The sequence below is a fragment of the Cytophagales bacterium genome, from assembly GCA_033344775.1.
GTDB lineage: Bacteria > Bacteroidota > Bacteroidia > Cytophagales > Cyclobacteriaceae > JAWPMT01.
In genome coordinates this window covers 634,386-749,728 of record JAWPMT010000002.1, presented here as the reverse complement: position 1 = coordinate 749,728, position 115,343 = coordinate 634,386, and the positions used below count along the sequence as shown (strand labels likewise).

Here is a 115,343-nt window from a genome sequence, read left to right as displayed (position 1 = left end):
GCCTAATACGGCTGATAATGCTTTCTTTTCGTTCACTGACTTTACTGTGTTTGAACCACATGAAGGCAACAATGCCAATTAAGATATAAGGTGTGAAAAACAGGTAAAGAATTCCCATGTTGAGTCCTGCTGCGAATGTTGTTTCACCCGCGCTGACGTTATTGACCACCTGTGTTCGACACATGGCACATTGTGCTTGTGTCAAAATAGGCAAAACTGCAACTAAGACCAACAACCCGTATTTCCTCACTCCACTCATAATGCAAAAATAAAGCTACCAGGGATAATATTGACTGATCATGAAGTAAACTATCACCCCAGTGACAGATACATATAACCAGACCGGAAAAGTGAACTTTACGATCTTTTTGTGGCGCTCAATCTTACCCGAAAGCGCGAAATAGAACGCAAATAAAACAAACGGCACCACCACTATTGAAAGCAGAATATGAGAAGCCAGAAAAAACAAATAAATGCTTCTTGTCCCTCCTACCTCTAACTTTTCTGCTTCTGACAATACACCATCTGCATTCAGATCCCCAAACTTCACGGAATCAACAGAAGCGTGATAAACGATATAGGAAAGCAAGAATATAAATCCTAACACCAGCCCACTCAACATCAAAGTTCGGTGCGCAGCAATGTTGCCACGCTTGATCATGACGAATGCCAGGATCAACAATACGGAGGTCAGCGAATTAATTACTGCATTCAGATCCGGTAGGAAATAAACCCAACTTCCTGCATCTATCTTTTGCGGCAATAAAATCAATGCTGCCACCGCCAAAGGAATCACCACAGAAATACCAATGATTACATTGGTGTTCCGGGAATTACTTTGAATCACTTGTTCCATTTCTCTCTGCTATGGTATAATACAACTCTACTTCTGTGATCAACCGATCAATATCCGCAATTTCCCATAGGTATGCGCCTTTGATATCGCCAGTTGGAGCCACCAGGATCAAGTCCCACGCTTCGAAACTACAACCCTGATTGTCCTTACTTATTAAAGCTTTTGTGAGTTGATTTTGTTCAATCCGATTAGATTGATTTCTGGCTTCAGTACTAATCGGTGCTCTGATGATTTGCACCGTAAGTTCAGTTGGAATACAGTCGTCCTCTGCCTTACCTAAGGTCGGCAATTCAAACTCATTCGTACCGAATAGTTGTAAAAAAAGGTACCAGAAGACTGGTACCCCAAATATGATGATAAGGACAAATGCCTTGAGTCCTTTTTGCAATGTATAGATGCTTAGAATTCCGGATAAAGCACCTGGAAAATCGCTGTTCCCTGGTACCACAAAATAAAGATCAGGAAGATCACAAAGGTGATCGGCAACAATATTGACATGATCAATGATTTTCTCTCATGACCTAAGTGCATGAAATCAGATACGATGAAATATGCCTTGAAAATTGTCAGGATGATAAACACCCAGTTCTTGATCAAACTTGCCGGGAAAATAAATGCGATGGCAAATTCTATGGCTGTAATCAATGCTAGGATTCCAGCAATCTTCCAAATTTTTCTGGTTTTCGCCGGATCTTCCGGGATAACTACTACTTCTGGATTTTCTTGCTCCATGATATCGATTGATTAAAAAGTTAGACCAAATAAAAGAAGGTGAACACAAATACCCACACCAGATCTACAAAGTGCCAGTATAATCCTACTTTTTCTACCATCTCGTAGTGTCCGCGCTTCTCGAGCTTACCTACTACCGTCTGATAGAATATGATGAAATTAATGACCACCCCACTGAATACGTGGAATCCGTGGAATCCTGTAATGAAGAAAAACAGTGCTGCAAAGTTGCTTGGCCCATATTGGTTAAGGACAAGGTTCGCACCAAAGATCACTGATCCGTCACTCAATCTACCTCCATCTGCAGTTCCGTGAATGAAGTGAGACCATTCCCATGCCTGGCAACCGAGGAATGTCAATCCTCCAACGATAGTCCAAAGCATCCATTTCTCTACACCACGCTTATCCATTCTGTGTCCTGCTTCCACTCCTAATACCATGGTCACACTACTCAGGATCAGAATAAACGTCATGATTCCCACAAACACCAACGGAGCATGTACTCCATGTAAGAATGGCACCGCTTCAAATACTTTTTCAGGAATTGGCCAGTAGTCCTGAGAGAATACGAAATCTTCAGGATTCCCTTCGTATGCCGGATGCTTGAACCGGATCATTCCGTAAGTGATCAAAAGAGCTGAAAAAGTGAATGCATCAGACAGGAGGAAAAACCACATCATGAGCTTGCCGTAGCTAGCTTTCATGGGCTCAACTCCACCGGCCCAGAGGCCTTTCTTCGACTCGTCTACGACAACTGCAGTGCTAGACATGTTAGATTAGGAATTTTAATTATTCAGGATCAAAAATAAATATAAATACAACCAAAGTCCACCGAGAAAATGCCAGTATGTAGCACAAAGCTGAATACTCAACATACTTTTTGAATGAACCTTGTATGTAAACGCCCTTCGCAACACGATAATCAGGAAGATAAGTCCTCCAAAAAGGTGCGCCACGTGCAGGCCAGTGAAAACATAAATAAAGGAGCCGGCAGGATTCCCAACAAAAAACACCCCCTGCTCTACCAACTCTCCCCAGGACCAGTATTGCCCTACTGTAAAGGCAATGGCCAACAGTCCGGTGATACCGAGACCCAATCTGATATTGAACAGATTATTCTTCTTAGACGCGAGGTACGCGAAGTGCATACTCAAACTACTCAGAACGATCAAAACAGACGTAATCTTAAACATCTGCGGAAACTGGATCAGCAACCAGTCTCCTTCAGCTTTCTTAACGATGTAAGCGCTGCTTAGGGAAATAAAAATCATTACTACCGTAACCATGAAAATCCACAAGCCGAATAGCTTGGGGTTCACCGATCTTACTTTTCCCTGTTGTTGACTCATGACATTCAATACGTTATCCATCCCCTCAAATTTTATCAATTAAAAACGCAATTTGGACTACCGGGAGGTACATGAATGAACCAAACATGATCCTAAGTGCTGACTTGCGACTGTTGTCTTTCAGCAATTGAAACGTCTGCGCAAGGAATAATACACCACATACAGTAGCCACAACTCCGCTACCTATGCCGGTCAATCCGAAATAACTCGGCAACAACCCTAAAGGCAGCAGGAATAACGTGTAAACCACAATATTGATGGCAGTGTTCAAGTCTTTTTTACCGGCACCTGGAAGTAGTTTAAAACCGGCCCGTTTGTAGTCTTCATCAGAAACCCAGGCAATGGCCCAGAAGTGCGGGAACTGCCAAATGAATTGGATGCCGAATATGATCAATGCATCATGAGAGATAACCCCTGTAGAAGCTACCCAACCGATGAGTGGAGGAAGTGCGCCGGGAATTGCGCCAACAAATACTGCGATTGGTCCTACTCTTTTTAAAGGCGTATAAACGAAAGCATACAATACCAGGGACACCAGCGACAACAGCACGGTCAGGCTATTTGTAGCGAAAGCCAATAAGGCTGACCCTGCGATGGTTAAAAGCACCGTATAAATAATCGCTTCGGATTTACTAATTCTTTCGGTCGGTAACGGACGCTTTTGCGTACGACTCATCACCTTGTCATAACCGATCTCCAGTAATTGATTGATAGTCACTGAAGCGCCACTGATGAAGAATCCGCCTATGACAAATTGCGCAAAGTGAATCCAGTCTATGGGACCACCCGCAGCAAGAATGTATCCAAATGCCGAAGAGAAAGCTACGGTCATGGACAGTCGGGGTTTTAACAACTCCCAGTATCCTGACAACTTCTCTTTCCAAACCCAATCACGTGTTAGCGAAATCATGCTTTTGCAGCTTTGAAATTTGAGATCAAAGTTAAATAGTATAGCGTTCCAAACAGTATCGATGCTCCAAGCAAATGTAAAGGTTGCATTGATCTTGGCACTTCAAAATAGGTCATGATTGCACCACCTATGGCTTCTGCAATGATGATCCCCAAACTAATCAGCCAGAACAATCCAAAATGGCTACTCAGCGCTTCGACCTTATAAAGTCGATAAGCTCCGTAGATCGCAATGATCAGGATCAATAAAGAAAAAGACCGATGGATGTAGAAGATCACAGGCATTTGACTGATCAGAGCCTCTCTTCCTACTTCCTGATTCAATAACATATCAATGATCTCACGCACCTGAGTTCCCATTAAAATTTGAGGCAATGACAGCACAAAGATCACGATTGCCATCACCTTAAATTCTCGGCCCAGATCTCTGGAATTAACCCTATCAGAGGATTTGTAATTGATGTATATCAAAAATGCCACTAATAGCAAAGCCAACGACATGTGGAAAGAAATGAAACCAGGCAAAAGATTGGTAGATACTACGAGCGATCCAATCCAGCCTTGAAACAATACCAAAATGAAAGCAAATACAGCAATCACTGGAATAATTGGAGCAATCCTTCGATAACTGAAGGACCAGATCATGTTCGCTATGATAAAGAATCCAATCAAAACACCAATCAAACGGTTAATGTATTCTATCCAGGCCTTGGTACTGCTGTAATCTTCTTCAATCTGAATATCCGGATCGTTTATGATTCTATTGGCTAACCCTGTCAGGTTAAGTCGCATCAACAATCCGGATAGTCGTTCATTTTTTGAAAGCCGCTTTTCGAGATATATCTCTTTGTAGTTTTCTGGAAGCTGACTGACATGAGTCGGAGGTGCATATCCACCGAAACATTTCGGCCAATCGGGACACCCCATTCCAGCTTCCGTTACTCTTACAATGCTACCTACCACGATCAACAGGTAAACCGCAATGATCGTGTAGGTATTGATTTTGCGAAAAGTACGCTTATTCAGCATTCGCCACTTTGGGCTCCAGGTCAGTTTGCTCTTCTGCTGCTAATTCCTTTTCCTGCTCCGTATTAGATTCCATGGTCTCTGTTAACGGAACGTCTTGAGGAATGAAGTCAGGGTAATTATCAATTTCTTCCTGAGACATACTCGCCTTCGCTTCTTCCGTAAGGGGCTTACTGTAATCATATGCCCATCGGAACACTTTAGGGATCGCTCCTACCCAGTTACCGTGTCCAGGGAATCGAGGAGTAGTCCACTCTAATGTGTTAGAGTTCCATGGATTAGCAGGTGCCAACTTACCTCTGAAAATGCTGTAGAAGAAGTTGAACACAAAGATGAACTGTGCAAAGAAGGTAAATACCGCCGCGATCGTCACGAATGAATTCAGATCCGTGAAAGATGAGAATGCATCAAAGCTTGTGAACGAATAATATCTTCTTGGGAAACCTGCGATACCAATATAGTGCAGTGGGAAAAACACCAGGTAGATCCCTACGAAGGTGAACCAAAAGTGAATGTGGCCCAATCGCTCATCCATCATTCTTCCAAACATTTTAGGGAACCAGTGATAAACCCCTGCAGCCAGACCAAAGGCAGATGCACTACCCATTACCAGGTGGAAGTGAGCCACTACAAAGTAAGTATCGTGCAAATTGATATCAATGGCAGAGTTACCAAGGAAAATACCAGTCAATCCTCCTGAGATAAAGAAGGAAACCAAACCAATAGAGAACAACATCGCTGGAGTAAAGATGATATTACCTTTCCAAAGCGTGGTGATGTAGTTAAATGCTTTTACAGCCGAAGGAACCGCAATGATCAAGGTCAGGAACATGAACACAGATCCCAGGAACGGATTCATTCCCGATACGAACATGTGGTGTGCCCAAACAATGAACGAAAGGAACGCAATAGCCAGCATAGAACCAATCATTGCACGGTAACCGAAGATAGGCTTACGTGAATTGGTCGCAATGATTTCCGATGTGATCCCTAGTGCCGGAAGCAATACAATGTATACTTCAGGGTGTCCAAGGAACCAGAACAAATGTTGATAAAGGATCGGGCTACCTCCTGTGTGTGGCAACGCTTCTCCTCCAATGTATATATCAGACAAGTAGAAACTTGTTCCGAAAGATCGGTCAAAGACCAACAACAATGCTGCAGCAAACAATACAGGGAACGATAAGATACCGATAACCGCCGTAATGAAGAATGCCCAGATTGTTAGTGGCAACCTACTGAAAGTCATTCCCTCGGTTCTGAGGTTTATGACGGTTGTCACATAGTTGATTCCTCCAAGTAATGATGATGCAATAAAGAACACCATAGAAACCAACCACAAGGTCATACCCGCGGCAGATCCCTGAATTGCTTGTGGTAAAGCACTAAGCGGCGGATATACGGTCCAACCACCGGCTGCCGGTCCTGTTTCGATAAACAACGAAATGAACATAACCACACTGGACAAGAAGAAGAACCAGTAAGACAACATGTTCATGAAACCTGAGGCCATGTCCCTCGCACCAATTTGCAGTGGGATCAGGAAATTACTGAAAGTACCGCTCAGTCCAGCCGTCAATACGAAGAATACCATGATGGTACCATGCATCGTAACCAGGGCCAGATAAAATTCGCTATCTAGTTTTCCTGCAGGAGTAATCCATTTGCCAAGGATTGGGCGAAGCCATTCCATGTCCATGTTAGGAAAACCAAGCTGCAATCGGAAAATAACAGATAATGCAACACCAATCACTGCCCAGGCAATACCTGTAATCAGGAACTGCTTAGCGATCGTTTTGTGATCAGTAGAAAAGATGTATTTGCTTACAAAACCTTGCTCATGATGCTCATCGTGGTGATCATCATGTCCTGCGTTATGAACTTCTGACATCTGTGTTTTTTTAATTAGTAGTACTTATCAACTTCTCTTCGGCAGTTTCATCTACTTCAGGGTTATCGATTCCTAAAGTGATCAAAGCCTGCTCCCTCAACTCCGCCGGAACTTGCGTGATATAATCGGGATTTGCTTTTAGCCAAGGCTCTTGTGATTCATACCACTTTTCGTACTCAGCCGGCTCATCCACTACAATCAAATACTTCATTCCGAAGTGTCCTTTACCACAAATCTTGTTACAAACAAGTTCGTAGTTGAAATCGGGATTACCCGTTTCCGCTCTCATTTCTTCTGTCGACTTGGTTGGTGTAAACCAGAACCTTGTCGGCATACCAGGTACTGCATTCATTTGCAATCGGAAGTGTGGGGAATACACACTGTGGATTACATCTCTTGCTCTGATGTTCAGTAATACCGGCTTTCCTTTAGGAACATGAAGCTCACGGCCGTAGAAATCATCAAAAGATGCTCTGTCTGAATAGTCTACACCAGACACATTAGAAACATCAATCTTTCTGAAATCATAACTTCCTAGCTTATTATCTGCTCCAGGGTAGCGAACTGCCCAGGAATATTGATAACCCATTACCTCAATGACCTCTGCATTGTCTGGTGCCGGACCAGTAATATCTCTCCAAGCCTGCCATCCTGTAAAAATCAGAACAGCAAGTACCACAGCAGGTACAGCCGTCCAAATCAATTCCAGTTTGTCATTGTGAGGATAAAATGTAGCCTTATTTCCTTCTTTATGCTGGTATTTCCAGGCGAATCCGAAAAGAAAAATTTGTGTAATGATGAATACTACACATGTAACCGCCATTGTGATCCAAAACAAACGGTCAGTTACTACACCATGCTCGGAGGCGATGGGCTGGACGTAGCTTTCGCTAAGTCCTCCAAAGGAATAATAGAAAAACCCTGCAATTCCTGCAACAAGAAACACGATCATCAATGCAGCCTGCACTTTGTTTGCTGACGAAACACCCCCCTCTTTCTGCTCCTTAGTCACGTTGATCAGCGTCGATACCCGGAAGATAATTACCAGGATCGCCAGGATCAGGATTACCGCTACTAATACAACTAAATTCAACATTGCTCCGCTCTAATTTTAAATATGGTGATGCAAACTTTCTTTCAACATTGGATGGTTCTTACCAAACAATGGGACTTTTGACAGTGAGTTGAGAATCACGTAAGTAAACGCCCCTGCGTAAACGAACATAACTCCCAATTCCAAGAGGCCGTAACCTCCATGTTCTTTCAATGTTCCCGGCGTGACCATCAAATAGAAGTCAAACCAGTGACCGAGAATAATGATTGGTGCTATCACTTTAATAAACCTCGCATGCCGCTTTGCATCCCTTGTCATTAAGACTAAGAAGGGCAGGAAGAAGTTCAAAAATAAATTCATGTAAAATACCGGAGCATATTGGTCACTTTTCCAGCGCTCAACGAAGTAAATGGTCTCTTCAGGAATGTGTGCATAATAGATCAACAGGAACTGTGAAAACCAGACATAAGTCCAGAAAATGGAGAACGCAAACATGAACTTACCCAGGTCATGAATATGGTTCTGATTAACAATTGACAAGTAACCTTTGTCTTTCAACAATACTGCGATTAGTGTGATCAACGCAAGACCACTAACCCACCAACTGGCAAATACATACCATCCAAACATGGTACTGAACCAGTGTGTGTCGATGGACATGATCCAATCCCAGGCAGAAACAGATGAAGAAACTGCGAAGAATAACAGGAAGATCGCAGACCACTTTCTCATTTCAAACCATCTTGCGGTGCCGCCTTCTAAATCTTCCGAGACTGCCAGGCCTCTCAGTTTCCTAAATAACCAGTACCATACACCGAAAAAGATCACCATTCTTGCCAGAAAGAATACTGGAATACTTGGATGATCGGTCATAGGCCAAAAGAAATATGCCTTCTTTCCATCGATGATAGAATCATATTTCGGATTAACGGATCCATCTTCTAGAAATTTAGCATAAAGATCATGGTGTGTCCAATGAAAGATGTCATGACCAAATACTAAAAAGCTCACCAAAATCAATACTCCTGCAATCGGCAGCCAGGAACCGAAAGACATGGCAATTCGCTTAACTCCTACTGACCATCCCGCTTGTGAAGCATATTGAATCGCCACAAAGAATACTCCTATAACTGAGATCCCTGCGAAAAATACGTTGTTGATCCAAAGGTTTGCAAATAATCTTTTTGTCCAGTGGAATGCGTGATGTCCACCATCAGCGGCAACTCCATGAGAGGCATCACCATGGCCACCAGTGTTCATCATGATGACACCAACGATAGCCATTAATAACCCTACAGCGATGAAGATGAATAAGTTCTTCTTAGTCTTCGCCGTAAATTCAAATTTCTCTTCTGTGATTTCTACAGATGCCATAGGTTATTGATTTTGCAGGGTTTGAACGTACCTAACAATTTTCCAACGGTCTTCGACGCTTATCTGAGAAGCATGCGCTCCCATACGTCCTTTACCGTGTGTGATCACATGAAAGATGTGACCCCCTTTTTTATCTTTTACCGTAGATGAGGTGTAAGAGGTAACGCCTTTGTAAACCTGCCCTACCAGACCATCGCCCTGCCCTTTTTCTCCGTGGCAATGCTCACAAAAACGCTCATAAAGGATTTTACCATCCTTGATCACGACTTGTGAAGAATCTAATGGATTGATCAGATTAGCTTCAGCAGTTTCATAATCTGCCGGGTCAATGTGATTCGGAAGATACTGACCTCTTTTCACTGTATTGGCCACAGGTTCACGCATGGTCATATCGAAAGCATTGTAAGGATTGGAATTGTAGAATTCCGCATGTTCCTCCAATTCAGAGGAGGTTACTCCGCGACCTGCTTCTGTGTCCTTAATTTGTGATAAAGGCTCGTATGGCGTAGAATGATACATTTGAGGTGCATACTCCAGTCCCTGGTTGTCACCTGAAGCTGCACATCCTGCCAGCAACACGGCCACTACGACCACTACCAGGGAGTTGTATAACTTCTTATTCAGCATTTCCGTCATTAAATGATTTTGGGTTCACTTCAGAAGCTCCGCTGGCATTCAGGATAGAAGTCAATTCTTCTACACTCTTATCATTAGCTGATAAATCCAGCGCCATTACATGCTTATCGTCTGTAATTCGCTTGTCAAAAATTCTTGGTTTGCCCCATGGCTTCAGGTTGGCTGTTACAAAAAACGTACCCACCATACCGAATGAACCGAGTAATACGGTCAACTCAAATGTCACAGGAATGAATGATGGAACCGGAATATAATCCTTACCACCGATGATCATTGGCCAGTCAATCCCCATCATACCAATTTGCATGGTCAATGCAAGGCTGGTACCGAGCAATCCGAAGAGGAAAGCCGCGATCGACATGTTTGATCTTTTGTAGCCCAATGCATGCTCTATGCCGTGGACGGGAAATGGGGAATACACTTCGTCTATCTTGACGCCTGACTCACGTACTGACTTGATCGCGCCAAGCAATACATCTTCGTCTTCGTAGACCCCCAGTAAAAATTCGTTAGACTGTGACATATTTATGCTACTTCCTTTTCGGTTGATTGATCTGCTGCAACTGCAGGCTCTGTGCTTCTTTCACCAGTTACTTTCACAATACTCTTGACCTCCGCCATGTTGATGACCGGGAAGAATTTTGCAAACAGGAAGAAGGCTGTGAAGAAAAGCCCGAACGTGAATATGTATACTCCCACATCGTAAAAAGTAGGATAGAACATTGCCCAACTCGAAGGAATGAAATCCCGGTGTAGTGAAGTTACAATGATCACGAAACGCTCAAACCACATACCGATATTCACGATTATCGACAGTACGAAAGTTGAAGCGATGTTCGTTCTGATCTTCTTGAACCAAAACAGTTGAGGAGAAAATACATTACAAGTCATCATGGACCAGTAAGCCCACCAGTAAGGACCGGTCGCCCGGTTGATGAAAGCATATTGCTCCGGCTCTACACCTGAGTACCATGCAATAAAGAACTCAGTGATGTAAGCAATACCAACAATGGATCCAGTAATGATGATCACGATGTTCATCAGCTCGATGTGCTGGATCGTGATATAGTCTTCTAATTTGTAAACCTTTCTGGTGACAAGCAACAGCGTCAATACCATGGCAAAACCAGAGAAGATCGCACCTGCAACGAAGTAAGGTGGGAAGATCGTGGTGTGCCAACCAGGAATTACGGATGTTGCAAAGTCAAATGATACAATAGTGTGTACCGAAAGTACCAGTGGTGTCGCTACACCCGCCAATACCAACGCTACTGTTTCATAGTGATTCCAGTGACGAGCAGCTCCTGTCCATCCAAAGCTCAATGCGCCGTAGATGGTTTTTCTCAATCCTGTAGCCCGGTCTCTGATCGTTGCAAAATCAGGGATCAATCCAATGTACCAGAATACCAGGGAAACAGAGAAGTAAGTACTGATCGCAAACACGTCCCAAAGCAGCGGGGAGTTAAAGTTCACCCAAAGTGATCCGAAAGTGTTTGGTAATGGCAATGCCCAGTAAAAACCTAACCAGGGACGTCCCATGTGCAAAACAGGGAACATCGCTGCACAAATTACCGCGAAGATCGTCATCGCTTCCGCAGCACGGTTGATGGACATTCTCCATCGCTGACGGAACAACAATAGTACCGCAGAGATCAACGTACCTGCGTGACCGATACCTACCCACCATACGAAGTTGGTGATATCCCACGCCCAGCCTACAGTCTTGTTCAGTCCCCACATGCCAATACCTTCCCATAGGAGCTTACCGACAGCATACCCGCCGATCGCTAGCATACCCAGGGATACGGCCATGGCCATCATCCAGGTGAGGTGTGGTTTCTCTTCTACCCTACCGGCAATGTCATTCGTTACATCGTGCAACGACTTTCCACCGGTTACTAATGGTTCTCTTATTACAGATTCAGAGGTCATCAATCTTTACAATTATATGATCAGGCGTGCGCATCAGCCGTTTCCGACTTCTTCACTTCGTCTTTGTTTCTAACTTTTGTCAAATACCAGATGTTTGGCATTACTCGCAATTCTTCTAGCACGTGGTAAGCTCTAGGCTCCTGCGCTTCAACCCCTTTGTCCATTGACTTGATTTTCAACAACTTAGAGATTCTACTGTTCGGATCTTTCATGTCTCCGAATACCAATGCTTCAGAAGGACAAGACTTGGCACAAGCTACATTCACTTCACCATCCACAGGTCTTCTGTTTTCTTTCTTGGCTTCTAGCTTACCAGCCTGGATACGCTGCACGCAGAACGTACATTTTTCCATTACCCCACGAGCTCTTACCGTCACGTCCGGATTCAATACCATTTTACCAAGGTCATTGTTCATAGCGAGGTTATCACCGAACTGCTCATTGTCGTGGTACTTGAACCAGTTGAATCGACGTACTTTATAAGGACAGTTGTTCGCACAATATCTTGTACCGATACATCTGTTGTAAGTCATTTGGTTTAACCCTTCGGAGCTGTGTGTAGTAGCAGCAACAGGACATACCGTTTCGCAAGGTGCATTATTACACTGCTGGCACATCATCGGTTGGAACGTCACTTCAGGATTTTCATAGGCCGCAAATTCAGCATAACGCGTGGAAAGCAATCCTTTCTGCTTTTCCGTCATTTGCTCAGGATCGTGGCTGTAGTAGCGGTCGATCCGGATCCAGTGCATCTCTCTTCTGTTCAGTACTTCAGACTTACCAACAACAGGAATGTTGTTCTCTGTCTGACAAGCGATGGTACAAGTACCACAACCCGTACATGAGTTTAGGTCGATGGCCATCCCCCAGTGGTGGTTGGCATATTTGTGACCTTTCCAAAGAGATACTGCAGCGGGCTTCTTAAATCCTTCTGCAGTGGCAATATGAGGGAAGTTACGTCCGGCACTGGCATCTTTCTGATAAGCCTTCAATACAGTCTCCTGTACAACCGTCTGTCGTCCCAAGTAAGTTTGAGCAGTTTGTGTTTGAGCAATTTGATGATCTTCACCATTTGGCTCAGCACTTACTCCTGAAGTAATACTATAACTCAAGGAACCTCCGGCAGTCTGAATCAGTGGATAGGCATTGACTCCTACACCATTGGCTACTTTCCCTGCCTTTTCTCTACCGTATCCCAATGCAAGACCTACGGTATTGTAAGCCTGACCAGGTTGAGCAAGAACAGGAACAGAAACAGTTTGTCCTCCTACAGAAAGATTTACTTTCTGCGTAGACATTTTACCGTCATCTGTCTGAATACCCCACTCTTCTGCTTGCTTCGGTGAAACAGTCAGGTAGTTGTCCCAGCATGCTTTCGTTACTGGATCAGGCATTTCCTGCAACCAGGGGTTATTCGCCTGACGACCTGTTGCAATTGATGCGTTAGTATACAACACCAATTCCAATCCTGATCCTGCTTTTGAAGCACTTACTGCCGTAGCAGCGCCACCAACAGCAGAACTGTCAAATGCCGGGGCTTCACCAGCTGCATCTGTCTCTAGCACACCATCGTGCAAAGACTTATCCCAGAAAGCATCAAAGTTGGAAAAAGCACCAGGATTGGCCGTATAAACCGCTTCCCAGTTGCTTCGGATAAAGTCGTAGTAATTCGTATTGTTACCACCCCAGGTCAAGAAAGACTCTTGTGCCTGACGGGTATCGAAAATTCTTGAAATGGTTGGTTGCGAAAGGCTGTAATGCCCTGTTGTCAACTCAAAATCATTCCATGATTCCAGGTAATGATTATCAGGAGCGACATATTTCACCAAGGCAGTGGTCTCATCCATTCGATCTGAAGTCGAAATGGATACACCCGCTTTGCTGATCGCACTAGCCAATTGACCACCTAGTGGATGATCGTAAACTGGATTACAGTTATAAAAGATTACACCACCATACTGGCCACCATTCAGCGCAGAAACAAACGCTGCAAATTGCTTATCGTTTCCTTTTCTGATGTTTGTGGCCTTACTTAAATCGATGGTACTTCCGTAGCTTCCTAATGCGTTGTTGATCGCATTGACCAGGATCTGGATGTTGCTATCGTTGCTACCTGCTACGACCAAAGACTTGCCATTGGCAGCTTTCAAGTCTTTAACGACCTTCTTGATGCCTTCATCTTTCGCTGAACCTCCGTTCACGATCGCATTGTACAGATCAGCGATCAAGCCTGCTTGCTCAGAAGCCCTAACTGGGAATCGGTAATCCGCATTGGCACCGGTCAAAGACAGGTTACTCTCGAATGAATAGAGTCGAGACATGGTCTTTTTGCCATCTCCCAACTTTCTGGAAGCAGCGAACTGCTTATTATATAAGGTCTGATTAACGCCAGCTCCCAGGAAATCTGAAGCAAAAGACACAATTACTTCTGCTTGAGAGAAATCGTAGCCTGGATAAGCTCGTGTTCCGAACGTAGCCTCGTTAGCATCAAGCAAACCACTTACCGAATTGGCATCATAAGTAATCACCTCGGTGTTGGCATAAGCTCCCTGAAATGCCTCAATGGCTTTCGTGGTAGAGGGGCTTGCGATCGTATTAGTCACGATAGCAACTCTAGCACCAGCTCCCAAAGCAGCTAAACCATTATCAACGTCCAACCAGGTAGCAGATGCACCATCTTTCATTGGGCCTGTCAATCGCTCTTTATCATAAAGTGATAGGACAGAAGCCTCAGATTGAGCAGAAGATCCGCCTCCAGAGAATGCAGAAAGCTCATTGCCCTCTACTTTGATGGGTCGGCCTTCGCGTGTTTTCACGACTACATTGGCGTAATCGCTACCACTCACGAACGTAGATGCATAATAGTTAGGAATACTAGGATCTACGTCAACAGGCTTTTTAACATAAGGGATCGCATTTCTGATTGGCGCTTCACAAGCTGCCAGAGAAACGGCCCCGATGCCAAATCCCATTACTTTTAAGAAATCACGTCTTGAAGGCTCTGATTCAGCCTCATTCAGTGGTAAGTATTCTGGAAATTCTTTCTCCGCTAATTTCGAAAAAGAGGGCGTATTATTTAACTGCTCCAGTCCCTTCCAGTATTTCTTCGTTGATTTCATATATACTCTCTACTTAAGAAATTAGTAATGACATTTAGAACATTCAAGACCACCATTATCTTCCACCTTCATAGGTGTCTTGCTGGTCTCCGAGTGAAGCTCGACTAACTTCGTGTAGTAATCGTTTCCTTTGGTATTCAAATTGGTCTCTCTGTGGCAATTGATACACCAGCCCATGGTCAGGTTAGAGTATTGATAGACCACTTCCATCTCTTCGATGGGACCGTGACAAGTTTCACATTCCAATCCACCCACTTCTACGTGCTGTGAGTGATTGAAATATGCCAAGTCAGGTAGGTTGTGGATACGTACCCACTCGATTGGCTGTGTGTTATTACCATACTCCCCGGTTGATGGGTCGTAATCAATGGCCGTGTAAATTTTCTGAATTTCTTCTGAATCTGTTTTGATTGCTGTGTGGCAGTTCATACAGATGTTAGCTGAAGGAATGTTTGCCGATTTGGCTTTTCGTACGCCCGTGTGACAATACTGACAATCAATCTCATATTGTCCGGCGTGGATCTTATGAGAGAATGCGATGGGCTGCGTAGGCTGATATCCTTGCTGTACCCCTACGGTAAAGGCTCCGTCGATGGCCGTTTTAAGTAGCACCGCCATGAAGACGAAAGTTACCAGGCCAATGAAGGAGTCGCTTTTCAAGAAACCAAGTAGGTCAAATTTCTGTCCTACTAATTCCTGTTCCTCTTCATCGAGTTCCTTACTGTTCTTGATGTATTTAGACAATACCTGAACGACAATCACCAAGGTGATCAGGATCAGGATCAATACAACGACCAAAATGATTAGAACTGCTGTCAGATAAGACTCGGATACGCCTGACCCTCCATCTCCACCAGAGGCTACCGCGTCTCCACCTCCGTCAGATGCAGGATCAATGACTTCTTTCGCTCCTTCAACTTTGATGTAAGCAAGAATCGAAGTAATCTCTTCTTCACTGAAAGGATAAGCGGTCATCACTGTCTTGTTGTACTCTTCATAAAGAGCTACAGCATATTCATCACCACTAGCGATGACCTTCTGAGAATTCTGGATCCAGCTGATCAGCCATTCTTTTGGTCTTCTCTCGTGAACATCTTTCAAAGCAGGGCCAATGACCACTTCATTGATGGCGTGACACTGCGTACAGTTATTCTTATATAGCTTCTCTCCTGCAGCTACAATACCCTCGTCCGTCGGGATGCCGTCTTCAGCGTCCTGGGCGAAAGAAACTTGAGAAAAGAAAAGAAGGGTAAAGAATATGAGCGCGGATGGAGCTCGAAAGGGGTTGGAAACTGTTCTTCTTAACATTTGATTTAGGTACCGTTCTGGCGCTAACGGACGCAAAACTAACATGAGGGGGTTGTTTTTCAAACTCTTTCAGAAACCTAATTCACCGCCCATCGTATAAGGGGCGCCGCAGGTCACAATCACCCCCTCCAAATACCTTAAAACCAATTGCTTACCCGTTGTTCTGACAACAATATTAACTTATTTAGAATTATTCTAAATAAACTATTTCCCGATTAATACGAATGGGGACCAGAAGTAAGGCTGTGCGAAAGTACCCTCATCAATCATTTTCAATTTCGCTTTGCGCAGGTAACCGGCGTATTGCAGGGATTCTGAAGGAGTTTGAGGCACAGCTACCCGTGACAACTGATCGTAAAGGTTGACCATTAACTCCTTGGTAGACGCATCGGACACTTTCCATAAGGAAACGTTTACATTTTTAGTTCCCGCATAAATCAAGGCTCGGGTCAAGCCAATGATCCCTTCCCCTGTCGATATCTTTCCAAGACCCGTCTCACAAGCGGACAAGGTCACCAATTCCGAATTGATGTTCAGGTTGTAAACCTCTCCGGAAAAGAGAATTCCATCATTTTCATTTTCAACAGAATCCATGGCTAGTAGAATGCCGGAAAACTCGGGTTCTTCCTGATTCACAAAGCCATGACTAGCAATGTGCAAGTACTGATATTCGTCTAGTTTGCCCTGACTAACTACTCTTTCTGTGGCACCTTTTCTGATGTTCAAAGAAACCTCTCTCCCCTGCGCCCGAAAGGTACTGTCGATGGTGAGGACTTCAATCTCTGTTCCCGGCAAGGGCTTCATCTCACTCCGGTTCATTTTAATGTTCTTCCGAAGTGAAATGGCAGTACCCGACTCATTATATGACTGTGCACGTTTTTCTTTTAATACTTCCAAATAAGGCGCATCGAAGACCACAGGTGCCACGGCCATTAGATCTCTGGTAGCTTTCTTTCGAAAGATCTTCTCATTTCTGAAGGTCTTATAGAGCAGGTTAGCAGAGAACGTATAGGAAATGCCATAGTCTTTCACAAAATAGGGCAGCTCGCTATAACTGTCTTTATTCTCAAAATCCTTCGTCAGCAATGCCTCGAAAGGAATGGTCGCCATGATCCCATCTAATACAACGATGATATTTCTTACACCTTTGGGAATCTCGGCAGGAATGAGTTGGTCATACAACTTTCGGGCATACGTTTTATAAAGCTTATCGAACTTGTAGATGGTACTTTTTCGGAAAGCCTGAATGTCTTTTTCGTAGGTCGGCGCTTTGAATTTTTTATGAATGCTGAAATCATCCTTGGTAATGTAATTAGCATAGAGACTGTCTTCCGTCAGGAAATAGGACAGTACCATGGTGGAATCTGGCAGAAAATCCTGCAATTCTTCCACATTCACAACACCTACATCATACTTGAGGTCATAATACTTCGGGAAATCCGTTTCCAGGCTCTTTACCAGCTCCTCGTACTCCCTGTTGGCCTTGAATAATTGGTCCTGATAAAACACACGTTGGGCACTGTCGGGATTGGCACTCAGTTCTTGTGTAATCTGATTGATCCTTGTTTTTAACTCAATCTCATTGGTGACCATACTATCAGGTATACCTCCGAATGACTTGGCATTTGATTCCGCCAGTGAGGAAAACAGAATTGAACCTTTGTTCTTCTCAGTGAAATAGAAATACCAATCCTGGTACTCTTTCTTCTTTTGTTCGTAATCCGCGTCTTTGCCAATCATTTTCACATTCTCGGGATTGAGCAATTTCACCATAGAATAGGAGCCGTTTACCGCTGATTCATAGATCTTATTGGCTTGCTTTGCCAGCAATACCTGATCTCTTCGGTCGGTATATGATTTTCGGATCTGATCAACCAGACTATCACTCAAGACAAAACTTTGGAGAGAAATGTCCAGTCCTTTCATGTTTCGACTTTGGCTAAATCCGGATTCCAACAGTTCGCCTTTGAACTGTAAAAACCAAAGCAGATCCTTGCTATCGAAAAAGTTGACCAAAGAAGGATTCACAAAAATGTTCTCCTCATTGAAGTCCATGATACTGGAATTAATGGCCGACTGTACACTTTCCAGTGCTTGCCGAGTTTGTCCCTGTTCACCATATACCCGCGCAAGGTTGTAGTAGGCGTTGGCAATATTGGGGTGTTTGCTTCCATGGATCTGCAAATCAATTTCCAATGCTTTATTGAAGTACCGGACTGCCAGTTCAAAATCACCTGCGAAGTAGTACAAGCTCCCCAGGTTATTGTAAGCCGCGGAGGTATTTACATGTGTCTCTCCTACCAAATTAAAATTGATGTCCAATACCCTACCATAGTATTCCAGCGCCTCCGAAAATTTCTCTTGATATATATAAGTGTTGGCAACACCTAATAAACTACGGATCGAACTCTGATGGACCTCTCCCACCGTGTTGGAAAATACATCCAGTGCCTTCTCATAATACTTGATGGCTTCCGGATAATCTCCTTTGTTCTTGGCCACATCTGCGAAACCAAGGTAGATCGCTCCGAATTTGGGATTTCTCTCGTCCAAAAATTTCGAATAAATGATCAGAGCCTGATTATAATACTGTAAAGCAATCTCCAGCCCACCACTACTCTTAAAGATGTCGGCGATGCCTACATAGGTGGTTGCCACATCCGGGTGATTGTCTCCAAAAACTCCCTGATTGATCTCCAGCGCACGATTATAGTTTTCTTTGGCCAGGTTGTAACTCCCCTTGTTTCTGTACAAATTCCCCAGACTCAAATAAGAGTTAGCAACATAAGGATGGGCATCACCTAAAATTTCGCGATTGGTTTCTAGCGCATTTTTAAAATATCGAAACGCCTCCTCATATTGAAGTTTTCCATAATAAACATTGCCAATTCCCAGGTTGGTTGGCGCAGAATAAAGATGTTTTTCATCATGCTGTACAGACTCAGTAATTCTCAAAGCCTCGTTGTATTCTTCGAGCGCTAATTCATGCCTCCCAGTTAGGTAATATACGTTACCTATGTTACTCAATGCATTGGCACGTTCAAGGTGATTTACCCCGAGATGATCGTTGGAAAGTGTTAGTGCTTCATTGGCTACCTTTAGTGCTTCCTCCAGCTCAAAAATGGCACAAAGGTTCTCAGATATCTTATTTTTTGAGGCCACCATCCCCTCCCAGTAATTGCCTTTACTGAATAGATCAAAGGCACGCTCAAAGAAGAAAATAGAGCTGTCATGACGATTAAAAAGCAGAAATGTATCCGCTTTATGGAAATATACATCTGCTCGGGCACTATCCGATGGAGATGCGTTAACCGCAATGAGTTCGTTGGAAAAGAGCCCTATAAACGTGAAGCTCAAAAAAATTAGGATGTGCCTTTTCATGGTTGATGCGAGCAGTAAGTCAAACTCCCCGCTAATTTAGTTCCTAGAATCATTTTTTAGGATTATTTTCGGCTTTTGATATTTTATTCCGACCTCAACCAGAAAATGACGCGTAACCTTCGGCTAATAGTTGCCCTAATCCTTTGTAGCAATACAATGGTTATGGCACAAGTTCAACCCGAACACCCAAAGCGATACTATGTTGCTGAGGATGGTAAGCTGTACTGGCAAGCCGAGAAGCCTGTATTCCTGTTTGTTTCAGAAAACCCTGACGGTTCAGAATCCAAAAGATTGGAAAGTGAAACGACACCTGAACACACCAATCCGCTTTACCTGGACACGGAAGGCATTAATTATGTAAGAACGAAGTGGGCAGTCGATCAAACTACAAAAAAAACGATCTCTCCTCAACAAGAACTGGTTTTTGAAATTTACCGGGACGGCAACTCCCCTATTACTGAAGTGAATTTCAGTGCACCAAACGCATTTCAATCTGAAGATGTCGTTTTCTACGGTCAGGATCTTTCTATTTCGGCAACAGCTAAAGATCAGCTCTCTGGTTTGAAAGGAATTTACTACGCGGTGAATGGCCAAGACTATACTCCCTACGATGCACCATTGACCTACAGCGCCGACGGGGACTACTCGTTTAAATTTTATTCGTTGGACAATGTGGGCAATGCCGAAACACCACAATCCTTTGATTTTACGCTGGATTTGACAAGTCCTACGACACGATACACAGTCACAGGAGATAAAACCTCAGAAATTCTTTCACCCCGAACCATCATCCAACTAGAAGGAGAAGATGGGTCCAGCGGCATGGAAAACATCTATTTCCGCATCGATAGTGGTCAAGACCAACGATTCAGAGAATCTGTTGCTTTGACAGCACTTGCAGAAGGAGACCATACACTCACTTATTATAGTGTCGACAATGTGGGTAATAAAGAAGCGAATCGGACCTATGACTTTTATATGGACCGAACTTCACCTGAAGTGATCGCAAGCGTAGTTGGAGATCAATATCAAAACCGTGGCCGTGTATTCATTTCGGTGCGGACCAAAGTGAAACTGGAAGCCTCTGACAATAAAGCGGGGATCAAAAGGGTCTGGTACAAGATTGATGATGGTCCGGAGATTCCTTATAAAGAGCCGTTTGAATTACCCAAATCCAAGGGAAAGCACATCATTGAATACTATGCGACCGATAAAGTCAACAACAACTTCAAGTCGTTGTTTGATGAAAGTACAAGTGGCCGTGAATCGCTTGATATCGATGTAGAAGCACCTGAAATCGACTTTGCTTACGCTGGAGATCAGTTTTTCTCACGAGATACAGCGTTCATTACCAGCAAAACGGATATTGGTTTGAGTGCGGTAGATAATGATGCTGGGGTAAAAGCAGTTGGCTATAAAATCAACGGCGGCAAAGGCCAGGTCTACGAAGGGCCATTCAAATTGGAGGAAGAAGGCGTATACGTAGTAGATTTCTATGGTACCGACCAGGTGAACAACCGAAATAGTAAGACTTTCTACTTTACCGTAGACAATACTGGCCCTGCGATCGAGCAGATCTTGAGTATGGAACCTGTAGGTAGTATCTCATTAAATGACGAGCCTGCTCCCCTTCCGGTGTACTCCAAAGGTGTGAAGTTATATCTCGCTGCAACGGATGCAGTCATTGATACGGATGCGATTTACTACACCATCAACGATGGAGAAGAAAAACGCTATACCGAGCCGATTGAGATCAATTCTCTGGGAATCGTTTCTTACAAGATCCGAGCAACTGATAAATTAGGTAACACCTCTAATACGGACACCTTCTCGATTTTTGTGAAGTAAACCTTAGTGGTTCTTGATCATCTCATAGACGATACTCTGTATGGTAGGTCGAATGGCCAATTCATAGATCATCCGTTGATTTCTCGTAGGATAAACCCGATTGCACAAGAAGACAAAAACCAGGTCATGATCCGGGTCCGCCCAAACCAATGGTCCCGTATATCCACTATGGCCGTAGCTCCGGGGGCTAGCCCATTCTGAAACGTTACTGCGATCACTTTCATTGCTGAGAGTAGGCATATCGAATCCTAAACCTCGTCTGTTTTGATTATTGGGGTATTGCACCGTCGTAAAAAGATCAACCGTTTGTTGCTTCAGATACACCTCACTTCCGTAAGTACCTCGATTCAGGAACATGGACCAGACCTTTCCAACATCCGCTGCATTGGAAAACAATCCTGCATTCCCCGAAACACCACGCATCATAATTGCACCTTCATCATGCACGTAGCCATGAATCGGGACTTCTCTGAAAAACGTATCTACTTCCGTTGGAACAATTTGTGATAAAGGAAAGCGCTCCAATGGATTAAACCCCAGGGTTTTGGCTCCCATCGATTCATAAAAGTGCTCATTTAAATACACATCCAATGATTGTCCTGTCAGTTGTTGCACCAGCTCCGGAACCAAATAGAAAAACAACCCGGAATAGCGATATACCTTCTCATCACTGAGTTCGGCCTTTTTTATGAATCGCTTGATCTTATCATAGAAATCACTGCGCAGGTATTTATCCTCAGTCAATTTAAAATCATATCGATCACTTGGTTGCTGGGCTACCCATTTCTTTTTCAAACGCCCGTTTTTATCTCTGATCTCCTGATGATATGGAATCCAGGGTCGCCAACCCGCCTGATGCGCCAATAATTCCCGAAAAGTAGACTTTCCACGTTTGTTGCCTTTCAGAAAAGTGAGGTACTTAGATATGGGTTTATCAAGCTTAATCAATCCATCTTCATACAGCTTCATAACGGCTAAAGTAGCTGCCGTAACCTTCGTTACAGAGGCGAGATCATACAAGTGATTGCGCTCCACTTTTACCATACTATCGTAGGTATGATAGCCATATGCTTTATGGATCAAAACGGAATCACGGTGTTGCACCCACAAGACCGCTCCTGGAAATGCCATTTTCATAATTCCCTCCTCTAAAACACTGTCGATTTTAGCAATTTCGAAATTTTCAGCACCGAGATTTTGAGCACCTGAAAAAAGAGAGCATCCCAGAATTGTTACTAGAACTAAGGCATATTTCAATCCTTTTTGCATCGTAAGTTTGCGCTTCATTTGACTAACCTATGCAAAATTCCAAATATTTTATCATCGATTTTGATAGCACCTTCACAAAAGTGGAAGCCCTCGATGTTTTAGGCGAAATATCTTTGGAAGGCAAACCTCATCGGCAAGCGGCCCTGGATCGTATCAAAGAAGTGACAGATCTGGGGATGGAAGGAAAATTATCCTTTCGGGAATCTTTAGAGGAGCGAATCAAATTGTTAGAAGCACACCGGGATGATTTACCTGTACTGGTCACTAACCTGACTTCACAGGTTTCTAAATCCTTCAAAAGAAATAAAGAGTTTTTGAAGACTCATGCTGAGCAAATTTTTATCCTCAGTAATGGATTCAAAGATTTCATCATTCCCATCGTTGGAAAATATGGGATCCCGGCCGAAAATGTATTTGCTAATGATTTTGAATACGATGAAGATGGCAAAATCATTGGTTTTAATAAAGAAAACATACTTTCGTCCAATGGCGGAAAACCCAAGCAAATAAAAAAACTCAACTTACAAGGTGAGGTATTTGTGTTGGGAGATGGTTACACGGATTATGAGATCAAAAAAGCCGGACTTGCCAATAAATTTTACGCGTTCATCGAGAATGTGAGGCGAGAAAATGTGCTTGAAAAAGCCGATCACGTGGCACCAACCCTGGATGAAGTATTATATGTGAACAAAATGGAAAAAAGAGCGCTTTCTTATCCGAAAAACAGAATCAAAGTACTTCTTTTGGAGAACATACACCCTTACGGGGTTGAAAAACTGAGAGAAGAAGGTTATCAAGTAGACATACATCCGGCAGGGATGACCGAAGACGAATTGTGTGAAGCCATCAAGGACGTCTCTATTCTTGGGATCCGCTCCAAAACGCAAGTCACTGCGAAAGTGGTCAAAGCTGCCCGAAGGCTACATGCCATTGGTGCGTTCTGCATCGGAACCAATCAAATCGACCTGGAAGCGTGTACGGAAAGAGGAGTGGCCGTGTTTAATGCGCCCTTTAGCAATACCCGATCTGTTGTTGAACTGGCTATCGCGGAGATGATCCTATTGATGCGCAACATCCCGGATAAAGCTGCTGCCATGCATGAGGGCAAATGGGATAAATCTGCAACGAATAGTTTTGAAATCCGAGGTAAGAAACTAGGCATCATTGGTTATGGCAACATTGGATCTCAGCTTTCTGTCGTGGCAGAAGCCCTCGGCATGAAAGTCCAGTACTATGACCTTGAAGAAAAGTTAGCCCTGGGAAATGCGCATCGTTGTAAAACCCCATTCGAATTACTGAGCTCTTCCGATGTGATCTCGCTACATGTTGATGGACGTACAGAAAATGCCAGGTTCATCGGCGAAAAGGAATTCAACATCATGAAGGAAGGTGTGATTTTCCTTAACCTGGCGCGAGGACCTGTCGTAGATATTGCTGCTTTAAAAAACCACATTGATCAAGGTCGCATCCGTGGTGTTGGGATTGACGTGTTTCCTGAAGAACCTTTGAGCAATAAGGATGAATTCATCTCGGAATTGAGAGGGGCTCCGAACATGATCATGACACCTCACATTGGCGGAAGCACAACAGAAGCACAAGAAAACATTGCAGATTTCGTCCCTTCCCGGATCATGGAGTACATCAACACCGGATCTACGTCAAACAGTGTGAATTTTCCTAACATCGTGCTTCCTACCTTGCAAAAGGCTCATAGATTCATTCACATCCATTTGAACGAGCCGGGGGTACTTGCAGAAATCAACCAAACACTAAAAGACTATTCCTTGAATATCGTAGGTCAGTATTTGAAAACCAATGAGCAAATCGGGTACGTAATCACTGATATTAACACAAACTATGATGGAGCAGTGCTTGAAGATTTGAAAAAAATCAGCGGAACTATCAAATTCCGGCAGCTGTATTAGTATTTTTGTTAATCACCAGTCGAAAAAAATTGAATTTTCAGGATTCGATAAATGAATAGAGATATATTTACAAGGATATGACGGACCACCGCTCCACGTCACCATACTGGCAACCATTGACTAATCTCAAGCAATTTGATCAGATCCTTGAACGATCAAAATCAAAGCCGGCTTTGGTGTTGAAATACCATCCTAATACCAGTGAGAGCGAACTAATCAAAAAGTCTCTTGATCAAAATTGGACCATCGGTGCTGCTGAGCTAGATATGTATTTGGTGGACGTAAGCCGGGATACCAAAGTGTCACACGAAGTAACTGAAGTAGCTGGTGTAGATCATGAATACCCTCAAGTGTTGCTTTTCGCAGATGGTGTCACCATGTATGATGAATCTCATGATTTGATCAATGTGAAGAAAATCAAAATCGCATTGAAGATCATCAACAGGACCTTCAAATGGATGGAGACCAGGGTGTAATTCCCATCATCGTTCTCTCCTATTGATTTTTTAGAATTATTCAGCTGATCTGATTACAGCACCTCACCCCGGACCATTATTATTTAGTCACTTGTTTTAAGAAAAGGATCCCAACTTAATTGATGATGATAGTTGATCTTTTTAAAGAAAAATGTCAGGCAGATAAAAATGCCCCCCGTCCGTCTCTAAACCTGATTCAATCAGGATTTGAGTCATCCAACTACATCAACCCTCCACTGTTATCCTTTCTAAAAAGGTCCTTTCGGATGAGGCCCGGTTTTAATAGCCAATCAACCCGGTATTGTTATAAGTGTTAGGTTTAAAAACTTATTACGGGGGGGAATGAACTTCAAAATTAGAAATAGTCTTTATAGATAAAAATGGGCAAGCACATATATTTCACACCAGGACCATCTCAGCTGTATCATACGTATGATTATCATCTGAAGAAGGCAATGAATGAGGAAATCGGTAGTATTTCACACCGCAGTACAGCGTTTCAAAAGATCTATGAAGCAACGGAAACTTCCCTTCGGGAGTTATTAGATATTCCCGAAGACTTCAAAATACTTTTTTTATCCTCTGCTACGGATATCTGGGAAAGAATTCTTCAAAATCTGGTCGCTGAAAAATCTCACCACTTTGTGAATGGCGCGTTTTCAAAGAGATTTTATGAGTTTGCTATCGGAATGGGCAAGAAAAGTACCCAGGAAGTTGCTGATCCGGGACAAGAATTTGCCTCATTTGAAGTCCCGGAAGGATCAGAAGTTATAGGAGTTACCCAGAATGAGACCAGTACTGGATATGCCTTTGACTTAAATCAGCTAAAAGCAATCCGTGAAAAAAATCCGGAAGCATTGATCAGTCTGGATGTGGTCAGCTCTATTCCTTCTGTCCCTACCCCGTTTGACCTGATTGACACGACCTATTTTTCAGTACAGAAATCATTCGGTATGCCTGCGGGTCTGGGTGTTTGGATCATCAATCAAAAGGCCATCGATCGTGCTATTGAATTGGAAAATCAGGGTGCTACAGGTACCTATCGCAAACTCAGCACCCTGGTCAAATCAGCTGATAAGCATCAAACACCAGAGACGCCTAATGTGGTGGCCATCTACATCCTGGGTAAAATTGCCGAGGATATGATCGGACGAGGCATCAAAATGGTCAGGAATGAAACGGTTTACAAGAGCACCATTCTTTACCAAACCCTTGAATCCAGTCCTTTATTCACTCCTTTTGTTAGGGATAAGAAAAATCGGTCCAAGACCATAATCGTCACGGAAACGCCTGAGCAATCGCGAATTCTGGAAGATCTGGAGAAAAAGAAAATTATTCTGGGCAAAGGCTATGGCGCCTTTAAAAATGACCACCTGCGTATTGCAAACTTCCCTGCACATTCAAAAGAACAGGTAGAGATGTTGTGCGACCTGTTGGCCGCATACTAATCCACCAAAGTAAATTTTGAAGAGTACATAAATCACTTTAAATTAAGCACTAGAGTGAAGTGCTAATTGCACTTTTCCTAAGAATATTTTGAACTTTTTGAAGTCTCAATCTATTTTAAAATGTGAATGTGATTTAGCTTTGCGGCTTCTAAATTATACCGCCCTAGATGTATAAATTCAATAAAATTCTGGTAGGCCTCGATCAAAGTGACATGGATTTCGAGTTGATCGATGCTGCTTGTAAAATGTGTCAGCTTTCTGGCTCCGAAGAAGTGTGCTTCATGAACCTGATCAGGGATTTTCATATGCCGGAAGAAGTATTGAAGGAATTTCCTGATTTACTTGATAAAGCCATCAAAGAGCGTGAAGAAGCGATTCGGAAAGCCGTAGATAAGCAGTTTAGCTGCCCTCCGGTGAAAGTTACATTCATGATCAAGCAGGGACAAGCCACGAAGGAGATCATGAAGTATTCCCAGGATCACAAAGTGGACCTGATCATTCTGGGACGCAAAAATGAGAAAGAGACTGGTGGTATCATCATCAATAGAGTGGCTCGCAGAGCAGGTTGTTCTTTATTGGTACTTCCTAAAGGGCACACGGTAGACTTTGATAAAATCCTCGTTCCTAGTGATTTCTCAGACTATTCAAAAATCGCTATGGAAAAAGCGATCGAGATCGCAGGTGCAAAGGATAACAAGCCGGAGATCACGGTACAAAACGTATATCAGGTTCCCAGTGGTTATCATTATACAGGTAAAACCTTTGCCGAATTTGGTGTGGTCATGGAAGAGCATGCCCGAAAAGATTTTGCCCGGTTCACCGCTAACATGGACATTTCGAATCTCAATCTGAATACCGTCTATACCCTGGATAAAAACGAAGACGTAATTGGGTACATCTACGACGAAGCGAAGGTTCAGAAATCAAATTTGATCATCATTGGGGCCAAAGGTCGTACAGCTACCACTGCCCTATTCATTGGTAGCAAAGCCGAAACTTTGATCTCAATTGATACAGATATCCCTTTACTGGTAGTCAGACCCAAAGGCAAGAAAGCCGGACTGATCGAATATTTACAAGAACTTTAGGCGATCATTAGAATACCAGTAAAATAGATCAGCTTCAGCTATCATCGAGAATATTCGGTAATCAGTTATTGGAGTTGTAGCACAAAAAAGCCAGTCACTGTTGGCTCTGGTGAGCCATTTTGGAAGCTACACTGGAAATCAGTAATCTTAATTCTAAGAGACTTTCCGATTCACCATGCCCTCGGAAGAAACCTTAGTCAGACTCGTTTCTATCTACAATTCCGATTAACCAATTAACTGAGTTACGTCAAAGTAGTAACAAACTACTCAGTAGTTATTCGCTTTGGATCTGTCATAAAGATGGTTGAACTAATGACTAATTCCAGCCACGCATCTTGTCGAGTAAGCGACTCAATTCCTCGCTTTCCTTTTCATCAAGATTCTTATTCTTTTCTTCCAGTACTTGCATTTGAGCATCCATTTCCTCGAGCAATTCAAGACCTTGTTCAGAAATAAAGACATCAACAGCTCTTCTGTCCGATGGACACTGCTTTCTGATCACCAGGCCTTTGGCCTCTAGTTTATCAACGATCCTGGACGCATTGCTGCTTTTATCCAGCATCCGTTCGATCAACAGATTGACGGTGGAAGCATTAGGATATTGCCCCCTTAAAATTCTTAGAATATTGAATTGTGGAGTGGTCAGGCCATATGATTTGAATACCTCCTGGTTCTGTTGCGTCAACCAGTTGTTGGTATAAATGATATTGATCATGGCCTTACTATAAGCTGACTTGAACTCCTTCTGCTTTATATCCTCGTTTATTGACATTTCAAGTAGATTACAACGACATTTAATGTAACGACATTTAATTAAAATAGTTCCCCGAAATACTGGACTTTGTGTACAAGCGTTCAGTCATTTATATTGAATGATCCTAAAGTACCGATCACCTGTTCAAGCTATTAACACCACTTATCATGAAAAGCATCGCCATTTTATCGTTTTTATTCTGTTGTTTTCAATTATCAGCACAGCAATGGGATAGCTGGCTAGACGACTACAGCTGGTCTTATGAAAAAATCTATCCCGGGAAATACAACTACGAAGACGTCATTAAATTTGAGAAAGAGGTCGACATGGAACGACTAAACAAAGCCCTTGAAGCCGAATCTCCGAAGAAAGTACTGGTACTGAAATATTTCGAATCTATTCCCAAAGAGATCTTCGAACTCAAAACCATTGAAGTACTGGACATTAGTTGGGGCAATTTCTACCTGAATGAACTCCGGGATATCGACCAGTTTCAGCAATTAAAAGCCATCAATCTCTTTCATACGGCAAAAAATAAGGAAGTCGATGGTTACACAGTCTATGAGAATGGTGATGCACTTCCGGAAAATTTTGGTAACCTCAAAAACCTGGAATACTTACGATTATACAATAATGGTATTGAGGAGCCCATCCCCGATGAATTTGGTGATCTCACCAACCTCAAGCAACTTCAAATTGCTTCTCAGCCTGCACTAATTCTTCCAGAAAGTATAGGCAATTTGAAGAACCTGAAGGTCGTATCATTTTATCACATGAACGAAAATGGTCGGCATGACCTTCCTGCCGCATTTTTTGACCTAAAGCAATTAGTCAGTCTGGAACTCGGCATGATATGGACCGAAGAAGCTGACCTGGCCAAGTACCATTGGAGTAACCTTACGGCTTTGCAAGAACTGCAAATAGATACTTATAGCGGGGTATATCGCAAACAAATCCCGGAGGCTGTATTTCAATTGTCTGGCCTAAAACGCCTCTACTACCCTTCTGGTGTACCTTTGAGCAAAGAAGATCGCCAGTCGTATAAATCCGCGAATAAGAAGCTAAAGATCATTAAGATCAAATAAGATCAGGAGTATCTTCGACAATCATCAACCCCAATCATGAAGAAAAGCCTTTATCTAACCCTCTTTGCATGCGTAATCGCATCCTTACACTTATCAGCTCAAACCATAACACTCAAAGCTGATCGAGTCTTTGATGGAGAAAAGCTGCTCAAAAATCATTGTGTAACCGTCGAAAACGAACTCATCTCATACGTTGGTCCATGCAGGGATGTAACTTCTTCAGAGATCATCGATCTAGAAAATGCGACCTTATTACCCGGTCTGATTGAGGGACACTCACACATTCTCCTCCACCCGTACGACGAAACTGGATGGAACGACCAGGTACTCAAAGAATCGTATGGTGAACGTGCGGCAAGAGCGGTCAATCATGTCCGGTGGTCATTGGAAGCTGGCGTAACAACGATGCGTGACCTGGGATCAGAAGGCGCTGGTTATTTAGATGTAGGCATCAAAGAAGCAATCGATAAAGGAGTTATTCCAGGTCCCGACCTGATTGTAGCAGGTCCGGCTATTGTGGCAACGGGTAGTTATGGCCCTAAGGGATTCCATGATGGAGTAACGGTCCCTCTGGGTGCAGAAGAAGCCGATGCCCCCACTTTAATTCCAACCGTACGTCGGCAAATTGGTGGCGGGGCAGATTTCATCAAAGTCTATGCGGACTATCGTTGGGGACCAAATGGTGAAGCACAACCTACTTTCTCAGAGGAAGAAATTCGCACCATTGTCGAAACGGCAGCTAGCAGTGGTCGGGTCACAGTAGCTCATGCTGCCACTTCAGAAGGGATTCGTAGATCCATCAATGCGGGTGTCAGTACGATTGAACATGGAGATGGCGCAACCAAAAAGGAACTGGAATTAATGAAAATCAGAAATGTAACGCTCTTCCCTACTCTTGCAGCCGTTGAATCCATCAGTGCGTATCGGGGCTGGAAAAAAGGAATCGATCCTGAACCGGAACGCATCATCCAAAAGAACAAGGTATTCAGGGAAGCAATGGACATGGGTGTCGCCATTGGTTTCGGTGGTGATGTTGGGGTTTATTCCCATGGTAATAACGTGTTAGAGCTGGAACTCATGGAAGAATACGGCATGCCAACAATGGACGTCCTTAAAGCGGCTACTTCACTCAATGCGCGCGTGTTCAATTTGCCGAACAAAGGAAATCTAAAACCAGGTTACCTCGCAGACATCATCGCAGTTTCCGGTGATCCTTCCAAAGACATCTCCGACCTAAGAAAGATAATTCTGGTCATGAAAGATGGGGGTATTTTCCTCCATAAAAAATAAATTGAGGTCTTGATTAAACCTTTGATGGAGCGGCTGGTCTAAGGTCCATACCTCCTGAAAAAAGCTTGGAAGAGCAATTCATAATAGAGAAAATAAAAAGCCCTGATACGCGGCAATACGGATTTAATCTGTTGACGCGTGAATATCAGGAACGGGTCTACTGGCACATCCGTAAGATGGTGATCGATCACGATGATGCAGATGACCTGACCCAGGAAACGTTCATCAAGGTGTGGAAAAACCTGGATAAGTTCCGTGAAGAGTCGAGACTCTTTACCTGGATCTACCGGATCGCCACCAATGAGTGTCTGAATTTCCTGAATAAGAAAAAGCGTAAGTTCTTCGTGCCCATCCATGATGTTGCCGGAGAACTAGCCGCAAAAATTGACGAAGATCATCTCGTGAGTGGCGATGAGATTCAGTTGAAGCTACAAAAAGCCATCCTCTCCTTGCCCGAGAAGCAGCGAGCGGTCTTCAACATGAAGTATTTTGATGAAATGAAATTTGACGAAATTGCCGATGTAACAGGTACTAGTGTGGGCGCATTGAAAGCCAGTTATCATTTGGCCGCAAAAAAAATTGAAAAATTTATTCAAGCAGATTAAACCTTTGAACAGTTCTTCCATCTAAGCACCGATGCCACAAATGAATTTGGACGATATCAAGCAAAAGAATCACCCCTACAAGGTACCGGAAGGATACTTTGAGGAGTTGAATACACGGATCATGGAGCAAACCAGCGCGGTTCCCTCTGACAAGGTCGTGTCCTGGTATCGGCAACCTGTTTGGCAAATGGCATTGGCCTCTGTAAGCCTGGTCATGGTAATAGGAGTCGTATTACTATCAGGTGGAAGCGTGGAAGAACAGGATTTTTTAGCGGATGTGACCGATGAAGAGATTTTGATCTACCTGGCTGACAATGACCTGACGGAATCAGAGATCATGGAAAACTTCACTTTTACGGAAGAGGACTTATTACCGGAAGGGGAAGAACTACTGGATGACATTGAAATTGATGATAACATGTTGGATGAGTTGTATCTCGATTATGAGATCGATGACTTGTCCTCACAGATATAAAAAGTTAAGGCTCATGAAAAGATATATAGCGTATTTGATCCTTATAGGCACCTTGTTCACTAAAGCACAGTCACAGGACAAGCCCAACTCGCAAAGTGTAAATGATAAAATTGAAGCGCGAAAGATCGAGTTGATCACTCGCAGGTTAGATCTTACCCCTGAACAGGCGCGTCAGTTCTGGCCTATTTATCGTGAGCTCTCGCAAAAACAAAGAGACATCAAGATAGATTTCCAGCAACAACGCAAAAGCTTTGATCCAAAAACTGCGTCTGAAGAGGAAATGAAAAAAATGATAGATCTGGGTCTGAAAGTCAAAGAACGACAACTCAATCTGGAGCGAGAGTATTCAGAAAGAATGCGGCAGGTCATTACCAATCGCCAGATGGTCAACTTACGTAGAGCGGAAGAAGAATTTCGCCAAAGACTACTGGAACGAATTCAAAAGCAGCGACAAAACGCACAACAACAGCGACAAAGGGCCAACGCCCGGAAAAATCAACGTCGCAATAATTAGCTTCCTTTGCAACCTGCATGAGGTATCTACTGATCGCCATTTTCGCTCTTCCTGGCAGTTTTCTGCTGGCACAAGACTCTTTACAGTTGAGCTATCAGGAGCAGTGGGCACAATTGGAATCAGATCTGGATTCCTTTTCTATTTTTCTGGCCATTGATAGTTTACTTTCTTCTGATCTGAATCCACCTTCAGAATTCAACTTCCGATTGAGCTACAACAGCAACATTGCCAGTGCAGGAAGGAACTACGGCATTGATCAACATGGCTTCTCTCCCGGTCTTTCATATTATCACAAATCAGGTTTTTTTGCAGATGTCGCAGGATTCTGGAACAGTGATTCGGACCCAAACTATAGCCTCACCACCGCCTCCGTTGGTTTCTTAAAAACCATTTCCGAAAAATGGAGCATTGGTGCCGATTATGAACGCTGGTTCATCAATGGTGGTAGTACCACATTTGAAAACAACCTGGGCGTCAACACCAATTATCAGGTCGGCCCAATCGACCTGGCCCTTGATTATTCCTATCTGTTTGGTAAAGAAAACGGTAGCCGGTTGATTGGTAACATTTCTTCTACAATCAAGCTGGGACAAAACTTCCTGGGATTTAAGCGCATCAGCGTGACACCTACGGCTAGTTTTATTCTGGGTCACGATGTGGTTACCACCTTTACCACTTCAGACAATCGCAATGCTGTCTATCTGTTACAGCTGGTCACTTTAGAACCTGAAGAACGTGATCTTGCACTTCAGGCCCTGGTCGCAAATGGCACCATCACTACCCAGCAGGCTTTTCGATTGAGGAACCGGATCAATAATCTTACACCACAACAGGAACAGCGCTTACTGGAAGCTGCTTTTGTTGCCAGCGATAATAAGGAATTTGGGGTATTGAACTACAGTTTTACTTTGCCATTGACCTTATCTAACAAACGATCTTTTCTCATGCTGTCATATACTTATAGTGTTCCGATCGCACTACCAGGAGAAACAGCAAGCTTTGACCCGATTGGCTTTTTTGCTCTGTCATTTAATTACCGACTCGTTACCCAATAATTGAAACGAAAGCCGTAGTTTTGCATCCCGTAACTTAATTTTTAATGGCCAAGGCAAAATACATTTTCGTTACGGGTGGTGTGACCTCATCTCTGGGAAAAGGAATCATCGCAGCCTCGCTCGGCAAACTCCTCCAAGCACGTGGTTTCTCGGTAACGATTCAAAAATTTGATCCCTATATCAATGTTGATCCGGGAACGTTGAATCCTTATGAACATGGCGAATGCTATGTGACAGACGATGGAGCAGAAACAGATCTGGACCTTGGACATTACGAGCGGTTTCTGAATATACCCACCTCTCAGTCCAACAACGTGACTACTGGTCGTATATATTACGATGTAATCAGCAGAGAGCGTGCCGGAGATTTTCTTGGGAAAACGGTACAGGTCGTCCCACACATCACTGATGAAATCAAAAAGAATTTCTACAAACTTGGCGAGACTGGAGAATATGACATTGTCATCACCGAGATAGGTGGCTGTGTAGGTGATATCGAATCCTTGCCATTTATAGAAGCAGTAAGGCAAGCCCGATTGGAGGTTGGGCCGAATAATTTCGTTTCCATCCACTTGACCCTGGTCCCCTACCTGAAAGCTGCAGGTGAATTGAAAACCAAGCCTACACAACATTCGGTGAAAGAACTGCTGGAAGCAGGAATACAACCCGACATCCTGGTTTGTCGTTCTGAACATCACCTGAATGCAGATATAAGAAAGAAATTGGCGCTTTTCTGTAACGTTCCGATCAATTGTGTAATCGAAGCACAAGATGCTGAAACCATCTATGACGTTCCCCTACTCATGCGTAAGGAACGCCTGGATGAACGTGTGCTTTCGCGATTGAAACTAAGCCACAAGAAAGAACCAAAAATCGATCTGTGGAAAGAATACCTGGGGAAACTAAAAAACCCCACAGACAGTGTCGATATTGGATTGATCGGAAAATATGTTGAACTCAAGGATGCCTATAAATCCATTGCCGAATCATTCATTCATGCCGGTGCAGAAAATGAATGTCGGATTAATGTAAAATGGATCCATGCCGAAGAGATCAACAAAGACAATGTTGAAAAAGTACTTGATGATCTGGATGGCATTCTGGTTGCACCTGGTTTTGGGGAAAGGGGAATTGAAGGAAAGATCGAAGCTGTAAAATATGCGCGTGAAAATAGTGTACCTTTCTTTGGCATCTGCCTGGGCATGCAGTGTGCCGTCATCGAATATGCCAGAAATGTGCTGAAACTCAAAAACGCCAGTTCGACGGAAATGAATCCGAAAACCAAACATCCGGTCATTGACCTGATGGAAGATCAAAAGGACATCAAAAACATGGGTGGAACCATGCGATTGGGAGCCTACCCTTGCCAGATCACGAAAGGCACGAAAGCTTACCAGACGTACGGTACCACCAAAATTGAAGAAAGGCACCGCCATCGATATGAATTCAACAGTGCGTACCTCCCTCAATTTGAGGACAAAGGCATGATCGCTTCGGGCATTAACCCGGAGACGAAACTGGTTGAAATCATGGAATTGAAGGACCACCCATGGTTTGTGGGTTCACAATTTCACCCTGAGCTTAAGTCCACAGTACTTAATCCTCATCCCCTATTTGTCAAGTTCATCAAAGCTGCATTGACGCAGCGCAAAGAGCTCATTAACGTTTAAAAAAGAAGATTTAAGATATTTTATAAGCAATGGATAAGAACCAAATTACAGGTTTAATTCTGATGTTGGTCCTGGTGACCGTCTATTTTCAGTTTTTCGCCCCGGATCCACCAGAACCACCAATTGAAGGTGATGACTATGTTCAGGTAGATTCAACGGCAAGCACAACTTCTTTTCAGGAACCTCGTCAGGAGGAAAAAGCCGAGGCGCTTAGCGATTCTGCAGCACAGGCCCTGAGCATTTTAAAATACGGATCGTTCTCTTCAAACGCTTCAGAATTTGAGAACAACACCATGGAAGTGACTACTTCCAAAATGAAGGTACTTTTCTCTTCAAAAGGTGGATTTCCTAAGCAAGTTTCGCTGAATGATTATACTTCATATGATGGTGGTCCCCTGACATTGATGGTGGCCGGTCGCTCTATCATGGACATCAGCTTTGATCATTTAGGTAAAAAGATCAGCTTACGAGACCTCCATTTCGATATGGAAACTAACATGATGGGTGACAGCACCGTCATGACTGCTACCATGAGAACAGATGATGGTCGAAGCTTGAAGCAGATCTACACCCTTTATGAGGACAAATATGAGATGGGTTATGAGATCGTTTCTCAAGGCTTTGAAAAACTCATTGATGCAAAAGACCTTTTATTGACCTGGAATCATCCAGCCAATAGAATCGAGCCACACTTGACAGACCCGAGGCAGCGTTCCACGGTTCGCTATTTCATTCCAGAGTCAGGAGTTGATTATCTCAGCAATACATCGCTGGATTTCGAAGAAGAAACGCTGAACCAAAAAGTTACGTGGATTGCTTTCAAGCAGAAGTACTTCACCTCCGCGATTTTGGCTAGTAACAATTTCTCCAAGGCCTATGTAACCCTGGATACGAACGAGGCAGATACGACCACTGTAAAATACATGACCTTGTCCGCAGATATTCCATTTACAGGTCTGGCCAGCGGAGAATCAAAATTCAAACTGTATTTCGGACCTAATGCCTATGATGACCTGGATGCCTTCGGCGAAGGTTTCAACGAAAACCTGAATTTGGGTTGGTCTATCCTTTCGGTGGTCAACAAATTTCTGGTCTTACCAATTTGGAATCAATTAGAAAAATTCATCCCTGGTTATGGCCTACTGATCATCGTACTTGTACTGATCATCCGGTTGATGTTGTCCCCATTGACTTACAAGTCGCATATTTCCATGGCGAAAATGCGCGTACTCAAGCCTGAATTGGACGAGATCAAGGAAAAGCATGGTGACAACATGCAGGATGCGCAGAAAGATCAGATGGCGCTTTACCAGAAAGTGGGCATCAACCCTTTGAGTGGCTGTATTCCGATGTTGTTGCAGTTTCCTATTCTGGTTGCGCTGTTCTATTACATTCCTAATGCGATCGAACTACGCCAGGTAAGCCTCCTTTGGGCCCATGACCTTTCAACCTTTGATTCCATCCTGGATTTTGGGTTTGAGATACCATTCTATGGCGATCACATCAGCCTTTTCACGATTCTGATGTGCGTATCCATGCTGTTCTTTACCTTCTTCAACAGCCAGACCACTACGGTACAGGGCCCTATGAAGTCATTGCAGTACATCATGCCTGTGATGTTGCTGTTTTTCTTCAACTCCTACGCGGCAGGTCTTACCTACTACTATTTCATTAGTAACCTGGTTTCTTTGGGGCAGATCTTCTTGTTCAAGAGATTCATCGATGAAGACAAGATCAAACAAACGTTGGAGGAGAATAAGAAGAAAAATGCCAACAAGAAAAAATCCAAATTCCAGACCAGATTGGAGGAAGCCATGAAGGCGAATGAGGAGGCACAGAAAAAACAAAAGAAAAAGAAATAATATCCACAGGGTAATTCACATTGCCTGAGGACATTTTTCAGAGAAAAAAACCATTAGAGTGCCTCGTTGAATACAGCCAAAATCATCGTTTTTAAACAAGGAACGACATTTTGAAGTACTTAACGAGGCAGTTTCGTTATTCATCACTTAAGTTCCGCGTCTCAGTAATCCACATTTAACCCACATCAAATAATTGTAGGGTATAGTTTGAATATATTTGTGTCCTTTTTCAGGGTATTTGATCACAAGTATCCCTTCGCGAACTAAAACGATCACTAGTAAAATCATCATAGAATGGGTAAAGTCATTGCAATAGCTAATCAAAAAGGAGGCGTTGGTAAAACCACCACAGCAATCAACCTGGCCGCTAGTTTAGCTGCCCTTGAACTCAAAACATTGATTGTAGATGCCGATCCCCAGGCTAATGCGACTTCAGGAGTGGGCAGAGACCCCAAAGAAGTAGAAACCAGCATTTATGAGTGCATGGTAGAAGGCGCCGATCCGATGAAAGCTGTGGTAAAAACAGATGTAAAATACCTGGACTTGCTTCCTTCTCATATCAATCTCGTGGGTGCTGAAGTAGAGATGGTAAACATCGAAAAGCGCGAAGAAAAGATGAAGAACGTAATGGAAGACCTGAAAACCCGTTACGATTACATCATCATCGACTGCTCTCCTTCTCTTGGTCTGATCACGATTAATGCACTTACTGCTGCAAATTCGGTAGTGGTACCTGTGCAATGTGAGTACTTTGCATTGGAAGGGCTCGGCAAATTATTGAATACCATCAAGATCATTCAGAGTCGATTGAATACTGAACTGGAAATCGAAGGCATCCTTTTGACCATGTACGACACGCGGCTGAACCTATCTAATCAGGTAGTAGAAGAGGTGAAAATGCACTTCAAAAGCATGGTATTTGATACACTGATCCCAAGAAATATTAAACTGAGTGAATCTCCTAGCTTCGGAACACCCGCCATCACCCACGATGCAGAATCAAAAGGTGCGTTGAGCTACCTGAATCTGGCTAGAGAGATCCTGAAACGCAACGACGTAAAAGCCGCTTAATTCATGGCGAAAGGAAAACAAAAGACTGGTCTTGGTAAAGGCCTTGGCGCCCTCCTCTCGGATTCCGATGCAGTAGAAGAAAAACAGGTTGCACCTGCTGCAGTAGAGAAAAAAGAAACCTCAGATATTGGCGAAATTCTGGTTGCCAGCATCGAAGTAAATCCGTTCCAGCCACGAACGGATTTTGATGAAGATGCGCTGGAAGAATTGGCTGAATCGATCAAAACGCAGGGCATCATTCAACCCATTACCGTCAGAAAACTATCTGATGATGCTTACCAGCTGATATCCGGTGAAAGACGCTTACAAGCTTCTAAAAGAGCCGGACTTGAAAAAGTACCCGCCTATATCCGTACCGCCGACGACCAGCAGATGCTGGAAATGGCATTGATTGAAAACATTCAGCGAGAAAACCTTAATTCAATTGAAATTGCACTGAGTTACCAACGACTGCTAAGTGAGATAGGATTGAAACAGGAAGAATTGGGTGACCGTGTTGGCAAGAAAAGAACCACAGTCAATAACTATCTCCGATTGTTGAAACTCCCTCCTGCTGTTCAGGCAGCTTTACGTGACAAAGAAATCTCCATGGGTCATGCAAAAGCTTTGTTGTCCATAGAAAATATAGACCTGCAACTGAACGTTTTTAACAAGATCATAAACGAAGCCCTTTCTGTGCGTAAGGCCGAAGAATTGGCTCGAACAATCTTAAATGGAACAACAGCAAAGCCAAAACCTCCCACTTCCGAGAACGGAGAAATCCTCAGATTACAAGATCAGTTATCTTCGCACTTTGGTACGAAAATCAAAATCAAATCTGATCAGGGAAATCGTGGAGAAATCAAAATTCCATTCGTTTCTACCGAGGATCTTAACCGGATCCTTGAAATACTGGAAGTATAGTTTAGTCCTTCTTTTCATCACATGCTTGTCTCATGTGGGGCAAGCACAGGAAGAATTATCAGATTCTACCTTTCTGATGCAGGAAGACTCAGTGGTCTTTTTTGAAGAAGTCTCTACCTTGGATCCAAACAAGTCGGCCGTGTTTTCGGCTATTTTACCTGGACTGGGACAGGTCTATAATGGCCAATACTGGAAGGTCCCCATCATTTATGGAGCGTTCCTGGGACTATTTCACGGGATTCGGTACAATCACACCTTATACAGCGATTTCAACAATGCGCTACGGGCAGAGGCAGACAGTGATCCTAATACGGTCAATCCTTTTCCAGGCATCGAAGAATCCAGACTAAGAACCATTCGAGACCGCTATCAACGTGACCGGGACTTTCTAATCATTCTAACAACCATTGCGTACCTGATCAACATTGTGGAGGCCCATGTAGCGGCTCATTTGCATGAATTCAAAGTGAATAAAAGTCTTTCCATGAAAATGGAACCAAAATTTGAGTCTTCTCCACTATTTTCGCGCTCCATGGGCGTATCACTGACCTTCAATTTTTAATTCACGTGAACATTGCAATTGTCGGATATGGCAAAATGGGCAAGGTCATTCATGAACTACTCACTGCCCGAGGACATAAGATCAGTTTCATCATCGATCAGGACAACAGAGATCAACTGTCGGAACTGAATGGAGATAATACGGATGTGGCCATTGAATTTTCAAGACCTGAATCTGCTTTTGCTAACATAACCTCTTGCATTAGTCACGGTGTTAAGGTTGTCAGTGGTACTACAGGATGGTTAGATAGACTTTCGGAGATTGAAGCATTGGTCAATGAAACTCAGGGAACTTTCTTCTATGCATCCAACTACAGCCTGGGAGTAAACCTGTTTTTTAAGCTCAACCGGCAACTGGCCACGCTGATGGATGCCCAGGATTATGAAATCAGCATGACTGAGATCCATCATACCGAAAAACTTGACCAGCCATCAGGAACTGCCATTACGCTGGCTGATGGAATTCTGGAAAAGAATCAGGCCAAAACTGACTGGATAAACGAAGAATCAACCGATAATACAAAATTGTCTATAATATCGGAACGGAAACCTAACGTTCCGGGAACGCATACCGTATCCTATACGTCTGCGGAGGACACCATAGAAATTACTCATACTGCAAACAGCCGCAAAGGTTTTGCCCTTGGTGCTGTGAAAGTTGCCGAATGGATCAATGATCAAAATGGCATGTTGGATATGGATGATTTCCTGAAAATATAGCTCGATAGCCCTATGTACTTAAACGACTTTAACGCTGCTACTCTGATCATTGTCCTACTAGGATGGTACCTGCTTCAGGCAATTGCTTACTACAAATTCTTTGAAAAAGCAGGTGAACAAGGATGGATTGGGTTTGTGCCATTTTACAATTATTACGTCCACATGAAGATTGTAGGGCGTCCTACCTGGTGGGTTGCTTTGCTTTTCGTACCCGTGATCAACTTCTTCGTGGCGTTGACCATCCACCTGGACCTTTTGAAGTCTTTTGATCGTTTTTCCTACTTTGATCAGGCTGTCGGTGTTATCCTGGCTCCTTTCTACATGGTCTTTGTGGCTTATGGAAATACCAAGTACGTGGGTAAAGCAGTAGATATTCCCAAAAAACCTAAAAGTCAGGGACAGGAGTGGTTTGAAGCGATCGTTTTTGCCGTATTTGCAGCAACTTGTATCCGATGGGTATTCATGGAAGCCTATGTGATCCCTACGCCTTCGATGGAAAAATCATTACTGGTTGGTGACTTTTTGTTTGTGAGTAAGATCGAATACGGTCCGAGAACACCAAAAACACCGATCCAGATTCCTTTGACACACGCGAAGATCTGGGGTACGGATGTACCCTCTTATGTCAGTTCGGTTCAACTCCCACAATTCAGACTCCCTTCTTTGGGTAAAGTGGAACGAAATGATGTAGTGGTCTTCAACTATCCTCCTGAATTCCAACATCCAAAAGACTTACGAACACACTACATCAAACGATGCGTAGGCATCCCGGGAGATACTGTAGTGGTAGAAAACAGTCAGGTCATCGTCAATGGCGTGCCATCTGACAATCCTGAATTGATGCAACACAGCTATCGGGTATTCACCAAAGAAACCATTCGAGATCGCGTATTTGAAGAAATCGACATTTCCGAAATCAGCAAACAGGCTTTCGGGTATGGTGTACAAACATCTCAGGACAAAGCCGATAAACTGGCTGCATTACCTTTCGTTGATCGTGTGGAACAAGTCATGATGGAGCCAGGCGTTAGAGAGCCAGGTTTCGGTCAACCCATCTTTCCTGATTTTGAATTTTATCCCTGGAACAAAGACCAATATGGCCCATTGGAGGTTCCCTTTCGAGGCATGACCATTCCGATTGATGAACGTATGCTGGCCAAGTACGGATCTACGATCCGCGACTATGAAGATTTGCAGGATGTATCAGTTACTGATGGCGAATTGGTAGTTAATGGCGACAAATTGTCAGAGTACACGTTCAAAAAGGATTACTACTTCATGATGGGTGACAACCGTCATAATTCGCTGGATTCCCGATACTGGGGATTTGTACCCGAAGACTTCATTGTAGGCGAAGCGTCATTTATCTGGATGTCTCATGAAGCCAACAAAGGTCTATTCAGCGGTGTTCGCTGGAGTCGTTTGTTCAATGGGATTAAGTAATGAAATAGTTCATTTCTGAGCATTATACCTCACTCTCCCTTAATAAGACATTGCCGTCATCTTAAGCGAAAGGTTCTAAAATCTCCCGTCTTCGCGAGGCATCGATCGACCGCCGAAGCGGCGATCTTTAGTCGGGAGTTCAGGCCCATAAATCGTAAGATTGGCTTCACTATGCCGGGTGGCCGACGGTCCGCCGCTGCGGTGCCATCGCAATGACGATTTAAATTAATCTGCTTTTTCGGTGGATGGCTATTAGTATTCTTAAGTCGACGGCTATACTTAACAGGGGTGCCTGAAAGCCTACCTGCGGCAAGGCTGGGGATTTTGGAACTGGCAATATTCGAAAACAAGCATCAATTACCAACCAAGGCAATTGCACAACTATATTTATTTTATTGTTCCTAAACAAAAAACTCAAACCAAAATCAACCAGGTATTAGGCAGGTGGATTGCTCTCCGCTATGAAATAGACCACTAATCGGACGAGACCGATCGCTCCTCCGATGAATGCTACCAAAAAAAGGAAACCCGCGAGCTTATTATCCCTTTCGGATTTGGGCTCGTACAACGAGTAGATTTTGTCTTCATCTAACATATCTTAGTTGCTTTAGAAATGTTTAATACCTCAAATTACCACTCAATTGGCAAAATACCCTTATCTACGAGGTAATTATTGCACTGACTAAAGTGTTTATTACCAAAAAAACCCCGATTTGCAGAAAACGGGGAAGGATGTGGCGATTGTAGCACGCGATGCTTCGTGCGATCAATGACCTCTCCTTTTCTCTGGGCATAGGCACCCCAGAGCATGAATACAATGTTTTCTTTGGAATCAGAGATGGCCTTAATGGCCGCATCAGTAAACTGCTCCCACCCCCTGTTTTGATGTGAGCCGGGTTCACTTGCGCGAACAGTAAGTGTAGCATTCAATAAAAGCACACCCTGGTGCGCCCATCGTACCAGGTTCCCATCCGCCGGGAAGTCTTTACCGAGATCTGATTTGATCTCCTTGAAAATATTGATCAATGAAGGAGGATTGGTTATTCCTGGATTAACCGAAAAACACAGCCCATGTGCCTGACCTGCACCATGGTACGGATCCTGACCAAGAATAACAACCTTTACTTCATCAAATGGACAAAAGTCGAAAGCATTGAAAATCTGACTCCCAGGAGGGTAAACACGGGCAGATTGATATTCCTCTTTGACGAATGCTACCAGTGATCTGAAATAATCCTGTTCAAATTCTCCGGCTAGCGCCGATTCCCAGCTTGGTTCAATTTTTACTTTCATTTTAAGACCGTATCGGATTCAATATTAGGCGGATCGGGACAATTTACGATCTGGAATTTGGTTTAATCCTTAAATAAATCCTAAAAGAATTTGGCTTTCACCTTGTGACTTTGCCAAAAAACATCAATGTTTGGGAGATAATTGAGTGAATGAAGAAATTGATCACGGATACTACACAAGGCGTCAAAGTAACGGTAGAGACCGAATATCAACCGGAATATTCCAATCCGGCTCAGCATCACTTTGTGTTTACGTATCGAATCACGATCGAAAATCAGAGTACAAATACCATTCAATTAAAATTCAGACATTGGGAGATTGTCGATGTAACCAATCCCCGAAGACAGGTGGATGGTGAAGGCGTAGTAGGAAAACAACCTACCCTCGAACCTGGACAGATCCATCAATATGTATCTGGTTGTAACCTCCGATCCGGGATGGGAAAAATGTACGGTTATTATACCATGGAGCGGGTACTGGACGGCAAACAATTCAACGTCAATATTCCGGAGTTCATGATGATCGTTCCTTTTCAGCTAAACTGATTGCTCCTTGCCTCAGGACAACTGGCATTTCATCCAAAGGTTATTCGAATACAAAAAACAAGCTGTTGGTGCACATGGCTTGCACTCTCCTTTTGTTTATCGATTGTACGCCAAATACATCCGTAAAAAAAGAAGACACCTTTCCTCCGAGATCGAGCAGTTGAGAAAGACTTGTCAACGCGCTCAGCAGGCAATCAGCGTTACCGACTTTAAGTCCGGAACTATACGAACTAAAAAATTAGGAGAAGAAGCCAGGAGTTCTCCATCAACGGCCACTTTTTCAGCTTTTCTAAGCCAGTTACTCGATTACATTAATGCTGACTGTGTATTAGAAACTGGCACTTCATTGGGTTTCAATGCCCTCTATCTGGCGCAATCTTCGGTAAAAGAAGTTTGGACCCTGGAAGGTAATTCCTCCATTGCTGAGATCGCCGCTGATCATTTCACTCGAATGAAAGCCCACAAGATCAAACTGATCACTGGGGACATTCATGAAACCTTCGAGGCTTCACTGCAGGATTCCGGTGCTGACGTGATTTTTTTAGACGCAGATCACCGTTCGGTTGCTACTTCAAAGTTCATGGATATCCTAGCTCCTCACCTCTCCAGGATCAAATGCATCATTATTCATGACATTTATTGGTCCAAAGACATGACCAACATCTGGCAGGAATTGGTCGCTGATACACGATTCCCCATGACCATTGATATTTTCCAGGCTGGCTTACTTTTCCCCAATCAGAAACTGGAGAAGCAACACTTTGTGGTGAAGTTTTGATTTATTGCTAATTCAGAAGGCTATCTGTTTTTAGAATGAAAGAAGCGCGTGAAAGAGATACCGGTCTTTTTTCAGTTTCCTTCGGAATTTAAACTGAAAAAAACCGGCATGACGCGCTTGTTTTAGTTCAGTAAAAGTTATCCATTTAGCCAATGTGAATGCTTGTCTTTTAAAGTTTCAAGATCAATAAGATTACTTTCATCAAAACTTTCCAAATAGGATTCTTGCAATTCCTTCTCCTGATCTTCGGTTAATTGAATTGATTCTTTAGTCCTGAATTGGTTCTTCTCAATCATACTCTAAAGTTAAATCAAAGCTAGTCTTCGTACTATGCTGCCTTTTTAATAGAACTGGAAGAGACTATCATTTCAAAAAACAAACAATTAGTTTTGCGGCGAAATAAAGAAATACATCAAACGAACGTTCTGAGCTAAAAGGTCTTAGTCTACATGGAGAAGGAAACAGTTAAAAACCAGAACAGAAACATAGTCATAGGAGTAATCGTATTTGTGCTCGCTAGTGTGATCGTCTATTTCGTGATCGAGAACATGAAGCTTTCTGCACAAAAGGAGCAGCGAGAAATTGAGCTGAATGCGACGATCCTGCAACTAGACTCTATTTCCAACGAACTGGATGATCGCATCCGAACCATCGAAGATCTCGGTGGAGAGATTGATACACTGCTAAGTATCAAAGAACAGCTGGAAACAGAGAAAAAAGAGCTATTGGACCTGGATAAACGCCGACAAAAGAACATCACCGCCTTGAGAGATCGTGTGGGAGGCTATCAGGAATTGCTATTGCTTAAAGATGAGGAAATTAAGCAATTGAAAGTGCTGAATGATTCCTTGATGTCGGAAAACACGGATTTAAAGAACGAGAAAAACGAATTGAATCAAAATCTTCGGGCCATTGAAGAGCAGAAAGAGCAATTGGCGCAACAAGTAGCATTGGCAGGAAGGCTCCGCATGGAAGGGCTCAAAGTATTTGCTGTGAATACTCGTGGAAAAGAACGTGAGGCCGAATTCAGGAACCGCCATATTGACCAATTGAAGGTTGAGTTTAGCGTGACTGAAAACGAAGTGGCCCCTATCGAAGGAAAAGAACTGCTCATTAGAATAGTGGCTCCTGATGGCAACGTATTGTTCGATGTAAGCCGGGGTTCAGGTTCTTTCTTTTTCGAAGGAAGGGAATTGTTCTACACCGCTAAGAAAGATATCTTGTACGATAGAAGCCGGCAGCAAATTACTTTGCTTTATGATAAGGGAAGTGAATACGCCATAGGTCGTCATGAGGTGGAGGTATACACAGATGATTACCAGATGGGTAAAGGGTATTTCACAGTGAAGTAATTGCTGACCTTTCGACCGAAAAAAAGGATTTTGCTCCATTTAAAGAGTAATTAAGGAAGGTTGGAGCAGTTAAAATTCATTAATTACCTTTGAACACATGATTATTCGCTTCATAAAGCGAAAGATGATGGTACATTTGCAACCATAGGTTTTCCACCTTGATCAAATTGGAACTATAACTAATTACAGATGAAAAAGCTACTTTATTTCTTTTCCTTGGTTTTCGCCACCGTTTTGTTAACGCAATGTGGAGGAAAGTCTACACAAGAGACTGTTGAGGAGAAGGAAGAGACTAAAAAGGAGTTATCTACATTCGTTGAGCGCGAATTCGAATATCCCATTCCTACTTCTTACGAAGTGACCAATATGCTTCAAAAAGCAAACGCCAACTTCGTGTTCAACATCACCAACCCTCCTACCAACGTGGACAACTACGTGGCTACGTGGCAAAAAGCCCTGAACCTGGGTGTTTATGGTGCTGACTTGAGCTACGCCAGTACTTACAAGCGTCAGGAAGAAACCACTCAGTTTCTGAATGCTTCCAAACAGTTGGTAGAAGATCTGAACATTTCTACGGCCTTTAATGCTGACATGGTAGAGTCAGTGGAAGAAAACCTGGACAACAGCGACGAATTGATCCTGATTATCACAGGTGCTATTTACGATACTTACAACCACCTCAATACCAATGGTGAAGAGTTAAACTCACTTCTGGTTATTGCTGGTAGTGTTGTGGAAGGACTTTACATCACTGGTCAGCTAATTGTAGCAAGTGACTACAACGAGCAATTGATGGAAGTACTTGCCGCTCAAAAAGATCAAGTGAGCAAACTTGTTGAATTGATGGAAAAATATCAGGATGACGAGAATGTCAACCGAGTGCTGCCACAGTTGCGATTGATCAATATATTCTACGATCAAATCGGGGATAACAATGCGATCACTGAAGGTCAATTCAATGACGTTATTGAGAGCATCAATGAAGTTCGATCCAACATCGTGAGCTAATAAAAAAATTTATATCAATCTGATGACGAAAGTCCCGCGCAAAACGCGGGACTTTTTTTTATTTTAGCCTTAATGCAAGGAATGAGCGAAACCATTGTCAATGCATTGGTACATCTGTTTGCCATCATTGAGAGTGTAAAAGAAGATTTCAAAGAGGATACCGGCGATTTGATCGTCAAGCCCTACCTCAAAAAGAATCTGAATCAGGAACTGACCAATGAGTACCTGAAACTCTTCTATGATTACCTGTCTTTCTATCGGGAAGCCAATCAGGACCCTTCCGGGAATCATGAGTTAGGTATTGATTCGACCAGTATCATCCAAATCGCCAAGATCTGTAACCAACTCAACAAGGAGCTACGACAAAGCGAACGTATCACGGTATTCATCCAGCTACTGGAATTGATCAATGCGGACGAAAAGATCATTGCAAAAGAAGGTGAATTTGCTTCACTGGTTGCGATGAACTTCAACCTGAATCAAAAGGAAGTCCAAAACGTCATGTCGTTCATCTTTGATAAGGATACGGACAACATTGACAAGAGTCAGCTCCTCCTCATCGATAATAAAATGACCGAATGGCCAGAAGAAGTGGCCTGGATGATGAGGAAGAAGGAGAAAAAGGTAAAAACAGAACATGGCGGTCTGCACATGTATGTGGAGAATCTTTATGGAAAGATCCTTGTCCTTCAAATAGAATCCGTAGAACGATTTGTCTTCAAATACGATGGCCCGCTAAACCTGTATTTGGAGGGTAATAAGATCTCTCCCAATAAAGCGTACTTCCTGAAACCCGGGTCGATCATCAAGGGCCCGAATATTGAATCGATCTATGAAACGGAAGTCACCAAGAAATTCTTAAAAGACAAGACCAAGGTCAAAATCGTATTGAGCGGTGAAGACCTGGAATTCCAATTCAAGAACAGCACCAATGGCATCCAGAAATTCAATTTCTCTGAGGAATCAGGCCATTTAGTTGGTATCATGGGTGGTAGTGGCGCTGGAAAATCCACCTTACTCAATTTGCTCAATGGTAAACTTGAACCAACGAGCGGGCGGGTACACATCAACGGATATTCCGTGCAGCGCGCAGGGCGCGAAGGAGTCATTGGGTACGTTCCTCAGGACGATCTCCTGTTTGATGAATTGACGGTTTATCAAAACCTGTATTTCAACGCCAAGATCTCTTTCTCGGGATTCTCCCCTGATCGGTTGAAAATGACCGTAGAGAAAGTATTGAAAGACCTTGATCTGTTTGAGATCCGAGACTTGAAAGTTGGGGATCCATTAAACAAGTCGATCAGTGGTGGTCAACGTAAACGACTCAACATCGCCCTTGAGTTGATGCGAGAACCGGGTGTGCTCTTCGTGGATGAGCCAACCAGTGGGCTTTCCTCCAATGACTCGGAAAAAGTCATGTGGCTATTGCGAGACCTGGCCAGAAAGGGAAAACTAGTGGTGGCGATCATTCACCAGCCATCTTCTGATATTTTCAAGCTGTTTGACAAACTGTGGCTATTGGATAAAGGTGGATACCCCATCTACAATGGTAATCCCATAGATGCGGTGGTCTATTTCAAAACCATGAGCACTCAGGTCAACGCTGCGGAAAGTGAATGTCCGAGATGTGGTAACGTGATTGCAGAACATATTCTGCAGGTCATTGAATCCACAGAAATAGATGACAATGGTAAGAACACGGGTCAGCGCAAGGTAGCCCCTAAAAGTTGGTACCTGCGCTATAAAGAAAACATAGAAAGCAATTTGAAGCGGGTGCGATATCAGGAGCAACTCCCACCTAACAACTTCAACATTCCTTCAAGACTGAAGCAGTTCAAAATATTTGGTCAACGAAACCTGCTTTCCAAACTGGCGAATCGGCAGTACATCCTGATCAATTTATTGGAAGCCCCCCTACTGGCCTTGATCCTTGGGTTTTTCTCAAAATATACACCTGCGGGTGGATACATCTTTCAGGACAATAAAAACCTGCCCGTGTACCTGTTCATGTCCGTGGTAGTCTCCCTTTTTATGGGGATGTCCGTGAGTGCGGAAGAAATATTTAAAGATCGGAAAATTCTCGAACGGGAATCGTTCCTGAATTTGAGTCGTACAAGCTACATCAATGCCAAGATCGCATTCTTATTCGTACTCTCAGCGGTACAGGCCTTGTCCTTTACCTTACTCGGCAACTGGATTTTGGAAATCAAGGGCATGACGTTCTACTATTGGATGATCCTGTTCTCTACCTCCTGTGCGGCCAACCTGATTGGTTTGAACATCTCCTCCGCCTTGAATTCGATCATCACGATTTACATCCTGATCCCATTTATTTTGGTCCCTCAACTGTTGCTGGGTGGTGCCATGATTCGTTTCGACGATCTGCACAAAAGCTTCAGTAATGACCGATATGTTCCTATCGTCGGAGACATCATGATCTCGAGGTGGTCCTATGAAGCCCTCTCAGTTGCCCAATACAAGGACAATCAATACATGAAGCATTTCTTTGATGCGGAGATGCGGATGAGCGAGTTTTCCTACGAAAACAACTATCACCTGCCTCGCCTTGAATCGCTGGTAAACAGCCTGAAAAGTGAAACCGACCCCTCGAGCAGACAACAGGATTTTATTTTACTCCGCAATGAATTGGACGCATTGGCCAAGCGCACGAATGTTAGCTTCAACCTGATCAGTGCTATTGACACAATATCATTCAATGAAACCATTGCTGATCGCACCAAATTGTATTTGACCCAGCGCAAGGAAACCTTTCAGGAGCAATACAAATTGGCTGTAGCCAATAAGGACTCCATTTACAATGGCCTGATAGCGACGTATGGCAAAGAAGGTTTTCAGAATTTGAAAAAAGATTACGGCAGTAAATCACTGAAGAACATTGTCACCAATCGGGCAGAACTCAACAAGGTTTATCACACAGAAGATGCCCTGATCCGTAAGAAAGACCCGATTTATATGAAGCCGTATTCGGATTATTTCCGGGCACATTTCTACGCACCGGTGAAAAAGGTCTTTGGCTATCCGATAGATACCGTATGGTTCAACATTGCGGTAATCTGGTTGATCACTGGAATTCTCTATGTTGCGCTACTGAAAAACACCTTGAAACAAATTCTCAAGATATTCAGTGGAGATCGCAAAAAGAAGAAAGCCAATCTATTGCGAGTCTGATCACTTCGTCAAATCCAACGAATGTGATAGTCCTAACAAAATGGTATGTCGATTCTGATGCTGATTGGCAGCCGTTTGAAAGAACCAGTGCATGTAGCCGGCCATGATTTTGAATGGAGCAAGGTCCCAGTGGAATTGCACAATTCCTCGATGCTGATCAAATACATTGATAACAACCGGGTCTCCTGCATTAACCATTACCTCTGAACTGAGTTCCAGAGATAGCTTATTAGCTATAGGAAACATGAACTGAAACTTGTTTCGAAAACGCCACTGATAGCTATAGCCGGAAACAAGCTCTCCATCTGCAGCATTTCTGAACCAACGCTCTTCTGCCATCACACGCCATGAAAAGTTGGTATTGCCTTGTTTGAAGCCATAAGACAAACTTTGAAACGGCCTTAATTCAGGGACCAGGACAAAATCGCTTCCTGCCGTTCGGTTGATGTTAAGGTTAGTGAACCCAAAGCCGACGGAAAATCCATTTTTCAGCTTTCTGGTCGCACTTGCAGTCAGGAAAATATGATAATCTTCGGTCCGATCTGTAAAATCACGGTATTGCACAATCCCGGATAAGCTCCATTTGTTACTAAGCTTCACTTTTTGGCTATAGTAGTACCATAGAATGGTCTCGTTGACAATGGCTTTGTCCTGATTCTGGCCGATAGCAACGCCTTGAAAAATTAATACAAAACAAAAAACAAGGAGGGCGTGCTGAAGAAAGTTCCGTTTCAATGGGTTAAGTCTAATAAGTTAATTCCCAAAACTAAACATGTTTATAGGAACTGAATTGTATCATTCGTTACTGATCATATGATATTCCGCTCGGCGGAATCACATTGCTGCGAATGGATTCTTAATCCCGAGGGGTATAAGCTATTGAATCGATTGCCCAAGTGATTGATAAATCCCAGGTTGACGTTTTTATACCTAACTACATTAAATCCTCGATCACCCTCAGGAGCATCAAATGCCTCCTTTCTTAAATAGAGAATCGCCTGTTCGTAAGTAAGTTCAATAGATTGATAGTGTTCGCTAATTAATTGTGAAAGGGCCAATTCATGTTCAGGGACCAACTTATTCTTTTTGAACTCCCCGATTCGTAAACCGCTTTTCAGCATATGCAATCGTTCACCCAACAAATCACGGGTTGGCAAATCATCGGTATAATACAATACTTCATCCACAACCAGACCTTCAGCCTGCGGATCTTTGATGTATTTTTCTACCGATACTCGTTTGCGTTGGTCTTTCTTTCGTTTGGCTTTCGGTGCTACACTTTCAGTCAATTCCTTCTTTTGAATCACAAAATAGGTGAACCCCTCCCCTTTCACTTGATGAGGAAAGGCCTTATACAAAGGAAATCCCTGCTGCTCAAATACCTTGAATCCAAACTCCGCTACCGCCATCGGTACCGGAGCTACTTCGTGATTGTCGATAAGCCACTGAAGGACTTCTTCATTCTCGTACTGATTGTAAGTACAAGTCGCATAGATCAAAAACCCTTCTTCCGCAAGGCTATCCCAGGCATCTGCCAGGATACGCTGCTGACGTTTCTGACAATGGGATACTGCCTCCGGAGACCATTCCTTCATGGCTTCAGGACCTTTTCTAAACAGTCCTTCGCCCGAACAAGGCGCATCAATTAGCATGAGATCAAACATGCCTGGTAATTGCTTGAAGTCTTCGGGATCATTGGAAGATACCCAATGCGAAGCAGCTCCCCATTTCATTACTGTCTCTTTCAAGATCCGTGCTCGACTTTGAATCACTTCATTAGAAAGCAAAATATCACCTGGCCTCAGTCCTGCGGCCAGATCTGTGGATTTCCCTCCAGGAGCAGCACACAAATCCAGCACCATCGCCTGCTCTGGCAACTTTTCCAATAATGACTTCAAAATGTACCCGACAACCATGGAAGAAGCTTCCTGTACATAGTAAGCCCCCGCATGCAACAACGGATCACACGTAAAATTGGGGCGTTCCGGTAAGTAATAACCATGATCCGTCCAGGGGACTTTTGGCAAGATCACCTCATGTGCCCATTTCGCAGGATTGACCCTCAAGCTTGTTACAGGTGATTCAGTGAGCGCAGATTTTAAGTCAATGACCTCATCAGCATCTAAAAACGAAAGCTGATCTTCAAAAGCGTGTGGTAAAATCATTTAGAGTAGTTATTTGCCATACCTATTATTTAATCGGTCGGTACATGTTACTTCAATTGACTAATTTGCAGCCTTCTTTGAATCAGGTCAAATCTCATATTATTTAACAAGAATAAAAATTTCAACCGCTATCCATGTTCAAATCCCTATTCAAGAAAAAGCCCAAAGAAAAACAACCACCACAACTACTAGACATCAATGGGAATCCTATCATGACCGGTGATCGTGTCGAATCTCAACGATATGAGTTAGGTGAATGTACGGTGGTACTCGAAGGACTTGAATTCTTTTATCAATCCGCCGAAAAGGAAGATCGGGTCAGCTACACGCGTATGGTGGATGCCATTACAGGAAATCAGAAGGTACTTAAGTTGGATTAAGTCTATTTGTTTCTCGTTACTGGATTTTCGTTTTTGGTTGGAAAACAATAGACTAAGAACAAAACCAGAAAAGAAAGAAGATTTGATGAAACAATCTAACGTTCAGGGTAAACCCTATTCTTCTGTATCAAAGAATCGATCGTAGATGTCGTTCAGTACGTCGTATGAAAGTGGTTTTGATCTAAATCCGGATAACTCTTTGATGGCTGCTGCTCGCTCTTCGTCTTTAGGGTTGATCGATGACGTAAGCATGATGACCTTTGGTCCAACACCATTGAGGCCCATCTGAGCGTATTCACGCATGAAATCCCAACCGTCCATTAAAGGCATGTTGATGTCGAGAAAAATCAGGTCTGGTAAGTTGCCATTCCTGGTCTCTTCGGCAATGTACTTCAAAGCTTCTTCCGCTTTGATCTGAGAAACAACCTCATCCGCGAACTTCGCGTGTCGAATAATTGTCTTATTTAGAAAGTTGGTGTGCTCATCGTCATCGACGAGCAAAATTTTCTTGAGTTTCTTCACGTCCTCAAAAAGTCAGAATTTAATGGTCAGGTTTCAACTGGTAAACAGTAAAGATAAAAGATCAAATTCATTTATGCTATCTAAAAAAATGTTCAAGCATTTTTATTGCTAAAACACGATAAAAATCAATTCCGATACTGATAAAAAAGCGTCTTTATGCTTGAATGTGCATGTTGCATAGGATTAATTTCGCTGAAATATCTTTTGAGTGACATTCGACCCTCACACCATTGATCTTCCTATCGTAGATGTGCTCGATGAAGCAAGCAATCAGCTTTCAGAGAACAACACGGTCATACTACACGCGCCTCCCGGAGCGGGTAAAAGTACATTACTACCACTGGCCTTACTGGACCTTCCATTTTTGAAGGAAAAGAAGATCCTGATGCTGGAACCTCGACGACTGGCGGCAAAATCCATTGCGCAACGCATGTCAACCTTATTAGAAGAGCCTCTGGGCAAGACAGTGGGATATCGCATTCGCTTCGAAACGCGGGTAAGTGATACAACGCGCATTGAAGTGCTTACAGAGGGAATCCTGACTCGAATGCTTCAAAATGATCAGGAATTGGAAAATGTGGGACTGATCATATTTGATGAGTTCCATGAGCGGAGTATACATGCAGATGCCGCGTTGGCTTTGTGTCGCGAAGCGCAATCAGTTTTACGACCTGAACTGAGACTACTCATCATGTCTGCTACGTTGAACGTACCGCAACTGAGCAGCCTGTTAAATGCGCCAGTCGTAGCGAGCGATGGCCGGCAGTATCCGGTTGAAATTATCTACACGGGTGAACCCGACCGCACACTCATCCCGGAAATGGCCAGTCAAACCATCATCAAGGCTGCCAAAGAAAATGACGGTGACATCCTCGCGTTTTTCCCCGGTCAGGGAGAAATTAGGAAAAGCGAAGAATTACTCCGAAGGAATCTGAAAGGATTTCATATTCACCCACTGTATGGCCAACTTCCGTTCAAGCAACAGCAAGCCGCTATCTGGCCCAATCGCGAAGGCAAAAGAAAAGTGGTATTGGCCACCTCTATCGCGGAAACCAGTCTTACAATCGAAGGCATCAAAGTCGTTGTTGATGCGGGATATGGACGTGCTTCCCGGTTCGATCCAAGATCTGGGCTCTCCGCCCTACATACACACCTGATCAGTAAAGATGTAGCGGACCAACGTGCTGGTAGAGCGGGCCGATTAGAAGCGGGCAAATGCTATCGCATGTGGTCTTTGGGCACACATGAGCGACTTGACGAGCATCGAACCCCGGAAATCATGGAAGCAGATCTCGCTTCTTTGGTGCTGGACCTGGCTTTGTGGGGCATTACTGATGTGAACCAATTGACATGGCTCACACCTCCACCGAAAGGCAAACTCAAACAAGCATCCGACATCTTGCATGAACTGGGCGCATTGGATAAAGGAAGGATCACGGAGCATGGAAAGAAAATGCATAAGATCCCTTGTCACCCAAGGCTAGCCCACCTACTATTGATTGCCGAGGAGCAGGACCTGTTGGACCTGGCCACGGATCTTGCTGCCGTTCTGGAAGAGCGTGACCCCTTACCCCCCAATAGCGGGATCGATATCAACCTAAGAATAGAAGCGTTACGCAAACACCGCTCAGAAGACCGACAGGGACGTGGTTTGAGTCGTATCGAGAAAGTGGCCGCCTCCTACCGTAAATTATTTGATATCGAGTCTTCTGATGAACCAGTTGACGATTTTGAAACGGGTTTTCTTTTGGCCCAAGCGTATCCTGAACGTATTGCCAGTGCAAGGCCCGGTAACAATGCGCAATTTCAGCTCGCCAACGGTAAATTGGCTATGGCCGGACACAGAGATGATTTGGCGCATGAAGCCTGGCTGGCGGTTGCGCATCTCGATGCACGTGATGGCATGGGGAAAATATTCCTGGCCTCCCCCTTGAATCCGCAGGACCTTGCTCCCCTGGTAAAAGAAGTAGAAATCGTCAAATGGGACACGGATGATGGCGGTTTGGTGGCGACAAAAGACCTGCGAATAGGAAACATCATATTGCAGTCCAAGCCTTTGCCAGAACCAGATGAAAGTCGTCGATCGGAAGCAATCCTAAATGCCGTAAGAGAGGAAGGAGCACAATTACTGGACATTTCTGAAGAAGTCAAGCAACTTCAATATCGGGTGCTCAGTCTCAGAAAATGGAATCCCGGCGGCCCATGGCCGGACTTAAGCCTCATTACCTTACTGCTCACCGTCGAAGAATGGCTGAGCCCATACCTGGACCAGATCAAAAAACCAGAAGATTTCCGTAAGCTTAACCTAATTGATATTCTGACCCATTTCTTACCCTACGAGTTGCAACAAGAGCTTTCCGAAAAAGCCCCGATTAAAATTGAAGTTCCAAGCGGTTCCAATATTAAAATCGAGTATTTCGAAGATGGCGCCCCTCCTGTACTGGCGGCCCGTTTACAGGAGCTATTCGGCATGGGAGAAACTCCTAAAATCAATAATGGAAAAACTGGCCTTTTAATGCACTTGTTATCTCCCGGATTCAAACCCGTACAGATCACCTCGGATCTAAAAAGCTTCTGGGACAATACTTACTTTGAAGTACGCAAAGAATTGAAAAGAAGATACCCTAAACACGAATGGCCCGACGACCCCTGGAGTGCGGAAGCAGTTCGAGGTGTCAAACGACGGAACAAACAATAAAAGCACATTATGATCAACGCACAATCTGCAAAAGCAGCACTCGCGCCTGTCCAATCAGGAGACAACATTTTTATTCATACAGCGGGAGCTACGCCTCAGTCATTGGTCCAAGGATTGGTCGAACGGGCCGATGAATTGAAGGATGTCACCATCTATCAGATGCACACAGAAGGGCCAGCCCCTTATGCCGAGGAACGGTATGCCGATAGCTTCAAAGTGGTGGCAATGTTCATGGGTCCCAATGTCCGCAAAGCGATCAATGAAGGTCGTGGAGACTTTATTCCCAGCTTCTTCAGTGAAGTCCCAATTATGATCCGGCAGGGTACTATTCCAATCGATGTAGCACTGGTCCAGGTTTCACCGCCAGACAAACATGGTTTTTGTTCGATGGGTATTTCAGTAGAAACCACCTTGGCTGCCGTAGAAACTGCAAAAACGGTCATAGCACAGATCAACCCTCAGATGCCTCGCACACACGGAGATGGGTTACTCCATGTCAGTTCATTTGCCGCGGTACTGGAAAAAGATGAGCCGTTACCCGAAATACCCCCTCATCCATTGTCAGAAGTCGAAAAACACATTGGACAGCATGTTGCAAGCATCATCGAAGATGGTGCAACGCTTCAAATGGGAATAGGTGCAATACCAGATGCGACACTGGCGTGTTTAGGTAATCACAAAGACCTGGGTGTTCACACAGAGATGTTTTCCGATGGCGTGCTGCCGCTGATAGAAAGTGGCGTGATCAATAACCGATTAAAGACCAAACACCCAAATGTGCTTGTTTCTGGTTTTTTGATTGGCTCCAGAAAGCTATATGATTTTGTCGATGACAATCCGATGGTTCGCATGCTGGATATCGAATATGTAAACGATACAGCGGTGATCAGAAAGCAACCTAGGATGACCAGTATCAACAGCGCCATTGAGATAGATATCACGGGACAAGTCTGTGCAGACTCTATAGGCTCACGCATGTATAGTGGCGTTGGAGGTCAAATGGACTTTATTCGCGGAGCTTCGCTTTCTCCCGGTGGGAAACCCATCATTGCATTACCTTCTTCTACGAAAAGAGGCGAGTCGAAGATTGTCCCCTTTCTCAAGCAAGGTGCAGGGGTTGTGACCACCAGGGCACACGTTCATTACGTAGCTACCGAGCATGGCATTGTCAACCTGCAAGGCAAAAGTCTGAAACAAAGGGCCAAAGAAATGATCAGGATCGCTCATCCGGACCATCAGGAAACGTTGGAAAAGGCAGCTTTTGAGCGGTTTAAAAGTTTCTAAACAATCCAAGAGCTATAAGGTCGAAGGCTAAGTTTTCAACACTCTGGTCAATGTATTCTTCCCCTTTCAAAAATGAAAGCCAGCAAGATCAGGATAACCGCAGTTCCAAAACCTAGCAAACCTATATTTATCCCTAATAACGTTTTCTCAGAACCATCGAGGTACTTCATGGAACCTCCGTACGCATCTCTTATGAAGTAGGCCAGTAAAAATCCACCAGTTACCAAAAGGCTTAATATTCCGGCCAGACGTGTTTTCTTCTTTTGCCATATCAGCCATAGACATAACATACCGATCCCGGTATTGGTAAAGAGTTGCCATACTTCATGGATCCTTGCATGGGGAGTCCAGTCCGGGTTGAAGACATGGGTATCATTGATCTCTAATATCGGAACAACCAACGCATACAGAACAATGGAAAAGGTAACAGCAGTTTTATTCATTTCGATTATTATTTAGGGTAATTAGCCAGCGGAAACAGTAGCTAATTTATTTTTCCTTTATAATCGACAATTGTAAAAATCGGTCGTTTTCGTTTTTGGTTAATTCACTGGGAGTGACTCCCGAAATTTTCCTGATCGATTTGATAAAATGAGATTGGTCAAAATATGGCTGTTCCGGGTACAATTTACCTCTCTTGATCTGTCCAAATGAAGCGGCACCCTTTCTGATCGTGCAGTAAGTTTTTAGTGAAATCCCAAAAGTCGTTTGAAAATACCTGTTGATCTGACGTTTAGTCCAACAAACTACCTCCGAATACTGATCCACAGATTGTGTTCCTTTGGTTTGGTCCACCAGCGTTAAAAGATGCTTTTTCCGTGAATCAATTGCTTTAGCTTTTGCAACGATTGTTAATAATCGATTATTCATGAAGGAGGAGAATGGTTGAGCTCTTTCATCAAATTTATCCAGCCCCCAAAAGTCCTGATCTATTAGATCAATATCATTTAATAATGAAGCTATTTGCTTTTGAATCAAGACTTCCACGGACAGGGGTCTAAACTGTACCCCAAATATGACGGTGCCAGGCATGATCATCACCTGTGCTCTATGCGTCCACAAGCCAGATAACGCTATTTCCTTCAACTCCTGATTTTGGTAGCTCACCAACAGATCGAAAAAGCCATCAGGAAGAATAGTGTGCTGAATTACTTCTGGCCCTCGGTTTTCAAGCCGCCATAAGCACCTCACCAATTCTTTTAACCGATCGTGTGGTTGTTCCTGATGATAAATCATGTAATGAAAGAGCATTCACCCAAAAATGAACCCTACATACAAGATAGAATGACATCTTGGAATTCCCAAAATGGAGGTTTTAGGGTTGTAGCCCTTTCTGTGGATTCTCCGCCTTAATCGCCCCAATAGCCAGGCAAGCAAAAATGAAGAGGCATATCCATCCGGCAAGTATGTAGGAACCAAAAAGAGTAAGAGACAAACTAAATAGGATCGGACCTAAAGCACTTGCAAATACCATCATCATCGTGACCTGTCCGGTGATCGCACCAAGATGTAATCTTCCAAAATAGCGTGGCCAGCTTACCGAATTCAATACCGCAAAAAGCCCGGTCATGATTCCCTGACCAATAACGATTAGATAGTAAGCACCCGACCAGGAACCGAGTAAAATGAATCCCAGAATGCCCACGCAAGCACCCGCTCCTTTGAGCATGGAAATATACTTTAACGGAATATGGTCACTGATGCTACTGGCAATAAGTGTCACGGCCACAGCCACATAGGAAGAGGGCAAAAAGATTCGTATCGCTTCTTGTTCCGTCAGGCCGCTTTCCCCAAAAATGGATATTACATGAAAAGTAAATCCTGTGATATAAAGTCCCTGCATCGCCAACTGCAAAGCAAATATCCAGAAAGAATAGCTACGGATCGCCTCACTTTTCGTGAATTGCTTCACTACTGGGTAAAGATGTTTCGAGACTTTTTTACTCCCTGTGAAATTTCCATCTGGCTTTAGTCCACTGTCCTCCGGACGATCTCTAAAAACGAGAAAAGCGAACAATGGAAAAATTAATCCCGCAACTACAGCTAATAGCTGCCAGGCACCATTCCATGAGTATTGAGAGATCAGGTGATACAACCAGATGGGTGAAATAGAAAATGCGACGGAAACGAATACATTACTAATCCCAGTTGCTAACCCTCTTCTTTTATCGAACCATTCCATCATCATGTTGCGGGAGGTCATGGTAAGTACCCCCTGCCCGAAGAATCGCAGAAAAAGGAAACAGACGGTCATGATAATCAGTATCAACAAAGGTTTGGATAAGCCAAGTACCTCAAAGATGATCCAGTCCACGTTACTTAAGACCATCAAGATCAATCCTAACCCCAGACTTGATAGAATGGCCAATGTACGTGCACCCCACAGGTCATACTTCTTTCCGGCCCAGGGAAGCAGAAAGGAACTACCAATGGTCCCGAACATATACGCCAGGCTCAACTCATCTCTGGAAATATTCAATACTCCCAACAATGGATCTGTGAATACAGAAACACCCATGGTCTGTCCGGGAATACTCATGAAGATACCCAAGGATCCTGCTACCAGAATAATGATCCCATAGAAGAAGGGAAACTTAGAAGGATCAAACGGAAGATGGGCTTTGATTCTCATGTTCCCGCGAAGGTAGACGATTCAGTCCTGTGGAAATACGCAAACCTTTTCGGTGGTTGTCAGGTTCGTAAAATCTGTATTTTAGATGGTTGAATGGCTTGTTCGGAGTTACCTCCAATGGGTCGTTAACCTCTCTCAGGTGAAACACTTGCAAGGGCTAAGAGTTGTTAATTCATATCATAGGTGATAATACCTACGAAGTTTAGAATACGTAATTGCAAAATAAAATTTTTAATCGTCATTCCTGAAGAAGTGAAATGGAGTTCAGGGTGCCTGAACAAGGAATCTCAAAAACCGGTAACCTGAGTTTCTAAAACACGTCATTCTCGAAAATTGGGCTCAACATTTCTCTAAAGAGAGCATTTTGTCGGTAATCTCATCAGCGCGTAAAAGAGATTCCCCGGACTGGGCGGCTGATATTTTCTGTTCTTCTAGGAATTTTTGACCAGAAAATTCTGGAATGACCGGGTCACGTAGACGCGCTGAAAGGCGTGTTTTAGAATCGAACTCAGATTGATAGTGAATGCTCCATTTGATGAGATTCCGGCACTCCACCAAGTTCCGGCCGGAATGACGGAAAAGATTCAGGATAACCTATTAAACCACAAAGCCAACCTCCTATCGGAAGCTGGCTTTGATCATAACAGCACTACTTACGTTTATTTAGTACATTCTCAGATTACTGGTTTCATCCTTCTGAAATTGGAAATTCTTCACTTCATGTAAGCTCAAATAAGACCTATCACTCATTTGACCAGTTAATGATCTAACTTCTGAACGGAGCTCAACATTGCTCTGATTGATTTCAAGATTCACACTTTCAAAAGGTGTCTCAAATACATCGAATTCAGCATCCCAGGTCGCCTGCAAGTCCAAATGTCCAACCCTCGGACAATCAGATAATGCCCCTCTACCTCCTCGTTGGTTTATCACCAGGCTATCGAGGCGTAAGTCTCTTATTGTATACCTGCTCTCGACCGAAGTGATCGACGTGAATGCTGGACCGGTATTGATCACGAAGGACTGCTGTTCATCATTCGCAGACCCTAAATCAATAAGCACCAACGTATCGCCTTTCATTTCATATTCGATAGCTTCAAAGGAATAAGCCCTTTCCGCGTTCAACTCAAAAGATGCCGTATCGGAATGATGAATATTGACATGTTGATCGATCCCCTCAAAGGAAAGATGTTTAAAGTCAGGTATCACCTGCTTTTCAGTCTTGGTTTCCTTATGACCATAATCTCCCCTAAGCCTCAGTTCAACAAACGCAGCGGTGATGTAAAACACGAGCACAGCAGCGGTTATTAGTAAAATTCGATTACTCATTTTCATGTGCTTCCGTATTTAGTTGATCAATCTCCTGCTTCAATTCATCGGATGAAATACCTAAAAGAGCTGCCTGACGAATGATTTCAGGCAATACCCGTCCGAAGAATTCCTTTCGTTTAGACTCCAGGATAAACTTCTGGGCATCGGTATTTACAAAGTAGCCGATCCCCCTTTTATTTTCAATGATGTTCATGGACTGCAATTCGTTGTAGGTTCTCATAATTGTGTTAGGGTTGACGCCCACTTGCAGCGCCAGTTCTCGAACGGAGGGAATCTTATCCCCTACCGGATACACGCCACTCATCACTTTCTCAATGATGTTGTCGGCGATCTGAAGGAATATGCTTTTGTTTTCACTAAACTTCATATCACACCTCCTTCTCCTTAATTTTCAAAAATGAAACCGTCAGTAGTACCAAATTGATGGACCATACGATGATGGACACCCATCCAATGGCTTGTTTCCCGGAATTTGGAAATAACCAAAGGCTATCATTAGGGTGATACATTGCAAGACCCAACTTTTCGATGACCACATACAAGATTCCCATGGAGCTGAAGAAGATCACCGCCATGACAAACAGCGTCTTCACCAACGGGTATCTTTCAAAGTGTGCCGCTCCAGTAAAAGCAATCATCAGTCCCATGAACGCCAATCCAGAGATAAATGATTTGATCCAAGTGCCCGCAGGATCATTAGGGACCAGTTCTGGAATCTTATTGAGCTGCATGGTTGAAAAATTCGCATCCGGATAGAATACCTGAAATACATACCCTTCAAAATGGAAGATGATCCAAAACATGGCAGGCACCAGAATAAACAATACAATTAGTTTACTGATCAATTCCAGCAAGAATTTTTCTAGACTTGAGGCTGGCAGCATCAAAAAACTGATGGTTTTTTCTTTCGCTCGAAATCCCGAAAATGAATTACCTACGAAGAGTAGTCCTCCACCGATGAATATGACCATGAATAATGGGAGGAAAATTCTTGGTTCTGAGCCCGGGTTCAGATCATTAGAAAGCTGAACCAGAAAAAACAAGATAAACAGTGCTCCACTAAACCCTACCAGAGTAAATAAGATCAGTCTTTGATGGTGCGCGAAACTTTGTTTCGCTAATTGGATGAAACGAGGTAGGCTAAAGGTGTTGTTAGTTGACATAGCTTCTGAGTTTTTGAGTCCCTTGGGTTACCGCGTTGAATAATAATTCGATATCTACATGTGAACTGTCGCCAGGAGTAATGACCCGGTACCCGCCAGGCGAAGCTTCACTGTACAATATCTCCTCTCCTTCCGCAACACTGCTATTCGCAAACCGCAGCTTACTGGAGATTTCGTGCATTTCCTTTTGCATCACAAACTTGCCTTCATCCAGGATCAATATCCGGTCGATTAGGTTCTCCACATCTTTGACCTGATGAGTGGAGATCAGGACCAGCTGATCTTCATCGAGGGCTCCTGCCATACATTTTCTGAAAATAGATTTACTCGGAATATCCAGTCCGTTGGTCGGTTCATCCAATACCAACAGCCTGCATTTAGTGGCGAGTGCAAATGAGATCAGAAACTTTTTCTTTTGACCGTAAGACAGTTTCTGCAAATTGTGCAATTCCGGCAGTTCAAATGAATTGACCAGTTCATCGAACAGCGTTTGATCAAACCGAGGATAAAAAGGCGCATTGGCCTTCACATAATGCTTCCCTGAAATGGCCGGCAGGAAGAATTCCTCCGACACAAAAAAGAGATTTTCCAGATGACTGGGCTCCCGCTTCATTGGGTCGTGACCATTGACCTGTATGGCCCCCGATTGCGGAAACAACAACCCTGTCATCATCTTCAGGAGACTGGTCTTACCAGCTCCGTTTTTCCCAAGCAAACCCGTGATACTGCCCGCAGACAATTCACAGGAAAGGTCTTGAAACAGCGGCGCTCGCTTGGGGTATTGAAAGTTGAGTTTTTGAATGTTAATCATGTCACTGATTTAGTGTACTACTTTACTAATACAGTACAAGAATAGAGAATTTTATTGATCTATTCAAAACCTCGCTATAATTTTTTCAGAAATGTTGGGTGAATGCACGTTTCAGCCACTGTAAATGCTCTTTGCAAATGAACATTGTGGCATAAGACAAACTCCTTCTCGTGGCAGAAAAGCTTAAATGAGCAATTAAACACCTTCTTTCTTAAGAGATCAAAAAAGGATTCTAATTGATCAATTCCGGTGCTTTGAAACCAAAATGATCGATTTCTTCTTTGTATCGCTCTCCCAATAGCTTAATCGTTGCTTCCTTCCACTGCACCTTCTTCTCGTTCCTTCCCTGGTTGTTCCCTACTGGCACAGCTATGCGATCAATTCCAACTCTGTCCAGCACGCGATCAAGACCAATTTGTAATTCCTCGTTGCGTTTGTTCAAGTTCGAACTGTGCAAGACAATGACTTCATCCACCTCTTTGATGTAACGCATTTGATCCAGGACATCATCCAGACGTCCTTCTCCGCTCATGATTGATCTTAATTGATCATCTTTTGGTGCAGGACAGCCTTTAGCTACCCAATCATCGAAAGTCATTGACTTATAACTTTCTGCTACACCATATTTCTGATAATAATAAAAAAAAGAATGCGCTCGGTCCCACGTATTCCGTACGATTACAAAGGACAAGTATTCATCCCATGCCTTCGGGAATTTTTGCTTGATCAACTCTGGGGTCTTGTGGTTGACCGTCGGAAAACGAGGATCGAATGGATTATGAATAAAATCATGTCCCATCAAGGCCATCTTAATCGCGTAGCTCCCAGCCTTAGAATTTTCCACAAAAATTAACTTTAGCTGGTCATCGATCATCGTAAGGTAAATATGTATAGGTTATACGATTGAAGGACTATTTCCCTCCTCCCTCTTCAGGATCTTCTTCTTCGTTGTTTTCTTCGGCAGGAACGCCTTCAGCAGGTGGATCTTCTTCCGAATTAGGATCCTCCTCTTTTTGTTTCTTTTTCTTCTTTTTAAACAAGCCTCCCAGGCCCTTTTTCTCAGTCTGAAGCGAATCCGGTACCACTGTTTGATTCGCCAGGGTGTCTACAGGTGCTGGTTTTGGATCCGGACGATTGTCTACGAGCAGTTTCCCAAAATACTTGTTATAGTAGTCCTGTTCTGCATTGAAGTTATCATTAGGATCATAACGGAAGCGATATTTCTGCTCTTTTTTCTGCTTCACCGAAGAAGGTACTTCCTGCTTGGCAACTGCAATAGAATCCAATGCGAGCGAATCCGATGATACAATTCCCAGTGAATCTGATGAATCAAAATCTGAGGCATAGAACTCGCCTTCATTGACAGGTCCGGTTTGGTCACGCTCTGGCCCATATACATTCACCATCGGAGCGGTACGTAGTTTATATTTTTTCAACCAGTGAGGCTCTCTTTTGACAATGCCGTATTTCGTCTTTCTTACTTCTTCCCGGGGCTGAACATACCTGCCTGCATAGGCGTAATATTCGCTCCAGTTATTTTTTGGAGGAGAATCTCCCATTCCAATCGAGTCCACTTGCGTGGTATCTACGGCCGATAAAGAAGCAATGTATTGTTGACGAGTGCCCTCATCGAGTTTCCAGGCGTATGAATAGAATGCGGTTCGGGTAGAGTCGTCGAGGATATACGTGCTCTGGTAAGCAGGGCATATGATCCTATCCGTGCAAGCCGTTAGCAGGATCATCGCAAACACAAAAACGCATAACACTCGCATAAAAGCCGATTTGGCAATGAAAGCCCTAAATTAGAATTATTACATCACAACGCCAAAAGAAGCAGTTTAGCACACGATGATCAAAGAATATTTATCGATTAGTGAACAGATATACTTTTTTGTCAAGAATTATGACGCCCATCTGCACCCCCTTTCGCCCTGGCCCTGCACCAAGCGGGGCCGGCCATACCTCGTCCTGCAGGCGGACGAGCTAGTGCTCTTTTGTTATAATCACCAATGAATGTTCGTTTCTGCTTCTTGAAAAACTAGTAGAAGGACTACAGATATTAACAACTTCTAATCCCACTTTGAAAAAGGCTGATCATACCATGTTGATAAGTTAGGAGAATAAGATCGTCAGGCTGAAGCTTTTAGGAGTGTCAGGTTGAGCCTGTCGAAACCTACTCCACAAACCCAGGCAAAATCACCTCTTCCACCCAGCGGGTGTACATTGTTCCTGAGGGATGTAGGTTGTCACTCGCAACCAAATCGGGGTTTTCGCCTGCTTCTCTGGAAATTGGTGTGATGTCATAAAATTTGATACCTCGCTCCTCGGTCTGTGCTTTGGCATACGCATTGTATTCATCGAGTTCTCGAGCGATTTTCTCCGGGCCAAATCTACTTCCGAAGGGTGTCAACCCATAGTCGGGAATTGAAACCACAAAGACCTTATTCACATCGCCTCCCGCAAACCCGATGGCTTGATCCAGCAATGCCACAAATTCTGTTTCGTATTGCGAAAATTCGTAACCTCTAAACTGATTGTTTACACCGATCAGTAAAGAAACCAAATCATAGGTTCCCTGGGGATCAGCCTCAGCAATAGCCGCCTGCAATTCGTTGGTGGTCCAGCCTGTCGTCGCGATAATTTGGGGATCATCATAATTAGCGCCATTTTCATTCAGTCTGGCAGTCAGTTGTACAGGCCAACGAAGGTTCTCATCCACACTTTCTCCAATGGTATAAGAATCTCCAAGTGCGAGGTACCGCAAAGACTCGGTTTCAACAGGTTCGTTTTCATTCATATCACAGCAAATAAAAGTGCAAAGCAACAGTACACCAACCAGAAATTTCATATCAGCAATGTTAGTCAAATGAGTATAACTCGCAACCCTCCGTTGATGTTTTCAGCTTACCGATCAAATAAAATCCCGGCTTATTTACAAGTTGGTTGAGGGTACGCCCATCTGCCGTTGTTTCGCTAGAAATACCACCAAAAACTCAAATGTCAAGATTAATTTTTTATCTCCTACTCTTGATCCCTATTGGGCTGTGGGCCCAGCAAGATAGCCTGATGATCTATTACAAGACGGGAATTGCAGCATATGAAACGTCTGACTATCAAGGGTTTTACAAAGCTTTTAAGAGGGCCAATGAAATTCGACCGGGCAATCCAACACTGATCTACAATCTGGCCTGTGGCTCAGCTCTCACCGGCAGAACCGATCATGCCTTTGCACGATTGAAAGAATTCTTATTGATGAATGCAACCCATGACTTCAGTACCGACAAAGATTTCAAAAGGCTGTGGGACGATCCCCGATTTCTGGAACTGGTTGAACTGCAAATCGATCTCAGCGACACCATTCGCACCAGCAATGAGGCATTCAAACTAGAAGCACAAAGTTTTCACCCCGAAAGCATTACTTATTGCACTAAAGACAACAGTTTTTTCTTTGGCGACATTCGATCCCGTCGCATCATGAAAGCCAATTTGGATGGCCAATTATCGGAATGGTTACCAACCCAGCAAAACATGTATGCAGTGATGGGCATTGCCCTTAATGAATCCAAAAATGAATTGTGGGCGGTTACCGCTGCGCTCTCCGAAATGGTCGACTATCATGATTCCTTGCATGCAAGCAAATCCAGCATGTTTGTATTTGACATGACCACTAAGAAATTAAAAGCTAAATGGTTGTTTGACAATAAGGTCCTTGGTGGCATTACCATTGGTCCAAAAGGAAATGTACTGGTCAGTGACCTAAAGCACAACCAGATATGGGAAATCAAAGATTTAGAAAAAGGCCCTATCCTATATAAGGACCTTTCAGGCAATTTTTTCAACATTCAAGGGATGACTTATAATAAGGACGGCTCTAAGTTGTACTTATCCGATTACATCACTGGTTTGTATTACCTGGATCAAAAAAAGGTTTTAAAAACTATGCGACCTCCTAAAAATGTCTCGTATAAAGGTATAGATGGCCTCTATTATCACGATGGGAAACTATTTGCGACACAAAATGGGACCAAACCAATGCGATTTTATCAGTTTCAATTGGACACAAATGGTACTAAAATTGAGTCGGCGAAACTTGTGGATCAAGCAGGTATCCTGAATGAGCCTACCACCGGGACGTTCACAAAAGATCAGTTCCTGTTCATCGCTAATAGCCCCTGGGGAGCGTACGATAAAACCAAAAATTTCAATCCCGAAGGCCCAGTCGTTATTCTGTCACAGCGTCTGGAGTAGCGGTCATCAGGTCCCGAAAAGCCATCAGGTCTTTGTCCAGTAAGTGAGAGGTGTGTACATTTTTCAAAGCAGTCAGCATGATTTCTTTGCGATCGGGATACTTTTTTTCCCAGGTAGTCAGCAGATCCTTGATGATCTGACGCTGTAGGCCTTCCTGCGAACCGCAGAGATTACATGGAATGATAGGAAACTCTCGAAGCTGAGCATAAGTTGCGATCTCCTCTTCCTTACAGTAAACCATAGGCCGGATTACCAAATGTGCCTCATCATCGGTCAGGTATTTGGCTGGCATTGCTTCTAGTTTCCCATTAAAGAAGAGATTCATCATAAAAGTCTCCAGGACATCCTCCCTGTGATGTCCTAATGCCACTTTATTGGCACCAATCTCCTTAGCATAGCTGTACAAGGTCCCACGACGTAACCTGGAACACAAACTGCACATGGTCTTACCTTCCGGTACTTTATCTACCACAATGCTATACGTATCCCGCTCCAGGATCTGATAGTTAACGCCCTGCGCATCCAGATAGTTAGGCAGCACACGTTCAGGGAAACCGGGCTGCTTTTGGTCAAGGTTTACAGCAATGACCTCAAAATCAAAACCACGCACCTTTTGTACATGCATGATCATATCCAGCAGCGTGTAGCTGTCTTTTCCACCGGAAAGGCAAACCATGATCTTGTCTCCTGCCTCAAACAGGCCAAAATCTTCATCTGCTTCCCAAACAGACTTTCGTAAACGCTTGACCAGTTTTCGGTTCTGCTCCTCTACCTCTGACAATTCCATCGCGCAAAAGTCGTGAAAGCCAGGCGCTTTATCAATATCAAAATGATTTACTGAAGGTTATCTGTCGCATTGACAAGCCGGGCAAACTCTGCTTTGAATCCATGTTCATCTGGTAAAGTCAAACCTTCCTGCCATGTGAGGATATCTCCATAAGACACTTTACCTGCATAAGCCGATCCTCTTAACAGCATTCCATACGCCACAATACCTGCAGAAAATTTCATGAAATCACTGGACTGTTCAAACGTATGTCCCAAATCCAATACTTCAAGCTCCGTTTCAACACTGCTCTCTGAGTCCGGATTTTTGTACCTGAATTGAATGGTAAAGGAAGGGTCCAGTCGCAATGCACTCTCTTCCTCCAAATCAGCTGGAACAATCTCATACAGTGCTGTTATATTCTGTCCTGCCCCTATCTCACCGGCATCTTCACTATCATCCTCAAAATCCTCAGTTTCTAATACACGATTTTCATACCCAATAAGTCGATAGGATGAGACAAGCTCCGGATTGAATTCCACCTGAACCTTAACATCCTTGGCCACCGCATAAAATTTAGAGTAGTCGTAAATGAAGACTTTTCTCAATTGCTCGATGTGATCCACATATTCATAGGTACCATTGCCATGATTGGCAATCTGCTCAAGGGCCGCATCATTCAAATTACCCCTGCCTACGCCAATTACTGTAATGTAAATACCAGATGCGCGCTTTTCCTCAATCAGTGTCACCAAATCTTCCTGACTTGACGGCCCTACATTAAAGTCTCCATCAGTCCCGATGATGATCCGGTTATTTCCACCGTCGATAAAATGTTGTTCAGCAATATTATAGGCAGTAAGAATTCCTTCCGCTCCCGCAGTACCTCCACCCGATCCCAGTCTGGATATCGCCGATTTAATGGTTGCCTTATCCGTTCCTGGCGTAGATTCCAGAACAACCCTCGCTGAACCAGCATAGGTCACAATGGCTACCCGATCTTCAGCACGCATTTGATCGACAAAGGCATTGAAACCGTTCTTTAATAACTCCAGTTTGTCTTCACTCGACATGGAACCAGAAACATCGATCAAAAAGATGAAATTTGAATTGGGCAATTGCTCATCTGGGATCTCGCGTCCCTGAATACCAATCCTGATCAACTTGTTTCCTTCCTGCCAGGGACAATCGCTAATTTCCCCATTAAGAGATATCGACTGATCCGTTTCCTGTAAGGGATAATCCAGGTCAAAATAATTCAGTAATTCCTCCGATCTTATCGCTCCCTTTGGTGGTACGGTTTGATCCTGAGTAATGAACCGACGTACATTCGCGTATGAAGCACCATCCGCATCAATCGAAAAGGTAGAAATCGCTTGTTCAGTTGTGTTGATAAAAGGACTTTCCTCAAAATCATTATAGCGATCTCCACCTGCAATGGAAGGATCGAAACCATCATAAGCTAAACTCGCGTCGCTTAAAGTGCAGCCTGCAGCTATCAAAATCAAACAGCTGAAACAAGCGAAATTTATAATTCTCGTCATTTTGTGCGTGGTTTAGTGATGGAAATAAAACGACAAATACCATCCTAAATTGTCATCAAGGTATTGATTTGTGCTACTTTTCTTTTTCTTACCATTGGGAAAAAACAAAAAACCCAAAGCACCTAAAGTTCGTTTCCACGCGGTAATGGCCTTCCAAACCTACGGTAAGTATTTCCTATTGCTGATCTGTCTACAGGTACTGTTTACCTCCTGTTCAAAAGAAGAAAAAGTACCGCCACGGTATTATCCTCGAGATAGTCATGATGCCTATCGAAATAATTTAGTAGAAGCCAATCTAAATGAAACAGCGTTAGGAAAAGATTGGCTTACTGCAGCTAATCAGATTTTTGAAGAGCAAGTAACCTTACAGCTCCCTTATCAGGAAGCATTTCACATGGACCCAAAGTTGCCTGAAGCGTTAGGTTATCGGTTTTCCGCAAAAAGAGGCCATAAAATCGTGATAAGTTTGGATCAGATTGAAGGAGATTCAGCCATCTTATTCATTGATGCCTTCAGAATTGTGAATGACTCCTTGGGTGACTATCGACATGTTGCCTCTGCTGATAGTAGCTGGCAACTGGCATTTGAACCTCGACGTGATGCAGAATACATCCTACGATTTCAACCAGAACTGCTGCGTGGTGGTAGCTATAAGATTGATATCCAACATGGGCCTACGCTGCAATTTCCAGTTGCAGGTAAAAACAAAAGAGCGATCTGGAGCTTGTTTGGCGACCCCAGGGATGGAGGCAGAAGGAAACACCACGGCGTAGATATTTTTGCAAAACGTGGAACGCCTATTGTTGCTCCCACCAAGGGATATGTGAGGTTTGTGGGTACTCGCGGTATTGGCGGCAAAGTAGTTTGGATTCGGGATAATAAAAGAAACCAAAGCCTGTATTTCGCGCATTTGGACTCTCTAATCGCCGAACAAGGTACATACGTCAATCCTGGTGACACCATAGGCACAGTCGGCAACACGGGGAATGCACGATACACCCCTCCGCACCTACATTTCGGCATCTACAGCAATGGCCCGATCGATCCCTATGCACACATTGTTGAGATTTCCGATCAGCCTACTCCAATCGGTGATCACCTTGCCCTGCTAGGTCAACCCGTACACGCTTCAAAATCCAGTTTCCTACGAAACTTACCCAAACATCGATCGCAAGTGATTGATACGATACAAACTGACACAGCGCTGGAAGTAGAAGCTGTGATTGCCAATTACCTGAGAGTAAAGACCCCTGAGGGTACCAAGGGCTACCTTCAACGACGGCAGCTTCAATTCTCTTCAGGTCCTTCAAAATGAGAATTCAAGCCAATTCTTTTCCGTAAATTCATGGATCAATCACGCCTATCAGGCTCAGTCCATGAATAAACTTTTTTCATTTCTTCCTTCCTTCTCTCTTTCCATTCTCTTGATGGGAATTGTTTTCTACAGCTGTCAAACAAAATCGGCTAAACCCGACCGACCACCCAATGTGATCATCATCTTCACTGACGACCAGGGGTACGAAGATGTGGGATGCTTCGGATCTCCCGATATCGAAACACCTCACCTCGATCAAATGGCAAGGGAAGGTGTTAAACTAACTCATTTTTATGCCGCGCAGGCTGTGTGCTCAGCTAGTCGGGCAGCATTGCTTACAGGTTGCTATCCAAATCGCATCGGTGTACACGCAGCGTACATGCCTAACAGTAAGAAAGGCTTGAACCATGATGAAGTCACCATTGCTGAAATGCTCAAAGCAAAAGGTTACAACAATGGCATCTTTGGCAAATGGCATTTGGGAGACCATCCTTCACTCCTGCCTTTGAATCATGGGTTTGATGAATACTATGGCATACCCTATTCCAACGACATGTGGCCTTATCATCCACAGCAAGGCCCAATTTTCAACTTCGGACCCTTGCCGCTCTACGAGCAGGGAACGATCATCGATACGCTGGAAGATCAAAGCACGCTGACAACTGAAATTACCGAAAAGAGCATTGATTTCATTCGAAGAAACCAAGACCAACCGTTCTTTTTATACGTCCCTCATCCCCAACCACACGTTCCCCTGTTTGTCTCTGACAAATTCAAAAACAAATCCAAACGTGGGCTTTACGGTGATGTGATCATGGAAATCGATTGGTCGACCGGACAGATCTTACAAGCATTAAAAGAGTACGGAATCGATGACAACACCTTAGTCATTTACACCTCTGATAATGGTCCGTGGATCAACTATGGAGAACATGCGGGATCTGCCGGCATCCTAAGAGAAGGAAAAGGTACTGCCTGGGAAGGCGGTCAACGAGAACCCTTCATCGCTCGGTTTCCGGGAGTAATCCCTAAAGGACTCGAAGTAGCCACACCCACCATGGCCATTGATTTGCTGCCAACCATTGCAGAATGGACCGGGGCCGTTTTGCCTCCCAATTTTATTGATGGAAAAAGTATCCGCTCGATCCTTACCGGAAATAGTAATGAGCCTGTACAGGAGGCCTATTTCCATTACTATAAAACCAATGAATTGCATGCGGTGACACATGAAAAATGGAAGCTATACTTCCCTCATACCTACCGCTCACTAAATGGTCGTGAAGGTGGAAAAGATGGTTTCCCAGTCCCCTATGAACAATTGAATGTTACGCAACTGGAGTTGTACAACCTGGAAGAAGACCCATCAGAAACGACCGATATCGCTTCACAACACCCGGATATTGTTCAGAATATGGAGGCAATAGCAGATGAAATGAGAGGCAAGTTGGGTGATGCACTCCAAGATCAGGAAGGTAGTGAGAATAGGCCTCCAGCAATCATATTACAATAGAAAATGTTTATCTTAATTTATGAAAGATCATAAACATGAAACACCTTAATGTCTACATCCACTTCAAAGACAATTGTGAAGAAGCCTTCAATTTTTATCAATCGGTGTTTGGCGGTGAATATGAAGCACTAAGTCGCTACAGTGAGTTACCTCCTCAAGAAGGCATGCCTCCCCTTTCCAAAGAGGACAAAAACCTGATTTTACATATGACCTTACCCATTGGGGAAACGACCAAACTCATGGGAAGTGATATGGCTGGTCCCTGGGCCTCAGGGTTAAACACTGGGAATAACTTTTCCGTCTCGTTACAAACAGATTCAAAAGAAGAAGCAGACCATGTGTTCTCAGGACTTTCTGCTGATGGAAAAGTCACCATGCCCATGCAAGACACCTTCTGGGGTTCGTATTTTGGTTCTTTTCAGGACAAATTCGGCATCAACTGGATGATCAATTACGACCTGGGAACTAATGAGTAAACTTTCTGAACTGAAAATATTTTTCTCATAACGTGTCTATTTTGATCCGCGGGCTTTTTTACAATGAGGGCTTCAAAAAAGTCAACTCACTCACAAATGCTCCTCATCCAGCAGGATAAAAACCAACAAGAAGGACTCCTTTTCAGATAAACGGTTAACTTAGGCCCATACTTTTATAACATGAAGCACCTGGATCTGATTGGGCGTTTGCTTTTTGCGATTCCCATGGTTCTTTCTGGATTTTTCCATTTTACTAAATCATCAGTCGTTACCAGAACGGTTCCCTCCTACATGCCCTTCAAAGAAATATGGGTCTATGTCACAGGAGTAGGCTTTATTCTGGCAGCCATCAGCATCATCATTGGAAAGAAAAGCCGCCTGGGTGCCGGATTACTGGGTGTAATGATCTTGCTTTTTGCCTTCCTGATCCATTTCAAAGGATTCCTTCGAGGTGTACCTCTTGCTTCTAGCTGGTTCATTAGAGACGTTGCTCTTGCCGGTGGAGCTTTGTTCATCGCGAGTAAAGCGAAGGATTAATTTTCATTAGAGATACTTTAATCGGTTGACACTTTTTTGGTGACAACTTGCATTGGTTAATACACAAACGTATTATCCGTTAGATTGCTTTTCGGTGATAAAACCAAAAAGGGCCAAAGACTACTAAAACAGCTGATAGTTCCCTCCTCTTCGGAAGGAATCCATGTCGATCTTGGGCATGCTGCGTCCTTCAAAGTATTTCTTCTGGGACTTCTTAAACAATTGCTTAATGATATCCGCATAACTCCCTTCTCCTGATTGCCTTCTTCCAAATTCAGAGTCGTTAACATTTCCGCCGTGCAGCTCACAAACCTGATTCCAGACTTTTTGCGCGCGATCCGGGAAGTTCTTAAATAGCCAGTCCCTGGTCAAATCAGCAATCTGGCCATTTAACCGAACGACCGTATAGCCAGCTGACTTTGCACCTGCGTGAGCAGCAGCTTCCAAAACCTTTGGGATTTCATGATGATTCAGACCTGGTATGATTGGTGCATTCATGATACCTACCGGAATTCCTTCATTGGTGAGCTGACGAATTGCCCTCAGCTTCTTAACCGCACTTGCCGTTCTTGGCTCCATCAATTGCCTCAGCTTTTCATCGAGGGTTGTGATGGACAAATACACATGCACCAATCGATGACTTGCTAATTCTTTTAGTATATCTATGTCCCGGGTGATCAATGCATTTTTCGTTATGATCCCTACGGGATTGCGATACCTCAAACAAACCTTCAAAATGGCCCGCGTAAGTTCAAAACGTTGCTCCAAAGGCTGATAACAATCCGTATTGCCTGAAAGCATGAGTTTTGATGGCTTCCATGACTTTTTGAGGAAGGCCTCTTCCAACAATTGTGGTGCGTCTTTCTTTACGATGATCTTACTTTCAAAGTCTAATCCGGCACTGAACCCCCAATATTCATGCGAATTACGTGCATAGCAGTAGATGCAACCATGTTCGCACCCTTGATAAGGATTTACTGAATGATCAAATGGCAAGTCCGGACTGTCATTTCGGGAAATGATCTTTTTGGGTGTTTCGTAAAAGATCTCTGTTTTGGGTTTATCTGCTAAATGTTGCTCATCCAGCCCCTCCACGTGATCATAAGCCAAATGATGTTTATCGAACCGGTTAAAGGTGTTGATCTGTGCTCCTTTGCCTTTGAAGTAGTCATGGTCTTGCATGATTCAAATATACCATCTTTATTAGTATTTAACTAAAATTAATAGTAATTCAAATGTGAACGAAAACGCTATGTAGACCAGGCAGCAATCAATCGTTACTTCCCCATTCCCTCAAGAGAATCTATTGATTTTCACTTCGCATTCCTCAGGAAATAAGCCGAACCGACTCCCACGATCGCCCCGAATAAATGCCCTTCCCAACTAACTCCTTGCCTCATGGGCAGGACACCATAGATCAATCCTCCGTACATGAAAATGATGACCAGGGTGATGAGAATGGATTTGATGTCCCGGCGGAAAAAGCCCATGGACATCAGAAAAGCTGCCAGGCCATAAGCCACACCACTTGCACCGATGTGATACAGTGGCCTTGCAAAAAGCCAAACCAATACACTGGATAAAACATAGCACTGCAGAAATACCTGTGTTGCGATCTTGCTGTAAAACACATACAAAACTACCCCCAGGAAGAGCATGGGAAACGTATTGGAAATGATGTGCCACAAACTTCCGTGAACCAGAGGAGCGGTGACGATACCAAGAGTGCCGTCTAAAGTTCTGGGTCGAATACCCATGTAGCTCAGATCCAGTCCAAGCGTGGTTTCTACGGCAAAGAAAAGCCACATAAGGAAGACAAAGCGAAGTGGCGGTACGATGGATGCTTTATTCACAAGCGGGTAATTATTTGTTGTTTGAAGGTAATGATTTCAAATCAGGCGAAATACGATTCAATAAATTATAATTCAAAGCACAAAAAAAGAGCTACGATATCGCAGCTCTTCTTTATAAAATTTATCGTTAATGATCAAATACCTGCTTTCTCAGGATCGTTGATCATCTTAAGATCCATCAATGATTTCTCTTCGTAAGAAACAGAAAGGTATCCAAGAACTCCACCGGAAGCTTCAGCAATTTTCTTTGCCAGGTCTTTCAAACTTGCATATAATTTGATGGAGAACACGCGATCAATTTTTGGAAGAATGAAATTGAGCTTTCTAAGCTCTTGCTCAATATCGGTATTTCGATCTTTCACATCTTCAGGAAGCGTATCTACCAGATGGTTAAAATCCGATTCGAAAGTTTCGCCAACAGCCTTGTAGTATTCTACTAGTTGCTCACGCGCTCTGCTTTGTCTTGATCGAGCCACTTCTATGGCTTCTTTTCTTTCCGATTTATCAATTTTTCCGTCAGCACCCGCTATCAAAATAGCAACATACACCGGGGCTTTGAGCATGACCTGTATTTCGTCTTCTCGTAGGTTCTCAAATTCTTGAACGTTCATCAGGGACTGATTTTATATCGGGCTCGAAATTATATAATAAATCTCACTATTGGTTCATTGTCAAGAGCCAAAATCAACGACAATTGAAGCTCAATTACATCAATGGGAATTCTTTCTAATCAACCGGCAGTGGTTCTTCCTTCCCGAGGAACTTTGGCTGGGTACCAAACAGAATATCCAGTACAGCTACAGTCCTCGCGATCACCTCTCTCAACCGCATTTTCGCAGGTTGTGGTCCTGGAGCTGTGAAGCCAATGGCTTGTATCTTATGATGCCGGGCAATGTATAAAGCCCTGGGTAAGTGAAATGACTGGGTAACAATGACCAGGCTGTCCTGACCAAATACTTCTTTAGCGCGTATGATTGAATCGAGGGTCCTAAAACCCGCAAAATCCATGGTCATGGCTGAAGCCGGAACACCCTGCGCTTCAAGTTCCTTTTTCAGCAAAAGCGGTTCATTATACTCTTTAAGACTATTGTCACCACTCAAAAGCAAATGCGCTACATGCTTGGTACGGATCAGTTTTTGAGAAGCTTCTACCCGGCCTTTGAAATACAGGTTTTGAGTGCCTTGCATGGTCCACTTACTGGTACCTAAAACCAAGGCCACTTTGTAATTACTTTCTTGTAGATCGGAAAGAGTAGCGATTTGATCTCTGGAACCCATCAAAATAATCACATTGCAAATGATCACAAATGCAACGGCAGCAGCAATGGCAAGCAGCAGTAATTTGGCGAGTTTCTTCAAATTGCTATGGCAAGGCGTTTCTAAGTATGATATCCGAGTTCTTTACGATCTCCTTATACCATACTAACTTCAGTTCTTCCATTTCTGGTTCACTGAGATGCCAATTTATCAAACTCTTTTCGATTTGTAGCCTTGCCTGGTTCAAAATGATGGCTGCACTAACCGACAAATTGTAGCTTTCGGTAAATCCGAACATCGGAACCTTCAGCTTAATGTCTGCATAATCCAATACTTCCTTAGAAACGCCACTGTGTTCGTTACCAAATACAAAAGCGGATTTCTGGGTAAGTTGAAAATCATCGAGCGAAACTGCATCTTCTCCTACGCTTGTCGCTACAATCTGATAGCCATCCTTTTTCAAGGATTGAAGGCAATCCACCGTATTATTTCCCCGCTCCTTGTAATGCTGTACGTTCAACCATTGTGAAGCCCCACGTACCACATAAGGATTCACATGATATTCCTCCACATTTTCAATAACATGCACATCCTGCACCCCCAAGCATTCACAGGTACGGATCACCGCGCTGGCATTATGGGGTTTGTATATGTCCTCAAGTACTACAGTGAAATAGCGAGTACGTCGAGCCAGGACCTCTTTGATCAGCTGCTGTTTATTGGCCGTAACGAAAGGCTCCAGGATCTCTATTTGCTCCTGCTCCAACACGGTTTATTCCTCTTTCTTACCGCCTCCGAAAAGGTCCATTTGGTTATCCTCTTCTTCTACTTCATCTTTGACGGTATTCTTGAGTGATTCCAAATCGACTGGCTTTTCTTTTTCCTTAGGAGGTTCAGGAGTACGATCTTCCACCTTTACCAATCCCTGTACCGGGAATTTATTCCCTAGTGCTCTCCAGCCCTTCACTTCGATCAGTTCTGCCAATTCATATTCTTGCTTTTCGTGTTTATTCTTCACACGATAAGTTGCTTCCACCTTAGGTTCTGCGGTATTAGTGGCATACAACAGCTTACTGCTCTTGGCATCGGAAATGAATAGGAATTTTTTATTAACTGTTGCTGTCTCTATCAGGAATCGCTTCAGATAAAAAGTCTTATTGTTTCCATCATAGTGGATCGCCGAGATTGGAGCTTGCGGATCAAACTTCATCAGATTCAGTACCTGATTTTGTTCATAGTGATTGGTCAATTCAAAACTGGTGATCTCGTAGTTTCCGTCTTTATAGAAAACCAGCACAACATCTTCTGCTTTGAAGTTACCCAGGTATTTACCCCTTTCGTCAGAGTTCAACCTGCCAATTGTCTCATCATACCAGATATCCAGGCCCCCAAGGGTTGAAACACCTGCTGCCTTGAATTGCACTTTTCTGACTGGGTATCTGGAAAGGATATTTCCACCAGCTCCACGACCTTTGATGTCCAAATCCGCAAAATCAAAATCAAAGATCTTTTTGCGGGCAGAACTAGCAGCTGTCAAATAAACGGTAATGGTTTCAGCTTCACCGTTTGGGTTAGCGGAGAAATACAGCAGTTTAGATCCCTTACCTCCTTTGGTCAGGTCGTATTCTTTGTCTCTGGTGACAGCCATTACATTGAACCGCTTGATCATTGATCGGCCAGACGCTCCGTCTAAATAAACCAGATTGTAGACCATCCGTTCGTCTCCCTTCTTGAAGACGCCCACATGTTCGATGTTCTTACCCACAAAGACCTTGTCTTGTATTCGGGTAACCATACAAATACCATCCTTACGGAAGACAATGATGTCATCTATGTCTGAACAATCGGAGACAAATTCATCTTTCTTCAAACCATATCCAATGAAGCCATCTTTTCGATTGACATACAGCTTGGCATTGTTTGCCGCTACGACGGTTGCTGCGATGGTATCGAAGTTGGTAATCTCCGTTTTACGCTCCTTCCCTTTACCATACTTATCCAACAAGTTTTGGTAGTAAGCAATAGAGTAATCGATCAGGTTATCGAGGTGGTGCTGCGTTTCTTCCAAATCCTCTTGCAACTTCTTCATCAGCTCGTCCGCCTTGAATGAGTCGAATTTGGAGATCCGTTTGATCTTAATCTCGGTCAATCGGATGATATCATCCTGAACAATCTCACGATAGAACTGTGGTTTCCAGGGTTCTAATCCTTGATCAATGGTCTCGAGAACCGCTTCCCACGTCTCGCATTCTTCTATGTCTCGATAGATCCTGTTTTCGATGAATATCTTCTCCAATGAGGAGAAAAGAATCTTTTCTTGAAGTTCACTCTTTTTTATTTCGAGTTCCTGTCGTAACAGGTCTACTGTCTGATCAACAGAATGCTTTAAAATCTCGTAGACGGTCAGGAATTGAGGCTTATCATCGACGATCACACAAGCATTGGGTGAAATGGACACTTCACAATCCGTAAAAGCATACAGCGCATCCATGGTGATGTCGGGAGAGGTACCAGAAGCCAGTTTGATCTGGATCTCAATGTCTTTCGCAGTATTATCTACTACTTGCTTGATCTTGATCTTCCCTTTATCGTTCGCTTTGACAATGGAATCGATCAGAGAACTGGTCGTCGTTCCATACGGGATTTCTTTGATGACAAGGGTGTTTTTATCCAGCTCCTCAATGACTGCTCTTACACGAACCTTTCCTCCTCTTTTGCCATCATTGTAGTCGGAAACATCAATCTTGCCACCCGTAAGGAAGTCTGGATACAGCTTTACTTTTTTGCCTTTCAGGATATCGATGGCTCCTTTCAGAATCTCACAGAAATTATGAGGCAACATCTTGGTCGACAAGCCTACGGCAATCCCTTCTACTCCCTGTGCCAGAAGCAATGGAAATTTAACGGGAAAAGTGACCGGCTCTTTCTTTCTTCCATCATAGGAAAGTTGCCATTCCGTGGTTTGTGCATTGAAAAGCACTTCCAGCGCGAACTTCGATAACCGAGCCTCGATGTATCGGGGTGCGGCGGCACTGTCACCTGTTCGCACATCCCCCCAATTACCCTGCATATCAATGAGCAGGTCTTTTTGACCTAGATTGACAATGGCATCCCCGATAGAAGCATCTCCATGAGGGTGGTACTGCATCGTGCTTCCGATGATGTTGGCCACCTTGTTGTAGCGACCATCATCCATTTCTTTCATGGCATGTAGAATACGTCGCTGTACTGGCTTCAATCCATCATTGATTGCCGGTACGGCTCGTTCCAGGATTACGTAGGAGGCATAATCTAGGAACCAGTTTTCGTACATGCCCGAAATAGGCACTACATCGTGTAATTCTTGTTCGTCTTGGTGTTCTTCTCCCATTATTAGTTAAAACTCATCAACTGATTACTCTGCTCGGGTGTCTCTTGATACTCGTGATGTGCTCGGTTGATCAAACTGCGAACCCGATTGAGCTCTTTATCCACTTTTGGAAAATTCAACGGATACCACAGGGAGGTTTTGCAACTGACCCAGCCTCCGTGTAATTCTTTGTTATAAAATATAAATCGATAGACGCCATTCAGAGACGTGATCTCTACTTCCTTGATCTCATGAACAGGAATTTGTTCTTCTCTTCCTTTCTCGGTGATGTACAGGTTTTTACTGTCGTATGAAATGTCTTTCAGGTGCTGCCAATCTTTGACCCGCTCTCTAAAAACTCTTAGAATCATATATACCAAAAATCCAAAAAATGGATAACCCATGTACCAGGGCCATCGAAAGACCAAATCAACGTATGACCATAAATAAGCCAAAATAAGACCACCAAGTACGGTGATACTCACCACCCTATAGATCATATAGTAACGTGTCGATATGGCTTTGGTCCGTTCCAATTACGCGGCTTCCCCTTCTACCAGGTCTTTTTCTACTCGCAGCTTATCAATGATAAATTGTTGCCTGTCCGGTGTGTTTTTGCCCATGTAGAATCGCAACAGATCCTGAATCTTGGTTTCCTTCTGCAGGATGACTGGCTCTAGTCGGACATCTTCTCCTATGAATCCTGCAAATTCGTCCGGGGAAATCTCTCCTAATCCTTTGAAACGAGTGATCTCAGGCTTAGCTCCCAACTTGGCAATGGCAGCTCGTCTCTCTTCCTCTGAATAGCAGTAGATAGTCTCTTTCTTATTCCGCACCCGGAATAACGGGGTTTCTAAAATGAAGACATGGTTATTCCGAACCAGCTCCGGAAAAAACTGCAAGAAATAAGTCAACAGCAACAACCGGATGTGCATGCCATCCACATCGGCATCAGTTGCAATCACGATCTTACGATAGCGCAAGCCATCTAATCCGTCCTCGATGTTGAGGGCATGTTGCAAGAGATTGAACTCTTCATTCTCATATACGACCTTCTTGGTGTGTCCAAAACAATTAAACGGCTTGCCTCTCAAGCTAAATACTGCCTGTGTTTGTACATCTCTGGACTTGGTGATGGATCCGCTGGCAGAATCACCTTCAGTGATGAACACCATGGTCTCCTCCCGTTTGTCTTCCTTACCTTTCTTGTCATTGAAGTGAATGCGACAATCTCTTAGCTTCTTGTTATGCAAGTTAGCCTTCTTCGCCCGATCATTGGCCAATTTCTTAATGCCAGCGATTTCCTTGCGTTCACGCTCTGATTGTTGGATTCGCTTTAATAAGGCATCTGCGGCTTCCTTATTTCTGTGCAAGTAGTTATCAAGTTTCGTCTTGATAAAATCATTGACAAAGGTTCTCATTGTTGCTCCTTCCGGGGCGACATTGATAGATCCCAGTTTGGTTTTGGTTTGTGACTCAAATACAGGTTCTTGCACTCGAACGGCAATGGCTCCTACAATTGAAGCCCTTACGTCCGAGGCATCAAAATTCTTTCCATAAAAGTCACGGATGGTTTTCACCAATGCTTCCCGAAAAGCCGCCAGGTGCGTCCCCCCTTGTGTGGTGTTCTGTCCGTTGACAAATGAGTAATACTCTTCACCATATTGATTGGCGTGGCTCATGGCCATTTCAATATCATCACCTTTCAGGTGGATGATCGGATATCGTAAAGCTTCTTCGTCTGTTTTTCTTTTCAGCAAGTCCAGCAGCCCATTTTCTGAATAGAATTTCTTCCCGTTCAGCTTGATGGTCAAACCCGCATTCAGGTAAGCGTAGTTCCAGATCAGGTTCTCCAGATACTCCGGAATGAAGTGGAAGTTTTTAAAGACCGTTCCATCCGGTTCGAAGATCATCATGGTTCCATTCCGATCTTCTGTTTTGGTCACCTTGGCATCTACTTTTACTTCTCCTCGCTCAAATTCGGCAAGCTTCGTTTGTCCATCCCGGAAACTCTGTACTTTGAAATAATTCGAAAGGGCATTCACTGCTTTGGTACCCACACCATTCAGCCCCACGGACTTTTGGAAGGCACCCGAATCATACTTACCACCAGTATTAATCTTAGATACACAGTCGATGACTTTTCCCAAAGGAATGCCCCTTCCATAATCGCGGACGGTTACCCGATGATCGGTTACTTTGATCTCGATGGTCTTTCCAAATCCCATCATATGCTCATCAATACTGTTATCGATGATCTCCTTCACCAGAACATAGATACCATCATCAGGAGAAGAACCATCTCCCAATTTACCGATGTACATACCTGGCCGAAGCCGAATATGTTCCTTCCAATCAAGGGATTTAATACTGTCTTCAGTATACTGAACGGACGGTGTAGCCATGGACTAAATCTTACGTTTTTCGAAAAAGTAATTTGGATTCCAATCTTGAAATTATACAAATTTGAAACAATCATAAAGAAACTTTATCCACACAACTTTTAGCAATAGTTGATCTGACAAAAGCTAAATATCTGATTTACTGTCACTTTCAATATTCATATACAGAAAGGCTATTTTTTATTTTTTTGACCTTCAAAGAATCATTCATTTCTCAGATGTGAAGTTATCCACATCCTCAACCTCATAAACTTACCTATCTACACTCATAGAATAATACCAATTAGTTACAACTAAAAAAGAAGAACGTCATTCTCGAAAAATGTTCTATAACTTATCCCAACAGAACATTTTATCCCATCGGGGAACCGCGGGAATCTCACCAGCGCGGAACAAGATTCCCCTAACTGGGCGTCTGATACTTTCTGACTTGGAGGAATTCTTATTTAAAAATCTGGAATGATCGGGTCGAGTCAGACGCGCTGTAAGACGTTTTTTTTTCAGATCAAAAAACATATTGGCACAGGCTTTGATAATAGTCATGTACATTTCAATAGCCACACACCGCATGCGTTTCGTTTTTGTTTCATTCTTCAGTATTCTATTCCTTTTTTCAAGTTTGATTGGTCAGGCCCAGGTAGGCAAAGCCAAAGAAAACGCCCGATCCTACAAATCCGGGTCCAGTTCAGGAGGCAGTTCGAGTAGTAGTTCAGGATCCAGTAGCGGTTCAAGTTGGGATTCAGGCTCAAGTTTCGGTGACGACCTTTTCATTAGCATTTTTGGAGAACTGCTTGTTCTTCCTTTCAAAGCATTATATCTCGGTCAGGCAGATCAATTATTATTGGCCAGGGATGATGATTGGCGCATCAGTTTTGAAGGTCGGATGTTAGGTGGATATGATCCCTTTCAAAATGTAACTCTGGTACAACCGCAGATTAGAGGGAACTGGGGATTGTTCTCGACACAACTTCGCTATAATCGAATTTTTGATAACACCGGGGTATTGAGTACCTGGGATTGGCAGATCATTCAGTTCAACTTCCTGAATCACGAGTCTGTCCGCTGGGTAGTCGGTCTTGGTCTTTCTCACGAAATAGAGTTTGACGATACCTACTTTGAAGGCAGCAGTTCCTTCACAGTCTTTTTAGCGGATCGCGTCTGGGCCCCTACCGTAGAATATCGATGGACCGGAGATACCATTCCAAGACAAGAATTCTCCGCAATACTGGATTATCGACCTAATAATCAAAGTAATGTCTTCAATACTTTCCACGCTGGATTCTTACACCAAAACTGGTACGGCGAAAAGTTTAATATGCTTGTCGCCGGAGTTGGATTCAAGATCCAATAGCCGCCTTCTTCTCCTTAATAAATTGTGTGCCGAATCCAATGACCCAAACTACTAGCAGTACAGGCCCAAAGAAAATGAGGTAAGAATAGCTGGATGTGGAAACATGCGTCGGATTGTTGATCACTCCAACAAAACCGACCAATAGGCTTATGTAGATATTGATGATCGGAACAATGGCCAGAAACCAGGCCAGGGTTTTATCATCCCAGGATTGGCCAATGCCCTTTTTCATATTCTGGCTTAGTACACGAAGCACAACATTGACCCCCACGAAAATACCCAGGATGCCGTAAAAGAAGGTGTCCTTACTGACCACCCAAGCCTTGGGGCCCATGGCCAACTCAACTTGTGGCGACAGGTAAGAGTAGACCAACCCCATTGCTATGAGAAACAGCGCAAAGGATAAAAATCTGATAATTCCGACTGCTTTAACCATACACTTCAAACATTTAGGACCGCAAAACTATTACCTATTTCGATTGCGTGTCTGTTTTGGAGCTGATAAGATGAAGTTATATTCGCGACTCATGAAAACCCGAGCCTATTTCCCTGCATTTCTACTTGTTTCTTTGCTATTGACCAGCTGCTATCGTGCCCCTGAAGTGCCAGGGTTCGATGCAGATAAATGGAAAGCCTCAATAGAAAACTGCGACAATTATCGCTTTGAGTCGTATCAGATCCTGATTGACCATTTTGAATTGATCAAAGGAGCCACCCAAAATGAGATCCAATTGCTCCTGGGTCCGGAAACCCAACATTCTTTATACCTACGAAATCAAAAGTTCTTTTTCTACGACCTCAGCTGCCCGGAGAAAGGAGCTACTGAACGTTTGCGCATCCGGTTCGATGCCCTTGGACATGTTCGGGAAGTATTGTGGGAGATAAAGAGTGAAGAGCCTTAGTTTAAACCACTAGATTCTGGTGCGCGATTGAATCGCGTACCATTAACCAAGATAATCCGCGTTTTGAAACCGGGTCGAAGACGTATCAGAACGGAATGGATGAACCCTAACAGGGGTTTGGAACCCTGTTAGGGTTTTATATTTTTCACTCGAATCGTAAAGACTCTATCGGATCCAACCTTGATGCTTTGTGTGCTGGGAAATAACCAGAAAATAATCCTACTAATGAGCCGACCACAAGTCCAAAGAATATCCAGCCCCAGGGAACCACAAATGGTGAATTGAAGACGGTGGTGGCTAACAAGTTGCCAACTCCGAGACCAAAGAGGATACCTCCTACTCCACCAAGCTGACAGATCACGATGGCTTCTATGATGAATTGCTGACGGATCTTCAAGGGCGTGGCCCCAAGTGCTTTTCTTACGCCTATCTCACGTGTTCTTTCCGTTACGGATACCAACATGATGTTCATCAAGGCGATAGATGCCCCTAAAAGCGTAATGAACCCTATACCAAATCCAGCGGCTCTCAAATAACCGGTAATTTCTCCTAATCTTTCGGCCAAAGAACGACTAACGGGAATATCAAACGAATCTTCTTCTCCTATCCTATCGCCACGAATACCTCGCATCACGCCAGTCGCTACACCTACTGCATAGTCCATCTGTGTTTGATCATCCAACGATACGGTCGCTTCGTATCTTAACGTCCTGTTTTTGGCCAATCTCCTGGCCGTTTCTATGGGCACCATGATCGTTCGATCGACAGAGCTATTGCCACTTACACCACCTTGTTCGGCCAATGTTCCGATGATTTTAAACTTGACGCCCTGAGTCACTAATTTCTTTCCAACGGGGCTTTCGTTTTCTTCAAATAATGCATCCAATACCTGGGCACCCACGATGCATACAAATGCACCATTATCAGCTTCGGGTAAAGAGAAATTCCTACCTTCCTTAATGTCGTATCCATCTACTACCAGAAAATCCGCATCACCACCTCTGATCAGTAAGTTGGGATTAGAAACCTTCGACCCTCGTTTCACCTCTGCAATACCCGTCACCCAGGTATTCAGGCTCACCGTCCCTGGTCCGTCGTATTTTTCTTTGAAGAGCTTGAGCTCGCTATATTTAATCGGTGGATATACTTTCGCGGCCTTTCCACCCCTACTTCCTTCATCAACGCGTTTGCGCTCGATATCGAATGTGTTGGAACCAAGGTTGGAAAAACTGTCATTGATCGAAGCCTGAATACCATCCACTACGGTGAGACTACCCACCAGTGATGTGATCCCAAATGCGATGATCAACGCCGTAAGAATTGTACGGAGTTTATTGGCATTGATAGATTTTAGTCCTTCTTTTACGTTTTCCAGTATATCCATTGATGGTCAAAGTTAGTGGGTTGTCACAAAAGATTTCTTCCGATTATCTAAATCATACATCTAAAAGGATGTTCTATCGTTATTGGGAATGATGAGAAAGATATTAGCAGTTGTATTCATAGCCTTCGCCATAAGTTCGCACGCATCGTACATCCTAATCCCCATGGATGATGAACAAACCAATCACCTTAAAGCATACGGAATTGCGTACTGGACGTTGGAAAAAGATGTACCTGTTGATTGGTTATTGAATTATCGAGGCGGCAGTTTCATGGTCAAACAAGCTACTTTGATCGAGAATGAACTGATTATCAGGAATGTATCGTACATGGTCATTTCTGATGCACAAGCCAATCAAATTTTAAATGAGATCGCCAGCCCATCCTCCAATATGGATGTAATGAAGCTGGAGAAGTTTCCAAAAGTTGCCGTCTACTCTCCTAAGAGCAAGCAACCCTGGGATGATGCCGTGACCCTGGTACTTACCTATGCTGAGATCCCTTATGATGTCATTTTTGATGACGAGGTGATGTACAATGAACTACCCAAATACGATTGGCTGCATTTGCATCACGAGGACTTTACCGGTCAATATGGACGTTTCTATCGCAATTATCGCCACTTGCCGTGGTACCAGCAACAAAAGCGCGAGTACGAAGAATCCGCTCGGAAACACGGATTCAGCAAAGTATCACACCTGAAGTTGGGGATCGTTCAGCGGATCAGAAACTACGTGGCCAGTGGAGGATTCCTATTTGCGATGTGCTCAGCTACTGATACGTACGACATAGCTCTTGCTGCAGAAGGCGTAGACATTTGTGAAGTCATGTTCGATGGCGATCCTGCAGATCCAAGAGCACAGCAGAAACTGGATTATGACAAGACGATGGCATTCAAAGATTTCACACTGGAGAGAGATCCTTATGAGTATGAGTTTTCTAACATCGATAATCCTCCACATATACGAGGATTGGAAGAGGACAATGATTACTTCTTGCTGTTCGAATTCTCCGCTAAGTGGGACCCAGTTCCGACCATGTTGACCCAGAACCACACCCAAATCATCAAGGGATTCATGGGCCAGACTACCGGGTTTAAAAAGGACTTGATCAAAGGAGATGTATTGTTGATGGGAGAAACCAAAAGCATTGGAGAAGCCAAATACATCCATGGCATTTTCGGAAAAGGATTCTGGACATTTTATGGTGGGCACGATCCTGAAGATTATCAGCACTTCGTTAATGAGGAACCTACGGATTTGAACTTACACCCTAATTCTCCTGGATATCGATTGATCTTAAATAACATCCTGTTCCCGGCAGCGAAGAAGAAGAAACAGAAGACTTAATGGTATTTGAAGTTTAGCCGCTCGATTGTGTCCTTACAATAGCTGTCAACTAAAGGAAAGTATTTTTAATATCTCCCGTCTTCGCGAGGTACCGAAACGATCTTTTGCGGGAGTTCACGCTCATAAATCGTAAGATTGCTTCACTTCGTTCGCAATGACAATCCAAATTCATCTTTATTCTTGTGATGTATGTCTTTTAATCCTATGAAGATTCTAAAGATGATGGTTATGGCGAAGACACGAACAGTGGCGAAGCTCTAAAGGGTGTGTCAAGTAAACATTACTCCAACTGAAAAAAGCTATTGCAACAACTCTTCTTCCAGCTGCTCCAAGGTCTTCCCTTTTGTTTCAGGGAGCATCCTCCACATGATCAGGAAACCGATCAGGCCAAATACTCCAAAGATCAAAAAGGTAATGGCATTCCCAAGATTGGCAAGTTCCCATTTGAAAAAGAACTGTACGAGGGTACTAGACAAGGAATTTACGAAACCAATGACCGCAATGGCCACTCCTCGAATGCTGTTCGGGAATATCTCTGAAAGCAACACCCACATGACCGGACCTAAAGAGGTCGCGAAGGATGCTACAAATAGCAGAATACCGAACAATACCAATTTCGAATTGACGGAGATTGATTGCTGGATCAATTGTGCCTCCAGCTCCGCATATCTCACATTCCCCAGGCCTTCCTTCAACACCCGTTTGAATTTCACGTCACTATCAAAAGTCTGTCCGTATATCGCAGTAATTTGTGGAGCTGTGATATTCATGGATCTGCCTGCCTCCTCAGACAAAGTATAAGTTGCTTTCCCGAAACCATAAGCCGTGATACCCATGCTCAGTATAACTCCCGCAAGGCCAACCAGTAACAAGGGCTTTCGACCAAATCGATCGATGGTACCCATCGCCACCACAGTGAAAATCACATTGATCACTCCCAGCAATACCGCCTGGGCAAAGGCCGCATTGGTGCCCACTCCTGATTGCTCGAAAATAGAAGGTGCATAAAAGTAGATCGCATTTACGCCGGTCACCTGCTGAATGATACCGATCACCAGAGCAACGGTAAGTACGATCCGAAGTTTAGGACTGAAAAGCTCCTGTAATCTTTTGGTCAGAATACCGAAGTTGCTCAAGCCCTGAGGTCGACTGGCTTCCGTCTCGTGTAGGTTTTTGAGAATCTGCTCTTTCTCTACCAGACCATTTTCCTTCCCAAAGACCCGTTCCAACACTTGTTCAGCTTCTGCCTCTTTGCCCTTACTTAATAACCACCTGGGGCTTCTGGGCACAAAAAACATGGCGATGAAATAAAAAATGGCCGGCAGAAATTCAATCCCCAGCATCCATCGCCATACGTTAAATTCCGTAAACACATCCCCAACCGCATTGAGCATGGCATAATTTGAAAAATAGGACACTGAAAAGCCGATCACAATGTTGAACTGCTGGATAGATACAAGCACACCCCGTCGCTCAGGAGGAGCGATCTCCGCGATGTACATTGGCGCCAGGACCAACGCCGCACCAAATCCGATTCCTCCGATCATTCTGGCACCAATAAGGATTTCGTAACTGGGCGCAATGGCCGAGAAAAGTGCAGAAATAGAATACAATAGTGCTGCGATGATGAGGACCTTTTTTCTTCCTATATAATCACTAATCGTCCCGGCAATAAGCATTGCAAACATGGCTGCGACGCTCGGAGAGCTCACCAACCAACCTACTTCTATGTCGTTGAGGTCCATTTGAGGTGTGACAAAACCAATCACTCCGGAAATCACAGAAGCATCGAATCCAAAAAGGAACCCCCCTAATGAAACGACCGCTGCAATGAAAATGGATTGTCGGTTACTCGATTGATTGGACATAGTAAGTCGTTAGGTCAACATTGATCTGTAATATAAGATGAACTGTTGACGTGGAACAACTTCGCTGCCATTGTTGCAGCATCAATCTACCATAAAGGCTATTATATCCGAAAAATCCTTAAGAATCCTGACCAGAACAACCCTCCGTATGTTGCTGGCAATCATTCAGCAACTCAAACCTTGCATTCGGAAGATGATCTTACAAAAAAGGTGACCTCTCGTTTATTTTCGCCACGTGGATTAAAAGGAATAATATTTCTTCTTACAAAAGCCTTGGGTAAGAGAGTCTATTCAATAAACGCCGCAGCAACAAGAAAAGAGGGTGCGTATTGTGCTCTCTTTTTTATACTTAATCATCTTATTCCTGTGACCTAATTCATCAGCAGCCAATCGAAGGCGGGTATACTGCAACAAAAAAAAAGTCTGGTAAGTTGATGGTTTATATTTGGAATTCATGAAAAAGATTTCAGTCCTGTTTTTCTTCCTTTCCCAATTTGGATTTGCTCAGACAATACAGGTTGAGGCCTTATTGGCCAGGGCTGATTCCCTCAAAAATCGCGATGAGCAGGTGGTCAATTTGATCTTGGACCAAGTGCTGGGTTATGCCCAAGAAACTGATAATACCCCCCTTCGAAATAAGGTACTTCTCAAAAAAGTCGAATCTCTCATCCTTTTCAATCACTTCCAACAAGCCGATAGCATTTTAACACTGATCGAAGTTGACCAAAACATTGGATTGGGGTACATCGATTACCTCATGGCCAAAGGCCAGATATTGGCCAAAAAGAAAGAAGGTGATAAAGCCCTGGAATTATTCTACGACATATTAGAGATCAACAACCAACAGAACATCAACCATAAAGTAGCTGAAATCTACCTTGAGATCGCCAATGTATTGCGCGGTAACAATGACCTTGAGAACTGCACAAAATTCTTTCGTTCGAGTATGAATAAGGCACGTGAGGATGGTAACACCCCTTTACGGGTAAAAGCCTGTACACAATTGTGTAAAGTCTACAACGGATGGATCACACTGGACCTGGATTCGTCAGTCTATTATGGTGAAAAAGCCATTTCCATTGCGAGAGAAGCCAACGACGAATACAGCTATGCCAATGCCATCTCTATACTTGCAGCACCACTCATCAGGTCAGGTCAAACCGAAAGAGGATTACAGATGTCGAAAGAAGCCCTTAGCTATGCCGATAAATACAATTTCTCTTTGCAAAACAGGTACTACCTGATTTCTAATCAAGCATTTGCTTTCAACGACTTGAAACAATATGATTCGGCTCTGTTTTACATGGAAAAAGCTGGAGAACTCCGAGCCAGCAGCATTGATTTTCCAAGACTTAAATTTAGGATATTAAAAGCACAAGGCAATTTTGAAGAAGCACTGGCCGCTTTGGAAGAGTACCAAAAGCTATATGCAGAAACGGTGAAAAGCAGGCATCAGACAAATTTATCTACCATTCAATCCCGCTATGAGACCAACTCAAAGGAACAAGAATTAGCGGCCATGGCACAAGAAGCAAAAGCTAAGGATGAACGACTTCAACAGCAACAATTTCTACTAAGTGGAACGATTCTGATGTTGGTCCTGCTTTCGGGAGTGATCGTATTACTGGTTCGCCAACGGAAGTTGAACAAAAAACAACTACTGACAACCATTGAGTTGGAAGAAGCCAGGAAAAGACTGGACATTGAAAAGCAATATAGGGCCTCCGAGTTGAAGGCGATCCGCTCTCAAATGAATCCTCATTTTGTATTCAATGCGCTCAATTCCATACAGGAATACATCATGACCAATGAGAAAAATCTAGCAGGCAAATACCTGGGTAAATTCGCCGACCTTATGCGAGTGTATCTCGACCATAGCCAGGTGAAAGAAGTGAGCATTGAAGAGGAGATCACTGCCATGCGGCTGTACCTTGATCTGGAAAAGATGAGGTTTGAAGACAAATTGGAATTCAACTTTTCCATTGATGACCAACTTGATCTGGAGGCAAAAATACCATCGTTAATGGGGCAACCTTATGTAGAAAATGCAATCAAACATGGGCTATTGCATAGAAAAGACAACCGGCGCCTGATCATCAGTTTTTCTGTCAATCAAAAGAATGAGCTCATCTATAGTATTGAAGACAATGGAATAGGCCGTGAAGAATCAACCAAAATCAACAAAGTCCGGGCGATGGGGCACCGATCTTTCGCCACAAATGCTACACGTAGCAGGCTCGAATTACTGAATGAGGAGCGAGAACGTCCAATCATCGAAAACATCATCGATCTGAAATCAGATAATGAAGCTTTGGGCACCAGGATCGTATTGAACATTCCATTGAATTAATCACCACTGTTTTTTGAATATCATAAAACCTACATACGCTTTGAACAATAAATTGAAAGCCCTTCTCCTCTTCCTATTACCAGCATGCTTCATGCTGGGCATAATCACCGACACCAGGGCAATCAGTGAAAGAAACCCACAGTTTTATGATAGTCTATACAATTACTTCCTGGAAAACGAGGATGCGGAACTTGACTCATTGATCAACTATGCACGATACAATGAAGACTTTCCCGATCAATTGCTTCCTAAGTTTTGGAAACTGGTCCTGAAACGAACAGAAAACAACACAGAGAAACAAATTGATTTTGCCCATGCGCTTTTTTACATGTCTATCAGCCAAACCATCGCTGGTGATATGGCTCCAGCATTGGAAATGGCCAAAAAAGCTTTGGTAATCTTTGATTCCGCCGAGATGTACCTGGAAGTCGCCGATTGTTACAACACCATTGGCGGGATGCTGGCCAACGACGGTGACGTGGACGGAGGCATCAAATCTCTAAAAAAGGCCATCCGGGTTTCTCAGAAAAACCCTATCGGTCATCATTATGAAAATGCGATCATTAACCACTACCTGGTCCTGGGTTATGTTTTCGGGGAAGGCAACTACTATGACAGTGCCATCCTTTACACCTTGAAAGCTGCAGAATTGGCCGAATCCACTTCTACTCCTGAAAGAAAATACTTGAAAGAAAAAGCTTCTGCCAGAAACAATATTGGCTATTTTTCAATGGTCAAGGGGGACATCATTTCGTCCAAAGCCTATCTAAAGGAAGGACTTACGTTTTGTCCTGGAGAATCGAATAAGCGGATCGAAGCGGCCATTCACAGTAAACTGGGCATGGTTTACATCAGAGAGGGAAAAACGGATTCTGCCATGATTCACCTTGATCTTGGTCTGGACATTTGTCGAAATTTCCACACCTTCCTCCCCCGATGGTTACAACTCCTGAATCAAAAACAACAATTGCTGCAAAAACAGGGGAATTTTGAAGAAGCGCTGCAAGCCGCCAATCGGTATATCTTCCTCAAGGATTCTTCCTCATCTCTGGAAAAAGAACGATTGACACAATTTTTCCTGGAAGAATTCAAAGCCAGCGAGAAAGATCGTGAAATACAGAACCTCTCACAGCAGGCCGAAATTCAGCGCCTTCAGTTGCAAGAGCAAAAGACATTTCTTGTAGGCGGTGGCATCTTAGGGTTATTACTGATCGGTGGTGGTTTAATGTTTTACAATCAAAACAAACTGAAAGGCAAACAAAAAGTTACTGAAGTTGAACTTCAGGAAACTAAAAAACGGCTGCACCTGGAAAAACAGTACCGCGCTTCCGAATTGAAAGCCCTGCGTTCCCAAATGAACCCTCATTTTGTGTTCAATGCCCTCAACTCCATTCAGGAGTACATCATGAGCAACGAAAAAAACCTGGCGGGTAAGTACCTGGGTAAGTTTGCAGACCTGATGCGGGTATATCTCCATCATAGTCAGGTGAAAGTAGTGACCCTCAAGGAAGAACTGTTCGCACTGAACCTCTATGTGGAACTGGAGAGTTTGCGGTTTGAAAACAAGCTGACTTACGACATCAAAGTGGATGAACCGATCGACACCAACCATGAAATCCCCTCGCTGATGATCCAACCTTATGTTGAAAATTCATTCAAACATGGATTACTCCATATCACACGGCACAAAAGGCTGACCATTGAAGTGAATCAGGAAGCTAGTTTACTGGTAGTTACCATCAAGGATAATGGCATAGGTCGCAAGAAGTCTACGGAACTCCTTCAATTGCGAAATCCCAACCACCAGTCTTTCGGCCATAAGGCGAGTAAAAACAGGATTGACTTGTTAAACTACGGCAGGCAGGAAAAAATAGAAGAAACGATCATCGACCTGGAAGATGAATCTGGCCAGCCGGTAGGTACATTGGTTGAACTTCGTATCCCCATTGAAGATGACTGATGTATTTTGGAAGTCCAAAGAGCAGTTTGAGAAACTGATCCGAATGATTAACCGCGCGATTGCATTTATTCACATCAATTTTACACTCGGGACAGCATCCCTTAAATTTCCAGTAGTTTAGGTATGAAAGCCATTATCATTGATGACGAAGACAAAGCAAGACGATTACTTCGGATTTTACTCGAAGAAAACTGTCCCGAAATCACTGCAATCGAGGAAGCTGAAAACGTACCTGAAGGTGTAAGGAAGATTTCTGAATTTTCCCCTGACCTGGTTTTTCTGGATATCGAAATGCCTGGCTACCTCGGGATCCAGCTCATTGATTTTTTTGCCCCTGATCATATCAATTTTGAAATCATTTTTACCACAGCTTACAGTGATTACGCCATCAAGGCCTTCCAATTGAATGCAGTAGACTACCTCCTAAAACCATTGCGAGCTGAGCAAGTGACCAAGGCAGTAGAAAAAGCCATTGAAATGAGGGGGAATTCTCAAATCAATCAACGCCTGAAAGAACTAAAATCCACCTTAGAAGCCTCAAAAGTTCGAAAAATTGGTCTACCTGTTTCTAATGGAATCCTCTTTGTCAAATTTGACAACATCCTCTATTTCGAGGCAGACAGGATGTACACCAATGTGATGACTACCGATCAGGGAGCCCTACTAGTGAGCAAGCCCCTAAAGTTCTTTATCGAAGCTTTGACGGGTATTTCCGAATTCTACAAACCGCATCGGTCCTACCTGGTCAACTTGAAATTTCTTCGACAATACGTTCAGCAAGATGGCGGCTATATAATCATGGATAATGAAAAAACCATCAGCTTATCCAAAGACAAAAAGGAGGAGTTCCTACAGCTGATGCAGAACTACTAAGTTCGGAAGTTCTAAGCACCATTTGGGAAGTTTACACCAATAGTGGATAGGTGTTCCTATCAAAATTTGAATGGCAGATGACAAATAACCATCGTTTTGATATGACACAAAAATTACCGCCAACTAAGTACGCAATCGCCTTAATGCTACTGTTCCTGGGTTGGGGCCACCTCTTGCATTCGCAGGAATTCACCAATCCTACCATTACTCATTACGATATTTCCAAATACGAACACAGTGGAGATGCAGATGAGTTCTCTGTACAATCTCAAGATGCTAACCCCTGGGGGCTGGCCTTCAATGGAGATGGTACGAAGATGTTCATGGCCGGATCAGACACAGATCAGGTTCATGAGTATACCCTAACTACCGCCTACGATGTTTCTACCGCCACTTACGTGGATGGCTTTTCCATTAACGATCGTGAATCAGGACTTTTTGGTGTGAAATTCAGCAATGATGGGACCAAAATGTTCACCGTAGGTGATCAGGGTAAAGCTGTGCTGGAATATGCCCTTAGCACAGGATTTGATGTTTCTACTGCTTCGTTCACCCGTTCCCTTGCAATGAGCACATACGACAACTTCCCTACGGGGCTGGGTTTCAACGATGACGGGACTAAGATGTTCGTGGTTGGGAACAATGACGACCGAATCGTAGAATTCAGCTTAAGCACGGCCTTCGACCTGTCTAGTGCTGCCTATGCAGGGGCCGGGGAAGAATTTTCTATTGCGGGAGAGCTCACTGATCCTGTTGGTGTAACATTCAGTCCGGACGGCATGAAAATGTTTGTCCCTGGTCGTGTAACGTCCAAAATCGCGGAATATGCCTTATCTACGGCTTACGATGTATCTACAGCAACTTTCACCGCTTCTCAAACTGTATCCGCTGATGTTTCCAACCCTACTGAAGTACTGTTCAATGGCGACGGCACTAAAATGCTGGTCCTGGGTCGTGTGAATGATGCAATCGCAGAATACAATTCAACTGCGAGCACTTCTGAGGTGGAATTCAGTGAAGGCAATACCGCTCAGGTAATTAATGTGGATGCCAATGACGGTAATGGTGGCGCTACAGATTCCAGTGTCACTTATGGCCTGGATGGAGATGACGCAGCTTCATTTTCGATTGACGAAAGTGGTGTTGTCACCTTTAATACGTCTCCGGATTATGACACGCCATCAGATACGGATACAAATAATGTCTATGAATTCGGCATCAACGCTACAGCTAATGGACAAACTGAAAACCTTGCTGTAAATGTCACCGTTCGTGCCAATCCTACTGACATTGCTTTATCCAATAGCAGCATTGCTGAAAATGAAGATGCTGGCACAGAAGTCGGTACAATTTCAGCTACTGACGCAGACAGTCAGTCACACACCTTTACCCTTTCGGGAACAGATGCCGCCAGCTTTTCTATCGATGGCACTTCTCTCCTATCCGCAGCTTCTTTTGATTTTGAGACCACTAATTCGTACTCAATCACTGTAACTGCGACTGATGAAACAGGTGGTGCATTTAGCAAGGACTTTACCATTACAGTAACGGACGAAGGCACACCTATCTTCACCAATGTAGCCGTAGTGCACTACGATATCTCCAATTACTCACACAGTGGTGATGCAGATGAGTTTTCCGTAGCGGCACAGGATGCTAATCCCTGGGGATTGGCCTTCAATGAAGATGGCACCAAAATGTTCATGTCCGGATCGGACAGTGATCGGGTACATGAATACACCCTAACTACCGCCTACGATGTTTCTACCGCTACTTATGTCGATGGCTTCTCTATTCAAAACCGCGAAACAGGCCTTTTTGGCGTGAAATTCAGCAATGATGGCACCAAGATGTTTACCGTCGGTGATCAGGGAAAAGCGGTATTAGAGTATGCGCTTGGTACAAGCTTTGACGTATCTACGGCCACTTTTACCCGCTCTCTTTTGATGAGCACTTACGACAACTTCCCTACTGGATTGGGTTTCAACGATGATGGCACCAAAATGTTCATGGTCGGAAACAACGACAATCGCATTGTGGAATTCAGCCTTAGTACTGCTTTTAACCTGTCTTCCGCGACCTATGCTGGTGCCACTGAAGAGTTCAATGTTGGAGGTGAATTAAGTGACCCGGTTGGCGTGACATTCAGTCCGGATGGCTTGAAGATGTTTGTCCCTGGTCGTGTGACTTCCAAGATTGCAGCATACGCCTTGACTGTAGCTTATGATATTTCAACGGCTACCTTCACTGCCTCACAAACGGTAACTGCAGATGTCTCCAACCCTACGGAAGTATTGTTCAATGGAGACGGGTCAAAAATGCTGGTATTAGGTCGTGTGAATGATGCCGTTGCCGAATACAACTCTACTGCTACAGCCAATGCAGTCAACTACAGTGAAGGCAACACTGATACAGTGCTGGATGTAGACGCAAACAATGGCGATAACGGAGCCAACGATACGAGCGTCACCTACAGCCTGACCGGTGACGATGCCGCTGCCTTTACCATCAGTGCCAATGGGGAGATCGATTTTGTTACCACTCCCGATTACGACACCCCAGGAGATAGCGACATGAACAATGTGTATGAGATCGACGTGAATGCAACTGCAGGGACCTTAACTACAACAGTTCCTTTGGTTGTGAACGTTAAGGCATTACCATCGGACATTACCTTATCTGCATCGACCATCGCTGAAAATGAAGACACTGGTACAGCAATAGGCACCCTGTCCGCGACCGATGCTGACAGCCAATCACATACTTTCACACTTTCAGGAACGGATGCTGCGAGTTTCTCGATCGATGGGTCTTCCCTCCTTTCTGCCGAATCATTCGATTTTGAAACAACTAACTCTTACTCAATCACGGTAACAGCAACCGACGAAACGGGTGGCGCATTCAGCAAAGACTTCTCCATCACGGTTACAGATGAAGGAACTCCGGTATTCACCAATGTAGCGTCCGCCCATTACGACATCTCAAATTACTCACACAGTGGGGATACAGACGAATTTTCCGTGCAAGCACAGGACGCAAACCCCTGGGGTCTGGCTTTCAATTCAGACGGGACCAAGATGTTCATGGCAGGATCGGACAGTGATCAGGTACATGAGTATACCCTATCCACCGCCTATGATGTTTCTACTGCTACTTATGTCGATGGTATTTCAGTTCAGAACCGTGAAACGGGCTTATTCGGCGTAAAATTCAGTAACGATGGCACCAAAATGTTCATTGTCGGAGATCAAGGAAAATCCATCGTCGAATACGCCCTGGCGACAGGTTATGATGTGTCCACCGCTACTTTTTCAAGTACACTCGCGATGAGTACGTACGACAACTTCCCTACAGGCATGGCCTTCAATGATGCTGGCACCAAAATGTACATGATCGGAAACAACGACGATCGCATTGTCGAATTTGACTTGAGTACAGCGTTCGATCTGGCTTCTGCTACCTATGCGGGATCGTCAGAGGAATTTTCCGTTTCAAGTGAACTGACAGATCCGGTTGGGGTGACTTTCAATCCTGACGGAACAAGGATGTTTGTCCCGGGAAGGGTAACCTCCAAAATCGCGGAATATGCCTTATCTACAGCTTACGATGTATCTACAGCAACTTTCACCGCTTCTCAAACTGTATCCGCTGATGTTTCCAACCCTACGGAAGTACTTTTCAATGGAGATGGGTCAAAAATGTTGGTACTCGGACGTGTCAATGATGCCGTTGCGGAATACACCTCTAATTCTACCACCAATGTCATAGATTTCAGTGAAGGCAGCACTGCTACCGTATTGGATGTAGACGCCAATGATGGTGATAACGGAGCCAATGATACCAGCGTCACTTACAGCCTGTCTGGTGACGATGCAGCTGAGTTCGCAATTGATGAAAATGGAGTGATCACCTTCGCTACTACTCCCGAGTATGATGCTCCCGTAGATGCGGATGCGAATAATATTTATGAGATCAATATCAACGCCATAGTGGGGACAAACACTACCACCTTAGCGCTCACCGTAAATGTGCGGGCAATCCCTACCAACATTGCCTTATCTGAATCAACCATTGCAGAAAATGAAGCCATTGGCACCGAAATAGGCACTTTATCTGCGACAGATGTCGATAGTGAGACGCATACGTTTACTATTTCCGGAACGGATGCAGAAAGCTTCTCGATCAATGGTTCCTTTCTCCTTTCCGCAGCTTCATTCGATTTTGAGACGACCAATTCCTACTCGATCACTGTAACGGCAACAGATGCTACAGGTGGTGCTTTCAGCAAAGATTTCACCATCACAGTAACCGATGAAGGCACACCAGTGATCACCAGTCCGGTTGGATCTAATTTCAACATCACTGAATATGAGCATACGGGTGATGCCGATGAATTTTCTGTGCAAGCACAAGATGCAAATCCCTGGGGGCTGGCTTTCAATTCAGACGGAACCAAAATGTTCATGGCAGGGTCAGACCGTGATCAGGTTCATGAATACACACTGGCTACTGCATACGATGTTTCTACAGCAAGCTATGTCGATGGGTTCTCTATTCAGGACCGTGAAACTGGCCTCTTTGGTGTGAAATTCAGTAATGACGGCACCAAAATGTTCATTGTTGGCGATCAGGGAAAGTCGATTGTGGAATACAACCTCGCCACGGGATACGATGTTTCAACGGCCACATTCTCAAGTACGCTTTCCATGAGTACATATGACAACTTCCCAACGGGCATGGCCTTTAATAACGACGGGACCAAAATGTACATGATTGGTAACAACGACGATCGCATTGTAGAATTTGACCTGAGTACAGCTTTTGATTTGACCTCCGCTACTTATGCCGGAGCAACCGAGGAGTTCTCTGTAGCCGGAGAAGTGACTGATCCTGTTGGCGTAACCTTTAGCCCTGACGGCTTAAAAATATTTGTCCCTGGACGAGTGACTTCCAAAATTGTGGAATACGCATTGACTACTGCTTACGATGTGTCTACAGCATCTTTTACTGCTTCCCAAACTGTATCTGCGGACGTATCGAATCCTACGGAAGTACTCTTCAATGCCAATGGGTCTAAAATGCTCGTACTCGGCCGGGTCAATGACGCAGTAGCAGAGTACGCCTCTACATCAGAAGCCAGTAACATTTCCTACGATGAAAACAGTTCCGTTACGGTAGCGGATGTTGATGCCAATGATGGCGATAACGGAGCGAACGATTCAAGTGTTACTTATTCCCTTCAAGGGGATGATGCGGACCTGTTCTCCATCGACGCGACTGGAGCCATCATGTTCAATGCGGCACCTGATTTTGAAAATCCCACAGATGCCAATGCCGACAATGCTTATGAATTAGAAGTTTTTGCCTCCGCAAATGATTTGAATGATAGTGTAAACCTCACCATCAACGTCATCAACGTCAATGAGGCTCCTATTATAAACGTAACTCTAGGAGAACTCTCTATTTTGGAAGATCAAGAATCAGCAGTCATTGTAGATCTTGATTCGGTATTCAGCGACCCTGAAGACGATGAACTTACTTACACGGTCTCTCATGATTTTGGTGAAAACGTGGCCGTGCAGCTATCAGAAACAGGGGTTCAGGTGACACCTTCGGCCGATTACAATGGCAGTGGTACCATAACCGCAACGGCTAGCGATGCATCAGGAGAATCCGTAGCTACGTCATTCACCCTGACTGTTACGAATGTGAACGACGCGCCTACGGTAGCCAACAATACGCCGGACCAAACAGTGGATGAAGATGCCACAGATGCTACGATTGGTCTGACTGATATATTCACGGACATTGATCCCAGTGATTCACTGACCCTTTCAGTTACCAGCTTGAACACACAACTGGTCACTGCGTCATTGGATGAATTCACTTTGACCCTCTCCTTCCTTGCGAATGCCAATGGCACCAGCTCAGTAGTCGCTACTGCAACGGATAAAGATGGCCTGTTCGTGAATGATACCATAACCGTAACCGTGAATGCCGTCAATGATGCACCGAGTTTTAGTTTGGGACAAACCAACATCGAGGTAGATCAAGATTTTGATGAAGCCGTTTCGATTGCCATTATCCCAAACAATCTCCCTTCGAATGAGGCAGATCAAGTGGTAACCTATACTGTGACTTCAGAAGAGCCCAATGTAGTGAAAGCTTCTATTGGAGAAAATGCCGTCATCTTGACCGCTCTTGCGAATGCATCTGGTATGCAGACTTTCACTTTGACCGCCAACGATGGTCAGGAAGTCAATGACCAGTTTTCGACCACCTTTAGCGTGACAGTAAATCTGGTATTGTCAACCGGAACAGTGAACAATGGTATTCGCATCTATCCTAACCCTGTAGCAGAAACCTTGTTTTTTGATGCGACCAATGTCATCCAGGTGCAGGTGCTGACCATGGATGGTAAATTGATCAAAAAGCAGGAAGTACGCGATCAATTGGATGTGAGTCAACTAGCTCCTGGAGCATATGTGATCCGCGTCATTGACGGAGCAGAAATCACGACTGCCAGGATCTTGAAAAGGAAATAAAGTCGCCGCCAGACGAAGCTACTCCCCGGAGTAGACTAAGGGTGCCTTCCACTGGGCACCCTTTTTTTATGTTCAAACCTTATAGGTTTCACTCTCCATGATTAAAGAAAACATATAAGGTTTAAAGTCACTTTACCTACTGACGAACCTCATATTATACAACAGAAAGGATTCAGAACTTAGGCACTAAACCCCTAAGAAGATGGAATTTGCAATTTTTGGAGTGATCGTGGTGAGTATTGCTATCTACGCCATGATCGATATCGCTAACAGAAGTATCCGCACGAAAACCAAGATCATCTGGTTTCCGGTGGTCGTCCTCATCCCATTGATTGGTCCTTTGTGTTATTTCTTTTTGAGGAGGAGTTTGAATTGAAGGCATTCAATTTAAGCGTCATTCCATCGAAGACAAGGGACCTGACCAAGGCATCTCAATAATAGATGTGCTAAATATTATTGAGATTCCCGCATTCGCGGGAATGACGTGTTTTTATTTGGTTAAAGTTGACAGCTAGTAAAATTTCATATTAAAGCATTACAAATCCGACAGCCTCTGTATTGCCTTATCCAGGTTCTCATCCGTAACAAGGTAATCTGATACACGTTCGATGCCCCCATCTTCAGTGACTTTATACATCGCTGCTCCTCTGGTACCTTGTCTTTTGTCTACACCAAAAGTGATCGGAATCCCCATGCCTTTGAAATTCTGAAGTTTTTCCATTTCCGCAATGAATTTCGCTCGGGTTAGGTCAGGTCCTGCATTCTTCAATGCCTGAACCACTGGTTCTGAGAAATAGAAACCTGAGGCTACAAAAGTGGTCCAGGCAACATCCGGGTATTTTGATTTCAAGGCAGCTTGATAACCGGCAATATCCACCCCTTCAGGGCTGACATCAAAGAAGCCGCTGAACAAAACTCCTGCCCATCGGCCTTCAGTAATCTTATACATCAGAGACGCATCGCTTAACGTGGAATTGGTTACAAATTGTGGTGAATAACCCAATACTGCTGCTGTTCCTGTGATGATCGCTCCTTGTCGTGGCAGTACTTGCATGATGACCACTTCAGCACCAGATTGTTGCAAGCGAGCCACATGAGAACCCAGGTCCTGATCGGTTACCTCTGTAGAAATTTCTTCCAATAATTCGAGATTATACTTTTCGAGTGCGACCTGAACTCCTGCCAATCCACTTTTACCGAAATCATCGTTCTGATAGATCATGGCAATCTTATCAACGCCCAACGTATTGACAATGTAATCTACCTGTGTGGTAGACTCATCAAAATACAAAGAATACGTACTGAAGATGTTGTCCACGGGGGGATAAGCCCAATGCGTTGCCCCACTGGCCGGTGAAACCCAAGGTATGTTGTTGCGAGTTATATAATCTCTCACGGCCATGCAAGGTGCTGTCCCCACTCCTCCAACAAAGGCAAATACCTCATCTCGTTCTACCATTTCTCGCACGGCTGCTACTGTTTTAGACGGTTGATAGCCATCGTCTTTGTAGATCACCTTCACCTTCCTTCCATGGATACCTCCTTGTTGATTGATATAATGAAAATAAGCATCCACCCCACGTGGTACATCTCCCCACAACGCGGCAGGCCCTGTCAAAGGCCCCCAGGAGCCGATGGTGATGGTGCTATCAGTTACACCGATTTCACTAATCGCTTCAGCGCCTGATTCTGAGCCACTTCCTCCGCCCCCACATCCGATGAGTGCAAGGAGCACTACGATACTGAATAATTGCGTTAAGTTTTTCATTCTTGATTTAGGTTAGGTGTACATAGATTCTATTAATTCACTATAGTTGTCATTGATCGCATTTCTTTTCACTTTCATGGTAGGCGTTACATCCCCGTCTTCCTGATAAAGGCGCTTCGGTAAGATCGCAAACTTCTTGACGGACTCTACCCTCGAGAGATCTTTGTTGACCAAATCGATCTCCTTCGAAATCAAAGCATTGATGGCTTCGTTGGTAGCCAGGTCAGCGTAGGTTTGATAAACCACCCGTTCGTCTTGTGCAAACTTGTTGATGTTCTCTTCATCCAAAACGATAAGGGCCGAAACGAATTTCCGTTTCTCCCCAACGACCACTGCATCATTGATATAGGAGCTGCACTTGAGTTTGTTCTCAATGTATTGTGGGGCAATGTTCTTACCGCCTGCCGTGATGATGATGTCTTTCTTCCGATCGGTGATTTTGATGTGCCCGGTTTCATCGATCTCTCCAATGTCACCGGTATACAACCAGCCTTCCTGAATGGTCTTGTCTGTCGCTTCCTGATTCTTGAAATATCCTTTGAAAACACTGTCCGACCGGATCATGATCTCGCCTTCCTCACTAAGTTTCACGTCAATGCCATCAAGTGGTAAGCCTACGGTTCCGAATCGATAAGTGGACAAGCGTGTACCTGAAGTAATGCCACAAGTTTCGGTCATGCCATAACCTTCCAGAATATTCAGTCCAATGGCATTGAAAAAGAGCAGAATATCCGGTGCAATCGGTGCGGCTCCAGAAAAGGCAAATCGCATGCGCTCCATGCCCAGATGCTTCCTGACTTTCCAGTAAACCGTATGTTCATAAAACCACCTAAGGCTTTTTTCCACCAATCCAATGGATTGCTGTTCAATCTTCTTTTTGATGTATTGTTCTCCGTGCTTAACCGCCTTATTAGCAAGCCATCTTTTCACTGGTGTGGCATCATCTATAGCGATTTTGATCCGGGCATGATACTTCTCCCAGATGCGAGGTACCGCATATCCGACAGTTGGTGAAATTTCACGTAGGTTCTCAGCAATTGTATCGGGGCTTTCCACAAAACTGACTATGTAGCCCGCATGGATATGACTCAGTAAGCTGAACATCCGCTCGAAGATGTGGCACAAAGGCAGAAATGACATGACTTCATCCTTCGGTCCTACCTGGGTAGTTTCATCTATTCCCGAAAGGGCTTTGGCCGTCCATGTTAGGTTTTGATGAGAAAGCATTGCTCCTTTTGGTGGACCGGTGGTGCCCGAAGTATAGATCAGTACAGAAGTATCATCCTGTTTCAGTTCTTTTCGAAATTGAGCGCATTTCTCTATAATTTCAGGGTTGGCCTTATTCCCCAGTTCCATCAATTGTTCCAGGGAAATGACCTGATCATCCTGAAAGTCATCCAGTCCCTTCCAATCCCAGACAATCACTTTCTCTACTAAAGGTGTGCGATCTCTGAAGGCCAGCCACTTATCCAATTGTTCCTCATTTTCCACAAACAGATAAGAACAATCGGCATGCTTGATCACATATTCGCATTGCTCCGTGGAATTGGTCGTATATACCCCAACCGACACAGCCACCACCAATTGAATGCCCACATCTATGAACAACCATTCTGGGCAGTTCTCTCCAATGATGCCTACGAAATCTCCCTTTGACAAGCCCATGCTGACCAGTCCATGCCCAATGGTCAGGGCCGACTTTCGGTATTCCGTCCAGGTGATGTCTTGCCAAATACCGAAGGACTTGTGACGCAACGCCACCCGGTCTCCAAATTGCTCGGAACTGGAAAGGAAAAGTCCTGGGATGGTATTTAGGTTGTGATCAGACATATATACTCAATTCCATCGGCGTTTTCTTTTGTAGCGCTGGGTTCCTTTGATGGACGTCTCTGACTTAAGGCCCAGGTAGAACTCCTTCACGTCTTCATCCTTTTTCAATTGCTCCACTTCTCCGGAAGCCACAAATCGACCATTCTCTATGATGTAGCCAAAATCCGCGATCTCCAGGGCCTTGTTAGCATTCTGCTCGACCAGTAAAACCGTCAATCCATCCCTGGCAATCTGTTGAATGATCTCAAAGAGTTGATCCACCAACAAAGGAGATAATCCCAATGAGGGCTCATCTAAAAATAACAATTGCGGGCGATTCATCAAAGCCCGTCCAATTGCCAGCATCTGCTGTTCACCTCCGGATAAGGTTCCTGCCAATTGACTTTGGCGCTCCGACAGGATCGGAAAATAAGCATGGACTTTCTCAAGGGTTTCTTTAGCCGATTGGCGATTACCCATGTACCCACCTACCAGCAAATTCTCTCTTACGGTCAATTCCTGAAAGACCTCTCGCCCCTCCGGAACATATCCAATCCCCATATTGACTATTGAAACCGTGTTTTTACCTGTGATATCGGCCCCCTTGAATTGGATGTTTCCTTTTTCTGGCTGATCGTCAAGCAGTCCCATCACCGTTTTCAGGATGGTTGTTTTACCTGCGCCATTGTTTCCTAATACTGCTGTTACCGCATCTTTTCGAATGGTCATGGATACGCCTTTCAGGGCAAGTATCCTATCGTAATAGGTCTCAATATTCTGTATGTCCAGCAACGATTCTTTCATCCGAGATAGGCTTTTACAACTTCAGGATGACTGACCACCTCATCCGGTTCTCCGACAATGATGGCTTTTCCAAAATTCAATGCCATGATTCGATCGGAAATGGCTTTCACCAATTGCATGTTGTGCTCAATGATCAGGATGGTCACCTCAAATTGCCGCCTGATGTCATTGATCCAGAAAACCAATTCTTCTTTCTCTTCCAGGTTGAGTCCTGCCGCTGGTTCGTCCAGCAACAGTATGGATGGCTCAGTAGCCAAAGCCCTGCCCAATTCTACAATCTTTTGGCGGCCATAGGGTAATTGGGATGTGTATCTATTCCGTACCGCTTGCAGGTCTAGTAGATCAATGATCTCTTCTACCCGCTGACGGTGTGCTATTTCTTCTTTTGCAGATTTCCCTTTAGGCCACAGCAAGGATGGAATACTGAAAAAGCTCGTCTTCATATGCAGGTGTCGACCCAGCATGAGGTTTTCCATGGTGGTCATTTTACTGAAGAGTTCCAGGTTTTGGAAGGTCCGGCTTAAGCCTCGCTTCGCTACCTGATGGGGTTTCTTACCGGTAATGTCTTCACCCTTCAGCCAAATCGAGCCTGCAGAAACCTGATAGAGCCCGTTAATGCAATTGAACAACGTAGACTTCCCAGCACCATTGGGACCAATGATTGAAAAGACCTCCCCGGTTCTTACTTCAAGTGAAATATCATCCACGGCAGTCAATCCGCCAAACTGCTTGGTCACACCTTTTAGTTCGAGGATGGCACTCATACTTTACGGGTATAATGTTTACCAAACATACCTGAGGGCTTGAAATACAGCACAACCACAATGATCAAAAAGGCAACTACTGATTTGAATTCTGTCGATATATAAAAGCCAAATAAATTTTCGATGATCCCCAGGGCAAACGCTCCGACAACCACGCCACCCAGACTATTGAACCCTCCCAGCACGGCTGCCGCAAATCCTTTCAACATGGGTTCTACCATCATATTGGGGTCCAATGTCGTAATGGGTGCCATCATTACACCCGCCACTGCTCCAATCATGGAACTGATCCCAAAAGTGATCATCACGATCCGATTTGTCGGAATACCATTGATTTTGGCCGCCAGCGTATTTTGTTGCGTTGCTTTGATGGCTAATCCAAGTTTGGTAAAGCGCAGAAACAAGTAAAGCCCTACCATTATGACCAGTGCGACGCCAATCGTCGCCAAGTTCAATTCGGAAATGTTCAACCCCGCAAAAGAAACGGTCTCGGATTGGGATATGGGCAACTTTAATACGCGTTGCTCTGCTCCCCATTTCCAGCCAGCCAATCCATAAAGCAAGATCTGAAACCCAAGCGTTACAATCAGCAAGTTCAATACATTAGGTTCCTTGGCCCTCCGGATCACTCCAAAGTGAAGAAAAGCCCCTAATAAAAAGGCGAAGATCATGGCTCCTATAAAAGCCAACCAAAATGGTAACTGATAGGTCGCGAGGATCACAAAAGCAATATAAGTGGAGAACATGGCCATTTCTCCCTGCGCGAAATTGGCAATCTCCGATGATTTATAGGTCAGGCTCATGGCCAACGCAACCAGCGCATAAACGCTCCCGGCCACAATCCCGCTGATGATCAATTGACTAAACATATCAGAAAGGCCAGGTTTTGAAATAAATTTTGATACGCATCCAGATCCCAAACAGTCCGTAAGGCTCAAACAGGATAATCAGGATGATGGTGAGCCCCATGAACACCCAATTGATATTTGGCAGGCCGCTGATGGACATGAACGTGGCGCTGAACCATTCGAAGAAGGACCCAAGTACCGGAAGCTCGATGATCTTTTCACTTTGAAGGTTTAGCAACGTCACGACCGTCGCTCCCAGGACGGAACCCGTGATGGTCCCCAGGCCTCCTACCACCACCATCGATAAAAGCAGGATGGACAAAGTAGGTGTAAATACACCTGGACTGATGAACCCTAAAGCATACGCCCAAATTCCTCCGCCAATACCCGCATAAAAAGCACTGAATGCGAAACTCATGATCTTGTAGCGAACCACATTCACGCCTAGTCCAGAAGCAGCAATGTCACTGTCCCGAATGGCTGAAAAAGCACGCCCAATCCTGCTACCAATAACCAACCGGGCAAATACACCCAGCATCAAGGCAATGACGAGACACAGAAAATAGAAATGCGTATTAGAGCTGATCGATAGACCAAAAATTTCTAATTGCGGAGGGATAAGGCCCATATGGCCTCCAAAAAACTGAACCCTGCCAATGATGACCGTAATGGCTAATCCAAAACCCAGCGTGGCAACCGCCAGATATGGCCCTTCTAACTTCAAGGAGGGAATGCCTAACAGAACACCAAACGCTGCAGCAACGATGGCCGCGAGGATCAGTGCCAATAAAAATGGCATGGAGCCATCTAGAATCACCGTCATATAAGCACCAATGGCCACAAAGCCTCCATGCCCTAGCGAAATTTGGCCAGTATTACCGATCAATACATTAAGCCCAAGCACGATGATGATGTTGATCATCACAAGATTGACCACAAAAATTTGGTATCCCGCCAAAAGAAAAGGCAATGCGATCAAAGCGGAAAGCGCGAGAAATGACCAAATGACTACAGAACGATCTTTGAAGAGTGTAATGTCTTCAAAATACGAGGTGCGCATATCCATGGTCAGGATCGATTTTTTAGGTTAGGGGTTCCGTAAAATAACGAATAATCAGCGTTTTGCAAGCCGTTTTATCCCTCACACAAAAAATAGTTTTGAAAAATCTTGTTTCACTTATCAAAGTAACCTGATCTTAGAAAACAGTCATTGAGGCGAAAATAGAAGGTTAAATATGATTGAATATCGACTGCTGCTACAGGAAGTTCTGATCAACTCCACACGATGCTTCACTTAAAACACAATGATGTTTTAATAAAAAGATATATATCTCTTTCCAAAAACACTTATATCATTTTCAAAAATTATATATATCTTTTTACTTAAAGCAGGTGATCATTTAGGTAAATGAACGCCATGTTCTACTTCGGCAGTGCTTTTAATTGATGTATTTCGATGCTTTATGACGGACCGTAACTAAGCAATTGCTACAGCTTCCAATGCCTCCACCAAATAATCGATATCTGCTTTGGTAATGTATACTGGCATTGAAATACGTAAGGCATTCAAACCAAACCCAGACATGGGACGACAATCAATACCAAATTGTTCAAAGAGCTCATTTTTAGCCTCTCCTACAGACTTGCCTATGATTTCCACACTTTGGATGGCGCAGGAAACATCATCGGAAGCTGGTGACTTAAGCTTGAATTTCGAATTATCTTTCAAGCGATCTCTGAAATATGCCTTCAACTCATAAGACCGATCGTTGATTCGACTGATACCTATTTCATTGATAAAATCCAGCGCAGCACCAAGCCCAAGCACACCAGGTAGGTTTCTGGTGTTATAGGTTTCCAATCTACGGATCGTTAGGTTCTTGTGCCCCCTGGCCACCATTAATGGCTTCAAATGATGTTGGCTTTCCTCCCTGGCATAAAAGAATCCCACCTCTTTGGGTGCAAACATCCACTTGTGTGCACTGGCGGTATAGAAATCACAGCCCAGGTCATGCAAATCGAATTGGAACATACCTGCGCCTTGTGCGCCATCCACGGCAACCAAAACCCCTTTTTCACGAGCCATTTCTGACACTTCTTTCACAGGTAAAACCATTCCATTGGTATTGACCACATGGCACATCGAAATCACCTTGGTTTTGGAGGTGATGGCCTTTCGGTAAACGTCAACAATATCTTCTTTACTTTCCGGAAGCAATGGCAAGGTGGGTCGTACCAGCTTGATCCCTTTGGTCTCTTGCCAGAATTGCCAGGGAATGGTTCCGCTAGCATGTTCATGGTCTCCCAGGATAACTTCATCACCTGATTTAAAATCGAAGCTCTTTGCGATCAGGTTCATCCCTTCACTGGTGTTGTGATTGAGCGCTATTTCCTCCTTAGAGGCACCAAATAGCGTGGCGATTTTTGCTCTGACAGCTTCCTTTTGATCCTCCCAGCCACCCCACATGTATTTGGAAGGAAACTGATCAAGGGTCTCCATGAATTCAGATGTTGCTCTTCTAACTGTACGTGGAGAGGTCCCTAATGACGCATGATTGAAATACCGCAAACTGGGTGCCATGTCAAACAAGGACCTGATCAACGACCAATACGCTTCCTGATCCTCATCAACATTACATTTTGGCATTTCACTTTTCAGCTTTGCACCAAATGTTTCAAATGGCAAGGCTGAAGCAGCGGCCATTCCTAATAGCGAAGATTTAAGAAACTTTCGACGGTTGTCCATGAGGGAATAACAATGATTGATCTCTTAAAACTAATGAATCGTTTCCCTGGATTGGGTCTAATCATAAAAAAAGGGACTGGTCTTTCCAGTCCCTTAGGTTCTGAGTGCAATCACTCAAACTACATGCACTGCTCACAGAGCAGCGATTTCTTTGTTTATTAAATATGTCAGCGTTACCAACATTATTATTCAAAGGAATTCATTTTTTGGATAGCCATACATGATCATTGTCAAGCCCAGATCAGATATTTTTCAGTAGTCATTAAAGATTTTTTGATTATGAACGCCTACACAGATAGATACCTCCAACAATAAAACCCTAATCAGACATAGAGATTCTCCGATATAGTGGTTTATAAGTTAAATTAGCTCCAATGGTTGATCCGGAGCCGAAACATCAGGTACCCTTCTTACGACTCAAACTGCAGCAATACTGGTTTTTGATCTTGTTATTGGTATTTGCCTGTCAATCCAGTCCGGATCCCAAGCACGTTTATATCACCGATACAGGGACTAAATTTCACCTTGAAAATTGCCGTCACCTTAAGTTTTCAAAGCATATCATTTCTCGGGAAAGTGCCTTAAAAAGAGGATATGGTTCTTGTAAAGTTTGTAAGCCTCTGGGTGAACTAACCGTACAATCCAGCACAAATATTCAGAAACCAATTCGTGCCGTTCCCGAAAAACCATTGGAGCATTCCATCCGATGCTCAGCCAAGACTTTAAACGGAATTCAATGTAAGCGCATGACCAAAAATCGTAGTGGAAAGTGCTGGCAGCATAAAGATTGACTTCATTAATTTGAGCTCCAGTGCTTATGGAATAGAAGTTAATCCCGGACGATGAATCTCTCCTGAACAGGGATTTGATTGACGGCTCCTTTGAGTACGTAATATCCTTTGGATAGGTGATCCGTGGTAATTTCTACACGATCGGCCACCGTACGGTATCGCACCTCATGAACAGCTACACCTTGCAGGTCATAAATCTTTAAGTCCACATATTCGGCCAGACCCCATCCCCCTCGTAAAGTAACAGGTTGTGATCTCTGGGCCATGGAAGGAACTAAGCTTATTGGTTGATCCGAACTCAAATGCTCGACTAAAATGTCTTTAAAGGTTTCCGATTGTCCATCATAATCGGTCTGGGTCAGGCGATACAGAATATTTCCAAAATATGGGCTGTAGTCTTCACAGGAGTAACGAAGAACTTCATCGCTATTGCCCGCTCCTTCGACCGTACAAACCTCCTCGTAAGTCAAACCATCGAGCGAACGCTCCACCGTGTAGTAATCATTGTTCTTTTCAATCAAGGAAGCCCATTCAAGCATTACTCTGTTGATTTCGCTTGATCCTTCGAAATAGAGCAGATCGATAGGAAGAATTTCAGTAGCACCTTCACCCAGATCATCCCCAGTAGTATTACATAAAGAGCCGCAACAACCGTTAGTACAATCTGTATCTGTGGTATCCAGATTATTTACACTCTCTCCATCAGGAATACCGCCATCCACATTAATGGTCCCTCCAGAATCAACCGTAATGTTTCCTCCGGTACTCGTATATGAGGTAGATTGAAATACGGCTCCTGATTCTACTGTCAATGTTTCTGAACCAAGATCTGTATTGCCACTCACATTGAAGCCTCCTCCTACGGTGACATCTGCATTATTTCCTGTTACCGTAAAATTCCCACCAATCACCACGTTACCGCCCGCACCAAAGGCTGCATTGCCATTGATGGTGAGGTTTCCCGTAACGAAAAGCGTACCATTGGTCAAAGTGATGTCTCCGTTTCCTTCCAGAACAAGATCACCTCTGATGATCAGGGAGTCTGTTGTATTCATGTTGATATTGGAAGAATTTCCCTGCAATGTCAAACTACCGTCGATATCCATTCTACCATCTCCAGTGATGTTGATATTCGGGCTCCTGTTAGATGGAGTTGTGACTGAACCACCAACGTTACAGACTTCTCCTGTTCCTATGGTAACATTGGTATTGCTATTGTAAGTGGGAGAAGTTGGACAAGTTTGAGCAAAAGAATTAATCCCAATCACGGAGATCAGCATCACGATAATCAAGCGGGTGTTCAGTGAAAAATTCATGATTTGGTCGATCATTATAGGCTCAAATAAACCTCAAAACCACTCCGTTAATAAGTATTATTCGATAAAGCGCCTTTTTTAGCAGGTAAAATGCCGATTTTGTCGATTACTGAAATAGCAAATACCGCATTACGCTATTTGTTCGATCGCTTCTTACTTGCTTTGGCTAAAGGATTAAAATCCAGGCACAATTGGATCCAATAGGCGAGATCATCCTCCTTATCAATGGCTTCAGGTGTTAAAAATACGTACCCTTTCATCGGTCTCCCGGTAAAATCCATGGGGTGACAACCGGGTCTTTCTAACGCTTTTGGAGTAGCTTCTTCCCCTATTCGCGCCATCATCAGGCCGGTATTTTTCTTTTTATCAAAGTGAACCCCGCAACACATCTTATCATCGACCATGAAGCATAGTCCTCCAAACATGTTATTTTCCTGAACCGCTGCTCTTTTATCCTTAAACGTCTGGCGAATGCGATCAGCTAAAAATTCATTGTAAGCCATAAAAGTACTTTTCTATTTAAACGGTTGAAACCTGAGAAATTGGACCAGGTGATCAGATTACTAAAGATTCAACCAGTAATTCAGCTTGACGACCAGTCCTCGATTCTTTGGCCCCCACTGTTCGATGGCATAGTTGTCTGTATAGACAATGAACAAGTTCGATAGTGGCTGAAACTGCCATTGGACCCGACTGTTAATGTTAAAGTTGTCGGCCTGTGTGTTGTACTGCAAAAAGGTGGTCCAATAGAGGTTACGAGAGAAATTGATCTCCATCGTCGGGCCGATTAAGGTCAATGATTCAGAGCCAAACTGTCCGGGAAAAGTCAGTTCATTTTGTACAAATCGCATGGAGAAATTCCCCCAGGGTTGTACCCGGTAATTGATCTGACCTGAAATCTCGATGCGATCGCCATTGTAAAAACCTCCGTACTGACCTCCAATTTGGTAAGAAAAGTCCTTTCTTCGATCAGAACGAAACTCGATGTTGGCATAGGTCCAGATGTACTTATCTACCGGCAGAAAATCTCCATCGGTAAAACTGAATGGATACAATAGTCTACCCTCTTCATGTGTCCAGGAGACTTCAAAGCGACTGGTATTGGCAAAGCTCAAGCCATAGGAAAGTTCTTTTCGCCCAACGAACATCTCACCACTTTGGGTCCAGTCGTAAACCGTCAGGAATTGAAACCTTTGATTAACGATGCTTTTGATTTCCGGATAGTGAATGTAAGCGGCTCGGGCAAACCAATGCACGTATCCGATCCTGATACTCGTATCCCGCTCCGAATCTCGCTGCTGGTTCAAATGCATGAAACCCATATCGGGAATGTAATTATCTCCGATGGTCACCACATTCGTGTAAAGCGAGATGTTTCTTTTATCGTACGAGAGGATACCCTGAAACAAATGATTCTCACTACTTACCGTATCCGTCAACGTAGCTCCATACCCCAAGTTCGCTCGAAAAGCCCCATTATCCGAACGATAATCAATCTCTCCTCCTGTAGTTCGGTTGTAATCCGTATCAACCATTTCACTTCCCTCAAAAGCCTGACGGTTGTGGAAATAGCCTCGAACAAGCGTTCTTCCGAATACCCGCTGACTCAAAGCCAAACTGGTATAATTCTGCCCCAGAAAATCATTGGTATTACCTGTCTGTAGGCTCATCAAGCCAATTCGCAGGTCTTTGTTGATATTTCCACTTAATCTCCCGCCAAAGCGAATCGGTATGGGTTGGTTATCATCATCCAATCCAATCCTACGACTAAAGAACGGCCGCATGGGTGGTACACCGAAGCTGCTAAAGATATCGGTATTCTCCAGGAAGAATAGTCTTCGCTCCGGAAATCGAATCGGCGAAGTGGTCAGGTTGGTCACCTGTTGATCAACGTCTACTTGTGAGAAATCCGGATTGAAGGTAAGGTCCAAGGTCAAATTTGAAGAAACGGCCACCTTGGCGTCGGCCCCCACTTCTGGATTGTAGTCCACAGGCGTACCTTCCTCAAAATCTTTAATACCTGAACCCAAAGTATATGGGATTACGGCAACGTTACTTTTAGCAACCGGTGGTACCTCATCCCATACCAATGCACCGGTGAATCCAATATCTAGTGAAGTCAACTGAATAGGAACCGGTGCCCAGGTGGTCCAGGCATTGGTTGCGGAAACTCCCCTGATGAAGTTCATGCCCCAAACTTTCTTCAATCCATATTTCAGGGATTTGAATGGAATGGCAAATTCTGTGGTCCAGTAGTCATCATATCGTTTGGAATTCACGATCCATTTCGCATCCCACGCGGTATTGAAGCGGTTACCGCCACCCCCACCTCCTCTTGTTCCGGTATTGGCATCAAATTGCGTGTCAAGCTGCACGCCGGCAGGACTCGTAATAAAACCAAAGCCATTGGTACGTTCATTCACTGCGTCAAACGTGACGCCAAAAATATCCCCCGTCCAGATCAGGCCATTGTCTCTTTTGAGCGTGGGAATTACAATTTCATCCGACTTTCCATAACATTTAGCAGCTACGTAAATGAACTTATCATTGTAAGCCACTTTCACCTCCGTCTGATGTGCATCTTCAACGAGTTCATTTTCGACAGGGAATGAATAGGTGAACTTTCCGGCTGATGGCAGCGCACCCCACTCCTCTTCTTCCAAGACACCATCCACCTTGATGGATCCTTCAATTTTGGTAATGTTATAGCGATGTGTTTCCTGATTGGAAGATTGTCCATGAGCTAACCAGGCACAACTTAGTAGTAGAATAAGTAGAAAATGCTTCATTGTAGGGTTGAGGAAGGGCAAAAGTACGGCGAGAATATCGGTCGGTAGTACATGGTTCTGTTGAAGCGTCAAATTGTAAGCTTGGCTGGTCTTTTCGGAGGATGAAACGTATTTCAATCAGGCACCTTATCTTAGTTGGCAAATGATCCCAGAATTCATGCATTTTTTCCAGCGCTCCCCTAAATCCGCCCTTTCTTTACTTCTTTTAGCCCTGTTTTGCTTCCGTTGTAATGCACCTGAACAGGTCGAAGAGTGTATTCCTCCCAACATCATCTTCATCATGTCGGATGATCATGCTTATCAAGCCATCAGCGCCTACAGTGACCACCTGATTCAAACGCCTAACATTGATCGTATTGCCAATGAGGGTATGAAATTCACCAATGCCTGTGTAACGAATTCCATATGTGCCCCTTCCCGGGCAACCATCCTAACGGGAAAACACAACCACATCAATGGCAAGATCGATAACCGCATGCCTTTCGATACGACGCAGGTCACTTTTCCCCAGATCTTCCAGCAAAACGGATACGAAACGGCCATGTTTGGCAAGCTTCATTTTGGGAATAATCCAAAGGGTGTTGATGATTTCATGATCTTACCTGGGCAAGGCAATTACATCAATCCAAGATTTATTACCCATGAAGGCGACACCACTATCACCGGATATGTAACCGATATCATTACCGACCTTACCCTGGGTTGGCTGAAGGAAAAACGTGATCCGAAAAAACCATTCATGATGATGTACCTGCACAAAGCGCCACATCGTCCGTGGTGGCCGAGACCGGACAAATTCAAAGCCTTTACACAAATGCGATTTCCAGAACCTGCCAGTTTGTTCGACAATTATGATAATCGTGGCTCAGCGGCCAAAACAGCAGAAATGAACCTCCTCAACCACATGATGTACAGTCATGACAGCAAGATCTATCCTGAGACCATCGCTGAAATGGGTGAAACAGTAAGTCCTGTAGTACCGGAATTCAGAAACAGTTTTTATGGCCCTTTCAACCGATCCAATGACGCACAAAAGGCAGCCTACAAACCCGTATTGGATTCCATCAATAACTGGTTCAAAGCCAATTG

At 43.9% G+C, this 115,343-nt stretch carries 98 protein-coding genes (2 of these 98 cut by a window edge); 40 read left to right on the top strand and 58 right to left on the bottom strand.

All coding sequences use genetic code 11. The features are described 5' to 3' along the window. The 17 genes from R8G66_07495 to R8G66_07415 form a co-directional block, all read right to left on the bottom strand. Positions 1-184: the 5' portion of a hypothetical protein gene (locus R8G66_07495; GenBank protein MDW3192191.1), read on the bottom strand. It extends 14 nt beyond the left edge of the window; 184 of the gene's 198 nt are visible here — the first part of the coding sequence; the start codon lies at positions 182-184; the stop codon falls past the left edge of the window. 90 nt (positions 185-274) lie between these two features. Next, positions 275-856 carry a DUF420 domain-containing protein gene (locus R8G66_07490; GenBank protein ID MDW3192190.1) on the bottom strand — a complete coding sequence of 194 codons (582 nt, stop codon included), beginning with the start codon at positions 854-856 and terminating at the stop codon, positions 275-277. Continuing rightward, positions 834-1,244, bottom strand: coding sequence for a hypothetical protein (locus R8G66_07485; protein ID MDW3192189.1), 411 nt, complete (start codon positions 1,242-1,244; stop codon positions 834-836). The genes R8G66_07490 and R8G66_07485 overlap by 23 nt, the downstream gene beginning before the upstream one ends. A gap of 11 nt (positions 1,245-1,255) precedes the next feature. Next, positions 1,256-1,588 carry a cytochrome C oxidase subunit IV family protein gene (locus R8G66_07480; protein ID MDW3192188.1) on the bottom strand — a complete coding sequence of 111 codons (333 nt, stop codon included), beginning with the start codon at positions 1,586-1,588 and terminating at the stop codon, positions 1,256-1,258. Positions 1,589-1,608: 20 nt separating this feature from the next. Next, the gene (locus tag R8G66_07475) at positions 1,609-2,358 is read right to left on the bottom strand and encodes a cytochrome c oxidase subunit 3 (GenBank protein MDW3192187.1); all 750 of its coding nucleotides are present in this window, start codon (positions 2,356-2,358) and stop codon (positions 1,609-1,611) included. A gap of 15 nt (positions 2,359-2,373) precedes the next feature. Further along, positions 2,374-2,958: a cytochrome c oxidase subunit 3 gene (locus R8G66_07470; GenBank protein ID MDW3192186.1), complete on the bottom strand. Its 585-nt coding sequence runs from the start codon at positions 2,956-2,958 to the stop codon at positions 2,374-2,376. Between the two features lie 4 nt (positions 2,959-2,962). Beyond that, positions 2,963-3,847: a heme o synthase gene (gene cyoE / locus R8G66_07465; GenBank protein ID MDW3192185.1), complete on the bottom strand. Its 885-nt coding sequence runs from the start codon at positions 3,845-3,847 to the stop codon at positions 2,963-2,965. Beyond that, positions 3,844-4,875 carry a COX15/CtaA family protein gene (locus R8G66_07460; protein ID MDW3192184.1) on the bottom strand — a complete coding sequence of 344 codons (1,032 nt, stop codon included), beginning with the start codon at positions 4,873-4,875 and terminating at the stop codon, positions 3,844-3,846. The genes cyoE and R8G66_07460 overlap by 4 nt, the downstream gene beginning before the upstream one ends. Further along, complete coding sequence (locus tag R8G66_07455; GenBank protein ID MDW3192183.1) at positions 4,865-6,763, bottom strand: cbb3-type cytochrome c oxidase subunit I; 1,899 nt, start codon at positions 6,761-6,763, stop codon at positions 4,865-4,867. The genes R8G66_07460 and R8G66_07455 overlap by 11 nt, the downstream gene beginning before the upstream one ends. Before the next feature lie 10 nt (positions 6,764-6,773). Continuing rightward, a complete protein-coding gene (locus R8G66_07450; GenBank protein MDW3192182.1) occupies positions 6,774-7,859 on the bottom strand; it encodes a cytochrome c oxidase subunit II in 1,086 nt (361 codons plus the stop codon). Between the two features lie 15 nt (positions 7,860-7,874). After that, a complete protein-coding gene (locus R8G66_07445) occupies positions 7,875-9,191 on the bottom strand; it encodes a quinol:cytochrome C oxidoreductase (GenBank protein MDW3192181.1) in 1,317 nt (438 codons plus the stop codon). Between the two features lie 3 nt (positions 9,192-9,194). Continuing rightward, a complete protein-coding gene (locus R8G66_07440) occupies positions 9,195-9,818 on the bottom strand; it encodes a cytochrome c (protein MDW3192180.1) in 624 nt (207 codons plus the stop codon). After that, a complete protein-coding gene (locus tag R8G66_07435; GenBank protein ID MDW3192179.1) occupies positions 9,808-10,350 on the bottom strand; it encodes a DUF3341 domain-containing protein in 543 nt (180 codons plus the stop codon). Before R8G66_07435 ends, R8G66_07440 begins: the two co-directional genes overlap by 11 nt. A gap of 2 nt (positions 10,351-10,352) precedes the next feature. Then, a complete protein-coding gene (gene nrfD, locus R8G66_07430) occupies positions 10,353-11,759 on the bottom strand; it encodes an NrfD/PsrC family molybdoenzyme membrane anchor subunit (protein MDW3192178.1) in 1,407 nt (468 codons plus the stop codon). Between the two features lie 20 nt (positions 11,760-11,779). Continuing rightward, a complete protein-coding gene (locus R8G66_07425) occupies positions 11,780-14,878 on the bottom strand; it encodes a TAT-variant-translocated molybdopterin oxidoreductase (GenBank protein MDW3192177.1) in 3,099 nt (1,032 codons plus the stop codon). 21 nt (positions 14,879-14,899) lie between these two features. Then, on the bottom strand, positions 14,900-16,186 hold the full coding sequence (locus R8G66_07420) for a cytochrome c3 family protein (GenBank protein ID MDW3192176.1): 1,287 nt from the start codon (positions 16,184-16,186) through the stop codon (positions 14,900-14,902). A gap of 204 nt (positions 16,187-16,390) precedes the next feature. Then, complete coding sequence (locus R8G66_07415; protein MDW3192175.1) at positions 16,391-19,567, bottom strand: CHAT domain-containing tetratricopeptide repeat protein; 3,177 nt, start codon at positions 19,565-19,567, stop codon at positions 16,391-16,393. 162 nt (positions 19,568-19,729) lie between these two features. On the opposite strand from R8G66_07415, the gene R8G66_07410 reads away from it, so the two are divergent. Further along, positions 19,730-21,415 carry a chitobiase/beta-hexosaminidase C-terminal domain-containing protein gene (locus R8G66_07410; protein MDW3192174.1) on the top strand — a complete coding sequence of 562 codons (1,686 nt, stop codon included), beginning with the start codon at positions 19,730-19,732 and terminating at the stop codon, positions 21,413-21,415. A gap of 3 nt (positions 21,416-21,418) precedes the next feature. Here the strand turns inward: R8G66_07410 and R8G66_07405 are convergent, their stop codons facing one another. Next, positions 21,419-22,702, bottom strand: coding sequence for a serine hydrolase (locus tag R8G66_07405; GenBank protein ID MDW3192173.1), 1,284 nt, complete (start codon positions 22,700-22,702; stop codon positions 21,419-21,421). 11 nt (positions 22,703-22,713) lie between these two features. Between R8G66_07405 and serA the strand changes: the two genes are divergently transcribed. From serA to R8G66_07385, 4 genes are all read left to right on the top strand, one after another. Further along, positions 22,714-24,609, top strand: a complete 1,896-nt coding sequence (gene serA, locus R8G66_07400; GenBank protein ID MDW3192172.1) for a phosphoglycerate dehydrogenase — start codon at positions 22,714-22,716, stop codon at positions 24,607-24,609. 77 nt (positions 24,610-24,686) lie between these two features. Beyond that, a complete protein-coding gene (locus R8G66_07395; protein MDW3192171.1) occupies positions 24,687-25,085 on the top strand; it encodes a DUF2847 family protein in 399 nt (132 codons plus the stop codon). A gap of 380 nt (positions 25,086-25,465) precedes the next feature. Then, a complete protein-coding gene (locus tag R8G66_07390; protein MDW3192170.1) occupies positions 25,466-26,533 on the top strand; it encodes an aminotransferase class V-fold PLP-dependent enzyme in 1,068 nt (355 codons plus the stop codon). Positions 26,534-26,700: 167 nt separating this feature from the next. Continuing rightward, the gene (locus R8G66_07385) at positions 26,701-27,621 is read left to right on the top strand and encodes a universal stress protein (protein ID MDW3192169.1); all 921 of its coding nucleotides are present in this window, start codon (positions 26,701-26,703) and stop codon (positions 27,619-27,621) included. Between the two features lie 316 nt (positions 27,622-27,937). On the opposite strand, the gene R8G66_07380 is transcribed toward R8G66_07385, so the two are convergent. Beyond that, a complete protein-coding gene (locus tag R8G66_07380; protein ID MDW3192168.1) occupies positions 27,938-28,393 on the bottom strand; it encodes a MarR family transcriptional regulator in 456 nt (151 codons plus the stop codon). Positions 28,394-28,542: 149 nt separating this feature from the next. Here R8G66_07380 and R8G66_07375 point away from each other — a divergent pair, with 149 nt between their 5' ends. The 13 genes from R8G66_07375 (at position 28,543) to lepB (ending at position 41,629) form a co-directional block, all read left to right on the top strand. Continuing rightward, positions 28,543-29,460 carry a hypothetical protein gene (locus R8G66_07375; GenBank protein ID MDW3192167.1) on the top strand — a complete coding sequence of 306 codons (918 nt, stop codon included), beginning with the start codon at positions 28,543-28,545 and terminating at the stop codon, positions 29,458-29,460. 36 nt (positions 29,461-29,496) lie between these two features. Then, positions 29,497-30,750, top strand: a complete 1,254-nt coding sequence (locus R8G66_07370; protein ID MDW3192166.1) for an amidohydrolase family protein — start codon at positions 29,497-29,499, stop codon at positions 30,748-30,750. 65 nt (positions 30,751-30,815) lie between these two features. Then, positions 30,816-31,355, top strand: a complete 540-nt coding sequence (locus R8G66_07365) for an RNA polymerase sigma factor (protein ID MDW3192165.1) — start codon at positions 30,816-30,818, stop codon at positions 31,353-31,355. Between the two features lie 40 nt (positions 31,356-31,395). Beyond that, positions 31,396-31,830, top strand: coding sequence for a hypothetical protein (locus tag R8G66_07360; GenBank protein MDW3192164.1), 435 nt, complete (start codon positions 31,396-31,398; stop codon positions 31,828-31,830). 13 nt (positions 31,831-31,843) lie between these two features. After that, positions 31,844-32,344 carry a hypothetical protein gene (locus tag R8G66_07355; GenBank protein ID MDW3192163.1) on the top strand — a complete coding sequence of 167 codons (501 nt, stop codon included), beginning with the start codon at positions 31,844-31,846 and terminating at the stop codon, positions 32,342-32,344. A 17-nt stretch (positions 32,345-32,361) separates the two neighbouring features. Then, positions 32,362-33,399, top strand: a complete 1,038-nt coding sequence (locus R8G66_07350; protein ID MDW3192162.1) for a hypothetical protein — start codon at positions 32,362-32,364, stop codon at positions 33,397-33,399. Positions 33,400-33,443: 44 nt separating this feature from the next. Continuing rightward, positions 33,444-35,069 carry a CTP synthase gene (locus tag R8G66_07345; GenBank protein ID MDW3192161.1) on the top strand — a complete coding sequence of 542 codons (1,626 nt, stop codon included), beginning with the start codon at positions 33,444-33,446 and terminating at the stop codon, positions 35,067-35,069. A 29-nt stretch (positions 35,070-35,098) separates the two neighbouring features. After that, entirely contained in the window at positions 35,099-36,931 is a 1,833-nt protein-coding gene (gene yidC, locus R8G66_07340; GenBank protein MDW3192160.1) for a membrane protein insertase YidC, read from the top strand. 294 nt (positions 36,932-37,225) lie between these two features. Next, positions 37,226-38,002 carry an AAA family ATPase gene (locus R8G66_07335; GenBank protein MDW3192159.1) on the top strand — a complete coding sequence of 259 codons (777 nt, stop codon included), beginning with the start codon at positions 37,226-37,228 and terminating at the stop codon, positions 38,000-38,002. Between the two features lie 3 nt (positions 38,003-38,005). Next, positions 38,006-38,905 carry a ParB/RepB/Spo0J family partition protein gene (locus R8G66_07330; GenBank protein MDW3192158.1) on the top strand — a complete coding sequence of 300 codons (900 nt, stop codon included), beginning with the start codon at positions 38,006-38,008 and terminating at the stop codon, positions 38,903-38,905. Continuing rightward, positions 38,886-39,467, top strand: coding sequence for a DUF5683 domain-containing protein (locus R8G66_07325; protein MDW3192157.1), 582 nt, complete (start codon positions 38,886-38,888; stop codon positions 39,465-39,467). Before R8G66_07330 ends, R8G66_07325 begins: the two co-directional genes overlap by 20 nt. Positions 39,468-39,472: 5 nt before the next feature. Beyond that, positions 39,473-40,186 carry a 4-hydroxy-tetrahydrodipicolinate reductase gene (gene dapB / locus R8G66_07320; GenBank protein ID MDW3192156.1) on the top strand — a complete coding sequence of 238 codons (714 nt, stop codon included), beginning with the start codon at positions 39,473-39,475 and terminating at the stop codon, positions 40,184-40,186. Between the two features lie 12 nt (positions 40,187-40,198). Continuing rightward, positions 40,199-41,629, top strand: coding sequence for a signal peptidase I (gene lepB / locus R8G66_07315; GenBank protein ID MDW3192155.1), 1,431 nt, complete (start codon positions 40,199-40,201; stop codon positions 41,627-41,629). A gap of 436 nt (positions 41,630-42,065) precedes the next feature. Here the strand turns inward: lepB and R8G66_07310 are convergent, their stop codons facing one another. Continuing rightward, on the bottom strand, positions 42,066-42,224 hold the full coding sequence (locus tag R8G66_07310; protein MDW3192154.1) for a hypothetical protein: 159 nt from the start codon (positions 42,222-42,224) through the stop codon (positions 42,066-42,068). 35 nt (positions 42,225-42,259) lie between these two features. Next, complete coding sequence (gene ung / locus R8G66_07305) at positions 42,260-42,922, bottom strand: uracil-DNA glycosylase (GenBank protein MDW3192153.1); 663 nt, start codon at positions 42,920-42,922, stop codon at positions 42,260-42,262. 158 nt (positions 42,923-43,080) lie between these two features. Between ung and apaG the strand changes: the two genes are divergently transcribed. Next, a complete protein-coding gene (apaG, locus tag R8G66_07300; protein ID MDW3192152.1) occupies positions 43,081-43,467 on the top strand; it encodes a Co2+/Mg2+ efflux protein ApaG in 387 nt (128 codons plus the stop codon). A 7-nt stretch (positions 43,468-43,474) separates the two neighbouring features. After that, the gene (locus tag R8G66_07295; GenBank protein MDW3192151.1) at positions 43,475-44,245 is read left to right on the top strand and encodes a class I SAM-dependent methyltransferase; all 771 of its coding nucleotides are present in this window, start codon (positions 43,475-43,477) and stop codon (positions 44,243-44,245) included. A 137-nt stretch (positions 44,246-44,382) separates the two neighbouring features. Here R8G66_07295 and R8G66_07290 read toward each other — a convergent pair whose 3' ends face one another. Continuing rightward, positions 44,383-44,541, bottom strand: coding sequence for a hypothetical protein (locus R8G66_07290; protein MDW3192150.1), 159 nt, complete (start codon positions 44,539-44,541; stop codon positions 44,383-44,385). 153 nt (positions 44,542-44,694) lie between these two features. On the opposite strand from R8G66_07290, the gene R8G66_07285 reads away from it, so the two are divergent. The 3 genes from R8G66_07285 to R8G66_07275 all read left to right on the top strand — a co-directional run bounded on the left by R8G66_07285 (position 44,695) and on the right by R8G66_07275 (position 49,794). Further along, entirely contained in the window at positions 44,695-45,597 is a 903-nt protein-coding gene (locus tag R8G66_07285; protein ID MDW3192149.1) for a chromosome segregation protein SMC, read from the top strand. Positions 45,598-45,786: 189 nt separating this feature from the next. Then, complete coding sequence (locus R8G66_07280) at positions 45,787-46,605, top strand: hypothetical protein (protein MDW3192148.1); 819 nt, start codon at positions 45,787-45,789, stop codon at positions 46,603-46,605. Positions 46,606-46,686: 81 nt separating this feature from the next. Continuing rightward, on the top strand, positions 46,687-49,794 hold the full coding sequence (locus R8G66_07275; GenBank protein ID MDW3192147.1) for an ATP-binding cassette domain-containing protein: 3,108 nt from the start codon (positions 46,687-46,689) through the stop codon (positions 49,792-49,794). On the opposite strand, the gene R8G66_07270 is transcribed toward R8G66_07275, so the two are convergent. Together R8G66_07270 and R8G66_07265 are read right to left on the bottom strand one after the other, a co-directional pair. Beyond that, positions 49,795-50,529 carry a DUF2490 domain-containing protein gene (locus R8G66_07270; protein ID MDW3192146.1) on the bottom strand — a complete coding sequence of 245 codons (735 nt, stop codon included), beginning with the start codon at positions 50,527-50,529 and terminating at the stop codon, positions 49,795-49,797. A gap of 74 nt (positions 50,530-50,603) precedes the next feature. Continuing rightward, on the bottom strand, positions 50,604-51,959 hold the full coding sequence (locus R8G66_07265) for an RsmF rRNA methyltransferase first C-terminal domain-containing protein (protein MDW3192145.1): 1,356 nt from the start codon (positions 51,957-51,959) through the stop codon (positions 50,604-50,606). Positions 51,960-52,093: 134 nt separating this feature from the next. Here R8G66_07265 and R8G66_07260 point away from each other — a divergent pair, with 134 nt between their 5' ends. After that, positions 52,094-52,339, top strand: coding sequence for a hypothetical protein (locus tag R8G66_07260; protein MDW3192144.1), 246 nt, complete (start codon positions 52,094-52,096; stop codon positions 52,337-52,339). Between the two features lie 114 nt (positions 52,340-52,453). Here the strand turns inward: R8G66_07260 and R8G66_07255 are convergent, their stop codons facing one another. Further along, positions 52,454-52,861: a response regulator gene (locus R8G66_07255; GenBank protein MDW3192143.1), complete on the bottom strand. Its 408-nt coding sequence runs from the start codon at positions 52,859-52,861 to the stop codon at positions 52,454-52,456. Between the two features lie 208 nt (positions 52,862-53,069). Between R8G66_07255 and hrpB the strand changes: the two genes are divergently transcribed. Further along, the gene (gene hrpB, locus R8G66_07250; GenBank protein MDW3192142.1) at positions 53,070-55,559 is read left to right on the top strand and encodes an ATP-dependent helicase HrpB; all 2,490 of its coding nucleotides are present in this window, start codon (positions 53,070-53,072) and stop codon (positions 55,557-55,559) included. Between the two features lie 9 nt (positions 55,560-55,568). After that, positions 55,569-56,843, top strand: coding sequence for an acetyl-CoA hydrolase/transferase C-terminal domain-containing protein (locus R8G66_07245; GenBank protein ID MDW3192141.1), 1,275 nt, complete (start codon positions 55,569-55,571; stop codon positions 56,841-56,843). Positions 56,844-56,890: 47 nt separating this feature from the next. Here R8G66_07245 and R8G66_07240 read toward each other — a convergent pair whose 3' ends face one another. From R8G66_07240 to R8G66_07195, 10 genes are all read right to left on the bottom strand, one after another. Next, the gene (locus tag R8G66_07240) at positions 56,891-57,286 is read right to left on the bottom strand and encodes a hypothetical protein (protein MDW3192140.1); all 396 of its coding nucleotides are present in this window, start codon (positions 57,284-57,286) and stop codon (positions 56,891-56,893) included. A 46-nt stretch (positions 57,287-57,332) separates the two neighbouring features. Then, the gene (locus R8G66_07235) at positions 57,333-58,094 is read right to left on the bottom strand and encodes a DUF6597 domain-containing transcriptional factor (protein MDW3192139.1); all 762 of its coding nucleotides are present in this window, start codon (positions 58,092-58,094) and stop codon (positions 57,333-57,335) included. A 64-nt stretch (positions 58,095-58,158) separates the two neighbouring features. Continuing rightward, positions 58,159-59,475 (bottom strand): MFS transporter, encoded by a 1,317-nt coding sequence (locus R8G66_07230; protein MDW3192138.1) that lies wholly within the window; start codon positions 59,473-59,475, stop codon positions 58,159-58,161. Positions 59,476-60,138: 663 nt separating this feature from the next. Next, positions 60,139-60,804 carry a hypothetical protein gene (locus R8G66_07225; GenBank protein MDW3192137.1) on the bottom strand — a complete coding sequence of 222 codons (666 nt, stop codon included), beginning with the start codon at positions 60,802-60,804 and terminating at the stop codon, positions 60,139-60,141. Beyond that, positions 60,797-61,174: a GntR family transcriptional regulator gene (locus R8G66_07220; protein ID MDW3192136.1), complete on the bottom strand. Its 378-nt coding sequence runs from the start codon at positions 61,172-61,174 to the stop codon at positions 60,797-60,799. Before R8G66_07220 ends, R8G66_07225 begins: the two co-directional genes overlap by 8 nt. Position 61,175: 1 nt before the next feature. Further along, positions 61,176-61,970, bottom strand: coding sequence for a hypothetical protein (locus R8G66_07215; GenBank protein MDW3192135.1), 795 nt, complete (start codon positions 61,968-61,970; stop codon positions 61,176-61,178). Then, entirely contained in the window at positions 61,960-62,781 is an 822-nt protein-coding gene (locus R8G66_07210; GenBank protein MDW3192134.1) for an ABC transporter ATP-binding protein, read from the bottom strand. Before R8G66_07210 ends, R8G66_07215 begins: the two co-directional genes overlap by 11 nt. A 232-nt stretch (positions 62,782-63,013) precedes the next feature. After that, positions 63,014-63,625, bottom strand: a complete 612-nt coding sequence (locus R8G66_07205; GenBank protein ID MDW3192133.1) for a hypothetical protein — start codon at positions 63,623-63,625, stop codon at positions 63,014-63,016. A 67-nt stretch (positions 63,626-63,692) separates the two neighbouring features. Next, positions 63,693-64,553, bottom strand: a complete 861-nt coding sequence (locus R8G66_07200; protein MDW3192132.1) for a hypothetical protein — start codon at positions 64,551-64,553, stop codon at positions 63,693-63,695. A 401-nt stretch (positions 64,554-64,954) separates the two neighbouring features. After that, positions 64,955-65,629 (bottom strand): SGNH/GDSL hydrolase family protein, encoded by a 675-nt coding sequence (locus tag R8G66_07195; GenBank protein ID MDW3192131.1) that lies wholly within the window; start codon positions 65,627-65,629, stop codon positions 64,955-64,957. Between the two features lie 149 nt (positions 65,630-65,778). On the opposite strand from R8G66_07195, the gene R8G66_07190 reads away from it, so the two are divergent. Next, a complete protein-coding gene (locus tag R8G66_07190; GenBank protein MDW3192130.1) occupies positions 65,779-67,029 on the top strand; it encodes a hypothetical protein in 1,251 nt (416 codons plus the stop codon). Here R8G66_07190 and ttcA read toward each other — a convergent pair. Together ttcA and R8G66_07180 are read right to left on the bottom strand one after the other, a co-directional pair. Beyond that, complete coding sequence (gene ttcA / locus R8G66_07185) at positions 67,004-67,816, bottom strand: tRNA 2-thiocytidine(32) synthetase TtcA (GenBank protein MDW3192129.1); 813 nt, start codon at positions 67,814-67,816, stop codon at positions 67,004-67,006. The two genes, R8G66_07190 and ttcA, sit on opposite strands and share 26 nt — an antisense overlap. 47 nt (positions 67,817-67,863) lie before the next feature. After that, on the bottom strand, positions 67,864-69,339 hold the full coding sequence (locus R8G66_07180) for a VWA domain-containing protein (GenBank protein MDW3192128.1): 1,476 nt from the start codon (positions 69,337-69,339) through the stop codon (positions 67,864-67,866). 94 nt (positions 69,340-69,433) lie between these two features. On the opposite strand from R8G66_07180, the gene R8G66_07175 reads away from it, so the two are divergent. The 4 genes from R8G66_07175 (at position 69,434) to R8G66_07160 (ending at position 73,177) form a co-directional block, all read left to right on the top strand. Next, a complete protein-coding gene (locus R8G66_07175; protein MDW3192127.1) occupies positions 69,434-70,654 on the top strand; it encodes a M23 family metallopeptidase in 1,221 nt (406 codons plus the stop codon). A gap of 61 nt (positions 70,655-70,715) precedes the next feature. Continuing rightward, on the top strand, positions 70,716-72,164 hold the full coding sequence (locus R8G66_07170) for a sulfatase (protein ID MDW3192126.1): 1,449 nt from the start codon (positions 70,716-70,718) through the stop codon (positions 72,162-72,164). Between the two features lie 35 nt (positions 72,165-72,199). After that, entirely contained in the window at positions 72,200-72,640 is a 441-nt protein-coding gene (locus R8G66_07165) for a VOC family protein (GenBank protein ID MDW3192125.1), read from the top strand. A gap of 180 nt (positions 72,641-72,820) precedes the next feature. Then, positions 72,821-73,177: a DoxX family membrane protein gene (locus R8G66_07160; GenBank protein MDW3192124.1), complete on the top strand. Its 357-nt coding sequence runs from the start codon at positions 72,821-72,823 to the stop codon at positions 73,175-73,177. Positions 73,178-73,300: 123 nt separating this feature from the next. On the opposite strand, the gene R8G66_07155 is transcribed toward R8G66_07160, so the two are convergent. The 8 genes from R8G66_07155 to R8G66_07120 form a co-directional block, all read right to left on the bottom strand. Beyond that, positions 73,301-74,359, bottom strand: a complete 1,059-nt coding sequence (locus R8G66_07155; protein MDW3192123.1) for a PA0069 family radical SAM protein — start codon at positions 74,357-74,359, stop codon at positions 73,301-73,303. A gap of 131 nt (positions 74,360-74,490) precedes the next feature. Continuing rightward, positions 74,491-75,030: a rhomboid family intramembrane serine protease gene (locus R8G66_07150; GenBank protein MDW3192122.1), complete on the bottom strand. Its 540-nt coding sequence runs from the start codon at positions 75,028-75,030 to the stop codon at positions 74,491-74,493. 134 nt (positions 75,031-75,164) lie between these two features. After that, entirely contained in the window at positions 75,165-75,641 is a 477-nt protein-coding gene (locus R8G66_07145) for a hypothetical protein (GenBank protein ID MDW3192121.1), read from the bottom strand. 115 nt (positions 75,642-75,756) lie between these two features. Continuing rightward, the gene (locus R8G66_07140; GenBank protein ID MDW3192120.1) at positions 75,757-76,389 is read right to left on the bottom strand and encodes an ElyC/SanA/YdcF family protein; all 633 of its coding nucleotides are present in this window, start codon (positions 76,387-76,389) and stop codon (positions 75,757-75,759) included. A gap of 4 nt (positions 76,390-76,393) precedes the next feature. After that, positions 76,394-77,056: an RNA methyltransferase gene (locus R8G66_07135; protein MDW3192119.1), complete on the bottom strand. Its 663-nt coding sequence runs from the start codon at positions 77,054-77,056 to the stop codon at positions 76,394-76,396. A 3-nt stretch (positions 77,057-77,059) separates the two neighbouring features. Next, positions 77,060-79,657 (bottom strand): DNA gyrase/topoisomerase IV subunit A, encoded by a 2,598-nt coding sequence (locus R8G66_07130; protein MDW3192118.1) that lies wholly within the window; start codon positions 79,655-79,657, stop codon positions 77,060-77,062. A gap of 2 nt (positions 79,658-79,659) precedes the next feature. Continuing rightward, positions 79,660-80,172: a hypothetical protein gene (locus R8G66_07125; protein ID MDW3192117.1), complete on the bottom strand. Its 513-nt coding sequence runs from the start codon at positions 80,170-80,172 to the stop codon at positions 79,660-79,662. Then, positions 80,173-82,041: a DNA topoisomerase IV subunit B gene (locus R8G66_07120; protein MDW3192116.1), complete on the bottom strand. Its 1,869-nt coding sequence runs from the start codon at positions 82,039-82,041 to the stop codon at positions 80,173-80,175. A 538-nt stretch (positions 82,042-82,579) separates the two neighbouring features. Here R8G66_07120 and R8G66_07115 point away from each other — a divergent pair. Continuing rightward, the gene (locus tag R8G66_07115; GenBank protein ID MDW3192115.1) at positions 82,580-83,389 is read left to right on the top strand and encodes a hypothetical protein; all 810 of its coding nucleotides are present in this window, start codon (positions 82,580-82,582) and stop codon (positions 83,387-83,389) included. On the opposite strand, the gene R8G66_07110 is transcribed toward R8G66_07115, so the two are convergent. Continuing rightward, positions 83,376-83,825 carry a hypothetical protein gene (locus tag R8G66_07110; GenBank protein ID MDW3192114.1) on the bottom strand — a complete coding sequence of 150 codons (450 nt, stop codon included), beginning with the start codon at positions 83,823-83,825 and terminating at the stop codon, positions 83,376-83,378. The two genes, R8G66_07115 and R8G66_07110, sit on opposite strands and share 14 nt — an antisense overlap. 91 nt (positions 83,826-83,916) lie before the next feature. On the opposite strand from R8G66_07110, the gene R8G66_07105 reads away from it, so the two are divergent. Next, positions 83,917-84,291, top strand: a complete 375-nt coding sequence (locus tag R8G66_07105) for a hypothetical protein (GenBank protein MDW3192113.1) — start codon at positions 83,917-83,919, stop codon at positions 84,289-84,291. 145 nt (positions 84,292-84,436) lie between these two features. Here the strand turns inward: R8G66_07105 and R8G66_07100 are convergent, their stop codons facing one another. Further along, positions 84,437-85,675: an ABC transporter permease gene (locus tag R8G66_07100; protein ID MDW3192112.1), complete on the bottom strand. Its 1,239-nt coding sequence runs from the start codon at positions 85,673-85,675 to the stop codon at positions 84,437-84,439. Positions 85,676-85,763: 88 nt separating this feature from the next. On the opposite strand from R8G66_07100, the gene R8G66_07095 reads away from it, so the two are divergent. After that, entirely contained in the window at positions 85,764-87,023 is a 1,260-nt protein-coding gene (locus R8G66_07095; protein ID MDW3192111.1) for an asparagine synthetase B, read from the top strand. Between the two features lie 299 nt (positions 87,024-87,322). On the opposite strand, the gene R8G66_07090 is transcribed toward R8G66_07095, so the two are convergent. Next, positions 87,323-88,891, bottom strand: coding sequence for a sugar porter family MFS transporter (locus tag R8G66_07090; GenBank protein MDW3192110.1), 1,569 nt, complete (start codon positions 88,889-88,891; stop codon positions 87,323-87,325). 454 nt (positions 88,892-89,345) lie between these two features. Between R8G66_07090 and R8G66_07085 the strand changes: the two genes are divergently transcribed. The 5 genes from R8G66_07085 (at position 89,346) to R8G66_07065 (ending at position 100,995) form a co-directional block, all read left to right on the top strand. Further along, a complete protein-coding gene (locus R8G66_07085) occupies positions 89,346-91,241 on the top strand; it encodes a histidine kinase (protein MDW3192109.1) in 1,896 nt (631 codons plus the stop codon). A gap of 91 nt (positions 91,242-91,332) precedes the next feature. Continuing rightward, complete coding sequence (locus R8G66_07080) at positions 91,333-93,201, top strand: histidine kinase (protein ID MDW3192108.1); 1,869 nt, start codon at positions 91,333-91,335, stop codon at positions 93,199-93,201. A 123-nt stretch (positions 93,202-93,324) separates the two neighbouring features. After that, on the top strand, positions 93,325-94,074 hold the full coding sequence (locus tag R8G66_07075; GenBank protein MDW3192107.1) for a LytTR family DNA-binding domain-containing protein: 750 nt from the start codon (positions 93,325-93,327) through the stop codon (positions 94,072-94,074). Between the two features lie 101 nt (positions 94,075-94,175). Further along, positions 94,176-100,619: a cadherin domain-containing protein gene (locus tag R8G66_07070; protein MDW3192106.1), complete on the top strand. Its 6,444-nt coding sequence runs from the start codon at positions 94,176-94,178 to the stop codon at positions 100,617-100,619. Between the two features lie 202 nt (positions 100,620-100,821). After that, the gene (locus tag R8G66_07065; protein ID MDW3192105.1) at positions 100,822-100,995 is read left to right on the top strand and encodes a PLD nuclease N-terminal domain-containing protein; all 174 of its coding nucleotides are present in this window, start codon (positions 100,822-100,824) and stop codon (positions 100,993-100,995) included. Between the two features lie 159 nt (positions 100,996-101,154). Here R8G66_07065 and R8G66_07060 read toward each other — a convergent pair whose 3' ends face one another. The 10 genes from R8G66_07060 to R8G66_07015 all read right to left on the bottom strand — a co-directional run bounded on the left by R8G66_07060 (position 101,155) and on the right by R8G66_07015 (position 114,254). After that, positions 101,155-102,387, bottom strand: coding sequence for an ABC transporter substrate-binding protein (locus R8G66_07060; protein MDW3192104.1), 1,233 nt, complete (start codon positions 102,385-102,387; stop codon positions 101,155-101,157). A 12-nt stretch (positions 102,388-102,399) separates the two neighbouring features. Beyond that, positions 102,400-104,217, bottom strand: coding sequence for a long-chain fatty acid--CoA ligase (locus tag R8G66_07055; GenBank protein ID MDW3192103.1), 1,818 nt, complete (start codon positions 104,215-104,217; stop codon positions 102,400-102,402). Between the two features lie 6 nt (positions 104,218-104,223). Beyond that, positions 104,224-105,000, bottom strand: a complete 777-nt coding sequence (locus tag R8G66_07050; protein MDW3192102.1) for an ABC transporter ATP-binding protein — start codon at positions 104,998-105,000, stop codon at positions 104,224-104,226. Next, positions 104,997-105,764, bottom strand: coding sequence for an ABC transporter ATP-binding protein (locus tag R8G66_07045; GenBank protein MDW3192101.1), 768 nt, complete (start codon positions 105,762-105,764; stop codon positions 104,997-104,999). Before R8G66_07045 ends, R8G66_07050 begins: the two co-directional genes overlap by 4 nt. Further along, entirely contained in the window at positions 105,761-106,633 is an 873-nt protein-coding gene (locus R8G66_07040) for a branched-chain amino acid ABC transporter permease (protein ID MDW3192100.1), read from the bottom strand. Before R8G66_07040 ends, R8G66_07045 begins: the two co-directional genes overlap by 4 nt. Position 106,634: 1 nt before the next feature. After that, on the bottom strand, positions 106,635-107,678 hold the full coding sequence (locus R8G66_07035; GenBank protein MDW3192099.1) for a branched-chain amino acid ABC transporter permease: 1,044 nt from the start codon (positions 107,676-107,678) through the stop codon (positions 106,635-106,637). A gap of 411 nt (positions 107,679-108,089) precedes the next feature. After that, on the bottom strand, positions 108,090-109,358 hold the full coding sequence (locus tag R8G66_07030; GenBank protein ID MDW3192098.1) for an aminotransferase class V-fold PLP-dependent enzyme: 1,269 nt from the start codon (positions 109,356-109,358) through the stop codon (positions 108,090-108,092). A gap of 829 nt (positions 109,359-110,187) precedes the next feature. Next, entirely contained in the window at positions 110,188-111,465 is a 1,278-nt protein-coding gene (locus R8G66_07025) for a hypothetical protein (protein MDW3192097.1), read from the bottom strand. A 134-nt stretch (positions 111,466-111,599) separates the two neighbouring features. After that, complete coding sequence (locus R8G66_07020) at positions 111,600-111,968, bottom strand: TfoX/Sxy family protein (protein ID MDW3192096.1); 369 nt, start codon at positions 111,966-111,968, stop codon at positions 111,600-111,602. A 60-nt stretch (positions 111,969-112,028) separates the two neighbouring features. Then, positions 112,029-114,254 carry a DUF5916 domain-containing protein gene (locus tag R8G66_07015; protein ID MDW3192095.1) on the bottom strand — a complete coding sequence of 742 codons (2,226 nt, stop codon included), beginning with the start codon at positions 114,252-114,254 and terminating at the stop codon, positions 112,029-112,031. Between the two features lie 142 nt (positions 114,255-114,396). On the opposite strand from R8G66_07015, the gene R8G66_07010 reads away from it, so the two are divergent. After that, a protein-coding gene (locus R8G66_07010) for a sulfatase (protein ID MDW3192094.1) crosses the window boundary here: on the top strand, positions 114,397-115,343 show its 5' portion. It continues 715 nt past the right edge of the window; only the first 947 of its 1,662 coding nucleotides appear in the window; it begins with the start codon at positions 114,397-114,399; its stop codon lies beyond the right edge, outside the window.

Coding starts and splice junctions, on each gene's coding strand:
- R8G66_07490 (MDW3192190.1), bottom strand. CDS start 856: ATGGAACAAGTGATTCAAAGTAATTCCCGGAACACCAATGTAATCATT.
- R8G66_07480 (MDW3192188.1), bottom strand. CDS start 1,588: ATGGAGCAAGAAAATCCAGAAGTAGTAGTTATCCCGGAAGATCCGGCG.
- R8G66_07475 (MDW3192187.1), bottom strand. CDS start 2,358: ATGTCTAGCACTGCAGTTGTCGTAGACGAGTCGAAGAAAGGCCTCTGG.
- R8G66_07470 (MDW3192186.1), bottom strand. CDS start 2,958: ATGGATAACGTATTGAATGTCATGAGTCAACAACAGGGAAAAGTAAGA.
- cyoE (MDW3192185.1), bottom strand. CDS start 3,847: ATGATTTCGCTAACACGTGATTGGGTTTGGAAAGAGAAGTTGTCAGGA.
- R8G66_07460 (MDW3192184.1), bottom strand. CDS start 4,875: ATGCTGAATAAGCGTACTTTTCGCAAAATCAATACCTACACGATCATT.
- R8G66_07455 (MDW3192183.1), bottom strand. CDS start 6,763: ATGTCAGAAGTTCATAACGCAGGACATGATGATCACCACGATGAGCAT.
- R8G66_07450 (MDW3192182.1), bottom strand. CDS start 7,859: ATGTTGAATTTAGTTGTATTAGTAGCGGTAATCCTGATCCTGGCGATC.
- R8G66_07445 (MDW3192181.1), bottom strand. CDS start 9,191: ATGGCATCTGTAGAAATCACAGAAGAGAAATTTGAATTTACGGCGAAG.
- R8G66_07440 (MDW3192180.1), bottom strand. CDS start 9,818: ATGCTGAATAAGAAGTTATACAACTCCCTGGTAGTGGTCGTAGTGGCC.
- R8G66_07435 (MDW3192179.1), bottom strand. CDS start 10,350: ATGTCACAGTCTAACGAATTTTTACTGGGGGTCTACGAAGACGAAGAT.
- nrfD (MDW3192178.1), bottom strand. CDS start 11,759: ATGACCTCTGAATCTGTAATAAGAGAACCATTAGTAACCGGTGGAAAG.
- R8G66_07425 (MDW3192177.1), bottom strand. CDS start 14,878: ATGAAATCAACGAAGAAATACTGGAAGGGACTGGAGCAGTTAAATAAT.
- R8G66_07420 (MDW3192176.1), bottom strand. CDS start 16,186: ATGTTAAGAAGAACAGTTTCCAACCCCTTTCGAGCTCCATCCGCGCTC.
- R8G66_07415 (MDW3192175.1), bottom strand. CDS start 19,567: ATGAAAAGGCACATCCTAATTTTTTTGAGCTTCACGTTTATAGGGCTC.
- R8G66_07410 (MDW3192174.1), top strand. CDS start 19,730: ATGGCACAAGTTCAACCCGAACACCCAAAGCGATACTATGTTGCTGAG.
- R8G66_07405 (MDW3192173.1), bottom strand. CDS start 22,702: ATGAAGCGCAAACTTACGATGCAAAAAGGATTGAAATATGCCTTAGTT.
- serA (MDW3192172.1), top strand. CDS start 22,714: ATGCAAAATTCCAAATATTTTATCATCGATTTTGATAGCACCTTCACA.
- R8G66_07395 (MDW3192171.1), top strand. CDS start 24,687: ATGACGGACCACCGCTCCACGTCACCATACTGGCAACCATTGACTAAT.
- R8G66_07390 (MDW3192170.1), top strand. CDS start 25,466: ATGGGCAAGCACATATATTTCACACCAGGACCATCTCAGCTGTATCAT.
- R8G66_07385 (MDW3192169.1), top strand. CDS start 26,701: ATGTATAAATTCAATAAAATTCTGGTAGGCCTCGATCAAAGTGACATG.
- R8G66_07380 (MDW3192168.1), bottom strand. CDS start 28,393: ATGTCAATAAACGAGGATATAAAGCAGAAGGAGTTCAAGTCAGCTTAT.
- R8G66_07375 (MDW3192167.1), top strand. CDS start 28,543: ATGAAAAGCATCGCCATTTTATCGTTTTTATTCTGTTGTTTTCAATTA.
- R8G66_07370 (MDW3192166.1), top strand. CDS start 29,497: ATGAAGAAAAGCCTTTATCTAACCCTCTTTGCATGCGTAATCGCATCC.
- R8G66_07360 (MDW3192164.1), top strand. CDS start 31,396: ATGAATTTGGACGATATCAAGCAAAAGAATCACCCCTACAAGGTACCG.
- R8G66_07355 (MDW3192163.1), top strand. CDS start 31,844: ATGAAAAGATATATAGCGTATTTGATCCTTATAGGCACCTTGTTCACT.
- R8G66_07350 (MDW3192162.1), top strand. CDS start 32,362: ATGAGGTATCTACTGATCGCCATTTTCGCTCTTCCTGGCAGTTTTCTG.
- R8G66_07345 (MDW3192161.1), top strand. CDS start 33,444: ATGGCCAAGGCAAAATACATTTTCGTTACGGGTGGTGTGACCTCATCT.
- yidC (MDW3192160.1), top strand. CDS start 35,099: ATGGATAAGAACCAAATTACAGGTTTAATTCTGATGTTGGTCCTGGTG.
- R8G66_07335 (MDW3192159.1), top strand. CDS start 37,226: ATGGGTAAAGTCATTGCAATAGCTAATCAAAAAGGAGGCGTTGGTAAA.
- R8G66_07330 (MDW3192158.1), top strand. CDS start 38,006: ATGGCGAAAGGAAAACAAAAGACTGGTCTTGGTAAAGGCCTTGGCGCC.
- lepB (MDW3192155.1), top strand. CDS start 40,199: ATGTACTTAAACGACTTTAACGCTGCTACTCTGATCATTGTCCTACTA.
- R8G66_07310 (MDW3192154.1), bottom strand. CDS start 42,224: ATGTTAGATGAAGACAAAATCTACTCGTTGTACGAGCCCAAATCCGAA.
- ung (MDW3192153.1), bottom strand. CDS start 42,922: ATGAAAGTAAAAATTGAACCAAGCTGGGAATCGGCGCTAGCCGGAGAA.
- R8G66_07290 (MDW3192150.1), bottom strand. CDS start 44,541: ATGATTGAGAAGAACCAATTCAGGACTAAAGAATCAATTCAATTAACC.
- R8G66_07285 (MDW3192149.1), top strand. CDS start 44,695: ATGGAGAAGGAAACAGTTAAAAACCAGAACAGAAACATAGTCATAGGA.
- R8G66_07280 (MDW3192148.1), top strand. CDS start 45,787: ATGAAAAAGCTACTTTATTTCTTTTCCTTGGTTTTCGCCACCGTTTTG.
- R8G66_07275 (MDW3192147.1), top strand. CDS start 46,687: ATGAGCGAAACCATTGTCAATGCATTGGTACATCTGTTTGCCATCATT.
- R8G66_07265 (MDW3192145.1), bottom strand. CDS start 51,959: ATGATTTTACCACACGCTTTTGAAGATCAGCTTTCGTTTTTAGATGCT.
- R8G66_07260 (MDW3192144.1), top strand. CDS start 52,094: ATGTTCAAATCCCTATTCAAGAAAAAGCCCAAAGAAAAACAACCACCA.
- R8G66_07245 (MDW3192141.1), top strand. CDS start 55,569: ATGATCAACGCACAATCTGCAAAAGCAGCACTCGCGCCTGTCCAATCA.
- R8G66_07240 (MDW3192140.1), bottom strand. CDS start 57,286: ATGAATAAAACTGCTGTTACCTTTTCCATTGTTCTGTATGCGTTGGTT.
- R8G66_07235 (MDW3192139.1), bottom strand. CDS start 58,094: ATGCTCTTTCATTACATGATTTATCATCAGGAACAACCACACGATCGG.
- R8G66_07230 (MDW3192138.1), bottom strand. CDS start 59,475: ATGAGAATCAAAGCCCATCTTCCGTTTGATCCTTCTAAGTTTCCCTTC.
- R8G66_07225 (MDW3192137.1), bottom strand. CDS start 60,804: ATGAGTAATCGAATTTTACTAATAACCGCTGCTGTGCTCGTGTTTTAC.
- R8G66_07220 (MDW3192136.1), bottom strand. CDS start 61,174: ATGAAGTTTAGTGAAAACAAAAGCATATTCCTTCAGATCGCCGACAAC.
- R8G66_07215 (MDW3192135.1), bottom strand. CDS start 61,970: ATGTCAACTAACAACACCTTTAGCCTACCTCGTTTCATCCAATTAGCG.
- R8G66_07210 (MDW3192134.1), bottom strand. CDS start 62,781: ATGATTAACATTCAAAAACTCAACTTTCAATACCCCAAGCGAGCGCCG.
- R8G66_07200 (MDW3192132.1), bottom strand. CDS start 64,553: ATGCGAGTGTTATGCGTTTTTGTGTTTGCGATGATCCTGCTAACGGCT.
- R8G66_07195 (MDW3192131.1), bottom strand. CDS start 65,629: ATGAAATTTCTGGTTGGTGTACTGTTGCTTTGCACTTTTATTTGCTGT.
- R8G66_07190 (MDW3192130.1), top strand. CDS start 65,779: ATGTCAAGATTAATTTTTTATCTCCTACTCTTGATCCCTATTGGGCTG.
- ttcA (MDW3192129.1), bottom strand. CDS start 67,816: ATGGAATTGTCAGAGGTAGAGGAGCAGAACCGAAAACTGGTCAAGCGT.
- R8G66_07180 (MDW3192128.1), bottom strand. CDS start 69,339: ATGACGAGAATTATAAATTTCGCTTGTTTCAGCTGTTTGATTTTGATA.
- R8G66_07170 (MDW3192126.1), top strand. CDS start 70,716: ATGAATAAACTTTTTTCATTTCTTCCTTCCTTCTCTCTTTCCATTCTC.
- R8G66_07165 (MDW3192125.1), top strand. CDS start 72,200: ATGAAACACCTTAATGTCTACATCCACTTCAAAGACAATTGTGAAGAA.
- R8G66_07160 (MDW3192124.1), top strand. CDS start 72,821: ATGAAGCACCTGGATCTGATTGGGCGTTTGCTTTTTGCGATTCCCATG.
- R8G66_07155 (MDW3192123.1), bottom strand. CDS start 74,359: ATGCAAGACCATGACTACTTCAAAGGCAAAGGAGCACAGATCAACACC.
- R8G66_07145 (MDW3192121.1), bottom strand. CDS start 75,641: ATGAACGTTCAAGAATTTGAGAACCTACGAGAAGACGAAATACAGGTC.
- R8G66_07130 (MDW3192118.1), bottom strand. CDS start 79,657: ATGGGAGAAGAACACCAAGACGAACAAGAATTACACGATGTAGTGCCT.
- R8G66_07120 (MDW3192116.1), bottom strand. CDS start 82,041: ATGGCTACACCGTCCGTTCAGTATACTGAAGACAGTATTAAATCCCTT.
- R8G66_07115 (MDW3192115.1), top strand. CDS start 82,580: ATGTACATTTCAATAGCCACACACCGCATGCGTTTCGTTTTTGTTTCA.
- R8G66_07110 (MDW3192114.1), bottom strand. CDS start 83,825: ATGGTTAAAGCAGTCGGAATTATCAGATTTTTATCCTTTGCGCTGTTT.
- R8G66_07105 (MDW3192113.1), top strand. CDS start 83,917: ATGAAAACCCGAGCCTATTTCCCTGCATTTCTACTTGTTTCTTTGCTA.
- R8G66_07100 (MDW3192112.1), bottom strand. CDS start 85,675: ATGGATATACTGGAAAACGTAAAAGAAGGACTAAAATCTATCAATGCC.
- R8G66_07095 (MDW3192111.1), top strand. CDS start 85,764: ATGATGAGAAAGATATTAGCAGTTGTATTCATAGCCTTCGCCATAAGT.
- R8G66_07090 (MDW3192110.1), bottom strand. CDS start 88,891: ATGTCCAATCAATCGAGTAACCGACAATCCATTTTCATTGCAGCGGTC.
- R8G66_07085 (MDW3192109.1), top strand. CDS start 89,346: ATGAAAAAGATTTCAGTCCTGTTTTTCTTCCTTTCCCAATTTGGATTT.
- R8G66_07080 (MDW3192108.1), top strand. CDS start 91,333: ATGCTGGGCATAATCACCGACACCAGGGCAATCAGTGAAAGAAACCCA.
- R8G66_07075 (MDW3192107.1), top strand. CDS start 93,325: ATGAAAGCCATTATCATTGATGACGAAGACAAAGCAAGACGATTACTT.
- R8G66_07070 (MDW3192106.1), top strand. CDS start 94,176: ATGACACAAAAATTACCGCCAACTAAGTACGCAATCGCCTTAATGCTA.
- R8G66_07065 (MDW3192105.1), top strand. CDS start 100,822: ATGGAATTTGCAATTTTTGGAGTGATCGTGGTGAGTATTGCTATCTAC.
- R8G66_07060 (MDW3192104.1), bottom strand. CDS start 102,387: ATGAAAAACTTAACGCAATTATTCAGTATCGTAGTGCTCCTTGCACTC.
- R8G66_07055 (MDW3192103.1), bottom strand. CDS start 104,217: ATGTCTGATCACAACCTAAATACCATCCCAGGACTTTTCCTTTCCAGT.
- R8G66_07050 (MDW3192102.1), bottom strand. CDS start 105,000: ATGAAAGAATCGTTGCTGGACATACAGAATATTGAGACCTATTACGAT.
- R8G66_07045 (MDW3192101.1), bottom strand. CDS start 105,764: ATGAGTGCCATCCTCGAACTAAAAGGTGTGACCAAGCAGTTTGGCGGA.
- R8G66_07040 (MDW3192100.1), bottom strand. CDS start 106,633: ATGTTTAGTCAATTGATCATCAGCGGGATTGTGGCCGGGAGCGTTTAT.
- R8G66_07035 (MDW3192099.1), bottom strand. CDS start 107,678: ATGGATATGCGCACCTCGTATTTTGAAGACATTACACTCTTCAAAGAT.
- R8G66_07030 (MDW3192098.1), bottom strand. CDS start 109,358: ATGGACAACCGTCGAAAGTTTCTTAAATCTTCGCTATTAGGAATGGCC.
- R8G66_07025 (MDW3192097.1), bottom strand. CDS start 111,465: ATGAATTTTTCACTGAACACCCGCTTGATTATCGTGATGCTGATCTCC.
- R8G66_07020 (MDW3192096.1), bottom strand. CDS start 111,968: ATGGCTTACAATGAATTTTTAGCTGATCGCATTCGCCAGACGTTTAAG.
- R8G66_07015 (MDW3192095.1), bottom strand. CDS start 114,254: ATGAAGCATTTTCTACTTATTCTACTACTAAGTTGTGCCTGGTTAGCT.